This is a genomic window from Kitasatospora sp. NPDC023385, from assembly GCF_055664045.1.
Genome location: NZ_JBVOOL010000019.1, coordinates 54,760 through 147,863, shown reverse-complemented (window position 1 = coordinate 147,863; position 93,104 = coordinate 54,760). Strand labels below are relative to the sequence as shown.

Annotated in this window: 102 protein-coding genes and 2 pseudogenes (1 of these 104 running past the window's edge); 65 read left to right on the top strand and 39 right to left on the bottom strand. The window is 73.4% G+C overall.

Translation table 11 applies throughout. The annotated features are described in order from the left end of the window. Positions 1-1,128: 1,128 nt before the first annotated feature. The 4 genes from AC0B61_RS26880 (at position 1,129) to AC0B61_RS26865 (ending at position 4,876) form a co-directional block, all read left to right on the top strand. Positions 1,129-2,610 (top strand): FAD-binding protein, encoded by a 1,482-nt coding sequence (locus tag AC0B61_RS26880; RefSeq protein WP_471743415.1) that lies wholly within the window; start codon positions 1,129-1,131, stop codon positions 2,608-2,610. Between the two features lie 203 nt (positions 2,611-2,813). Then, positions 2,814-3,287, top strand: coding sequence for an SRPBCC family protein (locus tag AC0B61_RS26875; RefSeq protein ID WP_471743413.1), 474 nt, complete (start codon positions 2,814-2,816; stop codon positions 3,285-3,287). 15 nt (positions 3,288-3,302) lie between these two features. Next, positions 3,303-4,205, top strand: coding sequence for an alpha/beta fold hydrolase (locus tag AC0B61_RS26870; protein WP_471743411.1), 903 nt, complete (start codon positions 3,303-3,305; stop codon positions 4,203-4,205). A 2-nt stretch (positions 4,206-4,207) separates the two neighbouring features. Next, the gene (locus tag AC0B61_RS26865; RefSeq protein WP_471743409.1) at positions 4,208-4,876 is read left to right on the top strand and encodes a 4'-phosphopantetheinyl transferase family protein; all 669 of its coding nucleotides are present in this window, start codon (positions 4,208-4,210) and stop codon (positions 4,874-4,876) included. Positions 4,877-4,970: 94 nt separating this feature from the next. Here the strand turns inward: AC0B61_RS26865 and AC0B61_RS26860 are convergent, their stop codons facing one another. The 3 genes from AC0B61_RS26860 to AC0B61_RS26850 form a co-directional block, all read right to left on the bottom strand. Further along, positions 4,971-6,149, bottom strand: a complete 1,179-nt coding sequence (locus tag AC0B61_RS26860; RefSeq protein ID WP_471743407.1) for an SGNH/GDSL hydrolase family protein — start codon at positions 6,147-6,149, stop codon at positions 4,971-4,973. A 56-nt stretch (positions 6,150-6,205) separates the two neighbouring features. Beyond that, the gene (locus AC0B61_RS26855) at positions 6,206-6,787 is read right to left on the bottom strand and encodes a TetR/AcrR family transcriptional regulator (protein WP_471743405.1); all 582 of its coding nucleotides are present in this window, start codon (positions 6,785-6,787) and stop codon (positions 6,206-6,208) included. Positions 6,788-6,904: 117 nt separating this feature from the next. After that, complete coding sequence (locus tag AC0B61_RS26850) at positions 6,905-7,912, bottom strand: AraC family transcriptional regulator (RefSeq protein WP_471743403.1); 1,008 nt, start codon at positions 7,910-7,912, stop codon at positions 6,905-6,907. 199 nt (positions 7,913-8,111) lie between these two features. Between AC0B61_RS26850 and AC0B61_RS26845 the strand changes: the two genes are divergently transcribed. Further along, positions 8,112-8,606, top strand: a complete 495-nt coding sequence (locus AC0B61_RS26845) for an anthrone oxygenase family protein (protein ID WP_471743401.1) — start codon at positions 8,112-8,114, stop codon at positions 8,604-8,606. Positions 8,607-8,655: 49 nt separating this feature from the next. On the opposite strand, the gene AC0B61_RS26840 is transcribed toward AC0B61_RS26845, so the two are convergent. From AC0B61_RS26840 to AC0B61_RS26830, 3 genes are all read right to left on the bottom strand, one after another. Further along, positions 8,656-9,351 carry a polysaccharide deacetylase family protein gene (locus AC0B61_RS26840; RefSeq protein WP_471743400.1) on the bottom strand — a complete coding sequence of 232 codons (696 nt, stop codon included), beginning with the start codon at positions 9,349-9,351 and terminating at the stop codon, positions 8,656-8,658. A gap of 227 nt (positions 9,352-9,578) precedes the next feature. Further along, on the bottom strand, positions 9,579-10,175 hold the full coding sequence (locus AC0B61_RS26835; protein ID WP_471743398.1) for an anthrone oxygenase family protein: 597 nt from the start codon (positions 10,173-10,175) through the stop codon (positions 9,579-9,581). Positions 10,176-10,355: 180 nt separating this feature from the next. Then, positions 10,356-11,192: a Rossmann-fold NAD(P)-binding domain-containing protein gene (locus AC0B61_RS26830; protein ID WP_471743396.1), complete on the bottom strand. Its 837-nt coding sequence runs from the start codon at positions 11,190-11,192 to the stop codon at positions 10,356-10,358. Positions 11,193-11,659: 467 nt separating this feature from the next. On the opposite strand from AC0B61_RS26830, the gene AC0B61_RS26825 reads away from it, so the two are divergent. The 4 genes from AC0B61_RS26825 (at position 11,660) to AC0B61_RS26810 (ending at position 17,317) form a co-directional block, all read left to right on the top strand. Further along, positions 11,660-12,991, top strand: coding sequence for a hypothetical protein (locus AC0B61_RS26825; RefSeq protein ID WP_471743394.1), 1,332 nt, complete (start codon positions 11,660-11,662; stop codon positions 12,989-12,991). 81 nt (positions 12,992-13,072) lie between these two features. Beyond that, positions 13,073-14,356, top strand: coding sequence for an AAA family ATPase (locus tag AC0B61_RS26820; protein WP_471743420.1), 1,284 nt, complete (start codon positions 13,073-13,075; stop codon positions 14,354-14,356). Between the two features lie 50 nt (positions 14,357-14,406). Further along, on the top strand, positions 14,407-15,651 hold the full coding sequence (locus AC0B61_RS26815; RefSeq protein WP_471743392.1) for a vWA domain-containing protein: 1,245 nt from the start codon (positions 14,407-14,409) through the stop codon (positions 15,649-15,651). 106 nt (positions 15,652-15,757) lie between these two features. After that, on the top strand, positions 15,758-17,317 hold the full coding sequence (locus tag AC0B61_RS26810) for a purple acid phosphatase family protein (RefSeq protein ID WP_471743391.1): 1,560 nt from the start codon (positions 15,758-15,760) through the stop codon (positions 17,315-17,317). Between the two features lie 103 nt (positions 17,318-17,420). Here AC0B61_RS26810 and AC0B61_RS26805 read toward each other — a convergent pair whose 3' ends face one another. From AC0B61_RS26805 to AC0B61_RS26795, 3 genes are all read right to left on the bottom strand, one after another. Continuing rightward, complete coding sequence (locus AC0B61_RS26805) at positions 17,421-17,642, bottom strand: DUF6458 family protein (protein WP_471743390.1); 222 nt, start codon at positions 17,640-17,642, stop codon at positions 17,421-17,423. A 69-nt stretch (positions 17,643-17,711) separates the two neighbouring features. Continuing rightward, positions 17,712-18,014: a WhiB family transcriptional regulator gene (locus AC0B61_RS26800; protein ID WP_471743388.1), complete on the bottom strand. Its 303-nt coding sequence runs from the start codon at positions 18,012-18,014 to the stop codon at positions 17,712-17,714. 299 nt (positions 18,015-18,313) lie between these two features. Then, positions 18,314-18,889 carry a TetR/AcrR family transcriptional regulator gene (locus tag AC0B61_RS26795; RefSeq protein ID WP_471743386.1) on the bottom strand — a complete coding sequence of 192 codons (576 nt, stop codon included), beginning with the start codon at positions 18,887-18,889 and terminating at the stop codon, positions 18,314-18,316. Positions 18,890-19,024: 135 nt separating this feature from the next. Between AC0B61_RS26795 and AC0B61_RS26790 the strand changes: the two genes are divergently transcribed. Next, on the top strand, positions 19,025-19,762 hold the full coding sequence (locus tag AC0B61_RS26790; RefSeq protein WP_471743384.1) for an SDR family oxidoreductase: 738 nt from the start codon (positions 19,025-19,027) through the stop codon (positions 19,760-19,762). Positions 19,763-19,890: 128 nt separating this feature from the next. Here the strand turns inward: AC0B61_RS26790 and AC0B61_RS26785 are convergent, their stop codons facing one another. The 8 genes from AC0B61_RS26785 to AC0B61_RS26750 form a co-directional block, all read right to left on the bottom strand. Beyond that, the gene (locus AC0B61_RS26785; protein ID WP_471743383.1) at positions 19,891-22,800 is read right to left on the bottom strand and encodes a condensation domain-containing protein; all 2,910 of its coding nucleotides are present in this window, start codon (positions 22,798-22,800) and stop codon (positions 19,891-19,893) included. Continuing rightward, on the bottom strand, positions 22,797-24,626 hold the full coding sequence (locus AC0B61_RS26780; RefSeq protein ID WP_471743381.1) for an amino acid adenylation domain-containing protein: 1,830 nt from the start codon (positions 24,624-24,626) through the stop codon (positions 22,797-22,799). The genes AC0B61_RS26785 and AC0B61_RS26780 overlap by 4 nt, the downstream gene beginning before the upstream one ends. Positions 24,627-24,692: 66 nt before the next feature. Further along, positions 24,693-26,486 (bottom strand): amino acid adenylation domain-containing protein, encoded by a 1,794-nt coding sequence (locus tag AC0B61_RS26775; protein ID WP_471743380.1) that lies wholly within the window; start codon positions 26,484-26,486, stop codon positions 24,693-24,695. Positions 26,487-26,558: 72 nt separating this feature from the next. Beyond that, positions 26,559-27,728 (bottom strand): acyl-CoA dehydrogenase family protein, encoded by a 1,170-nt coding sequence (locus tag AC0B61_RS26770; protein ID WP_471743378.1) that lies wholly within the window; start codon positions 27,726-27,728, stop codon positions 26,559-26,561. Further along, positions 27,725-30,865 (bottom strand): non-ribosomal peptide synthetase, encoded by a 3,141-nt coding sequence (locus AC0B61_RS26765; protein ID WP_471743376.1) that lies wholly within the window; start codon positions 30,863-30,865, stop codon positions 27,725-27,727. Before AC0B61_RS26765 ends, AC0B61_RS26770 begins: the two co-directional genes overlap by 4 nt. A gap of 347 nt (positions 30,866-31,212) precedes the next feature. Next, positions 31,213-32,607, bottom strand: a complete 1,395-nt coding sequence (locus AC0B61_RS26760; RefSeq protein WP_471743374.1) for a non-ribosomal peptide synthetase — start codon at positions 32,605-32,607, stop codon at positions 31,213-31,215. A 48-nt stretch (positions 32,608-32,655) separates the two neighbouring features. Further along, positions 32,656-34,020, bottom strand: coding sequence for an MFS transporter (locus AC0B61_RS26755; protein ID WP_471743372.1), 1,365 nt, complete (start codon positions 34,018-34,020; stop codon positions 32,656-32,658). Positions 34,021-34,469: 449 nt separating this feature from the next. Further along, entirely contained in the window at positions 34,470-35,561 is a 1,092-nt protein-coding gene (locus AC0B61_RS26750; protein ID WP_471743370.1) for a PP2C family protein-serine/threonine phosphatase, read from the bottom strand. Between the two features lie 426 nt (positions 35,562-35,987). Here AC0B61_RS26750 and AC0B61_RS26745 point away from each other — a divergent pair, with 426 nt between their 5' ends. Then, complete coding sequence (locus AC0B61_RS26745) at positions 35,988-37,589, top strand: PKD domain-containing protein (RefSeq protein WP_471743369.1); 1,602 nt, start codon at positions 35,988-35,990, stop codon at positions 37,587-37,589. Between the two features lie 89 nt (positions 37,590-37,678). Here AC0B61_RS26745 and AC0B61_RS26740 read toward each other — a convergent pair whose 3' ends face one another. Then, positions 37,679-38,824 (bottom strand): erythromycin esterase family protein, encoded by a 1,146-nt coding sequence (locus AC0B61_RS26740; protein WP_471743367.1) that lies wholly within the window; start codon positions 38,822-38,824, stop codon positions 37,679-37,681. Between the two features lie 110 nt (positions 38,825-38,934). Between AC0B61_RS26740 and AC0B61_RS26735 the strand changes: the two genes are divergently transcribed. Further along, complete coding sequence (locus AC0B61_RS26735; RefSeq protein ID WP_471743366.1) at positions 38,935-39,696, top strand: TioE family transcriptional regulator; 762 nt, start codon at positions 38,935-38,937, stop codon at positions 39,694-39,696. 81 nt (positions 39,697-39,777) lie between these two features. On the opposite strand, the gene AC0B61_RS26730 is transcribed toward AC0B61_RS26735, so the two are convergent. Both AC0B61_RS26730 and AC0B61_RS26725 read right to left on the bottom strand, forming a co-directional pair. Continuing rightward, positions 39,778-40,647 carry an AfsR/SARP family transcriptional regulator gene (locus AC0B61_RS26730; RefSeq protein WP_471743418.1) on the bottom strand — a complete coding sequence of 290 codons (870 nt, stop codon included), beginning with the start codon at positions 40,645-40,647 and terminating at the stop codon, positions 39,778-39,780. 230 nt (positions 40,648-40,877) lie between these two features. Further along, positions 40,878-41,729, bottom strand: a complete 852-nt coding sequence (locus tag AC0B61_RS26725) for a ScbR family autoregulator-binding transcription factor (RefSeq protein ID WP_471743364.1) — start codon at positions 41,727-41,729, stop codon at positions 40,878-40,880. A 460-nt stretch (positions 41,730-42,189) separates the two neighbouring features. Here AC0B61_RS26725 and AC0B61_RS26720 point away from each other — a divergent pair, with 460 nt between their 5' ends. The 7 genes from AC0B61_RS26720 to AC0B61_RS26690 all read left to right on the top strand — a co-directional run bounded on the left by AC0B61_RS26720 (position 42,190) and on the right by AC0B61_RS26690 (position 48,454). After that, positions 42,190-43,188, top strand: a complete 999-nt coding sequence (locus AC0B61_RS26720) for a ScbA/BarX family gamma-butyrolactone biosynthesis protein (protein WP_471743362.1) — start codon at positions 42,190-42,192, stop codon at positions 43,186-43,188. Positions 43,189-43,536: 348 nt separating this feature from the next. Then, positions 43,537-44,067: a DUF5959 family protein gene (locus AC0B61_RS26715; protein WP_471743360.1), complete on the top strand. Its 531-nt coding sequence runs from the start codon at positions 43,537-43,539 to the stop codon at positions 44,065-44,067. A 158-nt stretch (positions 44,068-44,225) separates the two neighbouring features. Continuing rightward, on the top strand, positions 44,226-45,485 hold the full coding sequence (locus tag AC0B61_RS26710) for a hypothetical protein (RefSeq protein WP_471743358.1): 1,260 nt from the start codon (positions 44,226-44,228) through the stop codon (positions 45,483-45,485). 58 nt (positions 45,486-45,543) lie between these two features. Beyond that, a complete protein-coding gene (locus AC0B61_RS26705) occupies positions 45,544-46,446 on the top strand; it encodes a ketopantoate reductase family protein (RefSeq protein WP_471743356.1) in 903 nt (300 codons plus the stop codon). 40 nt (positions 46,447-46,486) lie between these two features. Beyond that, positions 46,487-47,128 carry a DUF6817 domain-containing protein gene (locus tag AC0B61_RS26700; protein ID WP_471743355.1) on the top strand — a complete coding sequence of 214 codons (642 nt, stop codon included), beginning with the start codon at positions 46,487-46,489 and terminating at the stop codon, positions 47,126-47,128. A 64-nt stretch (positions 47,129-47,192) separates the two neighbouring features. Continuing rightward, positions 47,193-47,591: a hypothetical protein gene (locus tag AC0B61_RS26695; protein ID WP_471743353.1), complete on the top strand. Its 399-nt coding sequence runs from the start codon at positions 47,193-47,195 to the stop codon at positions 47,589-47,591. Between the two features lie 203 nt (positions 47,592-47,794). Further along, positions 47,795-48,454: a thiaminase II/PqqC family protein gene (locus AC0B61_RS26690; RefSeq protein WP_471743351.1), complete on the top strand. Its 660-nt coding sequence runs from the start codon at positions 47,795-47,797 to the stop codon at positions 48,452-48,454. A gap of 31 nt (positions 48,455-48,485) precedes the next feature. Here the strand turns inward: AC0B61_RS26690 and AC0B61_RS26685 are convergent, their stop codons facing one another. Next, complete coding sequence (locus tag AC0B61_RS26685) at positions 48,486-48,989, bottom strand: hypothetical protein (RefSeq protein WP_471743350.1); 504 nt, start codon at positions 48,987-48,989, stop codon at positions 48,486-48,488. 229 nt (positions 48,990-49,218) lie between these two features. Then, complete coding sequence (locus AC0B61_RS26680; protein WP_471743348.1) at positions 49,219-50,442, bottom strand: ROK family transcriptional regulator; 1,224 nt, start codon at positions 50,440-50,442, stop codon at positions 49,219-49,221. A gap of 325 nt (positions 50,443-50,767) precedes the next feature. On the opposite strand from AC0B61_RS26680, the gene AC0B61_RS26675 reads away from it, so the two are divergent. After that, on the top strand, positions 50,768-52,582 hold the full coding sequence (locus AC0B61_RS26675; RefSeq protein WP_471743346.1) for a SpoIIE family protein phosphatase: 1,815 nt from the start codon (positions 50,768-50,770) through the stop codon (positions 52,580-52,582). A 68-nt stretch (positions 52,583-52,650) separates the two neighbouring features. Here AC0B61_RS26675 and AC0B61_RS26670 read toward each other — a convergent pair whose 3' ends face one another. Then, positions 52,651-53,883 carry a trans-sulfuration enzyme family protein gene (locus tag AC0B61_RS26670; RefSeq protein ID WP_471743345.1) on the bottom strand — a complete coding sequence of 411 codons (1,233 nt, stop codon included), beginning with the start codon at positions 53,881-53,883 and terminating at the stop codon, positions 52,651-52,653. Between the two features lie 110 nt (positions 53,884-53,993). Then, positions 53,994-54,380: a hypothetical protein gene (locus tag AC0B61_RS26665; RefSeq protein ID WP_471743343.1), complete on the bottom strand. Its 387-nt coding sequence runs from the start codon at positions 54,378-54,380 to the stop codon at positions 53,994-53,996. 224 nt (positions 54,381-54,604) lie between these two features. Here AC0B61_RS26665 and AC0B61_RS26660 point away from each other — a divergent pair, with 224 nt between their 5' ends. Beyond that, positions 54,605-56,344, top strand: a complete 1,740-nt coding sequence (locus AC0B61_RS26660; RefSeq protein ID WP_471743341.1) for an LCP family protein — start codon at positions 54,605-54,607, stop codon at positions 56,342-56,344. A 99-nt stretch (positions 56,345-56,443) separates the two neighbouring features. Here the strand turns inward: AC0B61_RS26660 and AC0B61_RS26655 are convergent, their stop codons facing one another. From AC0B61_RS26655 to AC0B61_RS26645, 3 genes are all read right to left on the bottom strand, one after another. Then, the gene (locus AC0B61_RS26655; RefSeq protein WP_471743339.1) at positions 56,444-56,728 is read right to left on the bottom strand and encodes a hypothetical protein; all 285 of its coding nucleotides are present in this window, start codon (positions 56,726-56,728) and stop codon (positions 56,444-56,446) included. Positions 56,729-56,934: 206 nt separating this feature from the next. After that, positions 56,935-57,924, bottom strand: a complete 990-nt coding sequence (gene lepB, locus AC0B61_RS26650) for a signal peptidase I (RefSeq protein ID WP_471743337.1) — start codon at positions 57,922-57,924, stop codon at positions 56,935-56,937. Between the two features lie 63 nt (positions 57,925-57,987). Beyond that, positions 57,988-58,584, bottom strand: coding sequence for a helix-turn-helix domain-containing protein (locus tag AC0B61_RS26645; RefSeq protein WP_471743335.1), 597 nt, complete (start codon positions 58,582-58,584; stop codon positions 57,988-57,990). 100 nt (positions 58,585-58,684) lie between these two features. Between AC0B61_RS26645 and AC0B61_RS26640 the strand changes: the two genes are divergently transcribed. Both AC0B61_RS26640 and AC0B61_RS26635 read left to right on the top strand, forming a co-directional pair. Beyond that, positions 58,685-59,035, top strand: a complete 351-nt coding sequence (locus tag AC0B61_RS26640; protein ID WP_471743333.1) for a hypothetical protein — start codon at positions 58,685-58,687, stop codon at positions 59,033-59,035. Positions 59,036-59,209: 174 nt separating this feature from the next. Continuing rightward, complete coding sequence (locus AC0B61_RS26635) at positions 59,210-60,544, top strand: NAD(P)/FAD-dependent oxidoreductase (protein WP_471743331.1); 1,335 nt, start codon at positions 59,210-59,212, stop codon at positions 60,542-60,544. A gap of 34 nt (positions 60,545-60,578) precedes the next feature. Here the strand turns inward: AC0B61_RS26635 and AC0B61_RS26630 are convergent, their stop codons facing one another. After that, entirely contained in the window at positions 60,579-61,499 is a 921-nt protein-coding gene (locus tag AC0B61_RS26630; protein WP_471743329.1) for an ATP-grasp domain-containing protein, read from the bottom strand. Between the two features lie 349 nt (positions 61,500-61,848). On the opposite strand from AC0B61_RS26630, the pseudogene AC0B61_RS26625 reads away from it, so the two are divergent. Further along, a pseudogene (locus AC0B61_RS26625) lies at positions 61,849-62,442 on the top strand (ATP-binding cassette domain-containing protein); the annotation flags it as partial. Between the two features lie 79 nt (positions 62,443-62,521). Here AC0B61_RS26625 and AC0B61_RS26620 read toward each other — a convergent pair. The 5 genes from AC0B61_RS26620 to AC0B61_RS26600 form a co-directional block, all read right to left on the bottom strand. Beyond that, positions 62,522-63,025: a hypothetical protein gene (locus AC0B61_RS26620; RefSeq protein WP_471743327.1), complete on the bottom strand. Its 504-nt coding sequence runs from the start codon at positions 63,023-63,025 to the stop codon at positions 62,522-62,524. Beyond that, a complete protein-coding gene (locus AC0B61_RS26615) occupies positions 63,025-63,414 on the bottom strand; it encodes a hypothetical protein (RefSeq protein ID WP_471743326.1) in 390 nt (129 codons plus the stop codon). The genes AC0B61_RS26620 and AC0B61_RS26615 overlap by 1 nt, the downstream gene beginning before the upstream one ends. Next, entirely contained in the window at positions 63,411-65,006 is a 1,596-nt protein-coding gene (locus AC0B61_RS26610; protein ID WP_471743324.1) for a hypothetical protein, read from the bottom strand. The genes AC0B61_RS26615 and AC0B61_RS26610 overlap by 4 nt, the downstream gene beginning before the upstream one ends. Then, positions 65,003-65,317 carry a hypothetical protein gene (locus AC0B61_RS26605; protein WP_471743322.1) on the bottom strand — a complete coding sequence of 105 codons (315 nt, stop codon included), beginning with the start codon at positions 65,315-65,317 and terminating at the stop codon, positions 65,003-65,005. Before AC0B61_RS26605 ends, AC0B61_RS26610 begins: the two co-directional genes overlap by 4 nt. A gap of 547 nt (positions 65,318-65,864) precedes the next feature. Continuing rightward, positions 65,865-66,635, bottom strand: a complete 771-nt coding sequence (locus AC0B61_RS26600) for a class I SAM-dependent methyltransferase (protein ID WP_471743320.1) — start codon at positions 66,633-66,635, stop codon at positions 65,865-65,867. A 254-nt stretch (positions 66,636-66,889) separates the two neighbouring features. Between AC0B61_RS26600 and AC0B61_RS26595 the strand changes: the two genes are divergently transcribed. Beyond that, on the top strand, positions 66,890-67,663 hold the full coding sequence (locus AC0B61_RS26595) for a class I SAM-dependent methyltransferase (protein WP_471743319.1): 774 nt from the start codon (positions 66,890-66,892) through the stop codon (positions 67,661-67,663). A gap of 36 nt (positions 67,664-67,699) precedes the next feature. On the opposite strand, the gene AC0B61_RS26590 is transcribed toward AC0B61_RS26595, so the two are convergent. Beyond that, positions 67,700-68,011, bottom strand: coding sequence for a glycosyltransferase (locus AC0B61_RS26590; RefSeq protein WP_471743317.1), 312 nt, complete (start codon positions 68,009-68,011; stop codon positions 67,700-67,702). Between the two features lie 227 nt (positions 68,012-68,238). Further along, positions 68,239-68,415: pseudogene (locus AC0B61_RS26585) on the bottom strand (MerR family transcriptional regulator); the annotation flags it as partial. A gap of 447 nt (positions 68,416-68,862) precedes the next feature. On the opposite strand from AC0B61_RS26585, the gene AC0B61_RS26580 reads away from it, so the two are divergent. Continuing rightward, positions 68,863-69,246: a VOC family protein gene (locus AC0B61_RS26580; RefSeq protein WP_471743316.1), complete on the top strand. Its 384-nt coding sequence runs from the start codon at positions 68,863-68,865 to the stop codon at positions 69,244-69,246. 124 nt (positions 69,247-69,370) lie between these two features. Here the strand turns inward: AC0B61_RS26580 and AC0B61_RS26575 are convergent, their stop codons facing one another. Continuing rightward, positions 69,371-72,088 carry a ligand-binding sensor domain-containing protein gene (locus tag AC0B61_RS26575; protein WP_471743315.1) on the bottom strand — a complete coding sequence of 906 codons (2,718 nt, stop codon included), beginning with the start codon at positions 72,086-72,088 and terminating at the stop codon, positions 69,371-69,373. A 365-nt stretch (positions 72,089-72,453) separates the two neighbouring features. Continuing rightward, positions 72,454-73,164 (bottom strand): rhomboid-like protein, encoded by a 711-nt coding sequence (locus tag AC0B61_RS26570; protein WP_471743313.1) that lies wholly within the window; start codon positions 73,162-73,164, stop codon positions 72,454-72,456. Between the two features lie 489 nt (positions 73,165-73,653). On the opposite strand from AC0B61_RS26570, the gene AC0B61_RS26565 reads away from it, so the two are divergent. Beyond that, entirely contained in the window at positions 73,654-75,108 is a 1,455-nt protein-coding gene (locus AC0B61_RS26565; RefSeq protein WP_471743311.1) for a recombinase family protein, read from the top strand. Here AC0B61_RS26565 and AC0B61_RS26560 read toward each other — a convergent pair. Both AC0B61_RS26560 and AC0B61_RS26555 read right to left on the bottom strand, forming a co-directional pair. After that, a complete protein-coding gene (locus tag AC0B61_RS26560; RefSeq protein WP_471743309.1) occupies positions 75,105-75,476 on the bottom strand; it encodes a hypothetical protein in 372 nt (123 codons plus the stop codon). The two genes, AC0B61_RS26565 and AC0B61_RS26560, sit on opposite strands and share 4 nt — an antisense overlap. A 139-nt stretch (positions 75,477-75,615) precedes the next feature. Further along, positions 75,616-76,095: a helix-turn-helix domain-containing protein gene (locus AC0B61_RS26555; RefSeq protein ID WP_471743308.1), complete on the bottom strand. Its 480-nt coding sequence runs from the start codon at positions 76,093-76,095 to the stop codon at positions 75,616-75,618. A 234-nt stretch (positions 76,096-76,329) separates the two neighbouring features. On the opposite strand from AC0B61_RS26555, the gene AC0B61_RS26550 reads away from it, so the two are divergent. From AC0B61_RS26550 to AC0B61_RS26365, 38 genes are all read left to right on the top strand, one after another. Further along, positions 76,330-76,551: a helix-turn-helix domain-containing protein gene (locus AC0B61_RS26550; protein WP_471743306.1), complete on the top strand. Its 222-nt coding sequence runs from the start codon at positions 76,330-76,332 to the stop codon at positions 76,549-76,551. After that, positions 76,548-76,727 carry a hypothetical protein gene (locus AC0B61_RS26545; RefSeq protein WP_471743304.1) on the top strand — a complete coding sequence of 60 codons (180 nt, stop codon included), beginning with the start codon at positions 76,548-76,550 and terminating at the stop codon, positions 76,725-76,727. Before AC0B61_RS26550 ends, AC0B61_RS26545 begins: the two co-directional genes overlap by 4 nt. A gap of 90 nt (positions 76,728-76,817) precedes the next feature. Next, a complete protein-coding gene (locus tag AC0B61_RS26540) occupies positions 76,818-77,102 on the top strand; it encodes a hypothetical protein (RefSeq protein ID WP_471743302.1) in 285 nt (94 codons plus the stop codon). Further along, the gene (locus tag AC0B61_RS26535) at positions 77,099-77,272 is read left to right on the top strand and encodes a hypothetical protein (protein ID WP_471743300.1); all 174 of its coding nucleotides are present in this window, start codon (positions 77,099-77,101) and stop codon (positions 77,270-77,272) included. Before AC0B61_RS26540 ends, AC0B61_RS26535 begins: the two co-directional genes overlap by 4 nt. Beyond that, entirely contained in the window at positions 77,272-77,622 is a 351-nt protein-coding gene (locus AC0B61_RS26530) for a hypothetical protein (RefSeq protein WP_471743298.1), read from the top strand. The genes AC0B61_RS26535 and AC0B61_RS26530 overlap by 1 nt, the downstream gene beginning before the upstream one ends. Then, positions 77,619-78,404, top strand: coding sequence for a PD-(D/E)XK nuclease family protein (locus AC0B61_RS26525; RefSeq protein WP_471743296.1), 786 nt, complete (start codon positions 77,619-77,621; stop codon positions 78,402-78,404). Before AC0B61_RS26530 ends, AC0B61_RS26525 begins: the two co-directional genes overlap by 4 nt. Before the next feature lie 176 nt (positions 78,405-78,580). After that, positions 78,581-79,237 (top strand): hypothetical protein, encoded by a 657-nt coding sequence (locus AC0B61_RS26520; protein WP_471743294.1) that lies wholly within the window; start codon positions 78,581-78,583, stop codon positions 79,235-79,237. 147 nt (positions 79,238-79,384) lie between these two features. Beyond that, entirely contained in the window at positions 79,385-81,814 is a 2,430-nt protein-coding gene (locus AC0B61_RS26515) for a phage/plasmid primase, P4 family (protein WP_471743293.1), read from the top strand. A gap of 265 nt (positions 81,815-82,079) precedes the next feature. Then, positions 82,080-82,430 carry a hypothetical protein gene (locus tag AC0B61_RS26510; RefSeq protein ID WP_471743292.1) on the top strand — a complete coding sequence of 117 codons (351 nt, stop codon included), beginning with the start codon at positions 82,080-82,082 and terminating at the stop codon, positions 82,428-82,430. Further along, complete coding sequence (locus AC0B61_RS26505; RefSeq protein ID WP_471743290.1) at positions 82,427-82,780, top strand: PDDEXK family nuclease; 354 nt, start codon at positions 82,427-82,429, stop codon at positions 82,778-82,780. Before AC0B61_RS26510 ends, AC0B61_RS26505 begins: the two co-directional genes overlap by 4 nt. Further along, entirely contained in the window at positions 82,777-83,076 is a 300-nt protein-coding gene (locus tag AC0B61_RS26500; RefSeq protein WP_471743288.1) for a WhiB family transcriptional regulator, read from the top strand. Before AC0B61_RS26505 ends, AC0B61_RS26500 begins: the two co-directional genes overlap by 4 nt. Before the next feature lie 136 nt (positions 83,077-83,212). Further along, on the top strand, positions 83,213-83,959 hold the full coding sequence (locus AC0B61_RS26495; protein ID WP_471743286.1) for a DNA-methyltransferase: 747 nt from the start codon (positions 83,213-83,215) through the stop codon (positions 83,957-83,959). A 62-nt stretch (positions 83,960-84,021) separates the two neighbouring features. Then, positions 84,022-84,225, top strand: a complete 204-nt coding sequence (locus AC0B61_RS26490) for a hypothetical protein (protein ID WP_471743284.1) — start codon at positions 84,022-84,024, stop codon at positions 84,223-84,225. A 13-nt stretch (positions 84,226-84,238) separates the two neighbouring features. Continuing rightward, positions 84,239-84,481, top strand: coding sequence for a hypothetical protein (locus tag AC0B61_RS26485; RefSeq protein WP_471743282.1), 243 nt, complete (start codon positions 84,239-84,241; stop codon positions 84,479-84,481). Beyond that, positions 84,478-84,786 (top strand): hypothetical protein, encoded by a 309-nt coding sequence (locus tag AC0B61_RS26480; RefSeq protein ID WP_471743281.1) that lies wholly within the window; start codon positions 84,478-84,480, stop codon positions 84,784-84,786. The genes AC0B61_RS26485 and AC0B61_RS26480 overlap by 4 nt, the downstream gene beginning before the upstream one ends. Positions 84,787-84,847: 61 nt before the next feature. Then, the gene (locus tag AC0B61_RS26475) at positions 84,848-85,063 is read left to right on the top strand and encodes a hypothetical protein (RefSeq protein WP_471743279.1); all 216 of its coding nucleotides are present in this window, start codon (positions 84,848-84,850) and stop codon (positions 85,061-85,063) included. A gap of 54 nt (positions 85,064-85,117) precedes the next feature. Further along, the gene (locus tag AC0B61_RS26470; protein WP_471743277.1) at positions 85,118-85,396 is read left to right on the top strand and encodes a hypothetical protein; all 279 of its coding nucleotides are present in this window, start codon (positions 85,118-85,120) and stop codon (positions 85,394-85,396) included. 88 nt (positions 85,397-85,484) lie between these two features. After that, positions 85,485-85,670, top strand: coding sequence for a hypothetical protein (locus AC0B61_RS26465; protein WP_471743275.1), 186 nt, complete (start codon positions 85,485-85,487; stop codon positions 85,668-85,670). Beyond that, the gene (locus AC0B61_RS26460; protein WP_471743273.1) at positions 85,667-85,819 is read left to right on the top strand and encodes a hypothetical protein; all 153 of its coding nucleotides are present in this window, start codon (positions 85,667-85,669) and stop codon (positions 85,817-85,819) included. Before AC0B61_RS26465 ends, AC0B61_RS26460 begins: the two co-directional genes overlap by 4 nt. After that, positions 85,816-86,331, top strand: coding sequence for a hypothetical protein (locus AC0B61_RS26455; protein WP_471743271.1), 516 nt, complete (start codon positions 85,816-85,818; stop codon positions 86,329-86,331). The genes AC0B61_RS26460 and AC0B61_RS26455 overlap by 4 nt, the downstream gene beginning before the upstream one ends. Continuing rightward, positions 86,328-86,474, top strand: coding sequence for a hypothetical protein (locus AC0B61_RS26450; RefSeq protein ID WP_471743269.1), 147 nt, complete (start codon positions 86,328-86,330; stop codon positions 86,472-86,474). The genes AC0B61_RS26455 and AC0B61_RS26450 overlap by 4 nt, the downstream gene beginning before the upstream one ends. 18 nt (positions 86,475-86,492) lie before the next feature. Continuing rightward, the gene (locus tag AC0B61_RS26445) at positions 86,493-87,104 is read left to right on the top strand and encodes a hypothetical protein (RefSeq protein ID WP_471743268.1); all 612 of its coding nucleotides are present in this window, start codon (positions 86,493-86,495) and stop codon (positions 87,102-87,104) included. A gap of 54 nt (positions 87,105-87,158) precedes the next feature. Next, a complete protein-coding gene (locus AC0B61_RS26440; RefSeq protein ID WP_471743267.1) occupies positions 87,159-87,377 on the top strand; it encodes a hypothetical protein in 219 nt (72 codons plus the stop codon). A gap of 94 nt (positions 87,378-87,471) precedes the next feature. Next, positions 87,472-88,533, top strand: a complete 1,062-nt coding sequence (locus tag AC0B61_RS26435) for a hypothetical protein (protein WP_471743265.1) — start codon at positions 87,472-87,474, stop codon at positions 88,531-88,533. Between the two features lie 3 nt (positions 88,534-88,536). Beyond that, on the top strand, positions 88,537-88,689 hold the full coding sequence (locus AC0B61_RS26430; RefSeq protein ID WP_471743263.1) for a hypothetical protein: 153 nt from the start codon (positions 88,537-88,539) through the stop codon (positions 88,687-88,689). Positions 88,690-88,700: 11 nt separating this feature from the next. Further along, positions 88,701-88,859: a hypothetical protein gene (locus AC0B61_RS26425; protein WP_471743261.1), complete on the top strand. Its 159-nt coding sequence runs from the start codon at positions 88,701-88,703 to the stop codon at positions 88,857-88,859. Position 88,860: 1 nt separating this feature from the next. Then, entirely contained in the window at positions 88,861-89,022 is a 162-nt protein-coding gene (locus AC0B61_RS26420) for a hypothetical protein (protein ID WP_471743260.1), read from the top strand. 11 nt (positions 89,023-89,033) lie between these two features. Then, positions 89,034-89,357: a hypothetical protein gene (locus AC0B61_RS26415; RefSeq protein WP_471743258.1), complete on the top strand. Its 324-nt coding sequence runs from the start codon at positions 89,034-89,036 to the stop codon at positions 89,355-89,357. Continuing rightward, on the top strand, positions 89,354-90,040 hold the full coding sequence (locus AC0B61_RS26410) for a hypothetical protein (protein WP_471743256.1): 687 nt from the start codon (positions 89,354-89,356) through the stop codon (positions 90,038-90,040). The genes AC0B61_RS26415 and AC0B61_RS26410 overlap by 4 nt, the downstream gene beginning before the upstream one ends. Beyond that, a complete protein-coding gene (locus AC0B61_RS26405; protein ID WP_471743255.1) occupies positions 90,022-90,249 on the top strand; it encodes a hypothetical protein in 228 nt (75 codons plus the stop codon). The genes AC0B61_RS26410 and AC0B61_RS26405 overlap by 19 nt, the downstream gene beginning before the upstream one ends. 177 nt (positions 90,250-90,426) lie before the next feature. Further along, positions 90,427-90,618 (top strand): hypothetical protein, encoded by a 192-nt coding sequence (locus AC0B61_RS26400; RefSeq protein WP_471743253.1) that lies wholly within the window; start codon positions 90,427-90,429, stop codon positions 90,616-90,618. 86 nt (positions 90,619-90,704) lie between these two features. After that, on the top strand, positions 90,705-90,839 hold the full coding sequence (locus AC0B61_RS26395; RefSeq protein WP_471743251.1) for a hypothetical protein: 135 nt from the start codon (positions 90,705-90,707) through the stop codon (positions 90,837-90,839). A 57-nt stretch (positions 90,840-90,896) separates the two neighbouring features. Beyond that, a complete protein-coding gene (locus AC0B61_RS26390) occupies positions 90,897-91,082 on the top strand; it encodes a hypothetical protein (protein WP_471743249.1) in 186 nt (61 codons plus the stop codon). Then, positions 91,079-91,582 carry a DUF6221 family protein gene (locus tag AC0B61_RS26385; protein WP_471743247.1) on the top strand — a complete coding sequence of 168 codons (504 nt, stop codon included), beginning with the start codon at positions 91,079-91,081 and terminating at the stop codon, positions 91,580-91,582. Before AC0B61_RS26390 ends, AC0B61_RS26385 begins: the two co-directional genes overlap by 4 nt. 120 nt (positions 91,583-91,702) lie before the next feature. Beyond that, entirely contained in the window at positions 91,703-91,900 is a 198-nt protein-coding gene (locus AC0B61_RS26380) for a MerR family transcriptional regulator (RefSeq protein WP_471743245.1), read from the top strand. Positions 91,901-92,200: 300 nt separating this feature from the next. Further along, a complete protein-coding gene (locus AC0B61_RS26375) occupies positions 92,201-92,329 on the top strand; it encodes an HNH endonuclease (protein ID WP_471743417.1) in 129 nt (42 codons plus the stop codon). Between the two features lie 171 nt (positions 92,330-92,500). Further along, on the top strand, positions 92,501-92,980 hold the full coding sequence (locus tag AC0B61_RS26370) for a phage terminase small subunit P27 family (protein WP_471743243.1): 480 nt from the start codon (positions 92,501-92,503) through the stop codon (positions 92,978-92,980). A gap of 40 nt (positions 92,981-93,020) precedes the next feature. Next, on the top strand, positions 93,021-93,104 hold the 5' end (the start) of the coding sequence (locus AC0B61_RS26365) for a terminase large subunit domain-containing protein (protein ID WP_471743241.1). Its footprint extends 1,374 nt past the window's final position; 84 of the gene's 1,458 nt are visible here — the first part of the coding sequence; its start codon is at positions 93,021-93,023; the stop codon falls past the right edge of the window.

Genomic DNA, 93,104 nt, shown 5'->3' with positions numbered 1-93,104 from the left:
ACAGCACGGAAGCGACCAGCGGACCACCGGCACGCGAGCGACACGGAAGCGACGACCCGCGAAGCGGGTACCGACCGCAGCACGCACCCGCCTGGGCCGACACCACCCTCAACTACCGGCCACCACACGCGAACCCGCGACCCGGCCCCCGCACCCGGCAACCCCGGGCCACAACCAGCACCAGCACCAGGACCGGCACGGCACGGCACGGCACGGCAGCAACGACCGTAGGGCCGCCAGCAGACCAACACCGGCCCGCCGACAACCCCCCGGCCGGACAACGACACGCAACGACCGGACACCACGACGACCGGACCACCGGCACACGAGCGACACCGAACCACAACCCGGGGCCCCGCACCCACCGCGGCAGACACCCACCCGGCCGGCAACGACCTCAACTACCCGCCACCACACGCCGACCCGCACCCCGACCGCCACCACAGCCGACCGCCACCACACCCGGCAACCCACGACCAGGACCCCCACCAGGACCGGCACCCAAGCACCACCACCGCCCCCGGAACCCGGAACCCAGCAGCCGACCACCACGGCAGCCACGACCGGACCACCGGACACGAGCGACACCGAACCACAACCCGGGGGCCCACACCCACCGCGGCAGGCACCCACCCGGCCGGCAACGACCTCAACTACCCGCCACCACACGCCGACCCGCACCCCGACCACCGCAACGCCCGGCCACCCCACGACCAGGACCGGCACGAAGGCACCACCACCGCCCCGGACCCCGCGGCCCGGCCACCACCGGCCCGGACACGAACCCCCCGCACCACAGCACCACACGGCAGGCAGCAGGTACTCGACACCCGGCACCCCGGGGCCGCGCACCCGCTCGACGCCGGCCCCCACAACTCCACACCCCCGAACCGGCCGCCACCCCACCACCCCGGGCACCGGCCCGGACACCCCCCACACGCCCGCCCCCGACCCCCGGGGCCCGCGGGCCACCACCACACCCCCACACAAAACCCACCCGAACCCGAACCCGAACCCGGCCCCGCCCCCGCCCCCGGCCCCCGGCCCGCCTCCTGTCCCGCCCCCCGCCCCGGCCCGGTGTTGCCCGCACCCGCCCGCCCACACCACCGATCAGGAGAACCACCCGCCATGAACCGACCACACCCCACCCGGCGCGCCCTCCTCACCGGCGCCGCCGCCACCGTCATCGGCTACAACACCGCCACCCGCTCCTGGGCCACCACCGACACCCCCGCCACCACCCCCCTGATCCCCGTCCCCGCCCTCCAGGGCACCCTCACCACCGACCCCGCCACCCGCACCGCGTTCGCCCACGACTTCGGCCGCCTCACCACCACCACCCCCTACGCCGTCCTCACCCCCGCCGGCGCCCAGGACATCGCCACCATCATCAACTTCGCCCGCCGCAACAACCTCAAAGTCGCCATGAACGGCCAGAGCGGCACCGGCACCGACCTCGAATCACACTCCAACTACGGCCAAGCCGGCGCCGCCGGCGGCATCAGCATCAACGCCCGCGCCCTCAACCGCATCCACGCCATCACCCCCACCAACGCCACCGTCGACGCCGGCGTCACCTGGGCCCAACTCACCGACGCCGCCCTCACCCACGGCCTCACACCCCCCTGCCTCACCGACTACCTCCACCTCTCCATCGGCGGCACCATCAGCGTCGGCGGCATCGGCTCCACCGTCCACAAACACGGCCTCCAAGCCGACACCGTCGAAGCCATCGAAATCGTCACCGGCACCGGCCGCATCCTCACCGCCACCCCCACCCGCAACACCGACCTCTTCCACACCGCCCTCGCCGGCGCCGGACAAGTCGGCATCATCACCCGCGCCACCCTCAAACTCATCCCCGCCCCCCACAACGCCCGCGTCTTCACCCTCTACTACGACGACCTCACCACCTACCTCACCGACCAACAAACCCTCCTCAACGACGGCCGCTTCCCCTCCCAAGTCGGCGAAATCCTCATCCAACCCAACGGACAACCCCCCCGCTACAAGATCGAAGCCGTCGCCCACTACAACGACACCACACCCCCCGACCCCGCACCCCTCCTCACCGGCCTCACCCCCCAACCCACCCACACCACCATCACCGACACCACCTACCGCGACTACACCTACCGCGCCGACACCTTCGCCGACACCATCAAAAAACTCGGCTACTGGAACGCCCCCAAACCCTGGCTCTCCCTCTTCCTCCCCGCCACCCAAACCCACACCTTCCTCACCGAAACCCTCCCCCACCTCACCCCCGACGACATCGGCCAAGGCCTCCTCCTCTGCTACCCCTTCCACACCGACAAACTCACCCACCCCCTCGCCATCACCCCCGACGAACCCATCGCCTACCTCTTCGACCTCCTCGCCTTCCCCCACCCCGACACCAACCCCCAACCCGCCCTCGCACGCAACCGCACCCTCTACGACCGCGCCACCCAACTCGGCGCAAAACGCTACCCCGTCGGCGCCATCCCCCACATGACCCCCACCGACTGGCAACACCACTACGGCCCCCACTGGACCACCCTCACCACCACCAAAAACCACCACGACCCCACCCACACCCTCACCCCCGGCCAAAACATCTTCCCCTAACCCCACAAAAACCCGAAACCACAAAACCCAGACAGCAAAAACCAGAAACAGAAACAGAAACAGAACAAAGAAATCAAGAACAGAGAAACAAAAAAGGGGAACCCGACCCAATGCCAAATCCCCCAACCACACCCCACCACCCACCCACAACCCCCCCACACCCCAACCCCACCCACCCCCCCAAACGCAAAGGAAACAAACCCATGCACGCCATCCACCACACCGACCACACCCTCCTCCCCCACCCCCCCACCACCGTCTGGAACGCCATCATCAACGAACTCAACGGCACAACCACCTGGTGGCACCCCCACAACACCCACCAACCCGGCCCCACACCCCCCCACCACCCCAACGGCACCACCCACACCACCATCCACCCCAACGGCATCGGAAAACCCGGCCCCAAACTCCACTTCACCTCCACCACCACCCACATCACCCCCCACCACACCCTCACCCAAACCCACACCGGCCACTTCCACGGCACCACCACCTACACCCTCACCCCCCACCACAACAACACCCACACCCACCTCACCATCACCTTCACCACCACCCCCCACCACTGGCCCAAACTCCTCCACAAACTCACCAACCTCACCACCAAACACACCACCGCCACCCAACACGCCCTCACCAACCTCCACCACCACCTCAACAACAACGCCGAATAAAACGAGGACACCGTCATGCAGACCGCCGTCGAAATCCCCCCCCTGACGACTGACCACGCCGTCACCGCCACCGACCACACCGCCACCACCGACGACTACGCGCGGCTGGCCATCACGGTGCACCAGCCGGAGACGCCCGATCAGGGCCGGCCGCTCATCGTCCTGGTCCACGGGTGGGCCGCCTCCCGCACCGTCTGGCACGACACCGCCCACCGCCTGGCAGCCGCGGGGCACACCGTCGCCTCGTACGACCAGCGTGGGCACGCTTCTTCCACGTCCGGGCGGGAGCCGATCAGCATCGGGCGCCTCGCCCGGGACCTGGGCACGGTCGTGGGGACGTTGACGTCGACGACGCCGGAGCGGCCGGTCGTCCTGGTCGGGCATTCGGGCGGTGGCTACGCGGCGCTTGCCTGGGCCACGGAACTCGCCGCTTCGCGTCCGGCCAGTGGGAGCGGGCGGCTGGCCGGGCTGGTGCTCGTCTCCACTGCCTCGCACGGCCAGAACACCCCGGCGAGCGAGGTCAAGATGATGGGCTCCCGGCTGTTCAGCCGCGCCTTGCGAACGCCGTGGCTGGGGCGCAAGTTGCTCGGCCAGACACACGGGCCGCTGGCCACCCTGGAGGCTCGCGAGGCGAACCGGCGGCTCTTCGCCCGTACCCGGCCGCAGACTCGGGCGGCGTGCTTCGCCTCGACGCAGGACATGGACCAGCGTGCGGGGCTCGCCCGGATCTCCGCTCCGGCTGTCGTCATCACCGGCACCGAGGACAAGGTCGTCAAGCCGGCCTTCAGTCAGGAACTCGTCGCGGCGCTGCCGCAGGCCACGCTGCACGAGGTGGCGGGGGTCGGGCACATGGTCCCGCTGGAGAGTCCCCGGCTCATCGCCGATCACGTCCACCAACTGGCCCTGGCCGGCCGCTAGCCGTGCCGACCATCACCGCTCACGCCGGCGTGCTGGCCTCGCTCCTGCCGCCGCACGTCCGTTGCGCCGAGGCGTTCGACGCCATCGACGCGGGCCGCCTCCACCCCTCGGAGGCGGCCTACATCCGCGACCGGTCCCCGCGCCGCCGTCAGCAGTTCACCACTGCCCGGACACTGGCCCGCCGGGCCCTTGCCGAACTCGGCCAGCCCCCGGCGCCGTTGCTTCCCGGGCCCGGCGGCGCGCCGCAGTGGCCGTCGGGTGCCGCCGGCAGCATCACCCACACGCACGGCTACACCGCCTGCGCGGTCGCCAGTACCGCGCACAGCACCTCGATCGGCATCGACGCCGAGCCGGTCCGACCACTGCCGCACGGCGTCCTGGACCTGGTCAGCGGCGAGGACGAGCGGCTCCGGCTCGCCGCACTCCCCAGGGGCGCCGTCCCCTGGGACACTGTTCTCTTCAGCGCCAAGGAGGCCGTCTACAAGGCCGTCCACCCCCTCACCCGCACGTGGACGCCGCTTGCCTCGATCACCGCCACCGTCCACCCCGACGGCACCTTCACCGCCCGGCACCCCCACCACCCCGGGACCTGCACCGGCCGGTGGGGCACACACCGGGGGGTCATCGTCACCGCCGTCGCTCTTCCGGCGAGGACGGCCCTCGCCGCTTGAGTCGCCCGAACGTCCGCCCCCGAGCCTCCTGGCTCCCGCCGAGCGATGAGTGACGAGTGGCGAGTGGCGAGTGGCGAGTGGCGAATACGGGCACTCACGCACCGGCCGGGCGGCCCGCCGACGGCAGCGGGCCGCCGGGGGTGAGGGCCAGCCGGGCGAAGCGCTCGGCGATGACGCGGTGGGCCTGCGGGGAGGGGTGGAGGTCGTCGGGCAGCGGGTGGGCCTTGTGTTCGGGCTCACCGTAGAGGGCGAGCCCGTCCAGGTGGTGCAGGTCGAGGTCGCCGTCGGCCCGCCGCTCGGCGACGATGCAGGCCAGTTCCTCGCGGATGACGGTGAGGGTGAGGCGGCCGGCGGCACGTTCGGCCGGATCGCCGGTGGCCCGGAAGCGGAGGGTGCCGCTGCTGAAGTCGGGGGCGAGCGGGCCCGGGGTGTCCTCCTGGATGGGGCACAGCAGCGGGGAGACGACGAGCAGCGGCGTGGTCGGGTGGCCGTCGCGGACGGTGTCGAGGAAACCGTGGACGGCCGGGGTGAAGGCGCGCAGCCGCATCACGTCGGCGTTGACGAGGTTGATGCCGAGTTTCAGGCTGATCAGGTCCGCAGGGGTGTCGCGGATCGTGCGCGCGGTGAAGGGGTCGAGCAGGGCGCCGCCGCCGAAGCCGAGGTTGACGAGGTCGAGTCCCGCGCCGATGGCCACCAGTGCGGGCCAAGTGCCGGTCGGATAGGCCGCGTTGGAGCCGTGGCTGATCGAACTGCCGTGGTGCACCCACCGCTTGCGGGCACCGGCGGGTACGGCCTGCACGGGGGCGTCCGTGTCGAGGGCGATCAGTTCGGTCGTCTCGGTGTGCGGGAGCCAGATCTCGACGGTCTTGTCGCGGTCGGGCAGGCCGGTGAACTGTGCGCTGCCGGGCGGCCCTTCGGTCAGTTCCTGGCGGCCGGTGGCCAGGTCGACGGTGCGCAGGTTGCCGCCGGGGACGGTGGTCTGCGCGGTGAGCCGGCCGTCGACGAGGAGGTCGTAGACCCCGTCGGGCACGTTCGGGACGCCGGGGTAGGCGCGTTTGGTGGGGACGGTGTGCAGGGTGATCGCGGTGGCGCGGGTCCGGAAGGCCAGGCGGACGCCGGACGGCTGGGACTCGGCCATCGCGAGCTGGTCGTCGGGTGCCTGCCGGCGGGCGCGGGCGGGCAGGCGGTGCGGCAGCAGGCCCCGGCCGGTCGGCTCGACGTCGAGGTGGCCGTGGAGGAGGTCCTCGGTGACGGGGGTGGTGATCGTGGTCATGGTGCTTCTCCGGTCGGGTACGGGCGGCGGGCGGCGGGCCTCCGTCCGCAGGCCGTTCAGGTGGTGGTGCGGGCGGCGCCGCTCTGGCGGAGCAGGGCGTCGAGGGAGTCGATGATCCAGTCCCAGGACTGCCGCGAGTCGACGGCGGTGTGGCTGAATCCGCCGGCCGCCTCCAGGCTGATGTAGCCGTGGAAGACACTGCCGAGCATCCGCACCGCGTGGGTCTGTTCGGGTTCGGTGAGGTCGTAGCCGCGCAGGATGGCCCGGGTCATCTGGGCGTGCCGGACGCCCGCGCTGGCGGCGGCGGTCTCGGCGTCGAGGCGCAGGCGGGTGGCGTCGTAGCGGCCGGGGTGGCGGGCCGCGTAGTCGCGGTAGGCGTCGGCGACGGCGCCGAGGGCGTCGCGGCCCGCACGTCCGGCGAGGGCGTCGGCGACGAGGTCGGCGAGTTCTTCGAGGGCGTGCAGGGCGATCCGGGTCTTGAGGTCCTGGGAGCTCTTGACGTGGGAGTACAGGCTGGCGGTCTGGACGCCGAAGTGCCGGGCCACCGCGGCGACGGTCACCTGGTCGAAGCCGACTTCGTCCGCGAGTTCGGCGCCCGCGACGACCAGGCGTTCGACGGTGAGTCCTGCCCGTGCCATGTACTTCCTCCCGCGCTGTCCCGCCAGTGGCTCCAGCCATCAGCTACAGACAGTATGGGATTACCTAATCCATTTAGGCAAATGCCGAAGCGCTTACGTCGGAGCCCCGTGACCGGCTCAACCCGCCAGGATCACCGTCTCCGCCGGACCGGAGAAGCCCACCGGCTGCGACGGGGTACCGGTCGCGGCGAGCCGGCGGTGCTCCTGCGGGCTGACGCCGCGCACTCGCTTGAAGGCCGCCGAGAGGGCGAAGGCGTTGCTGTAGCCCACCTTGCGGGCCGCGAAGGCCACGGTGCACTCGGGCTCGCGCAGCAGATCGGCCGCGACGGCCAGGCGCCAGCCCGCGAGGTACGCCATCGGGGGCTCGCCGACCAGGGCGGTGAAGCGGCGGGCCAGGCCGGCCCGGGAGACCCCGACCCGCTGGGCGAGTTCGGCGACCGTCCAGGCGGTGGCCGGGTCGTCGTGCATCAGCCGCAGCACCGGACCGACCACCGCGTCGTGCTGGGCGCGGTACCAGGCGGGGGCCCCGGAGTCGGGGGCGGCGAGCCACGAGCGCAGGACGGAGACCACCAGCAGGTCCAGGATCCGGTCCAGGACGAGCTCCTGGCCGGGCTCGTTGCGCCCTATCTCCGCGGCCAGCAGGTGCACCAGGGTGTCGTCGGCACCGGTGCCCGCCGGGCGGACCAGCAGTGCGGGCAGGCACCCCAACAGGCGCTGGCCGATCTCGTGTTCGGCCTGGTAGGTGCCGGAGAGGACCACCGAGGAGGCCTGGTCGCCCTCGCGGCCCTGCCCCCAGGTCCGCACGCCCAGCGACATCACCTCGGAGACGTCCACCCCGCCGCGGGTGCAGACCTGGCCGGGGCCGACGATCACGTCCACCGGCGTGTCCGGGTCGTCCGCGACGGTGTACGGCTCCGGGCCGCGCACGATCGCCACGTCCCCCGGGTGCAGCAGCAGCGGGGTGCCGCGCTCGGGCAGGATCCAGGCCTCGCCGCGGACCATCGTCACCACGGAGAGCGGGGCCCGGTCCTCGATCCGCAGCGACCACGGCGGGGTGAGGATCGACCGCAGCAGGAACGCGCCGCGGGCCTTGGGGCCGTCGAGGAGTCCCGTCAGAGTGTCCATGATGCCAAGTGTAGACGGCCGGACATTATTTGACGCCTCGTCATTTGAGAGCCTCTTGAGCGATCGAGGTGGCCCGCGAGCGCCGGATGCCGGATGATCTGCCCACGGGGTAGGACCGGCACGCAGCGACAGCGCTGCGGCAACAGCGCTGGCGACAGCGACAGCGATAGCGACAACGCGAAGTGAGGGGCTCACGACGATGGAAACGGCACGCACACTCGTCCTGGTGGCGGCCACTGTCACCTGTGGACTGACCGCCGGACTGTTCTACGCGTTCGCGTGCTCGGTCATGCCCGCGCTCGCGCGGGTCGAGGACCGGACCTTCATCGAGGTCATGCAGCGCGTCAACGTGGCGATCCTGAACGGCTGGTTCGTCCTCGGCTTCGTCGGCGCCCTCCTGGCCACGGCGGCCGCGGTCGCCCTGCACCTGCCCTCGGACGGCCACGACGTGCTGCCGGCCACCATCGCCGCGCTCGTCCTGTACGTCGCGGTGATCGGCGTCACCCGTTCGGTCAACATCCCGCTGAACGACGAACTGGCCGCGGCCGGGACGCCGCAGCGGATCGCCGACCCGGCCGCCGTGCGCGGCCGCTTCGAGGCGCGCTGGGTGCGCTTCAACGTGCTGCGCACGCTGCTCGCCACGGCAGCCCTCGGCTGCCTCGCCTGGGCGCTGGTGCTCAACGGCCGGAGCTGACACCGGCATTCACCGGCGGCGCCCCGCCACCCTGTGCGGCCGTACGGCCTCAGCCGCACAGGGTGGCGAAGCCGTACCCGCGCGCCTTGAGCGTGGAGATGATCGCCGGCAGCGCGGCCACCGTCTGGCTGCGGTCGCCGCCCCCGTCGTGCAGCAGGACCACCGAGCCCGGGCGGACGTTGTCCAGCACCCGCGACCGGATCGCCGCCGATCCCGGCCGGGACCAGTCCGCCGGATCCACCGACCAGAGCACGACCTGCTTGCCGAGCGCCGCCGCGTGCGCGCGCACCGTGCCGTCGACCGCGCCGTACGGCGGGCGCAGGCAGCCCGGGGTGCGGCCGGTGCGGGCGCGGATCGCCCTGTCCGTGTTCAGCACCTGCGAGTCGAGGGCGGAGCCGGAGAGCTTGCGCAGGTCCGGGTGCGACCAGGAGTGGTTCTGCACGCTGTGGCCCTGCTTGGCGACCTGTGTGGTGAGCGACGGATGGGCGTTGACGTTCTGCCCGATCTCGAAGAACGTCGCGCGTACCCCGTAGCGGGACAGCGTCGCGAGGACTCCGGGCGTGTAGGCGGGGCTGGGGCCGTCGTCGAAGGTGAGGTAGACGACCTTGCCGCCCGTGCCGCCTGCTGCCTCCGCCGGCGCGGCCGGAAGCGTGACCGCCGCTCCCACCGCCAGCGCGACGGCGAGCCCGCCGGTCGCGATCCGGAGCCGTCCAACTGCCGCGCGCCTGACGGGTCGTACGGACATGCGTGCCCCCCTGTGCGTCGGAACTGCGGTGCACCGGCCAGTGTGCTCCGATGACCCGGCCGCCGCGACCCGCCGGGCGGCGGAGGCGGCCGGAATCGGCCAGCCGCACGAAGGGTCGCGCCTCCCGCCTACCGCACGACGGGTTGCGCGCCCCTGCCGTCGGGCACGCCGAAGCGCTCCCGACAGGATCCGCCGGGAGCGCCGACTGCGGTACGGGGCGGCCGGGTTCAGCGCCCGGAGCGGCCGTGCAGTACGAGGGAGCGGGTCAGGGCGAGCAGGGCGCCGGTGCACAGCGCGGTGCGGAGCATGTTGACCGGCACCCAGCTGTCGGCGAACTGCGCCCGCACCGCGGCGAAGTCGTGGATCTGGGACGGGTCACCGGCTGCCGCCAGCTGGTTGTTGAGCGGGATGTTGACGCCCATCGTCACCACCAGCGCCACCACGTACAGCGCCGTCGCGGCCGCCGCCCACAGCGCCGCCTGCCGACGGCCCGCCTTGTGCTGCAGCCACGCCGCCAGACCCGTCGCGACGAAGGCACCGACGAAGACCAGGCCGAACATCCCGTTCTCGATCGACTTGTTGATGTGCTGCATCGCCGTCACGTACGTCCGGTCGTCCCCGGCCGCCAGGCCCGGCATCACCGACACGTCGAAGGCGAAGAACAGCCCCGCCATCAGCCCCATCGCGACGGTGGCACCCATCAGCAACGGCCCGACGGCCTTGCTGCGCGTGGCGGGGGCGGCCGGGGCCGCGCCGCCCGCCGGGCCGGCGGAGGGCTGTGGAGCGGTGGAGGAAGCAGGAGTCGGGGTCTGGTTCGAGCGCATAGGTCATCCTTCGGTTCTCCCGGTCCCCGCCCAGCGCGGGGACCTCCCGGTGCCCGGCCGCACCGGCCTCCTCACCGCTCCCGGCCGCGGCCGGGGTGGGCGGTCAGGGGGCCTGCGCCGCCCGGTACCGACGATCTGTTGAACTGCCGTACGAACGGCGGGTGTCGCGGTCTGGGCTGGTCACGCGTTCCACACGCCCGAGGCGGCGGCCTCCCGGGCGTAGTCCGCGAAGTCCCGCGGCTCACGACCCAGCGCACGCCGCACCCCGTCACCCAACGACGCGTTGCGGCCGTCCAGGATCACCGAGAACAACTCCGCGAAGTCCCCCGGCAACCCCGCCTCCTCCAACACCCCCCGGTACGCCTCCTCGGACACCGCCTCGAACCGCACCTCACGACCCACCGCACCCGACAACTCCACCGCCACGTCCGCGAACGACAGCAACCGCGGCCCCGTCACCTCGTACACCTCCCCCGCATGCCCCGCCTCCGTCAACGCCGCCACCGCCACGTCCGCAATGTCCTCCGCATCCACGAACGGCTCCACCGCACCACCCACCGGCAACGCCAACACCCCCGCCAGCACCGGCTCCAGGAAGAACGACTCGCTGAAGTTCTGGTCGAACCACGCGCACCGCACCACCGTCCACGCGGCCCCCGACTCCATCACCGCCTTCTCCCCCGCCTCCGCCGCCTCCTCACCACGCCCCGACAACAACACCAGCCGACCCACCCCACGAGCCGCCGCCAACCGCGAGAACGCCCCCACCGCCTCCACCGCGCCCGGGAACGCCAGATCCGGGTAGTACGTCAGATACGCCGCACTCACGCCCTCCAACGCCGCCTCCCACGTCCCCCGGTCATCCCAGTCGAACGGCACCGCACCCGACCGCGACCCCACCCGCACCCCGAAACCCCGCGCCACCAACCGGTCCGCCACCCGCCGACCCGTCTTGCCCGTACCGCCCACCACCAGCACGACACCGGCATCCACCGAAAGATCCACCACACCAGCCATCACGATCACCCTCGCTCGGAGTCGAAACCAGTCGGATCGGTCGGACGCGGTGCGGGGTTCCCGGAACCCTCCGCGTCCGTCCTCGTGCCACCAGTCAAGGTCACTCCGGGCCGGCGAACCATAGCCTCCGCACTCAGCTCCATGCGCGAACGTCTACGCCCCGGCACGCCCCCGGCACGTCCTCGGCTCGCCCTCGCGCTGCCCCGCCCGGCCCCCGACACCCGGGGCCGCGCCTTCTCTCCGCCCACCACCAGAACACACCCAAGCCGCCACGAACCACCCGACTTGACCGGGCTTCCAGCGGCGCTTGAGCACCCTGCGGGCCTCCGGCGAACACCCGGCGGCCCTCCGGCGACGGGCGGACGAAACGGTGTGGCGGGCGGGCGGCCGCGAGCGCTATGCTCCCCGGCGATGACCACTCACGCTGTTCACAGATTGGGGGTCCTGTCCGCGAAGAGTGAGTGCTGATGCTCACCACGATCGCGAACGGGAACGACTCCCGCCTCATCCTCTGGCGGCGCGTACGCGAGTACGCCGTGCCGCCCTCCATGATCGAGACCGCCACCGCCCGCCGGCTGTCCGGCGACTGGGCCGGGGCCTGCGCCGCCGCCAACGTCGAGGTCGACTTCCGCCTCGGCGACGTCGCGCGCATCCACGGCCGGGCGCTCGCCGACCGGCTTCGCGCCGATCTCCGCTGCCTCGCACCCGACTTGCTGCGCTGGCACCTGCCACGGTCCGCGCCCGACGGGCTGCTGCGCCCCGGGCTCACCATGGCGCTGGCCCGCTACCCGGGCGAACAGCCGGTGTCCCTGGTCGTCCGCACCCCGCCCGGCTGGGCGGAGTACGGGCAGCGGATCGCCCTGGCGCTCTGGGACGGGCCCGGCGGCGACGGCCGGTCACCGCACCCGCATCCGCATCCGAGCCGCCGGTTCCGCTTCGACCTGCACCGGCACCTCTGGGACGCCGGGCGCAGCGGGGAGCTGGCCGTACGCTCCGGGGCCGCCACTCCAACCGGCCGTTCCGGTACGGAGGTTGGCGTTGCCACGGGGCGCGGCGCCGTCGACCGCTGGGCTGCCGAGGCCGAGCTGTTGCGGCGCGCCGAGGGACGCCCCGACGGGCCCGTCGTCGTACGGCTCGAACGGCGGCGGCGGCTGGTCCTCGGGCCGGACGGCGATGTGGCGGAGGCCGTCGGGGACACCTCGGCGCTGCCACTGCTGCCCGACGCCGCGACCTGGGTGCCGCCCGACCTCGACCTGCTCCGTAGCGGCGTGATCGAGCCGGCCCGCCTGCACCCGCTGGTGGCCGACGCGTTGGCACCGGGCGGCCCGGCGCAGACCTGCGCGAGCCCGCCCGCGCCGCTGTCGACGCAGCGGCTGGTGGACTGCCGAGGGGCCCGGCACCGGATCGGCCTGGTCGACGGAGTGCTCACCCCGCTCGACCACGACCCGGCCGAGCTGCGCCGCGAGGAGCTGCTCGCCGCCCTGTCCGGCACCCCGCTGCCCTGCCTGCGCGCCGTCGACCTGGCGCACCGCCGCCCGCACGAACTCGACGGAGCCCGCGAGCGCTTGGACCACGGCGACACCGCCGGAGCGCTGGCACTGATCGAGGGCCTGCTCGGCCCGGAGGCGGTGCTGCGCGACGGCCCGCTGCGGGACGAACTGGCGGCGGCCACGCAGCGGCGGATCGCCTACGGCCTCTACCGGGCCGGCCTCACCGCTCCCGGCACCGTCGCGTCCCGGCCGAACCGGTGCCCGCGCACGCACTACTCACGCGCCCACCGCGCCGTCGTCCACTACTGATGCCGTCGCCGGCCCACAGACGCTGAACGCCCTTCCGTACCAGACTCCTTGAGGTGATGACCCATGACCATGACCACGACCATGCCCGCCCACACCCCCGAAGCCGCCCGCACCGACGCGGACTGCGCTGACACGGACGGCGCTGACGCCGCCCGCCCCGAGGCCGCCCGCCTCGACGTCGCCCGCCGGCTGCTCGACCTGCTCGACGACACCACCACCGAACCCCGCGCCGACTCCCAGCTGGAGGCCCTCACCCTGGCCGTCGCCGCCGACCTGCCCGTCCTCCTGTGGGGCGAGCCCGGCATCGGCAAGACCGCCGCGCTCCACCAGCTCGCCGAGGCCCTGGAGCTGCCGCTGACCACGGTGATCGCCAGCGTCCACGAGCCCTCCGACTTCTCCGGGCTGCCCATCGTCGGCGACGACCCGGCAGCGCAGGGCGTCCCGATGGCGCCGCCGGACTGGGCGGTGCGGCTGGTCCGGGCCGGGCGCGGACTGCTGTTCCTGGACGAGCTGTCCACCGCGCCGCCCGCCGTCCAGGCGGCGCTGCTCCGAGTGGTCCTGGAACGCCGCATCGGCACGCTCCGACTGCCGCCCGGCGTACGGATCGTGGCCGCCGCCAACCCCCGCGCCTCCGCCGCCGACGGCTGGGAGCTGAGCCCGCCACTGGCCAACCGCTTCGTCCACCTGCAGTGGGTGCACGACCACGAGGTGGTGGTGCGCGGCCTGGGCGGCGTCTGGCCGGTCGCCACCCTGCCCCGGCTCGACCCGCACGCGCTGCCGGAGGCCGTCGCGCTCGCCCGGCGCGCGGTGTGCGGACTGCTCGCCGCCCGCCCCGAGCTGGTGCACCGCATGCCCACCACCGAGGCCCGGCGCGGCGGTGCCTGGCCGTCCCCGCGCAGCTGGGACATGACACTGCGGCTGGTCGCCTTCGCGACCGCGGCCGGCTCCTCCCGGGACGTGCTGTCGCTGCTGATCCGCGGCACCGTCGGGGACGGCCCCGGGCTGGAGCTGATGGCGAGCATGGACCGGATGGACCTGCCCGACCCCGAGGACCTGCTCGCCGACCCCGCGGGCGCGGTGCTCCCCGACCGCGGGGACCTGCGCCAGGCGGTGCTGGACGGGGTCGTCGCGGCCGTGCGCAACCGGCCGTCCCGGGCGCGCTGGGACGCGGCCTGGGCGCTGCTGGTCGGGGCGCTGGAGACCGGTGCGCCGGACCTGCTGGTCGTCCCGGCCACCACCCTGGCCTCGCTGCGCCGGGAGGACTGGGACGTGCCGCCGTCGATCGAGCGGCTCGCCCCGGCCCTGGCGCTCTCCCGCCGGGCCGACCGCGCCGCCGCCCGCGTGGCGGGGAAGGCGGGCCGGTGAGCAACCCCACGCCGGACACCTCGAAACCGGACGCAGGAAAACCGGACGCCGTGAAACCGGTCATCAGGAAACCCGGCACCGGGAAGCTGGACGTCGAGAAGCTGTACGCCGCCCGGCTGCAGGCCGCCCGGGCCCGGCCGTACCTGGCGACCGCCCTGTTCGCGCTGCACCTGGTGGAGTCGCGGGAGGTGCCGACCATGGGCGTCGACCGGTACTGGCGCTGCTACGCCTCGCCGGCCTTCGTCGACCGCACGCCGGTGGAGGAACTCGCCGGCGTCTGGGTGCACGAGGTCTCGCACCTGCTGCGCGACCACCACGGGCGCGGCCGCCGGATCGCCCGCGAACTCGGCCTGGAGGGCCCGGCCGCGCAGCTGCGGACCAACATCGCCGCCGACTGCGAGATCAACGACGACGTGTACGGGGACGGCCTGGTCCGGCCGGCCGGGGCGGTCCTGCCCGACCGACTGCTGCTGCCCGTGGGGCTGCTGATGGAGGAGTACCTGCGCGGCTACCGGTTCCACCCGCGCGACCTGGACGCGGCCTGGCTGGACTGCGGCAGCGGCGCCGACGGCACCGACCGTCCCTGGGAGCTGGGCCCCGACGGCGCCCACGGGCTGACCGAGCAGGAGCGCGACGCCGTCCGCTTCCGGGTCGCCGAGGGCATCCGGGGCCGCCCCGGCAGCGCCCCGGCGGGCTGGCGGCGCTGGGCCGAGGAGGCGTTCCACCCGCCGCAGCCGTGGCGGCAGTTGCTGGGCGCGGCGGTGCGCTCGGCGGTGTCCGGGCCCGGCGCGGGCGAGGACTACAGCTACGGCCGCCCCGCCCGCCGGTCGGCCGGGGTGCCGGGCGTGCTCCTGCCGAGCCTGCGGCGGCGGCCGCCCCGGGTCGCGGTGGTCATCGACACGTCCGGGTCGGTGTCGGACGACGAGTTGGGCAGCGCCCTGTTGGAGGTCGCGGCGATCACGCGGGCGGTCGGCGGCCGCCGGGACCAGGTCAGTGTCGTCCCGTGCGACGCCGCCGCGCAGGCCGTCCACTCGCTCTGCCGGGTCGCGGGCATTCCGCTGGTCGGCGGCGGCGGCACGGACTTGCGCACCGGCTTCGACGCCGCCCTGCGCTCCGCCCCTCGGCCGGATGTCATCGTGGTGCTGACCGACGGCCAGACGCCGTGGCCGTCCGCCGCCCCGCCCTGCCGTACGGTCGTCGGCCTCTTCCCGCGATCGGGCGGCTACCGCGAGGACGACCCGGACTACCGCCCGGACTCCCCGCCGGAGTGGGCCCGGGTGGTGACCATCGGGTGAGCGGGCCTCGGATCGACGAATGCGGGGGCCAGGGCGGCGGCTGACGACGCGTCAGGTCCGGTAGTCCCTCTTGCCAGAAGTTAGGGAAGTTTCCTAACTTGGTGTCATGTCCGAGACACCACGGCACTCCCGGCGCGACCTCCTCCGAGTCGGCGCGGCGGGCGGCGCAGCCCTCGCCGCCGGCGGCCTCCTGCTGCCCGGCACCGCCCGGGCCACCCCGCGCCCCACCGCCCTCGACACCCCGCCCCTCCTCTCCCCCCGCGGCGACCGGACCGCCGGATCCGCCCTGCGCCCCTTCGGCCGACACCTCGCCTTCGGGGCCGACCCGTCCCGACAGGTCGTCGTCTCCTGGCAGGTGCCGGACGCGGTGACCGCGCCCTTCGTCCGGATCGGCCTCCAGCCCGGCGACTTCGGCGCCCCGGTCGCCGCCGAGGTCCGCACCCTGGTCAGCAAGCTGTCCTGGCAGCACCCGGTCGAGGACCAGCCCCTGGTCAGGCCCACCACGGTCACCCAGTACTACCTGCACGCGCGGCTCGACCAGCTGATCCCGGACACCACCTACTACTACGTCGTGGGTCACCAGGGCCACGACCCGGCGGGCCAGCACACCCGGCTCGGCGACGTGGCGAGCTTCCGCACCGCGCCCGCCCCCGGTCGCGGCGCCGGCTTCACCTTCACGGCCTTCGGCGACCAGGGCATCGGGTACAACGCGGCCGCCACCGGCAACCTGGTCGCCGGCCTCGACCCCGCGTTCCACCTCCACATGGGCGACCTGTCGTACGCCAACAGCGGCGGCAGCGGCACGACCGGCGACGCGTACGACGCCCGCCTGTGGGACTCCTTCTTCGTACAGAACGAACCCGTCGCCGCGCGGACCCCGTGGATGCTGGCGGTCGGCAACCACGAGATGGAGCCGTGGTACGGGCCCGACGGCTACGGGGGTGTCCGCGCCCGGTTCACGATGCCCGACAACGCCTGGGACCAGTCCACCGGCATCTACTCCTGGCGCTACCAGAACGTCGGCATGGTCAGCCTCGACGGCAACGACATCTGCTACAACACCCCGGTCAACCTCAACCACACCAAGGGCAAGCAGAAGAAGTGGCTGGACAGCCGGCTCGCCGCGCTGCGCGCCGACGCCGGGATCGACTTCATCGTGGTCTACCTGCACCAGTGCACGTACTCCACCTGCCACGACAACGGCGCCGAACTCGGCGCGCAGCAGGACTGGGCCCCGCTGTTCGACAAGTACCAGGTGGACCTGGTGCTCAGCGGCCACAACCACGTCTACGAGCGGACCGACCCGATCCGCGCCGGAAAGGCCACCCGCAAGGTCGGCCCCGGTGACACCGTCAACCCGGTGAAGGACGGCACCACGTACGTCGTCGCGGGCGGCGGTGGCGGCGGGCTCTACAAGTTCCCGGCCTCCGACACCTATCTCGGGCACGAGACCGCGAACGACGCCCCGGTGCCGATGGTGGTGTCCGACCCGAGCGGCCACGAGCAGACCGTCAAGGTCACCTGGTCCAGGGTCCGTTACACCGGCTACTGCCTGGTGGCGGTGGACGTGACCCCCGCTGCCGGGGGTGCGCCGGCCCGTCTGGAGGTGCGGTCCCTCACCGAGGACGGCACGGCCGTGGACCGGGTCACCGTGCAGCGCGGCTGACGCGGCCCGGACCGGTAGCGGCCGCCGGCCCCGGGGCCGCTACTCGGGCGGGCGGTCGCCGGGCTTGGCGAGCGCCGCGCCGGTCGGGCCGCCTACCCACGCCTCATTCGTAGTAGCGCCGTTCCTCGACGACTTCGTCGGCGCCCGCCCGGCCCGTGAAGCGCCGTCGCCGGAAGACGCTCGCGTAGGTGATCAGGCCGAGCAGGCCGGCGGCCATCAGGATCCAGCCGACCATGTGCACGTTGACCCCGGACAGGTGCCAGTCGACGCCGAACGCCAACACCGCGCCCAGGGCGAACAGGAGGATGCAACCGCCGATACCCATCGTCTTCACTCTCTCTCGCAGAACTGGGGCCCGCGCATGCACCAACTCTCCTGGCGCCCGGGCCGGTTGCTAGGCGGCGGCGGAGGAATGGCGGCGCCGCCCGCGGGCGAGCAGGACCCGGCGTTCCTCCTCCGTCAGACCGCCCCACACGCCGTAGGGCTCACGGACGTCCATCGCGTACTGGCGGCACTGGGCGAGGACCGGGCAGCGGGCGCACACCGACTTCGCCACCTGCTCACGGTGCTTCGCCGCGGCGCCGCGCTCGTTGGTCGGGTGGAAGAAGACGCTGCTGTCAACGGTGCGACAGGTCCCCTTCAACTGCCAGGACCAGCGGTGCTCGAACGGTCCGGGGAGGCGGGATGTGTCGGACACGAGGGGCTCCTTCCGAGCGAGCAGTGGGTTTCCGCCCGCTCGTCTATCCCGATTCGCCGGGCCCATGCCCTTTCGCTCCGGAAATCCCGGTCCGTACCCGCCGACGGCCCCGCCACCGTCAGGGCCCGGCCGGTTCCGGGGGTTTGGGCCGCCGGACCGGGGTGAGACGAGCACCGGGTGGGCAACGAGCCCGGACGGCACCCCTCCCCTCCCCCGGGGTCCGCCGTCCGGGCCCGTCCCACCGCCGCCCAGAGCCCGGCCGCCGTGACGTCCATCCACCGGCGGCCGGGCGAGCGGGCTCACGGACGCGCCGTCAGCCCGTCCAGCGTGAGGTCCAGCAGGCGTTCGGCCCGCGCTCGCTGCTCCGGCGTGCCCGAGGTGAGGGCGATGCCTTCGAGGGCGGCGCCCAGGTCGGCGGGGCTGATGTCGGCACGGATCGCGCCGACGGCCGCGCAGGCGGCCATCAGCTCGGCGAGGGCCTGCCGGATCATGTCCCGGCTGTGGCCGTGCGGGTTGTTCCCGGCGGCGGCGATGGCGCGCAGCGCGTCGACCATCCCGGACTTGGCGGCGACGTAGTCGAGGAAGAGCCGCGTCCAGGCGTGCAGGGCCTGGTAGGGCGGCCGGGTGGCGAGCAGGCCGGGGACCGCATCGCACAACTGGGCCACCTCGTTGCGGTAGACCGCCTCGATCAGGGCTTCCCGGGTGGGGAAGTTGCGGTAGAGGGTGGCGCTGCCGACGCCTGCCGCCTTGGCGATGTGCTCCAGGCGGGCGTCGAGCCCTTCCTCGGCGTACGCGCGTACGGCGGCGGCGAGGATCCGGTCCCTGTTGCGCCGCGCGTCGGCGCGCAGCGGGCGCTGTGAGCTGCGGTCGGTCACCTGCCGTCCCTTCCTGTGACTGCCGGCCGGTTGCCAAACGGGGAGATCCCCACTTAGCGTGGAGCCAAGTGGAGGGATCCCCACTTCCATCGTAGGCCACACTTCGGCCTGCCCACCTTCGGGAAGGAAGCCGCCATGTCGGGCATCGAGGGCAAGGTCGTGGCAATCACCGGCGCCAGCAGCGGAATCGGCGCGGAGACCGCACTCCACCTCGCCGGGAAGGGGGCCCGGGTCGTGCTCGGGGCGCGACGCCAGGACCGGCTGGACGCGGTGGTGGCGCAGATCACGGCCCAGGGCGGCAGCGCCGTCGGGACCGTCGTCGACGTGACGCGCCGCAAGGACCTGCGGCGCCTGACGGACACGGCACTCGACCGGTTCGGCCGGCTCGACGTGCTGGTCTCCAACGCCGGCACCATGGCGGTGTCCCCGTTCGACGACCTGCGCCAGGACGACTGGGACGCCATGGTCGCCACCCACATCACCGGTCTGCTGAACGGGATCGCGGCGGCGCTGCCCGTCTTCCGGGAGCAGCGCTCCGGCCAGTTCGTCACCATCGCCTCCACCGCGGCCTACGCCGTGAAGTCCCCGCAGGCCGTGTACGCGGCGACCAAGACGGCGGTGAAGGTGCTGACCGAGGGTCTGCGCCAGGAGTCCGGGCCCGACCTGCGGGTCACCCTCGTCTCACCGGGCTTCACCGCCACCGAGGGCGTGGGCCAGGGAGGCAGCCCCGAGGCGGCGGCGGCGCTCGCCCGGCAGCGCGACGAGATCGCCATGCCGCCCTCCGCCGTCGCCTCCGCGATCTGCTACGCCATCGAACAGCCCGCGGGCATCGACGTCAGCGAGATCGTCGTCCGGCCCACGGTGCAGGCCTGACGAGCGGGCTCGGCCGCCCTGCACCGTGGGCGGGCGGACCCGGACGGACCTGAGGACCGGTTGCGGCGGCCGCGGCGGCAGGACGGAGAGGCCCGGAACGCCGGGCCCCTCCACCGTTCCACGCCGGCTCAGCCGACCATCGCCGCCAGTACGCTGCGCCAGTCCTCGCCGGGCTCCGGCGTGAGCGGGCCGGCCAGGGTCTCGGCACGGTAGCGCCAGGGGCGGCGCAGTTCCTCGTCCGCGTCCGGGCCGACCACGAGCGGGCTGTCGGAGCCGAGCAGGCGCACCAGCTCGGCCGTGAACTCCGCCCAGGAGACGTGCCCGCTCACCGCGTTGACGACCCGCCCGGCGGCCGGGTGGTCCACCGTGGCGCAGGCCGCGAGTGCGCGGCCGAGCGCGGCGGCGTGCACCCAGGAGGCGCCGTACCAGCCGTCGGCGCCGGCCTCCGGCAGGCTGATCGGCCGGCCGGCCAGGGCCGCCTGGAAGAGGGCGCCGGTGGAGCCCCAGCGGAGCTGGTCGCGCAGCCGGTGGTGCGGGCCCCAGACGATCGGGGCGCGGACGGCGGTGGCGGGGCCCCGGCCGGAGCCGGCCGCCTCGAACAGGATCCGCTCGCAGTCCAGCTTGGCCTGCCCGTACGGGGTGACCGCAGCGCCGCTCGGGCCGCCCTCGGGGACCTCGGTGCCCGCCGGGCGCCCGTATGCGTCGATGCTGCTGACGAAGACGAACGGGCCGCCGCCGCGCCAGCCGTCCACGAGTGCGCGCATCGCGGCGACGTCGGTGGCGTGGTCGGTGAACGTGCAGGCGGAGTGGATGACGGCGTCCACGCCCTCGACGGCGCGCCGCAGGCTGTCCGGGTCCGCGAGGTCGCCGGGCGCCACCTCGGCGCCGTGCAGGGCGGGCAGGTGCGCGGACTCCGGCCGGACCAGGACGCGCACCGGCCGGCCCTGGGCCATCAGCTCCTGCAGGACGGCCGCGCCGACTCCGCCGGTGGCGCCGGTGAGCAGGACGGTGCCGGTGCGGGAGCCGGTTCGGGTGGCCGGGCGGGCTCCGGTCCGGGCGAGGGCGGCGCGGCGCTCGTCCTCGCGGGTGGCGAGCAGCGCGGCGAGGGCGCGCGGGGTGCGCTGCTCCAGGATGTCGAGGCCGGTGAGCGGCAGCCCGGTGCGGGTGCGCAGGCGTTCGGCGAGTTGGACGGCGACCAGGGAGTGGCCGCCGAGGGCGAAGAAGTCGCCGTCGGCGGGCGGGGTGGTGCCGAGCAGTTCGCCGAACGCCGCCCGGACGGTGTCCACCGGGCCGTCCCGGAGCGGCCGCCCGCCGTCGAGCCGCCCGCCGTGGAGCGGTGCGCCCGGGAGCGGTGTGGCGCCGGGCAGCCGGTCGCGGTCGGGGGTGCCGTCGGGGTGGCGGGGCAGCCGGTCCACCAGCGTGACGGCGCGCGGCAGTTCGGCGGCCGGGAGCCGACGGCGCAGGGCGGCCCGCAGCTGGGCGCCGTTCGGGGCGACGGGGCCGCGCACCACGGCGTAGGCGAGCGGCGGGCCGTCGGCGGTCTCGACGACGGCCGCTTCGACCACTCCCGGGTCGTCCGACAGGAGTTCGACGACGGGGTGTTCGGCGGCGGGGTGTCCGGCGGCGGGGTGTCCGGCGGCGGGGTGTCCGGCGGCGCTCAGCGGGCCGCCGGGCAGGTCGCCGAGGCGCTGGTCCGCGTCGCCGGCCACCGCCGTGAGCACGTCGGCGAAGGCGTCGAGGAGTCGCCCGGCCGTGGCCTCGTCCAGCGCGTCCTGGTCGTGCTGCACCAGGCAGCGCGGCGCTGGGCCGTCCTCCAGGAGCAGCGCCAGGCCGAACTTGGCGAGCCCCAGGTCGAGTTCGACGTTCTCGGTGTCCAGGCCCGGCAGCTCCAGCGGCGCGGCGGGCTGGACGAGGTCACAGCTGACCGAGAGCAGCGGGGTGCCGTCCGCTCCGCGGGCGGCGGCGCCGAGCCGCTCGACCACCAGGTCGAAGGGTACGTCGTGGTGCTGCTGCGCGTCGAGCAGGGCGGTGCGCACCTCGGCCAGCAGCTCCGTGAACGACTGGCTCCCGGTCGGTTCGGCGCGCACCGCGAGGGTGTTGACGCCGAGGCCGACGGTGCGGCGCAGTTCGGGCCGGGCCCGGTGGCCGCTCGCACACCCGAGGACGAGGTCGTTCCGGCCGGCGGCGGTGCGCAGGGTGGCGAACGCGGCGGCCAGGACGACGGTGAACAGCGTGGCGCCGTTCCGTGCGCCGAGGGCGCGCAGCCCGTCGACGACTGCGGGGTCGAGCGGAACGGTGTGCAGCGCGGCCCGGCGTTCGCGGGCACCGGGCGGAACGGGCCGCAGCAGCGGCAGCGGGCGGGCCCCGGCCAGCCGGGCGGCGAGGGCGTCGGCACCGGCCGTCAACTCGGCGTCACGGGCGCGCTCCTGTCGGGCGTAGTCCGCGTACGACGGTCCTGGCGGCGGGAGTTGGGCGGCCACTCCGTCGCGTTCGGCGGCGTAGAGCGCGGCGAGGTCGGCGGCGAGCAAGGGCAGTGATCCGCCGTCCACGGCGATGTGATGGATCGCCAGCAACAGCGTGTGGTCCTGCGGGCCGTGCCGCAGCAGGAGGGCGCGCAGCACCGGGCCGGCGGCGAGGTCGAACGGGCGGGCCGCTTCGGCGGCGAGCCGCTCGGTGGCCGCGGGGTCCGCCACCGCTTCCACGACGGGCAGCGGGACCGGGGCGACCGGGTCGATCCGCTGGTACGGCTGCTCGCCCCGGCGCGGGTAGCGGGTCCGCAGGACGGCGTGGCGCTCGGTGAGCCCGGTGATCGCGGCGGCGAGGGCGGCCGGGTCGAGCGGGCCGCGCAGTCGGGTGGCGATCGGGACGTTGTAGAGGGCGCCGCCCTGGCCGAGGTGGTCCATCAGCCACATCCGCTGCTGGGCGTGCGAGAGCGGGGCCGGGCCGTCGGGTACGGCGGGGCGCTCGGGCGGGGCGTCGGCGGCGTTCCGGCGGCTGCGAGCGCGGCGCAGCAGGTCGTCCTGGTCGACGGCGGTCACCGGGCGCCTCCCGCGGCGTGGCCCGAGGCCGCCGGTACGGCGCCCGCCGCCGCGTCGGGGCGGTCAGGGCCGTCGTCGGCGCGCAGAGCCCGTTCCAGCAGGTCCGCCTGCCCGGCGACCGTCGGGTGGTCCATGAAGTCGGCGAGCGACAGTTCGACCCCGAGGTCCTCGCGCAGGTCGTCGACGACCCACATGGCGAGCAGCGAGTGGCCGCCCTCGGCGAGGAAGTCGGCGGCCGGGTCGGTGACCGGGCGCTCCAGGGCCCGGCCCCACGCCTCGGCGACGACCTGCTGGATCGGGGTGAGCTCGCCGCCTCCGGAGGGGCGCCGCGCGGCGCCGTCGTCGTCGGCCAGGGCCCGCCGGTCCACCTTCCCGGCGCCGGTGAGCGGCAGCGCGCCGAGTACGGTCCAGGCGGTGGGCACCAGGTGGGCGGGCAGCCGCTCGGCGAGCCGGGTGCGCAGCGTCTCGACGGCCGGTCCGGCGCCCTCTGCGAGGACGAGGCAGGCGGTGAGGGCGGCGTCGGCCTGCCCGGCGCGACGGACCACGACCGCCGCCTCCGCGATCTCGGGCAGTTGGAGCAGCGCGTGCTCGACCTCGCCCGGTTCGATCCGGAAGCCGCGCAGCTTGACCTGTTCGTCGGTCCGGCCGTGGAACTCCAGGATGCCGTCGGGCCGTTCCCGGACGAGGTCGCCGCTGCGGTAGGCCCGCCCGGTGCCCGGCAGGTCGCGGAAGCGCTCGGCGGTCAGCTCGGGCCGGTTGAGGTAGCCGTGGGCGAGGCGGTCGCCGGCGATCCACAGCTCGCCGATCGTGCCCGGTGCCACGGGTTCGCCGTGCTCGTCCAGGACCAGGACGCGGGCGCCGCCGAAGGGCCGGCCGATCGGGATCGGGCCCGCGCAGTCGGCCTGGGTGACCCAGTGCAGGGTGGTGAAGGTGGTGGCCTCGGTCGGCCCGTAGACGTTGACCAGTTCGAGCCAGGGGAAGGCCCGCAGCACCGCGCCGGCGTGTTCGGGCGACAGCACCTCGCCGCCGACGGCCACGGTGCGCAGCACCCCGAAGATCCGGGACTGCCGGGCGGCCAGGTGGTGGAAGAGCGCGCTGGTGAGCAGCAGTGTGGTGACGCCGAACCGCTCGACGTCGCGGCCGAGTTCCTCGGCGGTGGGCCGGTCGGCCGGGGAGACGGCGACGGCGGCGCCCCGGGCCAGCGGGGCCCACAGCTCGAAGGTGGAGGCGTCGAAGGTGACGGCGGAGTGGAACAGCACCCGGTCGCGCGGGCCGACGGCGATGGCGCCCGGGGCGGTGACCAGGTCGGCGATGGCGCCGTGTGGGACGAGCACGCCCTTGGCCCGCCCGGTGGAGCCGGAGGTGTAGAAGACCAGGGCGGGCGCGGTCGGCTCGGCGGCGTCCGGCGCCGCCACCCCCGCGGCGTCGGTGACGTCGGTGCCGCGCTCGGTCAGCACGAGGATCCGCTCCTCGGCCAGCCCGGCCTCCGCGAGCAGCGCCTTGTCGCCGAGGACGAGCCGGACCCCGGCGTCGGCGGTCATCTCGGCGATGCGCGGGCGCGGGTAGGCCGGGTCGAGCGGGAGGACGTGGCCGCCGGCCCGCCAGATCGCGAGCTGGGCGACGACCAGGCGGGTGGAACGGGCGCAGAGCAGGCCGACGGCGCTGCCGGGCCCGATCCCCCGGGCGGCCAGGACGGCGGCCAACCGGCTGGCGGCGTCGTGGAGTTCGCGGTAGGTCAGGACGGTGGAGCCGTCGGTCACGGCGAGCGCGTCGGGCTGCTGCTCGGCCTGCCGGGCGATCAGTGCGGGCATGGTCGCGGTGGTCATGGTGGTTCCCTTCCGGGCGCCCCGGCCGAACGGGCCGGGGCGCCTCGCTGAGGAGGTGCGGGCGGGTCAGGTGGTGGCGGTGCGGGCGGCCACCCGCTCCTCGACCAGCCGGGCGACGGCCCGCAGGTCCGGCTGGCGCAGCACCAGGGGCGCCCGCAGCCGTATCCCGTACTCGCTTTCCAGGGCCTCCAGCAGTCGGGCGGCGGCGAGCGAATTGCCGCCCGACGCCAGGAAGTTGTCCGCCGGCCCGAGGTCGGCGCGGCCGATCAGCTCGCGACTCAGCTTCAGCACGGTGCGCTCGACGGGGGTGTCGCCCTCCGCGCCGACGGGCTCCGGCGGCGCGGCGGCCAGCAGCGCGCGGCGGTCCACCTTGCCGTTGGCGTCGAGCGGGAAGCGGTCCACCAGGCGGACGGCCGCGGGCACCGCCTGCTCCGGCAGCCAGGGCCGGGCGGCGTCGAGCAGGCGCGCCGGGTCGGCGCCGTCCTCGGCCTGGACGAAGGCGAGCAGCCGGGCGCCGCCGGTCGGCGCCTGCTCGGCGGCGACCACCGCCCGGCGCACCCGCGGGTCGCGCTCGAACGCGGCCTCGACCTCGGCGGGTTCGATCCGCACGCCGCTGACCTTGACCTGGTCGTCCAGGCGGCCGTGGAACTCCAGCACGCCGTCAGGACGCATGACGACCCGGTCGCCGGTGCGGTAGACCCGGTCGGTCCCGGCCACGCCGTCGGGCGCGCCGACGAAGCGGCGGGCGGTCAGCTCGGGGTCGAGGTAGCCGGCGGCCAGGCCGCGGCCGCCGATCCGCAGCTCGCCGGAGGTGCCGCGCGGCACGGGCCGGCCGTCCTCGTCGGTGACGAGCACGACCACGCCCGGGATCGGCAGCCCGATCGGCGGGGCGCCCGCGCCGTGGTCGGCGCCGGGCGCCATGCTGTGCACGGTGGTGGTGACGGTGGCCTCGGCGGGGCCGTAGGCGTTGTGGACGGTCGCGGTGACGTCGGGCCCGGGGGCACGGCGCAGCCGGTCGCCGCCGATCATGAGGTGGCGCAGGGCCAGGCCGGCGGGCCAGGGCCGGCCGAGGACGGGCTCGGCCAGCGGGGTGGGCAGCACGGCCGCGGTGATGCCGGCCTCGCGCCACCAGTCGGTGAGCGCGCCGGAGTCCCAGCGGACCGCCTCGGGCGCGATGACCAGGGCGGCGCCGGAGGTGAGGCCGGCCCACAGCTCCTGGACGTGCGGGTCGAAGGCGACGCCGATCAGCAGGCTGTGCCGCTCGCCGGGGCCGAGGCCGGTCAGCTCGCGGTAGTACTGCAGCAGCGAGCCGAGCGCCGGTTCGGTGACGGCGACGGCCTTCGGGGTGCCGGTGGAGCCGGAGGTGAGCACCGCGTAGTGGGTGCCGGCCGGGACGCGCACCTGCTCGCCGGGCGTCAGGCTGGCCACCACGCCCTCGGTGGGCAGGTCCAGCGGCAGCCGCTCGCCGCCGGGGGGCAGCAGGCCCGGCTCGCCGACCAGGCAGGTCGGGCGCAGCTGCTCGGCGACGGCCCGCAGCCGGTGCTCGCCGGGGCGGGGGCCGAGCGGCAGGTGGACGGCGCCGAGCTTGGCGGCGGCCAGGGTGACGGCCACCAGCGACACCGAGTGGCCGAGGCAGACGCCGAGCAGGTCGCCGGGGCCGACCCTGCCGCGCAGGGTCTCGGCGACTCTGTCGGCGAGGCGGTCGAGTTCGGCGTAGCTGTGGACGCGCTCGCCGTCGATCAGGGCGGGGGCGTCGGGGGTGCGGTGCACCCAGGTGCTGAAGAGGTCGAGGACGGCGCCGTCCTGGTGCGGACGGCCGTACCCGATGCTCAGGGTCTCCGCGGTCCGGGGCTCGGTCACGGGCTCGGTCGTGGTCAAGGACGCCGTCGCAATCTGGTGTTCCATCGTGGTCTCCGGGTTCATGACGGTCCGTCAGTTCAGGCCCATGGAGCGGGCGATGATCACCTTCTGGACCTCGGAGGTCCCCTCGATGATCGTGGTCATCCGCACGTAGCGGTACAGGAACTCCAGCGGGTGGCCGCGCACCCAGCCGGTGGCGCCGTGCACCTGGAGCGAGCGGTCGACCGCGCGGACGGCGGTCTCGGAGGCGGTGAGCTTGGCGAGCGCGGCGTTCTCGGGCGCCTCGGTGCCCTCGTCGACCAGCCGGGCGCAGGCGAGGGTGAGCAGCTTGGAGGCCTCGACCTCGGCCCGGGTGGCGACCAGGTGCTCCTGGACGTGCTGGTACTCGCCGATCACCCGGCCGAAGGCGCGCCGGTCCTTGGCGTACTCGACGCCGGCCCGCAGCGCGTACTCGGCGATGCCGTTGCACATCGCGGCGACCACCAGGCGGCCGCGGGAGAGGCTGTCCATGGCGAGGGCGGTGGCCGCGCCGACGGCGTCCTCGCCGCCGATCACGGCCTCCGGGCCGACGGTGACCTGGTCCAGCAGCAGTTCGAACAGCGGCTCGCCGGACATGCCCTCGTAGCGCTGGCCGATCCGCAGGCCGGGCTGGTCCATCGGCAGCACGAACGCGGTGGCGCCGGTCGTGGCGCCGTCGCCGAGGTCGGTGGCGGCGACGACGAGGGCGATCCCGGCGTGCTCGGCGTTGCTGACGAAGGTCTTGCGGCCGTTGAGCACCCACCGGTCGCCCTCGCGCACGGCGGTGGTGGTGAGCCGGAAGGCGTCCGAGCCGGCGTGCGGCTCGGTGAGGGCCAGGCAGCGGGTCTGCTCGCCGCGCACCAGCGGGACGAGGTGGCGTTCGACCTGCTCGGGGGTGCCGTTGCGCAGCAGCGGGCTGGGGCCGTCGGAGCCGGCCAGCGCGTACGGCGCGAGGACGCAGCCGCTGCGCCCGGCCGCGTGGTGCAGCAGGACGACGGCGGTGAAGGGCATGTCGGCGCCGCCGAGTTCCTCGGGGTAGTCGCCGGCGTAGAAGCCGAGGGCGGCGGAGCGCTTGCGGACGTAGCTGCGCAGGTCGGTCGGCACCTGGTCGGCGGTCTCGGGCAACTCGGCGGCCAGCGGGACGAGTTCGCGGCGGATGAAGCTCTCGAAGGCTTCGACGAGCTCGCGGTGGCCGGCTTCCAGGACGGCGGAGGGGGCGGTCACTTGGCATCTCCCGTGAGGGCGCGGGCCTGGTCGGCCAGGACGGCGTGGCGGAACAGGGTGCGCAGCGGCGGGCGGCTGCCGATGTGGGGTTCCAGGTAGGCGGCGAGCTGGGCGGCGAGCAGCGAGTGGCCGCCGACTTCGAAGAAGTGCGAGTCCGCGGTGAACCGGTCGTGGCCGAGCACCTCGCGCCAGGCGGCGGCGATCAGCTCCTGGCCGGGGTCGGCGAAGGCGCTCGGCGTGTTCCGCTCCTCGGCGGCGGCCTCGTCGGCCCCCTCGTCCGCCAGGCGGAGCAGGGCGGCGCGGTCGGGCTTGCCGCCGGGCAGGGTCGGCATCGCCGGGACGGCCGTCCAGCTCGCCGGGACGAGCCCGCCGGGCAGGCGGCGGGCGAGGGCCTCGTGCAGGGCGCCCTGGTCGGGGCGGTCGGCGCCCTCCAGGAAGCCGACCAGTCGGGGGCCGGTGCGCGGGTCGGTGTGCAGCACCACGGCGCAGGAGCGGCCGCCGAGTTCTGCGGAGGCGGCGGCCTCGATCTCCTCCAGTTCGATCCGGTGGCCGCGCAGCTTGACCTGGTTGTCGGCGCGGCCGAGGAAGCACAGCCGTCCGTCCAGGTCGCGGTAGCCGCGGTCGCCGGTGCGGTAGACGCGGGCGCCGCCGAGCGCGGGGACGGTGACGAAGCGGGCGGCGGTCGGCTCCGGCAGGCCCAGGTAGCCGTCGGCCACCATCGGGCCGCCGACGACGAGTTCGCCGACGCCGCCGGCCGGCAGCGGGCGCAGCGTCTCGTCCAGGACGTGCATGCGCACGCCGTCGAGTTCGGTGCCGAGCGGGATCTCGCCGTCCGCGGCGACGTCGGCGGCGGTCACCTCGTACACGGTGGAGGTGACGGTGGCCTCGGTGACGCCGTAGGCGTTCAGCACGGTGGTGGCCCCGGCCAGGTCGGCGAGCGCCCGGGCGGGCAGGCGCTCGCCGCCGAGGACGAGCAGCCGGGGCGTCCAGCGGCCGTCGCGCAGCGCCTCGCGCAGGTCCTCGCGGACGGCGAGGAGGTAGCTGGTCGGCAGGTTGGCGACGGTCACGCCGCGGGCGGCCAGGACGGCCACCAGCTCGGGCCCGGTGGGCACTTCGCGCTGCGGCACGACCAGGGTGGCGCCGGCCGCGAGGGCGGGCAGCACCTCCTCCAGCGCCACGTCGAAGGACGGCCGGGCGAACAGCAGCACCCGGTCGGCGGAGGTGAGTCCGTAGCGGGCGGCGATCGTGGTGACGTACCCGGCGAGGGCGTCGCGGCCGACCAGGACGGGCTTGGGCACGCCGGTGGAGCCGGAGGTGTGGATCAGATAGGCGGCGCCGTCCAGGACGGCGGCGGGTTCGGCCTTCGGGAAGGCGGGGCCGTCCAGCAGCGCCGGGGTGACGCCCTCGGCGGGCAGCGCCAGCGCGCTGTGCCGGGTGGCCAGGACCAGGGCCGGGTTCAGGCGCTCCAGCAGCAGGCCGAGCCGGGCGGCCGGGTCCTCGGTGGACAGCGGCGCGTGGACGGCGCCGTGCCGCAGGCAGGCGAGCAGGGCGACCACGCTGTCCGCGCCGCGCGGCAGTACGGTGGCCACCGGCTGGCCGGGGGCGACCCCGGCGGCGCGCAGCCGCTCGACCAGCTCGGTGACGCGGCGGTCGAGTTCGCCGTAGCTGATCCGCTCGGTGCCGGCCAGCAGGGCGAGCGCGGTGGGGTCGTGGGCGGCGGCCGGGTCGAGGACGGCCGCCAGGTCGGCCGGCGTGACGGCGGGCGTGACGGCGGGCGTGACCGCGGACGCGACGGCGGCCGGCTCGGCCTCGGGCGCGGGGGCCAGCTCGGCGATCGGCGCCTGCGGGCGGTCCAGGTAGCAGCGCAGCAGCTCCAGCAGCCGCTCGGACAGCAGCACCGCCTCGGACTCGCGGAAGAGGTCCGCGTCGTAGTCCCACACCAGGGTCATCCCGGCGGCGCCGTGCTTCTCGCCGACCACCCGGCGGTCGTCGGGCAGCAGCACCAGGTCGAGGTCGAAGCGGGTGGTGCCGGTGTTGAAGCCCTCGTACAGCGAGACCTCCAGCCCGGGCGCCTGGACGTCGGGCAGCGCCGCGTCGTGCGCGCTGAACATCACGTTGAACAGCGGGTTGTCGGCGCCGCTGGTGTGCAGGCCGAGCCGGCGGGTCAGCTCCTGCACCGGCAGGTCCTGGTACGGCAGGGCGCGCATCAGGACGTCGGTCACCTCGTCCACGGCCTCGGTGCCCGGCGCCGCCGGGTCGAGCCGCAGGCGCAGCGGCACGGTGTTCACGAACATGCCGACGGTGCCCTCGAAGCCCTCCGGCCGGTTGCCGACGGCGGTGCCGACCACCAGCTCGCGGTGTCCGCTGTGCCGGCGCAGCAGTTCGGCGAGCAGGGCGAGCAGCGTGCTGAACGGAGTGTGGCCGTCCGCCGTGCTGCGCTCGCGCAGCCGCTCGGCCAGGTCGGCGCCGATCGCCTGGCGCAGCTGCCCGCCCCGGTGGCGCCGCTCGACGCCCGGCCGGGCCAGCCCCGGCAGCGTGACCTCGCGCGGCGCGTCGGCCAACTCCCGGGACCAGAAGTCGAGTGCGCGGTCGCGGGGGACGTCGGCGGCGGCGCGCGCGTGCTCCTCGTACGAGGGGGCGGCGGGCAGGTCGTACGGCTCGCCGAGGACCCGGGCGCGGTAGACGGTGAACAGGTCGCGCAGCAGGATCGCGAAGGAGTGGCCGTCGTGGACGAGGTGGTGCTCGACGTGGACCAGCCGGTGGTGGTCCTCGGCCAGTCGGACCAGGTGCCAGCGCAGCAGCGGCGCCCGCTCGGTGTCCACCGGCTCCTCCGCCTCGGCGGCGAGCAGCCGGCGGAAGGCGGCCTCCGGATCGGCCTCGGCCTCGAAGTCGCTGTGCCGCAGCTCGGGTTGACAGTCCTCGGCGACCCGCTGGCCGGGCAGACCCTCCGCCCGGGGCACCAACTCCAGTCGCAGGCCCGGGTGGTGGGCCAGGACGGCGGTCAGGCCGGCGTGCAGCGCGTCCCGGTCGAGGGTGCCCCAGAGGTCGAGGACGGCGGTGAAGTTGTAGGCGCGGCTGCCCGGCAGCATCTGTTCGTGCAGCCAGACGATTTCCTGCGACGGAGAAAGTGCGAACATGGGCGGCTCCCTTGTGTGGTGGGCTTGTCGGCACTGCGGTGGCCGGCGGCGGGCGTGGGGTGGTCCCGCTCCGGCCGGTGGACCGGCCGCCCCCGGGTGAGGGTGCGGCCCGGGGTCCGGGCACCCGGTCGGGCGCGCCGTCGGGCACGCGCGGCCGGGCAGGGCGGACCCGCCAGGGCGGGTCCGGGGGGACGGACCCGGCGGGGCGGGTCCGGCGCGGGAGTCGGCCCGCGCGCTTCAGGCGCGGACGTCCCGGCCCGCGCCGTTCAGGGCGCGGGGGGTTCGGCTCCGCGCCGTTCAGGGCGCGGGAGTTCGGGAGGTGCAGACCCCGTTCGGGGCGGGCGCGTTCAGGCGTGGGAGGCCAGGCCCGCCCCGGCGTGCAGGTGGTGCCGCAGCACGGCGAGCAGGTCGGCGAAGGCGGCGTGGGCGTCGGCCTCGGGGAAGCGGTCGCTGTCCCAGGCGAACCGGACCAGCAGGTCGTCGCCGTGCGAGGCGGAGACGGCGAGCGGCGCGGCGAGCGGACGTCCGGCCAGGTGGGTCTCCCGGCCGGGGACGCCGCCGAGCACCAGCGGCGGGCGGCGGTGCAGGTCCTCCAGGGTGAGCATGGCGTCCAGCGCGCCGGTCCACGGCGCCCCGGCGGTGCGGGCGGCGCGGACCACTTCGTCGAACGGGGTGCCGGCGTGGTCGAGGTCGTCCCACCACGCGTCGGCGAGGGCGTCCAGGTCGCTCGCAGCGGTCGGCGTGATCGGTGCGGTCGGTGCGGTCGGTGCGGTCGGCGTGGTCGGTGCGGTCGGCGTGGTCGGTGTGCCAACTACGGCCGGCGCGGCCGGGTGGACCAGGGTGTTGAGGAAGCAGCCGAGCACGGTGGGTGCGCCCGCCGGTCGGCCGCCCCACGGGTAGCCGAGCGCGAGCGGCCCTCCGCCGGCCTCCGTCCCGGGGGATCCCGAGGCCCGGTGCAGCCGGTGCGCGGCGGCCCCGACGGCGTCCAGCAGGGCCGGGAAGACGGCGCCGCGCACGGCACCCCCGGCGGCGGGCAGCCGCTCGCTGAGCATCCCGGTGGACGTGGCCGCGCCGCCGCCGGCCCCGGTCAGGCCGCCGAGCCTGCGGCCCCAGTGGGACTGCGCGGCGGGTCCGCCGGCGGCGTCCTCGGCGGCCAGCTGGAGTTCGACGGCCTGCCGGTAGTCGGCCAGGGCCTGCGGGCCGGGCCCGGCCGCCGGCGCCTCGTCCCGTTCGTACGCCGCGCCGAGCTCGGCGGTGAGCACCCCGAGCGACTGCTCGTCGCAGGCCGCGTGGTCCAGTGCGACGGCGAGCAACTCCTCGTCGCCGTCCGGCTCCCGGGCCACCAGCAGCCGCAGTGCCGGCCCGTCGGCGGGCCAGTCGAGCAGGGCGCGGCGCAGCGCCTCGCGGGCCGTCCCGCCGGGGGCGACGGCGATCCGGGCGACTTCGGTGGACGGGCCGCCGACCCGCAGGACGGGTGTGCCGCGCACGGTTGTGAAGCCTCCGCACAGCGCCGGGTGGCGGGCGGCGACCGCGGCGGCGGCACGGGCCAGCCGGTCCCGGTCGATGGTGCCGGGCGGGTAGGCGAAGAACAGCGGGACGACGTCGGAGCGGGTCTGCGGTGCGAGTCGGCGGGTGATCAGGAAGCGCCGTTGGGCGCCGGTCAGCGGGAGCAGTTCCGCCGGGGCGTCGGCGGCGGCGGAGCGGTACCGGGCGAGGTAGGCGGCGGTGATGCTGGCGTGCACGGGAACGGTCTCCGGTTTCCGGTCGCGGCTCGGCAGGGCTGGGGTGGGTCAGGGGGCGGTGGGACTCGCGGCGGGCTCCTCGGCAGTGGTGGCCCCGACGGCGGCGGCCTTGTCGGTGGTGTCCGTGTCGGTGGCAGCCTCGGCCGTGGTCCGCGCCGTACCCGGCGCGCCGACCGGCAGGTCGCGCATCCGCCGCAGCGGCGACAGCAGCAGCGGCAGCGGCACGAGCAGGAACCCCGCCGCGCAGAGCCACAGCGCGGCGCGCGGTCCGGCCGCGTCGGCGACGATCCCGCCGCCGAGCGCGCCGAGCGGCAGGGTGCCCCACACCAGGAAGCGCATGGTGGCGTTCATCCGGCCGAGCAGTTCCGGCGGGCAGATGCTCTGCCGGAAGCTCACCTGGGCGACGTTGTAGGCCACCGCGCCGAACAGCACCACCCCGGAGGCGACGCCGAACAGCACCACGCCCGCCCCGCCGCCGGACAGCGGCCACAGCACCGCGAACGGGGCCGTCACCACCGTGGACAGCCAGATCAGCCGGGCCTGCCCGATCCGCCGCGCCAGGTACCCGGCGCACAGCGCGCCCGCCAGCCCGCCCACGGCGGAGGTGGACAGCAGCACGCCGATGGCCCCCGGCTGCAAGTGGAGGACCCGCACCCAGAAGACCGTCTGCACGGCCATCAGCACGGCGGCGAACAGGTTGGACACGGCGGTGGCGGTCGCGATCGCCCGCAGCAGCGGGTGCCCCAGGACGAAGCGCACGCCCGCCCCCACGTCGGCGCGCAGCGAGCGCCCGGGCTCGGGTTCCGGTTGCGGCTCCTCGACCCGGATCCGGGTGAGCAGCAGTGCGGACGCCAGGTACCCGCAGGCGTCGGCGACGATGGCGAGCGGCGCCCCGAGCAGTTGGACGAGTCCGCCGCCGAGGCCCGGTCCGGCGATCTGCGCCGAGGAGCGGACCGTCTCCAGCGCCCCGTTGCCGCCGACCAGTTGCTCGCGCGGCAGGACGGCGGGCAGGAAGGACTGGTGGGCGACGTCGAAGAACACCGTCGCGACTCCGGTGACGAGCGCCACCAGGTAGAGCTGCGGCATGGTCAGGACGCCGAGCGCCGCCGCCGGCGGGATCGACCCGACGGCCAGGGCACGCACGATGTCGGCGCGGATCAGCACCGGCAGCTTGCGCATCCGGTCCAGCCAGGCGCCGGCCGGCAGGCCGACCAGGAGGAAGGCGGCGGTTTCGGCGGCGGTCAGCAGACCCACTTCGAACGGGGTGGCGTCCAGGACAACCACCGCCGCCAAGGGTAGGGCGACCAGGGTGACCTGACTGCCCGTCTGGGCCGCGGCGGCCCCGGTCAGCAGGAGCCGGAAGTCGCGGTGGCCGAGCAGACGGGCCTGGCGAGGGTGAGGCGTTTCGTTCATCGGTTCGACTTTCCGTCACCGCTTCGACACGGGGCAAGCACCGGGTTCGTTTCCGGACGAACCGCAGGTCGCCCGGATCCCGCCACTCCCCCGACCGGCCCTTGCGCGACTCTTACGCCCCCTTATGGGCCGGCCGTTCCGCCCCCGCGGCCCGACCGCCCAGGCGGCACGGCCCGGCGGGCGCCCGGGCGCCACGGTGGCGATCCGTCCATTTCGCCGTCCGGTATTCGGACGTCACCTTTCCGGCCACCGGACGGTGGCGCTCAACTTGGCCGGATCCCATGAAGCGCTATGCGCCCGTCACCTCATCGTGATATCCGCGTGACCGACGGAAACCGTCGTACGAGGAAGCCATCGGTCGAGGGAGCCGTCGCACGAGGAAGCCATCGGTCGAGGAAGCCGTCGGCCGCGATCGGGCCGAACCGGGCAGCCGTCGGCCGGCCGGTGCTTCAGTCGCCCGCCCGGCGGGTGATCGCGAGCACCGCCATGTCGTCGTCCCGCGGCCCGCCGGTCCACCGCTCGACGTCCGACATCAGGGCGTCCAGCACCCGGCCCGGCCCGTCGAACGGGCCGAGCGGGGCCAGTCCGGACACCGGGTCGTAGAACTCGCCCGCCGCGTCCCGGGCCTCCGTCACCCCGTCCGTCACCAGCAGCAGCGTGCTCCCGGGCGGGAAGGGCCGGCTCTCCACCGCGGGCCGCGCCACCCCCAGCACACCCATCCCCAACGGCAGCCCCGGGTCCGCCGCGTCCAGCCGCCGCACCTGCGGCCCGGCGCCGCCCACCAAGTACGGGCCGGGGTGCCCGCAGTCGAGGGTGCGCACCGTCTCCTCCCCCGGCGGGAACTCCACCAGCAGGGCCGTGATGAACCCCTCCAGCCGCAGTTCCTCGCTCAGTTGGTCGACCTCCCGGAGCAGCGAGTCCTCCAGCGCGTCCGCGAGTGCGGCCAGGTCCGGTGCCCGGTGCGAGCCCTCCCGGAAGGCCCCCAGCAGCACCGACACCGCGCCCACCGCGTGCAGCCCCTTGCCCCGCACGTCCGCGATCAGCCCGCGCACGCCGTACGGGGTGACCTGCAGCGCGTACGCGTCCCCGCCGATCAGCGCCTCGTCGTGGGCGGCCCGGTAACAGGCCGCGACCGACAGCCGTCCGACCCGGGCCGGCGGCTCCGGGAGCACCGCGTGCTGCGCCGCCTCCGCCACCGACCGCACCCGCTCCAGCCGCCGCCCGTGCCGGGCCACCACCCGGTTCACCCCGACCCCGAGCAGTGCCGCGAACGCGGTGTTCGCCAGCTCCAGGTAGCCGTCCCCGGTGCCGATCGAGCCGTCCTGCGTGGACAGCAGCAGGATCCCGGCCACGTTGGCCGTGCCCACCGCGGCGGTGTCCCGCAGGGTGAGCAGCGCCCCCGCCAGCACGGCGGCGGCCGCCAGCAGCGGATCGCCCCAGTAGTCGGTCGGATCCAGCGAGTTCCACACCAGCCCGCCCGCGATCAGCAACCACGGCGCGACCCGCACGTACGGCGGCCACTGCACGGACTTCGGGGCCATCGGCGGACCTGGCTTCCGTCTCACCACCATCCGGAATCAATCATTCCGATCGTAGCCACGGGCCTGCGGAGCCCGCATGACGGCCGTCCGGGGCCGCCGCCCCTCCCCCGCGCCAGGCCACCGTCCGCATGGGGCCCTGTCGGGCACGGCCTGTACGCTGATCATCTATTCGAACTGTGTGGAACCTGTTCGCCTTTTGACAGAAATATGGGGGGTTCGGTGCACAATCGCCGACTCGTGGTTCTCGCTGCCCTCGTGGCAGCCGGTGTCGGTCTCACGCCCGGAATCGCCCAGGCGTCGGGGCCCGGAACGGCACCCGCGGCGCCCCCGGCGCCCGCCGCCCAGGAGCAGCAGGCGGGCGGGGCCGGTGCACCGCCGGCACCGGGGGTCCAGGGCCGGACCTTCAGCAGCCCTGCCGACCGAACGGTGGTCACGCCGAAGCCCGGTACGAGCACCGGCTCGGCGGCGCCGGCCCAGGCCGCGCCGGGCCAAGCTGCTCCGGGCCAAGCTGCTCCGGGCCAAGCTGCTCCGGGCCAGGCCGCGCCGGCTCAGGCCGCGCCGGGCGCGCAGAGCAGTTCGTACCTGGCGGTCAGCCTGTACGCCACGACGCCCACCGCGCACTCACTCGACCTGCAGACCATCATCACCGTCGGAAGCGACGCCGCGGTCGACGCCACCATCGCCTGGGGCGACGGGACCACGGACACGTTCTCCGGCACCGCCCCCGGTTACCCCTCCGACATGCGGCACACCACGCACACGTACGCCGCGGTCGGCACCTACGACGTCAAGGTCACGGTGAAGGACACCACGCACGACGTCGTGGCCACCAACGAGGTCACCGTCGTCACCTCGGGCTCGGAGTTCACGCCGCATGCGCCCACCCGGCTGCTGGACACCCGCACGGGCATCGGCGCCGCCGCGGACGAGGTCGCCGGGCGCGGCACGGTGGCCCTGAAGGTCGCGGGTGCGGCCCAGATCCCCGCCGGGGTCTCCGCGGTGGTCCTCAACGTGACCGTCACCGACCCCACGGCCGCCGGCCACGTCTCGGTGCAGTCCGCGAAGGACCTGGCCGAGGGCGCCGAGACGTCGAACCTGAACTACGAGGCCGGCCAGACCGTCCCGAACCTGGTCGTCTCGGCGGTCGGCGCCGACGGGTACGTGTACCTGTTCAACGCGGGCTGGCAGCCGATCAACCTGATCGCGGACGTCACCGGGTACTTCGCGCCCTCCCCCGCCAGCGGCTACCGGGCGGTGCCCCAGGTGCGCGTCGTCGACACCCGGGACGGCACCGGGGCGGCAGCGGCCCAGATCCCCGGGCAGACGAGCTTCGACGTGGACATCGCCGGCCACAACCGGGTGCCGCAGGGCATCACCGCCGTGGCGCTCAACCTGACGGCCACCAAGCCGCAGGACGCCGGCCACCTGGTCGCCTACCCCAGCGGGCATGAGGTGCCGACCGCGTCCAACGTGAACTTCACCGCCGGCCAGACGGTCGCCAACGCGGTGATCGTGCCGGTCGGCCCCGACGGGAAGATCACCGTGCGCAACGGGAGCTGGCAACCGACGGACGTCGTGGTCGACGTCGTCGGCTACTACACCCCCGAGAGCCGCTCCGCCTTCGTCTCGGCTTGGGTGCCGTTCCGGATCGTCGACAGCCGCAAGGACAGCTGGGGCCGCAAGGCCGGTCCGCTGGCGGCCCGTGACTTCTTCGCGATGCGGCTGGAGAGCGACACCACCGCCCCTCGCGTCGACGGCTGGGTGCTGAACACCACCGTCACCAACACGACCGGGCCGGGCTTCCTGTCGGTCGCTCCCGACCCGAACTTCTGGTCCGCGTACCAGAACGGCACCGCGAACACGCCGCAGCGGCCCGCCTCGTCGACGCTGAACTGGACGGCGGGCGCGACCGTGCCGAACGTCGCCCAGACCCCGGGCGGCAGGGGCGGCATCGTCGACATCTGGAACCAGGGCTGGCAGGACATCGACTTCACGGTCGACCTGCTCGGCTTCTACCAGACGATCTGACCCACCCGCGCGCACGCGGGCCGGGGCGGCGTTCCTCACGGAGCGCCGCCCCGGCCTCGTGCCCGTGCGCACCGCCCCCTCCGGGATGCCTACCCCACCGCCGCGCCGTCAGCGATGTGCAGGAGCGCAGCCGCGCCGTCGAGGACGTCCCGGTCGAGCGGGAAGTAACCCTGCCGGGGCGTGGTGTCGGTGCGCTTACGGCCTTCGGCGGGCAGCGCCGCCTCCGTCAACTCCCAGACTGAGCCGCGCCGTTGCAGGAACGCCTCGTACGTGCCCGGCGCCGGTTCGCCCAGCCCGATGGCCTCGCTGCGCCCCAGACTGCCCGCGACGAAGGCGTACCGCTCGCCCAGCAGTGCGCCGACGATGCTGCCCGCGCCGCTCCACCCGCAGTCCAGTTCACCCTCCGTCCAGGCGCTCGGGTTGCGCCGCAGGTGCTCGTTGTGCGAGAAGACCAGGGTCGGTCCGCGCCGGGCCTCCAGGTCGCGGATGTCCAGCAGGTTCTGCGCCATGAGCGCGTCCCGCATGCCGAGCAGGCCGCCCACCCGGGTGCTCGGGTCGAGGCCCGGGACGGCCGACTGCGCGTGGTAGCGCAGCAGGCCGATGCCGGCGGTCAGCCGCACCCGCGCTCCGTGCCACTCGGCGAGCGAGGTCGCGCCGATCAACTCCGCCGCGCGCGCGTGGAGTCGGACGAGCAGGTCGTCGGCGAGGCACCGCAGCCGGCCCGCCTCGGGGGTGGCGCCGGGCGACCGGGCCGGGTCCAGCACCGCCTCCACCCGGCTCCACCGCTCGTCCTCACCCGCCGGGCCAGCGATGTCGAGGTCGAGCCCCAGGTAGTCGCGGGCGTGTTCGAGGTAGCGGCGCGGGCTGGGGGCGCTGTAGTTCTCGGTCGGGGCGTCGAAGCCGTGGAAGGCCAGTCGTTCACCGGGCGGGAGATCGCGGTTGAACTCGCGCATCCAGGCGACGAGTCGGCGGTTGGCGGCATGCGCTCCGAAGCCGTGCGAGAAGCCCTCGCCCGTCGCCGTGTCCAGGGTGCCCACGCCGTCCCGGACGTAGGCGTCCACGGCTAGCGCCGCCACGCGGTCGGTTTCGAGTGCGATCGACCGGAACCCCCGGTCGACCAGTCGGGCGAACAGACCGTTGCGGATCCACCCGAAGGCCGGCTCCTGGTGGGTCGGCTCGCCGAGCCCCAGCAGTTCGCACGACGGGGGGAGGAAATCGTGAATGTCCTGACTCATGGACCTCAAGCGTATCCTTGAAGGAACGGTTGAGGCTTTGCCACCTTCTGGCCAGTACAGCCGGTCTACTGCCATCAGAAGCCTCAAACAGGCCCGAACGGAAGTCGACCATGCGCCCCTCCGGTCTCGCGCGCGAGCACGGCATCTCGACCCAGGCCGTCCGCAACTACGAACGCGACGGCTTCCTCCCGCCCGCCGAGCGCACCCCCACCGGCTACCGGATCTACACCGAGCTGCACGCCGCCGCCCTGCGCGCCTTCCTCGCCCTCGTCCCGGCGTACGGGCACGCGACCGCCGGCTCGGCCATGACCGCCGTCCACGCCGACCGGCTCGACGAGGCCCTGACCGCCCTCGACCGCGGGCACGCCCAACTGCTGCGCGACCGGGAGACGTTGGCCGCCGTCCGCGAGGCCGTCGACCACCTCACGGCCGCACCCGGCCCGCCCGCGGCCGCCATCGGCGCGCCGAGCCGGCCCGCGCCCCGGCCTGCGCCGACCCGGCCCACACCGTCCGGCTCGCTCAGCATCGGCGAGGTCGCTCACCGGCTCGGCATCACCCCCGCGACGCTGCGCACCTGGGAGGCCTCGGGCATCCTCAGCCCCATCCGCGACGGCAGCACCGGTCACCGCGTCTATCTCCCGGCCGACGTCCGCGACGCCGAACTCGCCCACCTCCTCCGACGCGGCGGATACCTGCTGGACCACATCGCCACCGTGGTCCGGCAGATCCGGGAGGCGGGCGGCACCGGCGAGCTGGCCGCCGCCCTCGACGGCTGGCACCGACGCCTCACCGCCCGGGGCCTCGCCATGCTCACCGCCGCCGCCCGCCTCGGCGACTACCTGACCCTCCGTTCCGGGCCGGACCCGGCTTGACCTCCCCACCGGGTGCGCGCCGGCTGACCGCCGCACGCGCCGCCGCGCCCTGACCGGCCGAACTTAATCAGCCGACCGCGGTCAGACGACCCGGGTGAGGCGGGCCGGGCGGGCGCCGAGCCCGTCGACGAGCTCGCCCGGCTGCTCCCGGTCGGCCCGCTCCTGGTCGGCCCGCTCGGGGGCGGCGAGCAGGATGGAGCGCTGCATTCGGCGCAGCGCGGCGGACGGCTCCATGCCCAACTCCCGTACCAGGGTGTTCCGGAGCCGCTGATAGGCCTCCAGTGCCTCGCCTCGGCGGCCGGATCGGTGCAGGGCGACCATGTACTGGCCGTGCAGGCTCTCGTGGGTGCGGTAGCGGTCGATCAGGACGGTGAGTTCGGCGAGCAGCACCCGGTGGCGACCCAGCCGCAGGTCGGCGTCGATCCGCTGGTCCAGCGCGCAGAGCCTGGTCTCCTCCAACCGCTTGGCTTCGACGGCGAGTTGGCCGCCGACCGGGACGTCCGCGAAGGCCGGCCCGCGCCACAGCGCCAGTGCCTCGCCCAACTGCCGGGCGGCCAGTGGGAAGTCGCCGCCGTCCATGGCGCGGTAGCCGTACCCGGCGAGGCGGTCGAACTCGCGCAGGTCGACGAGTCCGCCGCCGCTGTTCAGCATGTAGCCGCCGGCCGAGGTGACCAGGACGTCCTTCGCGCAGGACGTGCCCGAGGCGCCGTCGCCTTGGGCGAGGGCCCGGTCGATCAGGTCACGCAGTTGCAGGACGTACGTCTGCACGGTGGTGCGCGCGCTGCGCGGCGGACGGCCGCACCACAGTTCGTCGGCGAGGACCCCCGCCGGGACGACCTGATCGGCGCGTAAGGCGAGCAGGGCGAGCACCTGCCGAGGTTTCGGGGCCGTCGGCACCACCGACGCCCCGCACAGTTGGACCCCCAAGGCTCCCAGCACCCGGATTTCCACGACGACCACCCCAAATCCAGACGGGTCGGCGACCCCGACGGCCACCGGCCGGGCGGGTGCTCCGCTGCTCAAGGTCCGCAGGCTTGCCCGGAGAGACCGGTCGAGCACCCGACGCCTATCCAAAAACAGGACGGACGGTTTGTCAATACAAAACCGAACGCGCTGTTTGTTTTTAGGCGGAGCAACTCGCCCCCAGCCCGGTCCGGCACCGCACTCCGGACCGGTCGGCGTCAGCGCTGCCCGACCCCGCCCACACCCGCCTCGGCCGCCACGCCCTCGACCGCCACACACTCGCCGACCATGCCCTCGACGACCACACCGTCGGCGACGGACTCGGCCGCCACGCCCTCGACCGCCACACACTCGCCGACCATGCCCTCGACGACCACACCGTCGGCGACGGACTCGGCCTCGCCGGCCCCGCCCTGGTCGGCCGCCGCCACCCGGGCCGCCTCCAGTTCGGCCACCACCCGGCCGCCCCGGTCCACCCCGAGGTCGAGCGTGGCCAGCACCGCGGGCACGGCGATGCTCGGCATCAGGTGCTGGTACAGCACGGCGACCCGGCGCTCCAGGTCCGCCCGGCCGGACATCTTCTGCGACTGGATCTGCACGCCCGTCCAGGCGCCGGTCACCAGCCAGGCGGTCTCGGCGGGCACCACCTGGGGCAGCAGTTCGCCGCGCCGGCCGGCCGCCACCAGCACGTCCTCGGCCCGTTGGATCCACCCGGGCGCGGCGCCGCCGCTGAAGTCGCCGAACACGTCCTGGCCGAGGGAGAGCCGCGCGCCCGCGCTCAACAGCGGGTCGCGCGGCATGAGATGGGCGACCACCATCCCGAGGTCCACGAACTCCTGCAGTTTGCAATGCCGTTCGGGGATCTCGTCGCGCCCGAACTGCTCCTCCAGGACGCCCTGGGCCAGTTCCCGCTTCGACGCGAAGTGGAAGTACACCGCACCGCGGGTCACTCCCGCGCGGGCCACCACCGCGCCGATCGTCGCGCCCTCGTACCCGTACTCGTCGAAGACGGCCGCGGCCGCCTCCAGGATCAGCCGACGCGTCCGGACCGCCCGTTCCTGCCGCACCACCGCAACCACCCCACCCGAAAATGTCGGCAAACAAAACCAAACACCCCGTATCTTACCCGCCGTCCTCACGACGACCCTGAGTGCGAGGTCACATGGCGCCGTCTTCGAGGCACGGAAAACCGCATGGACGGTACGAGTCGCACAGGTAGCCGGAGGCACCCCGGCGGGCCATCGAACCGGAGCACGGGTTGCTACTTTTGGCCGGTCCACCCACCGCCAGGCCCGCCATGATAATGAACTTGTCAAGTTCAGGCCATGAAATCGCCGCAGGTCAACGGAGCTTCACCAATCCGGCACAGCCCGCAGCGGGGCTCAGATGCTCACCGCGCGTGTCCGAACGACCCCGCTGGGCCGCCGACGAACCTTTGTTCTGGCTCCTTGAAAACCAAACCGGTAGGTACGTATCTTACGAGCCCTGAGCAGCCCACCCCGCCCGTCACGGCCTTTCGGAGCGCTCCCCATGACCCTGCTTGCCTTCCGCACGCCTGTCTCCGCCCTCGCCACCGCCGAGGCCCCCGAGGCCCTCCCCGGCCCGGCCCTCGCGGCCGGCCCGATACCCCGCCTCACCAGCACCGTCGCCAAGGAGTACGTCCACCGGGCCTGCCACGCCGAGGTCTTCCTGACCGGGAGCGAGCAGCTGAACGAGACCACCTTCGCGGTCTCCGCGCAATGGCCCCGGGCGCACACCTTCTTCAGCACCCCGGACGGCACCCGGCACGACCCGATCCAGGCTGCTGAAACGATCCGCCAAGTCGGCCTCTACCTCGCCCACACCGAATTCGGCGTCCCGCTCGATCACAAGTTCATGATGTGGAACCTCGACTACACCACTCGGCCGCGCCATCTGCTCATCGGCGCGACACCCGCCGACCTCACCATCGAGGCCAAGCTCGTCGCCCAGCCCCGCCGCACCCGCAGCACCGTCGACTTCACCCTCAGCACGGTCGTCCGCCGCGGCGCGCACCTCGCCGCCACCGGCTACTCCCGCTTCACCACCGTGCCCACCTCCACCTACCAGCGGCTGCGCAGGGGCCGCCACGACGTCGACCAGCTCCGGACGCCCGCGCCGGCGACCGAACCGCTGCCGCCGGCCCGGGTCGGCCGGCTCCGCGCCTGCGACGTCGTCCTCACGGCGGCCGCCGAACCCGGCAGCTGGCACCTCACCCCCGACCTCCGGCACCCGATCCTCTTCGACCACGCCAACGACCACATCCCCGGCATGGTCCTGCTGGAGGCGGCCCGCCAGGCGACCAACGCGCTGACCAGCCCGGTCACCGTCACCCCCGCCTCCGCGGCCACCACCTTCCACCGCTACGCCGAGCTCGACGCGCCCACCACGATCACCGCGCGGCACACCCCCGGCGAGGACCAGGACGCCCTCACCACCACCGTGACCGGCCACCAACACGGCGAGCCGATCTTCACCACCGTGCTCACCGGCCACCCCGACCACCGCTGACGCGACACCCGCCGCACCGCACGGGCAGCCGGTACGGCCGGGCAGCGACAGCTGGAACGGCTCCCGCGACCCGAAGGGCCGCGAACGACCCCGCACCACCCGGAGGCCCGCCCGACCACCACGGTCCGGCGGGCCTCCGCCCTCCCCGCGCGGACCCGCTCTGGGCGCCACCAGACCCTCACGGCCCAGCCCGACCACGGCCGGGGTCGATCAAGGCCCAGGCCGACCCCGGCCAGCGCAGCCTCGGACGCCACTTGGCGGGAACACACCGCTCGCCGCACTGGCACCGGGACGAACACCTGCGCGAGGATGTCAGCCCTTGGACCAGCTGCCACCGGGAGCCCTCCCTTGAGTGAAGTCGCTTCGCAGCCACACGAGTTGATCCGACTGACGGACCGACCCGGAACCGATGGCGCGCCCGGCCGGGACGGACGCACCGGCGGCCGCAACGTCCGCGTCAAGGTGCTCGGGCGGCACGCGCCCGGCTCCCCGCTCGGGCACGACCGGCTGGACTGCGAGATCACCGTCATCGCCGACTCGGTGCGCGGACACTTCGTCACCGTGGTCACCGACCACCACCTGCAGCGCTGGGAGGCCGCCCTGGACCGGCTCGGCCAGGGCTTCGCCGTCCGCTGGCTGGACGAGGAGCACGGCCCGGAGTTGCGGATCGAACCCGCCCGGCCCGGCGGCCTGTGGGTGACCGTCTCCGACGCGGAGGACTCTGGCGTCATGCTCCGGGTCGCCCTCTCCCCCGCACCCGACTGGCTGGACGAACAGCGCGCCCTGCTCAAGCTCGTCCGGGACGCCTATCCGCCCGAAGCGGCCGAGCCCTCCCCCGGCATCCACGCCCGACACGGCAAGCCGGCCGCCGGTAACTGACGGGCCGTCCGGCACGATACGGGGGCCGAGGCGACCGCGTGGTCGACCCCGCCACGGCGGCCCACAGCAGCGGCGGTCCTCCTCGCCGCACACGCCGGGATCCGTCCGTTTCCGCCCCCGGCCTCACCTCCTCCCACCCCACGAGGAATCATGATCAGGTGACCATCGACCTGCTGCCCGGCCATGGCGTCCGCCTGCCCGCCCCGCTGCCCGAACTGCGCTTCGGTCTCACCGAGGCGGCGGTACGCGAGCTGCTGGCTCCGCACGGCGAGCTGCTGCCCGACGGCGTACGGAACACCTTCGTCTGCGGCTGCCGTTGGGCACTGGCCTTCCAACTGCCCGGCGTCAGCGTCACGCTCTGCGCGGACGACCGCGACCGGCTCCGCAGCGTCACGATGAGCCGCAACCCGAGCGACGACCGGCCCGTCTGCCCGGTCGGCTACCACGGGATCGACCTGCTCGGCTGGCCGGCGCACGAGTTGGTCGAGGCCCTGCGCACCCAGGGCCTCGCGGTGCCCGATCCCGCCCACGGCACCCTCCGCTACGACTCGCTCCACCTCTACCGCCAACCGGCCTTGCCGCGCCCCTCGCACCCAGCCCGGAAGCCGCGCCGCGAAGCGCCGTTCACCTTCGACGTCATCTCCCACTCCGCCCCCGCACAGCACGTCGAACCCGCCGGGGCACCCAAAATGTCCCCGCACCCGACCGGCACCGCCACCGGTCCGCACGACGCCGCCTTCCTGCCCCGTCTGCGGCTTGCACCGCGCCCGGTCGAGCGCCCGGTCACCACGCCGGTCCCCAAGCTCGGCGGCGAGCCCTGCCGGCTGGCCGAGCCCGCCTGGCCGATCTCGCCCACAGGCGGTGAACCCCTGCTGTTCGTCGGCCAGTTCGCCGTCCCGGGGGCCGAGGCGCGGCTCGCCTACCTCTTCCTCGACCCGGCCGACGGCCCGATGGGCGGCCTCGACCCGGAGGCGGGCGACGCCGTGCTGCTCGTCCAACCGGGCGGGCCGATCCCACCCTTCGCCGTCATCGGCCCGCCCGGCACCCGGGGCCGCACGCTCTGGCGCCGCGGGCCCGGCGGTGCGGAGATCCCGGTCGAACACCTCCTCGACGTGCTGCCGATTCCGAGCGATGTCGACCGGTCGATGGACGAACGGGCCGCCTTCCAGCGGCACTTGCGCGGCGAGGGCCCGGAGGTCCGGTTCCCGGACGGCCCCCACGTGCATGACCACATCGGCGGCCTGCCGTCCTTCCCGAGCGGCCAGGCCCAGGTCCCCGCACCGTGGCAGTACTTCTTCGCCCTCGCGGGCACCCAGGACGAGGACGAGCCGTACTTCCTGGACTTCGATTCCGGCGACGGCTTCGCCTTCCTCAGCCCGGACGGCCTGGAGGGCCGCTTCTACCGGGAAGTCCCATGACCGCAACCCGCCAACTACGCCGACCACCCCAGCCACCCCTTCACCTACCGGAGTCACCATGACCGCTTCCCCGCAGCCCACCAGCCCCCTGACCGTCGCCATCCTCGGGCCGGGCGGGGTCGGCGGACTGATCGGCGGACTGCTCGCCCGCGTCGGCCACCGCGTCGTCTGCCTGGCCGGCGCGCAGACCGCCGACGCCATCGCCCGGGACGGACTGCACGTCCACAGCGGGCAGTTCGGCGAGTTCACCGCGCGGGTCGAGGCCGCCACCGAACTGCGCGAGCCGGTCGACGCCGTCTTCGTGACCGTCAAGGAGACGGCGCTGGCCGCCGCGCTCGACCGGATGCCCGCGCAGGCCCTGGGTGCCGCGATCGTGGTGCCGCTACTCAACGGCCTGGACCACATGGCGCTGCTGCGCGAGCGCTACCCGGCCGCCCGGGTCGTGGCGGGCACGATCCGGGTCGAGGCCACCCGGACGGCGCCCGGGCGGATCGAGCACAGCAGCCCGTTCGCCATCGTCGAACTCGCTTCCGCCTCGGACGAGTTCGCCGAGCAGCTGCGGCACGCCGGGCTGGACGTGACGCTGCGCGACGACGAGACGGCGATGCTGTGGAGCAAGCTCTCCTTCCTCGCCCCGTTCGCGCTGCTCACCACCCGCCACGCGAGCGGGATCGGCACCGTGCGCACCGAGCACCGGGCCGAACTCCTCGCGGTGCTGGACGAGATCACCGCCGTCACCCGGGCGGTCGGGGCACCGGCCGAGCCCGAGGCCCTGCTCGCCTCCTTCGACCGCATCCCCGCAACGATGAAGTCTTCGATGCAGCGTGACGTGGCGGCCGGTCGGCCGACTGAACTCGATGCCATCGGCGGCGCCGTGCTGCGGGCCGCCGACGCGCACGGAGTGTCCGTGCCGACCCTCGCCGGCCTGGTGGGCGAGCTCACGGAGTCCGCCGGCCGGTGACGGTTGCCCGGGGCGTCACCTCGGGGGTAGAACTCCTGAGGTGACGCCTTCCGACCGCCGCAGCGGCCCCACCAGCGGTCCCACCGACGGCCCCACCGACGGCCCCGCCGGGGACCGCGCCGAGGCCTTCCTCCGTGCCCACCGGACCGACCGGATCCCGCACCCCGGCGGCACGCTCCTGGCCCACCTCCGGCGGGTGGAGGCCCTGTTGGCGGCCTGGGGCTGCGACCCCGCCGTCCAGGCCGCCGGGCTCTGCCACGCGGCGTACGGGACCGACGGGTTCGACCACGCCCTGCTGGCACCCGACCGGCGGGAGGAGCTGGCCGACCTCATCGGCCGGCGCGCAGAAGCGCTCGTCCACCTCTACGCGAGCTGCGACCGGGCCGCCGTCTACCCGCGCCTGGGCGTGGACGAGCCCCCGGTCTTCCGCGACCGGTTCACCGGGGCCGACCGCACACTGACGGAGGAGGAGCTCCGCGCCTTCCTCGCCATCACGGTCGCCAACGAACTCGACGTCCTCGCCCACAACGCCGAACTCGCCGCCCGCTACGGACCGGGCCTGTACGGCCTGTTCGCCCGCGTCCGGAGCCTGCTGCCACCGGCCGCCTGGCAGGCCTGCACCGACCTCCTCGGGCCGACGGCCGCCGATCAGCCCGCCGATCGGCCGCCTTCCTGGCGATGACCCCCGTCCCGCCGGAACCACCGTACGGCGGACGGGCGTTGTCGATGACGGGAGGGATACTGACATGACAAGGAAGCCGTACCGCTTGGCCGCGACCGCACTCGCGGTGCTCAGCGCGGCCCCGTTGTTCACCGCGTGCAAGAACGCCGACCAGGCGATCGACTGCGGAAAGAAGGCGATCAGCCTGGCCGGCGACGTCCAGGACCTCGCGGACTCGGCGGTCAACGTCGGCCAGATCACCGACGACGCCCGCCGCAAACACACCGCCGACGCCCTGAAGAAGATCGTCGCCGACACGAAGAAGATCCGCCAGGACGGCGGCGGCAAGCTCGACTCGGCCGCCGACAAACTCTCCAGCGCCGTCAACGACGCCCTCGACAAGGTCTCCCACGACAAACAGCCCGACATCGGAGCGATCACCCGCGCCGCCGGCGACATCACGAAGGCCTGCGCCGAGGCCTGACCGCACCCCGACCCAGGCACCACCACGCGGGCGGTGCTCCCGGCCCGGGCGGTGCCGGGGCCGGGAGCGGGTGGATCCGGCGTAATCCGGCGTGACCCGGGAGGATCCGAGGGGCGATCCGGGTACCGGCCTGTCGCCACCTCCCCCGCCACCGCCAGGCGGTAGGAATGGGGACCGGACCGAATCCCACCCCGGAGGCACCGGTGAACCACCCGATCCTCGACCAGATCCAGAGCCTGCGCGCCGAGTTGGCGCTCGGCGACATCGCCCCGGCACTGGTCACCGCCCTCGCCGACGGCACCGCCCCGCGCTCGGCACTGGCCGACCTCGCCACCCAGCAGTACCGGATCATCCGCTCGGACCGGCGCAGCCTGCTGCTGCTCGCGACCCGCTGCGCCGACCGCCCGCTCGGCGCCTGGTTCGCCGCCCTGGCCGAGGGCGAGAGCGCCGCCCTGCGCACCCTGCCCGCCCTCGCCGCCGCCTCCGGCCTGGACCAGGCCGCACTGGAGGCACGCCCGCCGCTGTCCGGCTGCCAGGCCTACCCCGCCTACCTGGCGTGGCTCGCCCTGAACGGCCGCCCCGCCGCGGCCGCCGCCGCCATGGTCGCCAACTTCGCGGCGTGGGGCGGCTACTGCGCCGCCATCGGCCAGGCGTTGCGGCGGCATTACGGCTACTCCGACGAGGCCTGCGCGTTCTTCGACTTCTTCGCCCAGCCCGCGCCGGAGCTGGAGCAGCAGGCCGCCGACGCCCTCGGTCCGGACCGGCTGGACGAGCCGACGCTGACCGCCGCACGCGAGTACGGGCTGCTGCTCCAGTCCTATGAGCACCTGTTCTGGGACACCCTGAGCGTCATCGACGCCTGAAGCCGCACGCCCCCGGCAGGCGCCGACCGGCTCAGGCCTGCCAGTGCGGCTTGCCGCTGACCATCCGGCAGTAGATCACCCGGCCGCCGGCCTCGTGGGTGCTCTTCCCCAGGTCGGCGTTGCGGCAGAACTGCCCGGCCTCGTAGCAGTTGCCCGCGTTCGAGCGGAGCTCGCACTGTCCGCCGCCACCGGCCGCCGTGGTGTGCTCGGCCTGCGGGTCGGTCGGCGGCTGCGCGGTGGTCACCTTCGGCTGCGGTGCCGTGGGGGCCGGCGGCTGCGACGGGGCGCCGGGCGCTGCCGGAGACGTGACGGGTGCGGCCGGGGCCGGCGCCGCCGGGGTGGGCGACGGCACGACCGGCGCGACCGGTACGGACGGCGCGGAGGTGGCGGCCGCGGGCCGCGAGGCCGATGGCGTGGCACCGCCATCGGCGGCCGACGGGTCGCAACCCGTGAGCGTCAGGCCGACGGTGAGGACGAGTCCGGCGAATCCGGCCAGGCCGGCCGCCCGGCGGCGACCGGGTATCCGTGAAGGCATGGGAGGAGAACGCTCCGTTCCGTTTGGATGAGTCGTGCGATTCAAGCAGGACCGCACACGTCGCGCGCACCGATTCGCCACTCGTTGGCAGATCGAGATCTGCCGACTACCGACCGTTGCCGCCCTCCCGGCGGCCGTCACCCTGCGCACCGAAGCCACCGCACTGCCGCGCCCGCCGCATCGGCCGCGCCATCGCACTCACCGCATACCCACCGCGCCTGACGCGTCGTCAGCGTAGGCCTGCCGTCCGACGTTCGAACACCTCGGGGCGGGCGGTCTCCAGCGCCGTGGAGACCGCGCCGAGGAGCACCGCCTCCTCGCCCAGGAGGCTCGACGCGAGCGTCGGACGCATCGGGGCGAGCCGGTGCAGGGCCTGCTCCAGCGGTGCCAGGAGCAGGTCCGCACTGCTGCCGATCCCGCCGCCGAGCACGACCAGGTCCGGGTCCAGCAGGGCGGACAACACGGCGACGGCGTACGCCAGTTGTTCGGCCTCCCGCTCGACCGCCCGGACCGCCGCGGCCTCCCCGGCACGGGCCCGCTCGAAGACCTGCTTCGCCGTCAGCTGCCGTCCGGCGCCTTCACCGCCCAGCCCGAAGTCCCGGGCGGAACGCACCACGGCGTCCGCCGCGGCCTCGCCCTCGATGGTCCCGGCCGGCTCGCCCGGGCGGGCGGGCAGCGGCACCAGGCCGATCTCGCCCAGCGCACCGTGCGCGCCGACCAGCAGCTCGCCGTCCTTCACCACGCCGAGGCCGAGCCCGGTGCCGACCAGCAGATAGGCGAACATCCGGCTGCCCCGCCCGGCACCGAGGGTGTACTCGCCGAGCGCGGCCAGGTTGGCGTCGTTGGCCACCGACACGGCCGTGCCCAGGCCCTCCGCTATCCGGTCGAACAGCCCCGGCCGGCCCCAGCCGGGCAGGCTGGAGGCGTAGCGCACCCCGCGCCGCTCCTCGTCCCACACGCCCGGGGTGCCGATCACCGCGTGCACGATGTCGCCGGGGGCCAGGCCGGCCTCGGCGGTGGCCTCCTGCGCGGCGGCGATAACGGCGTCCGCGACGGCGTTCGCCGACCGGCCGCGGTTGGCCACGTCCCGACGGGCGACGACCGTACCGGCGAGGTCCGCGACGGCCACCCGCAGCCGGGCCCGGCCGATGTCCACGCCGAGCACGTGCCCGGCGGTCGGGTCGACCTCGTACAGCACGGCGGTGCGGCCGCGCTCGGGGGCGAGCCGGCCGGCCTCGCGGACCAGCCCGGCCTGCTCCAGGGCGGCCAGCGCGGCGGAGACGGTCGGCTTGGACAGGCCGGTGTCCCGGGCCAGCTGGGCGCGCGAGGAGCCACCGCCGGTGCGCAGCAGCTCCAGCAGCAGCCACTCGTTGTTGCTGCGCAGCCGCTGCCGGTTCCAGGGCACCCCGGGGGCCCCGGCCGCCGGGCGACTGGTCGGCTGGTGGGGGCTCATCGGTTCCTCCGGTCTGGCGGCTCACGGACGTCTCTGGCGCGGGCCTGGCACGGCCTGCGGCGTCCGGTGTCGGACGCCGCCGCCCAAGTATGACCGGTGATCATCCGGTGTTCGCCCGCCGGACCCGGGCCGCTTCACGGGCGGCCATCCGGACGACCGCTCCGCGTCACCTGCCCCCCGTTCCCGCGTCTCGCAGGTCCCTGCCCTCAACCGTCACCCAGGGCCGCCCTCCACCGCCGCCCGCCCTGCTACCGCAGCACCTCCGGGCGGAAAAGGTTTCGTCCGCTTGTGGGCGTGCCGCGCCCCGACGCGTGATCATGGGCGTATGCACTTCCGGCACGGCAACGGAGCAGAGGGCCCGCGGCCCGCGACCCCGGGCACCCGGTCGCTGGCGGCGACGGCGGCTGCTCTCGCCGCGAGGTTCGGCGCGATCACCGGCGGCCACCACGGGGATGACCACGGCAGTGACCACGGCGGTGACCACGGCAGCGACCAGGGCGACGCCGACCGGGGCGACGATTCCGATCTGCTCCGCGCGGTCCTCGCCGCCGCCCCGGTCGGCGTCGCCGTGCTCGACGGGGAGCTTCGCTGGCAGTACGTGAACCCCGCCTTCGTCACCGCCACCGGCCTGCGTCGCGCCGACCTGCTCGGCCGCCCGGTCGAGGCCACCGCCTTCGCCGGGGCCGCCGCCGTCCTGCGCCGGCTGTTGGCCGACGGGCACGACCGCGAGCAGACCACCGATGGCCTGGGCGGCCCGGGCGGCGCGGGCCACCCCGTCCCGCCCGGTCTGCGGGTGCGCTACCGGCCGCTGCGGCACGCCGACCGCACCACCGGTGTGATCGTCGTCGTCCTGGACGACCCCGACCCGGCGCGCGAGCAGTTCCACGAGCTCGAACGGGCCCGGGCCCGGCTCGCCCTGCTCGACGCCGCCACCGAGCGGATCGGGACCACCCTCGACATCGGCACCACCTGCGCCGAACTCGCCGCCTTCGCCGTGCCCGGCCTCGCCGACGTCGCCACCGTCGACGTCCTGCCGCCCGAGGCCGAACCCGCCCGGCCCGGGCACGGCGCGCCCCAGCGCCTGCACCGCGCAGCCGCCCGGTCCGTCCCCGCCCTGACCGCCGCCCTGGTTGACCTGCCCCGGCCGGGCGAATCGATTCGGCACCGGGAGGGCTCGGCCGCCGCCCGCAGCCTCACCGGCGGCATCGCCGTGCTCACCGAGCCCGGTCCCGGGGACAGTTGCCCCGCCGGCACCGCCTCACTGCTCGTCCTGCCGCTCGCCGCCCGCGGCCGCCTGGTCGGCCTGCTCACCCTCGGTCGCACCGCCGCCACCCCGCCCTTCACCGCCGACGAGGCCGCCCTGCTCGGCGACCTCGCCGCCCGGGCCGCCGCCGCCGTCGACCACTCCCGCCGCTACACCCGCTCCCAGGGCATCGCCCTGGAGCTCCAACGGGCCCTGCTCAGCGAACCCGGCAACCCGCACCAGAACCTCGCCCTCGCCTCCCGTTACCTGCCCTCCGGCAGCAGCACGGTGGTCGGCGGCGACTGGTACGAGACGGTCAGGCTGCCGTTCGGCCGCACCCTGCTCGCGATGGGCGACGTCATGGGGCACGGCGTCGAGGCCGCCGTCGACATGAGCCACTACCGCTCCGCCCTGCGCGACACCGCCGGGATGGACCTGCCCCCGCACCGGATCCTGCGCCAGCTCGACACCGTCATCTCCGCGGACGACTCCGCCCGCCCCGCGACCTGCCTGCTGGCCCTCGCAGACCCGGGCCGTGGCCGGTGGACCCTCTCCAGCGCGGGCCACCTGCCGCCCGCCCTGATCGCTCCCGACCGCCCGACCGAACTGCTCCGCGTCCCCACCGGCCCGCCGCTCGGCACCGGCCTCGGCGGCTACGAGCAGACCACCCACCCGCTCACCCCCGGCCAGACCCTGCTGCTCTACACGGACGGCCTGGTCGAACGCCGGGGCGAGGACATCGACGTCTCCCTGGCGCGCCTCGCCGCGCTCCGGCTGCCCGCCACCGGTGACCTCGACGACCTGCTGGACGCCGTCCTCCACGCCCTCGCCCCACCCCCGGCGCCCACCGCCGAGGACGACATCGCCGTCCTCGCCGCCCGGGCCAAGCCGCGCTGACGGGCCTCCGTCGTCGCCGCCGCTGTCACCGCCGTCGCCGCTGTCACCGCCGCCGTCGTCGCCGAGGCTCAGAGCTTCGCCAGCGCCTGCTCGACGTCCGCCCAGATGTCCTCCGGATGCTCGATCCCGACCGACATCCGCACCAACCCGGCGCCGATCCCGGCCGCCGCCAACTCCTCGTCCGACAGCTGCCGGTGGGACGTACTCGCCGGGTGCAGCACCAGGCTGTGCACCCCGCCCAGCGACGGCGCCAGCGACGCGAGGCGGACGGACTCGGTGAAGGCCCGGGCCGCCTCGCGCCCGCCGGCGAGGTCGAAGGCGAGCACGCCGCCGTGGCCGTCGGGGAGGAGGCGGCGGGCCCGCTCGTGGTCGGGGTGGGAGGGCAGGCCCGGGTAGTGGACGGCGGTGACCGCGGGGTGGGCGGCGAGGCGGCCGGCCAGGTCGAGGGCGGTGTCGCAGTGCCGGCGGACCCGCAGGGCGAGGGTCTGCAGGCCGCGCACGGTCAGCCAGGCGGCGAACGGGTCGACCGAGGCGCCGAGTTCGAGGGAGTACCGCCAGACCTCGCGGTGCAGCTCCTGGTCGGCGAAGACGGCGATCCCGACGAGGACGTCCGAGTGGCCGCCCAGGTACTTGGTCGCGGAGTGGATGACGATGTCCGCGCCGTGCTCGATCGGGCGGCACAGCAGCGGGGTCGCGAAGGTGTTGTCGACCACGCTCACCACGCCCGCCCGCCAGCCGACGGCGATCAGGCCGGGCAGGTCGGTGACCCGGGTGACCGGGTTGGAGACGGTCTCCAGGTACAGCACCCGGGTCTCCGGCCGCAGTGCGGCCTCGACCTCGGCCGGGTCGTCGCCGCCCACGTAGGTGACCTCGACGCCCCGCCGCTCGGCGAGGTCGGCCAGCAGGCCGACGGTGCCGCCGTACAGGCTCCGCTGGGCGATCACGTGGTCGCCGGCGCGCAGCAGGGCGAGCAGCACGGTGTTGATCGCGCCCATGCCGGAGGCGGTGGCGACGGCGCCGGTGCCGCCTTCGAGGTCGGCGACGGCGTCCTCCAGCGAGCGGACGGTCGGGTTTCCGTAGCGGTTGTAGAAGTACGCACCGTCCGGTCCCTCGAACGCCCGTGAGAGGGCGTCACTGGTGTCGAAGGCGAAGAGGTGGCTCTGGTACAGCGGTACGCCCAGCAGCCGGCTGCCGACGGCCTCGGCGAGCGGCGGGTGGACGATCCGGCTCTCGGGGCGCAGCCGGTCCGGGCTCTCGGAGTGCCGGCGGTCCGGGGTCTCGGGGCGGTGGAAGTCGCTCATGCCGCCCATCTTCCGGGCGGTCAGACCACCCTGACCAGGGCCAATCACCTCCGAGTGGCCCGCTCCGGGCGGCCGTTCGGGCGCCGCCCGGGGCGTCGGGCCCCGCTCGCCTACCGGCGGCGGCTGAAGATCCGCTTCGCGGCGTAGACGATCCCGACGATCAGCAGCACGAAGAAGAGGATGATCAGGATGACCACGACCAGCAGGAACTTGCCGAGCTTGGCGAAGAAGCCCTTCTTCTTCCCGTCCTTGGCCGCGAGTTGCGCGGCGTCGGCGGTCGAGGGGGCACTCGACGCGGCGACCGACGCGGGGGCCGCCCCTGCTGCGAGGCGGTCGGCGGTGTTCGCGGTAGTCGCGGTAGTCGCGGAGGCCGGGGCGGCCGCGACGGTTCGGGGTGCGGCCACCGCCGTCGCGCTCGACGCCGCGGCGGTCAGGCCGACGGCGGCCAGCAGGGCCACCAGGGCGCCGGCTATCGAACGTGCGATCCGGTGAGTCATCGTGCTCCTCGTGCGGGTTTCAGGGCGGCGCGGACGGGCGAGGTCAAAGCAATTTCTCATGGTCTGACCAGCCGGTTTTCTCATCTGCGCCTAGTATGCTCCACTGAAGTTCTACAGCGGTGTAAAAGTTTAGCGACGGGCCTCGCCCGGATCGGCTCCGGCCCCGGGCCTCGCCAGCCCACCGCTTCGGCGGGGGCTCCGTGGCAACTGTGGAGGATGACGACGTGTCTGGCCGCAAGGGTTCCCCCGAAGCCGGGATTTCGCCGCACCGGGCCGGCGGACGTCGGGCGGCAGGCCGACAGAGCATCCCGGAACAGGGCATAGCGGGCGAACCGGCCACCGGAGACGCCAACGGCGCCAAGGATGCCACGGGCACCAGGAGTGCCAGAGGGGCCCATGGCGGCAGGGGTGCCAGGGGCGCGAAGGCCACAGCGGACGGCCGCCCGGCCGGCCGGGCCAAGAAGAAGCCCAAGCGCAGCACCAAGCAGAAAGTGCTCTGGGTGACCGCCGGCTGCACCTCGCTCCTGCTCCTCGCCGGCGGCGCCCTCTACTACCGCCTGAACAGCAACATCAGCACCTTCGACCGCGACGCCGTCAGCAAGGACCGCCCCGACGCAGCCGCCCCGGACGCCCAGGGCCGCACCCCGGTCAACGTCCTGCTGATCGGCTCGGACAGCCGCGGCAACGGCAACAGCGACCTGGGCGGCGGCGGGGACGGCGGCGCCCGCTCGGACACCGCGATCCTGCTGCACGTGTACGCCGACCACAAACACGCCGTCGGCATCTCCATCCCCCGCGACTCCCTGGTCAACATCCCGCCCTGCAAGCTCCCCAACGGCACCTGGACCAAGCCGCAGACCAACGTGATGTTCAACAGCGCCTTCTCCGTGGGCAACACCGAACAGGGCAACCCGGCGTGCACCCAGAACGCCGTCGAGAAGCTGACCAATCTGCGCGTCGACCACACCATGGTGGTCGACTTCAACGGCTTCGCCTCGATGACCACGGCGGTCGGCGGCGTCGAGGTCTGCCTGCCGAACGAGATCCACGAGGGAGACCTCAACCCGAACCTGGGCCACAAGGGCAAACTCATCTTCGCCAAGGGCAAGCAGAAGGTCCAGGGCCAGGCCGCGCTCGACTACGTCCGGGTGCGCCACGGCATCGGCGACGGCTCCGACATCGGCCGCACCAAGCGCCAGCAGGCCTTCCTCTCCTCTCTCATCAAGGAGGTCAAGTCCCGCGGCATGGACCCGACCACCCTGCTGCCCCTCGCCGACGCGGCCACCAAGTCACTGACCGTCGACCCCGACCTCGGCTCGGCGGCCAAACTGCTCGACTTCGCCATGTCCATCAAGGACGTGGACCTGCACGACGTCAAGTTCCTGACCGCACCCTGGCGTTACGACGGGCCGCGGGTCGCCCTGGTCCACCCGGACGTGGACCAGCTCTGGGCCGCGCTCAAGGCCGACCGCACCATCGACGGCCAGGACGCCAGCGCCCCGGGCGACACCGGCTCCGCCGCCCCCACCGCCGAGGCCACGCCCGCCCCGACCACCGCGCCGGACGCCAAGGCCGCCGGGGTCAAGGTCTCGGTGCTCAACGGCACCGGCGAGAACGGGCTCGGCGGCAAGGCCGCGGAGGCTGTCAAGGGCGCCGGCTACACCGTCACCACCGTCGGCAACGCGACCGGAAAGCCCCGCAGTACCACCGTCGTCGAGTACGGCACGGGCGAGCGCGGCTCCGCCGAGGCGGTCGCCAAGCTGTTCCCGGGGGCGACCGTCCAGCCCGGCGGCCGGGGCCTCGCCGTCGTCCTCGGCCACGACTTCGCGGCCGCCAACCCGGCGACCGCCACCACCCCCGCGCCCGGCGGCGCAGCCACCGCCCCCGCCCCGCTGCCCACCAGCGTCAGCGGCGCCGCCCGCTCGGCGGACGACGACCCCTGCGCCAACGTCTCGTACGGCTGAGCGGGAGCAGGCCACACGCGCGCGAGCCGAGCCACCTGCGGCTCCAGGCGGGACGGCGGCGGGCAGCAGGCGGATTCGGAGCGGGTTCGACGGGGCCGCTCAGAGCCCGGAGACGGGGAGCAGGAGCATCCGTGCCGGGTCGAAGCGCTCCCAGCGGGCGGGCTGCCCGCTGCGGCCGATCCGCAGCCGGCACCATCGCTGACCGGCGGCGTCCTGCCACCAGCCGCTGATCCGGCCGAGGGCCCAGGCGCCGTCGCCGAGGTCCACCTCGACCGGCTGGTAGACCCACCGGACGTCCAGGTCCACCGGCACCACCGGCATCGCCGGGTCCGCCGGGTCCGCACGCTCCTCGGCGCCCCGGGGACCGCACTGACTCTCCATCACGGCTCCGCCTCCCGGTCCGGCCCCCGGCCGCGGCCGCCCGGTCGGGACGGCCGCAAGGGCCAGGGTGCAGCTCGTCCCCGGGACTCTACAGGCGTGTAGAGACGGGCGGGAGGAGTTCCGCCGAAGCCGGCCGACCCGATCCGCTCAGGCCGCGCTCCCCGGGCTGAGCCGCGGGCCCGCCGGGCTCGGCCACGGACCCGCCGCGCTCAACGGCCCTTGCGCGCCCACCTCCTGCGCACCGCCGCCCCATCCGCCGACCGCCCCCGCCACAGCGCGACCGGCACGACCCCGGCCAGCGCGAGCACATCCGGCACCGACGGCGCTTCGGACGGCGCACCGGCCGCACCGGCCGGCACCTTGTCGAAGGTGTCCGGGACGGGCAGGGTGGACCAGTCCGACAGCGGCCAGGCCACCACGAACGCCCGGCCGACCACGTTGTCCACCGGCACGAAGCCGTCGCCGGCCTGGTTGTGGTGCCAGCGGGAGTCCCGCGAGTTGTTGCGGTGGTCACCCATCACCCAGAGCTTGCCCTTGGGCACGGTGACGGTGCCGACCGGGTCGTCGTCGCACGGCTTCGAGCCGGGGAACAGGTACGGCTCGTCCAGCGCGACGCCGTTCACCCTGAGCGGGCTGCCCGCCTCGCACTCGACGGTGTCCCCGCCGACCGCGATCACCCGCTTGATCAGGTCCTTCTCATCCGCCGAAGGCATCAGGCCGACGGTGCTGAGCGCCTTCTGGACGGTGCCCATGAAGGAGTCGTCGTAGCTCGTCGGCACGCCCTCCAGCCAGCCGCCCGGGTCGCGGAAGACCACCACCTCCCCGCGCTCGGGCTCCGCGCCGAACCACGGGGTGAACTTGTCGACCAGCACCCGGTCGCCGATCGCCAGGGTCTGCTCCATCGAGCCGGAGGGGATGGAGAAGGCTTGCACGAAGAAGGTCTTGATGCCGAGCGAGAGCAGCAGCGCGACCACGAGCAGGATCGGCAGCTCCTGCCAGAACGGGCGCTTCTTCCGCGGGCGCTTCGTCTCCGCACCGGCCTCCGCGGCCGATTCCGCACGCGGCTCCGCGGCCGACTCCCCGCCCGGCTCCGCACCCGGCTCCGGACCCGGTTCGCCCTCCGCCCGGCCGCCTCCGGCGCGCCCTCGTTCCCCTGCTCCGCCGCTCTCGCCGGACTCTGCGCTCTGCTGCACACTCATGAACTCGGCCCCTCCCGACCGCCCGACGGGAGCCCCATGGAAGACCCCCTGTCAGGAACGAACCTACCGAACAGAGGTTCCCGGGCGCGCCCGGACGTGCATGCGCTCGCCCTGCGGCCCGAACAGGCTCAGGAACTCGACCGGGTGCGGACCGACGTTGCCGAACGCGTGCGGAGTACGGGTGTCGAACTCGGCGGCCTCACCCGCCGTCAGCACCAGGTCGCGCGCACCGAGCACCAGGCGCAGGCGGCCGGACAGCACGTACAGCCACTCGTAGCCCTCGTGCACCTTCAACTCCAGCTGCGGCTCGGTGTTCCGGCCCGGCGGGACGATGTGCTTGAAGGCGTGCATTCCGCCGAGGTGGCGGGTGAGCGGAATGATCGTCTGACCGTTCCTGGACACCGGACGCGGGTGGATCCGGGGGTCGCCGGTGGCCGGTGCCCCGACCAGCTCGTCCAACGGCACCCGGTACTCGCGGGCCAGCGGGAGCAGCAGCTCCAGCGTCGGCTTGCGCTGCCCGGACTCCAGCCGGGACAGGGTGCTGAGCGAGATCCCCGTCGCGGCGGCCAGTTTGGCGAGCGTGGTGCCGCGCTCCCGGCGCAGGGCCCGCAGCCGGGGGCCCACCGTGGTGAGGACGTTCTCGAACTCTTCGTCGGCCATGCCTGCCATTTGCCGGTACGGCAACGGCCGTTGTCAATCCGGCACGCGGGTGAGGGCGGCTGGTCCGCTGAGGGCCGTCGCCGAGCCCTATCCTCGCGTCATGCTTATCCAACTCACCCGGGACAGCGTCGCGGCCGGGGACGACGCCGACGCCCCGCACGGCGCGGCAGTCACCCTCCCGGACGACCTCGACCTCCCGGCGGCCCTCACCGCCCTCGGCCTCCCCCGGCCCCGGCTACCGCTGATCGGCGGCGGCCGGGCCACCTGGGTGGTGCGCGACGCCGGCGGCACCGCGCTCGCCGTCCTCGCCCAGCAGTGGCCGCATCCGCGCCCGCTCCCGGCCGGCCGCGTCCCGCTCGCCGCGCTGGCCGGACCGGACGGCACCGTCCGGCTGCACGTCGAGTACCGGCGCCAGTCAGACCCGGACGTCGAGTACGAGCAGCTCGGTTAAGCAGCTCGGCCAAGCAACCCGGCAAGGCCAGCCGCCGCCCCCGGTCCACCGCGCGGGCGTCTCCCCGGCCGAATCCGGTCAGGCCCGGCCGGTTCTCAACGGCCGCCCCGCGCAGGGGTGTTCGTCCGGCCGAAGCGATTACGCAGCACCCCCCGCGCCACTACGCTACGTGTCATGACTTCTTCGGACAGGGCCCCGGGGCGGGGCACCGCGGTGGTGATCGGCGGCGGGCTGGCCGGGCTGGCGGCGGCGTGGGCGCTGCGCGGCTACGCCGAGCGGATCCTCGTGGTGGAGCGGGACCACTACCCGGCGCAGGCGGCGTTCCGGGCCGGTGTGCCGCAGGGGCGGCACGCGCACCTGGTGCTGGAGGCCGGGCACCGGGCGCTGGAGGAGATGATGCCCGGGATCAAGCAGGAACTGGCGGCCGCGGGCGCGCTCCGGGTGGCCGCCTCGGAGGTCAGGTGGCTCAGCTCCGCCGGGTGGATGGCCGAGTACCCCGCCCGGATCGCCTTCCTCTCCTGCACCCGGCCGGTGCTGGACCAGCTCGTCCTGGACCGGGTCCGCACCGAGGCCTCGATCGAGTTCCTGGCGGGCACCGACGTGGTCGGCCTGCTCGGCTCGGCCGGGGCCGTGACCGGCGTGCAGGTCCGGGAGCGGGGCCCTGAGCGCGGCGAAGTCCGCGACGTCGCGGCCGAGTTGGTGGTGGACGCGGCGGGCCGCTCGACCTCCGTGCCGAAGTGGCTGACGGAGCTCGGCTGTCGCCCGGTGCCCGAGGAGCGGGTGGACGCGGGCGTCGCGTACTCCTCCCGGCTGTTCCACCGCCCCGCCGGGGCCGACCTCGGCGGCCAGGCCGTCTACCTGCAGACCAGGGCCCCGGACGCGCCGCGGATGGGCGTGCTGCTGCCGGTCGAGGGCGACCGCTGGATCGTCAGCCTCGCCGGGATGCGCGGCTCCGAACCCGGGCCCGGCGAGGAGGGGTTCACCAGGCACCTGGCCGGACTGCGCGATCCGCTCCTGCGCGACGCCCTGCGGGACGCCGAACCGGCGGGCGAGATCCGCGGCTTCCTCCCTGGCCCGGGCGTGCGCCGGCACTACGAACGCGACTGCCCGGACGGCCTGGTGGTGGTCGGCGACGCCGCGAGCACCTTCAACCCGGTGTACGGCCAGGGGGTCACCGTCGCCCTGTTCTGCGCCCAGGCGCTGCGCCGCACCGCACTGCGGCACGGCGGCATCGGGCACGCCGCGGCCCGGGACGCACGGCGTGCCATCGCGACGGCGTCCAGGAACCCGTGGATGGTGTCCTGCGCCGAGGACGCCCGCTTCGGCACCACCACCGGCGCACCCTCCGGCGCCCTGCTCAGGCTCCAGCACCGCTTCCTCGACAAGGTGCTGGCGGGTGCCACCCGCGACCCGGTGGTCACGGAGGCGTTCCACAAGGTGCTGTCGCTGGTCGAGCCGCCGTCGCTGCTGTTCCGTCCGTCGGTGCTCGCGGCCGTGCTCCGAACCTGAGTCGGGTGGACGGCGGCCCTGCCCCCGGCCGGCGTTACCGCGCGAGGTGCGCGGCGACGTACGGCAGCGCCACCTGCTCCAGGGCGCGCCGGCCGAAGGCGGGGTGGACGTTGACCTCGAAGACCACGCCGCCGCTCTCGGCGGCGAGGTCCACGCCCGCGAGGTCGAGCCCCAGGGAGGCGGTGGCGGAGACAGCCAATTCGGCTATACCGTCGGGCAGTTCACCGACATCCAGGACGGTGGACACGGCGCCGCGGCTCTCGTTGCAGGGCGCGTCCGGATCCGCCTGGACGTGCTCGACCGCGCGGACCACGCGGCCGTGCAGCACCACCACCCGGTACTGGTGGCGACGGCCGTCCGGAAGGAAGTTCCGGGCGTCGCGGGCGAGCAGCCAGTCCGCGCCCGTCTGCGCGTAGTGGCTGGCGGCGGCGGCGAGTTGGTCGTGGGTGGTGACGTGGAAGACGTCGTCGCCGCCCATTCCGACACAGGGCCGGGCCCAGACGTCTCCGCCGAGCCCCTCGAAGGCCTCGGCGGCGGCCTCCGGGCTCGGCCGGGAGAGCGCGACGCTCGGCATGTGCGGAACGCCGTCCCGGACGAAGCTGGCGACGGTGGCGTCCTTCTCGGTGGCCGCCCGCCACGCCGCGGTGTCGGTGCCGAGCGAGCGGGCGCCGCACCCGCGCAACTGCCGCTGGCAGTCCTCGAACGCGCGACGCCGGTGCGGCGGGATCTCGTAGACGACCACCGCGTCGGCGGTCACGGCCCGGCCGTCCGCCACCAGCCGCAGCCCGCCGGCGTCGTCGGCCTCGATCCGGCCGCTGCCGCCGGTCATGAAGTGCCGGGCGTCCATGTGGACGGACTCCCGGCCGGTCAGCTTCCGCGCGGCGGTGGCGAGCACGTCCCGGCTGCCTTCGGTCGAACTGTGATCGGTCAGGAGTACGAGATCGTGTCGGCCCATCCGGCCATCGAAGCGGCTGCCATGCGGCAGCGACAAGACGGCCCCGCAAGCCATCCGTCGGGCGCCGTGGCCGAAACCGCTCCGCGGACGGGCCGGCGGCACGTCGCGAAAGGCGCCTGAACACCGGGCTCGCCCGGCAAGCCCGGGCCCACCGGAAGCCCGGACTCACCGGAAGCCCGGGTTCGCCGGAAAACCTGATGCGCCCGTTCCGGAGTGCCCGCTACCCTGGCCGCATGTCTACGCCCCGAATCTCCTAGCTGACGGACCCGCCTCCACGCCACCCGTGTGTCCGTCAGCTGTTTCGGAGCGTTATCCCATGATCACCACCCGTGGTGTCGACGTGCGCGTTGGCGCCCGTCTGCTGCTGTCCGACGTCACCCTGCACATCGCCCCCGGCGACCGGATCGGCCTGGTCGGCCGCAACGGCGCCGGCAAGACCACCCTGCTGCGGCTCCTCGCCGGGCACGAGACCCCCGGCTCCGGCCGGGTCGTCCCCGGCCCGGGGCTGCGGCTCGGCTACTTCGCCCAGGAGCACGACACCCTCGACCCGGCCCGCAGTGTCCGGGACAACCTCGCCCAGGCCGCCCCCGGCCTCGGCGGCGGCGAACTCCGGCACGTGCTCGGCGCGTTCCTCTTCCGCGGCGACGACGCCGACAAGCCCGCCGGCGTCCTCTCCGGCGGCGAGAAGACCCGCCTCGCCCTGGCCGGCCTGGTCCACTCCGGTGCCAACGTCCTGCTCCTGGACGAACCCACCAACAACCTGGACCCGGCCTCCCGCACCGAGGTCCTCGGCGCGGTCGGCACCTACCCGGGCGCGATCGTGATGGTCACGCACGACCCGGGCGCCATCGAAGCCCTCCGCCCGGACCGCGTCCTCCTCCTGCCGGACGGCGACGAGGACCTCTGGCACGACTCCTACCTGGACCTGGTCAGCCAGGCGTAGCCGTGACCGGGGCGTCCCCCCTGACGGGCCGCCGCGCGCACGACACCGGAGGGCGTGCCGTCGAGGTTCCCTGCGGTGTTCAGCGGACGGTGACCTGGATGCTCTTGGAGATGTCGCACCGGTCGCCCTCGTACTTCGGTACGCCGGCGCGGCAGCCCCCCTCCCCGAACAACCACGTCAGTGTGGTGGTTCCGGGCGCCAGGGCGCTGAAGGTCAGGTCGAACTCGGAGCCGCAGCCTGCTGCGGGCGGGTCCGTGGGGCAGGGGCTGATGACGAAGTCCTTGCCGGGCCGCAGCACGCTGCCGTCACCCGCCGAGTCGAGGTACCAGTTCTTCGGCCGGGCGCCCCCGGTCGTTCTGACGCCGAGCTGCTGTCCGACCGTCAGGGTCACCGTGCTGGGCGGGTACGGGGAGGTGGCGTTCCACGCTTCGGCGGGGAGGGGGACCTCCACCTGTGGTCGGGTGGCGGTGGCGGCCGCGGTGCCGGGCGGGCCGGAGTCGGACCACCAGCCGTCGAGGTAGGAGCCGAGCAGCAGGGCGGCGGCCGCGAGTGCCACCCCGGCGGTGATGACGACTCGGCGCATCAGTTGCCCTCTTCCCGGACTCGGCGACGCATGGTGATCAGGAGCGCGACCTCGGCCAGCCAGCGGGCGAACAGGACCTCGCGCCCGAGGTCCGCCCCGCCGGCCGCGGCCGCGCGCAGCCAGCCGCGGACCAGCTCGCCCGGTTCCCGGCCGATCACCGGCTCGGGCAGGCCGAGCGCGCCGGCGAAGCCGCCGGCGCGGACGTACTGGGCCAGGACGCCCAGCGGGTCGGGGCCGATGTGCAGGGCCTCGGCCTGGTAGGAGGCGGCGATCGCCGCCTCGCCGAAGAGCACCCGGCGCGGGACTCCGCCGATCAGCAGGCCGCGGGTGATGGCGGCCTCGACGTCGTAGCCGGTCATCAGTTCGGTGTCCGGAAGGATGTCGGTCATTTCGGCAGCTCCACGCCGTAGGGCCGGTTGATGTTCGCCGAGTCGGTGAGGCCACCGTCGTTCAGGTGGTTGTGGATGAACTGGTCCTCGGTCACCCACACCGACTGGCCCCACGGGTTGTAGACCTGCAACCGGTCGCCGTCCCGGGCCACGACCACCATCTGGTGGTAGCTGCCGTCCTTGCCGGCCGCCTTGCTGGCCTCGTCGAAGGCGCAGAACGGCACCGGCTTGCCCTCGTCCAGGGCCTTCTCCATCCGGGTGACGGCCGCGCGCCGGTCGTCGTCGGTGTCCAGGTTGACGTACTCGTAGGTCGAGCCCGTGGCCTTCCCGAGGTTCTGGTCGGCGAGGAACGTGTTGCCCTTCGGGCCGATCCCACCGCCGTTCTCCGGGTAGACCTTCGGGCTGCCGTCGGCCAGCTGACCCTGCTGGTACTGGCCGATGAAGAGCTGCTGGAGGCGCTGCTTGAAGTACTCGGGCGAGTCGGCTCCCGGGACGTCGGTCATGTTGCCGGTGGTGAGCTGGAGCATCGTCACCGGGTCGAGTTTGAGGCTCGCGACCACCGTGGAGGCGGCGACGCAGTCGCCGATGTTGCGCTGGCTGTAGACGTCGTAGCCGTCGATGATCTGGGCGCCCTTGTAGTTCAGCTTTATCGCCTGGGCGGTGGACTCCTCCTGCAGGGCGTCCGAACCGAGCGCCGGGACCAGGTGCTCGGACAGCCACCGCGGGTCGTCGCCGTGCGGGTGGATCAGCGCGGCGAACTGCTGGACGTCGGCCACCGGGTGACCGGCCGCCAGGGCCTTCCAGAGGTAGGCGGCCTCCTCCGGTGACTTGGCGTCGGACAGGAGCTTCTGGAAGGCGAGCTGGTCGGTGCCGTTCATCACGGACATGAACTGCTTGGCGCGGTCGAGTTGGCCGTCCGTCAGGATGTAGTCGCCGTCCGCACCGCCGCCGGGCCCCTTCTCGTTCGCCAGCACCAGCGCCGCGAGAGGATCGATCGGCCCCTGTCCGGCGCGTTCGGTGCGGGCCCTGGCGGCGAGCTGGTTGAGCATGCTCGCGGCGTGGGTGCCGCTGCTCTCCGCCCGCTGGGCGGCCGAGATCCTGGTTCCCACGGCAGCGTTGGCGGGTTCGATGGCGGCGATGGCCTTGCCGGTGTCGAAGGCGTCCTGGGCGAGTGACTTCTGCACGCCTTCCAGGGCGGTCACGCCCTGCGCGTCGGTGCTCTGGGCTCCTTCCAGGCTGTCCGCCCAGGCGTCCAGTTCGGTGGCGGCCTGCTCCAGGGACTTCTGGGAGACGGTCAGTTCGTTCGCCAGCGCCCGGATGGACTGGGTGGCGTTCTCGGCGACCGAGCCGGTCCAGGCGTTCGGCAGCCGGTTGTCGACGACCTCCTTGAGGTCGGTGGACGCCTTGGCGTAGGCCTTGGCGGTTTCCGCGTACGCCGTGGCCCGCTCGCGGATCAGGCACGGGTTCCCGGCCGGCCCGGCCACGGCCAGGGCCTGGTCGATCGCCTTGAGCAGTGCGAGTCCGACGAAGAAGCCGGAGCCGGGGTGGGTGACGGCCTGCTGCGCCTTCTGCAGGTCCGCGACCTTGCTCATCGGGCCTGCACCGGGATCAGCGACGCCGCGAGCATCGCTTCTGTGGCGCGGTAGTTGGCGCTGGTGGCCGACATCTTCACGACCAGTTCCGCCACCGCGCTCTGGGTGACGTGCAGTTCCTGGTCCCAGTTGGTGTCGAAGCCCGCCCACGCCTGGTCCACGCCGAACTCGCCGAAGTCGGCGGACTGGTAGAGCTTCTGCGCGGTGTAGGCCTGGTTGGCCGTGGCCAGGTCGGTTGCGACGTTGTTGAGTGCCGTAATCACCTGGTCCAGCGCGTCGGGCTGGACGGTGTACCCCACCGGGTCGGGCATCGGCTGCTCCCCCAAGAAGCTCCATGGCTCGCCGTGATCGAGCACGGTCGATGAGCATAGACGCCGCGGACGGGATTTCGGTTGCGGGGGCAGTCCGGGAAGCGGTCCTTCTGTCGGTGCTCCCGGCCTGCGGCCACTCCGAGCCGGACCAGGAGCACCGGGTGGCCGGGTGGACCGTCGTGGTCGTCGCGCGCGCCTGGCACAACGAGCCCGATCGGCCGTCCCCAAAAGGGGGTTGAGGGCCCATCAGCCCCTGGTGCCCCTTGCGCGCAGGCTGCCCATGACACTCGGCAACTGACCGAGGCCAGCTCCCTGCAGACCAGCTTCGTGATCGACGACACCGCCGTCACCGTCTCCTGACCGAACCAGCGTCCGGGGCCGCAGCGCGTACGCTGCGGCCCCGTCCGCGTTCGGAGCCTGATCAGCCCGCGTTCGCAGGCCCGGACGAGGTCGCGGGGGGACGCCACGGCGAGTGGATGTCCCAGACGCCCGGTCCGACTTCGCGCGGGTAGCCGGCCCTCGGCGAGGGCACACCGGATCGGTCGATCTACTTGCGCGCCTCGATCAGGAACCGCGCCGAATGGGCCACGAACGGCCCCTCGGCGCGGATCCGCTCGTCGAGCTCGCGCAGCCGGTCCAGGTGGGCGGCCACGGTGAAGCCGGGAACCATCCAGATCACCTTGCGCAGGAAGTACACCACCGCGCCGATGTCCCGGAACTCCATCCGCAGCCGCTCCGAGCGCAGGTCCTGCACCTCCAGCCCCGCCTCCCGGGCCTCGGCACTCTCGGCTTCGGGGCGGCGGCTCTCCCGCGCCTCCGGCTGCGGACCGAGGAAGTACTCCACCAGCTCGAAGACGGACGCCGGGCCGACGTGCTGGGCGACGTAGCTGCCGCCGGGCCGCAGCACCCGGGCGATCTCCGTCCACCAGGCGCGTACCGGGTGCCGACTGCCCACCAGGTCGAAGGCCTCGTCGGCGAAGGGCAGCGGCGGCTCGTCCGGGTCCGAGACGACCACCGCGCCCAGCGGGTTCAGCAGCCGCGTGGCACGGGCCAGGTTCGGCGGCCAGGACTCGGTGGCCGCCACGACGGTCGGCCGGCCTCCGTGCTGCTCGGCGAGCCGCAGGGCCCCGGCGAGCACCTCGCCGCCGCCGGTCTGGACGTCCAGGGCCGCCGTCGCCGTGCGCAGCCGCTCGGACAGCAGCCGCTGGTAGCCCCAGGAGGGACGTTCCTCGGTCGCCCGGCCGTCCAGCCAGGAGAAGTCCCAGCCGTCCACGGACACGGCCCCGGCCTCGGCGATCAGCTCTTCGAAGGTGCGCATGCCCGCATCATCCCGGCGAGCGCTCCATGCGGCCACCCGGTTCCCCGGCCGGGCGTACGGCCGTCGGGTCACTCGGTTCGGTCCGGCACCCGTTCCACGCCCGCTCCCCTCGTCGGCGCCGAAAACCGGTACTGCGAGCCGGTGTGCCTGGGCGAGGATATCGCTCTGACGAACGGGCAGGTCGCCGCGTCGCCCCCGTCAGCGCCCACGCGCCCGCCGCTCCTCCCACCCCTGCCTGCGGAGGCTCCGACGCCATGACCCAGTCCCCCCTCGGCCGTTTCTACGACGACTTCGCCCACGACTACCACCTGCTCTACGCCGACTGGGACGCCTCGCTCGCCCGCCAGGGCGCCGCGCTGGACGCCCTGATCCGTGCGCGACTCGGCGACCGCCCCGCCGAGGTGCTGGACTGCGCCTGCGGCATCGGCACCCAGGCGATCGGCCTGGCCGCGCTCGGCCACCGCGTCACCGGCACCGACCTCAGCCCGGTCTCCGTCGCCCGCGCCACCGCCGAGGCCGCCGCACGCGGGCTCCGGCTGCCCACGGCGGTCGCCGACATGCGCGGACTGCCGTTCGCCGACGGGCGGTTCGACGTCGTCGTCTGTGCCGACAACGCCCTCCCCCACCTGCTCTCGACCGCGGACGTCCGCGCCGCGCTCGGCGAGATGCGCCGGGTCCTGCGCCCGGGCGGACTGCTGCTGGTCTCCACCCGCCCGTACGACGAGTTGCGTCGCGCCAGGTCGACCTCCACCCCGCCGCAGACGGCCGAGCACGGCGGCGCACGATCGGTGGTCTTCCAGCTCTGGCAGTGGCACGAGGACGGCGAGCGGTACGACCTGGAGCTGTTCCGGCTGCTGCGGGACGCCACCGGGCAGTGGCAGGTCGCGGTCCGCCGTTCCACCTACTGGGCGCTGACCCGAGGCCAGTTGAGCGGCCTCGCCGCCGAGGCGGGCCTCGCCGACACCGGCTGGGCGCAGCCCGGCGAGACCGGCTTCTTCCAGCCCGTCCTGATCGCCCGGGCGCCCTGAACCCCCGGCGGCGACCCCGACCGTCCGCCGCCCTCCCTACCGACTCCCTCCCGCAGCCGCCACCGCCTCCGCGACCCGCGCCGCGCCGTCCTCGTCCGCCATCGCGCGGACCGCCGCCTCCGCGTGCGCCCGCAGGGACCGGTCCTCGACCGCCCGACGGATGGCCTCCGCCAGCCGGTCCGCCGTCAGGTCCGCGAACCCGACCGGTGTGGTCGCCGCGCCGGTGCGGGCGAGCCGGTCGGCCCAGAACGGCTGGTCCGCCATCACGGGGACCGCCACGCCCGGGACACCCGCACGCAGATTCGCGGCCGACGTTCCGGCGCCGGCATGGTGGACGACGGCCGCCATGCGGGGAAGAGGTGCGCGTGCGGCACCTCGCCGACGCTCAGCACGTCGTCCCCCTCCCCGGCGATCCCGGCCCCGTCGGCGAGCCCGTCGCCCAGTCCCTCGATGAACGCGGCGGCCCGTTTGAGGAGTTCGGAACGGCCGCCCGCCGAACCGGCGGGTGCCCCGCGCGGGTCCACGGGAAGCGGGCGCAAGCCGAGGCCGCTGCCGGCCACCAGCGCACGGAAGGTGCCGAGTTCCCGGCAGAAGAGGATCTGCTGGAGCCTGGCGAGGTCCGCGCCGTTGTAGAGCCGGTAGCCGGCCGGGCTGCGTTCACTGGGCGACAGCAGCCCGGACCGGTCGTAGTAGTGCAGGGTCCGGATCGTGACCCCGGCGAATCCGGAGACCTGTCCCACCGACCAGCTCATGAGTACCTCCCGTGCATCCGTGCGTTCCTGCATCCGCGCGTTCGTGCGTTCGCTTCGCCCCACCGTGCGGCCTGACGTGGGGTAAGGGTCAACATCACCACACGCCGCGCGCCGGCCGGGCCTGCCGAAGGCCCAGGCCACCGCCCCCGGCCCGGGCCGTGCGGATGCTCGGGTGACCGCAGGGCAGGAGATAAACCGGTTGCGAACCGACTACTGCGCGTGAAAGCGTACGAACCACCCTGCAGGACCTCGTTGCCCGAGCGCCGCTGCCTCCGGCCGGTCCGACCCGCTCCGCGCCGCCCGCGCCGGCGAGGTCACCTCGCTCTGGAGGCTCGCGGCCGCATAACGCCCAGCCACCTGCCGCACACGCCATGGAGCCTCTGCGCCCACCCGTGGGCACATCCGCCGCGAGGTACCTAGCCTGGAAGCAGAAGGAGGCGAATCACCATGCTGGGAGACGCACCGGTGCTGGCCATGATTCCCGCCGCCGATCTGGCGCGGGCCAGGGCTTTCTACACCGACACCCTGGGCCTGAAGCTCGTCGAGGAGACGCCCGAGGACCTCACGTTCGAGAGCGGCGGCACCCTGTTCGGGATGTACGAGACACCGAGCGGGGGCCAGGCCGCGCATACCCTGGCCAGCTTCAAGGTGGCCGACCTCGACGGCGAGATGTCGGCGCTGCGAGCCCGCGGCGTCACGTTCGAGGAGTACGACTTCCCGGGCCTGAAGACCGACAACGGCATCGCCGAGGGCAGTGACGGCCTGCGGGCGGCCTGGTTCAAGGACAGCGAGGGCAACATCCTCTGCGTGGCCGAGCGGCCCACCACCTAGCAAGCCGATCGACCGTCGACGCCGGTGCCCGGCCCGCTCGCGGTGAGCGGCCCGGGCACCGGCGGGTCGACCGGACGTCGACCGGCACCAGCCGGTCGTCAGCCGATCAATCCTCCGTCCGGTCTCAGCCGTCCGTCTCGTCGTGGCGGCCGTGCCCGAGGCGACGCAGGTCGAAGGACCAGATGCCGCGCCCGAAGGTGGCGGCGTAGAGCTTGCCGTCCGGGCCGATCTTCAGCTGCTGCACCGCGGTGGTGGGCAGGTTGCGGCCGAGGAGGCGCCAGTCGGTGTCCCCGGGCGCGCGGTAGAAGGCGGCGAGGTCGGTGCCGAGGGCCAGGCCGCCGTTCGGCAGGATCTTCACGGAGGTGGCGGGGACGTCGGGCAGGTCGGCCGAGATGTCGGTCCAGGTGGCGCCGCCGTCGCGGGTCTCGAAGACGTGCCCGACACCTGCCCCGGGGCCTTCGGTCCACGTGCGCGAGAAGCCGTTGAAGGAGACGACGACGTGCTGGGCGTCGTTCCCGTCCACCGCGAAGGAGGAGATGTAGCGGTTCGGCAGGGTGCCGTCGACGGGCAGGTCGAGCTGGTGCCAGCCGGTCCCGTCGGTCTTGCCGACCGCGATGCCTCGGCTGAAGCCGACGTTGTTGCAGGGGCCGCACCAGCCCGCGTACACGGTGCCGTCGACCGTCGCCACCGCCGTGGCGACGTGGCCGGCACCGAGGTCGTAGGCGGAGGTCCACTCGCTGCCGCTGCGGATCGCGTAGCCCTTGTGCTGGACCCAGACGTGCCGGCCGCCGGCGATCCAGGTGTTGCCGTCCTTGGGGTCGCTGGTGATCGGCGCGATGAAGCGGGCCCCGGCGCCACCGAGGTCCTTGTCCGGCGGGGCGACCTCGTACGAGGTGGCCTTGCTCGGGTCCTTCGTCCAGCTGCCGTTGTTGACGGCGCAGTTCTGGGTGACCCACATGTCGAGGTAGACGTACTCCTCGGCGAGGTTGCAGCCGTTGGCCGGGTCCATGAGGGTGTCGGCGCCGTCGCCGCCGAAGTTCGAGCCCATCACCTTGTCGTGGGCGCGCAGGATGGACTGGCCGTTGTCCTGCAGGCCGCCGCTGACGATCACGCCCCGGCCAGAGCGGTCCGCCGGGTCCTTGCCGATGCCCACGGAGTAGTACTGCAGGGTGTCGATGGTGCCGTCGTTGAGCGGCGTCCAGTCCTTGGCGTGGCCGTAGGCGTCCAACTGACCGTTGTCCGGGCGCCGGTAGATGCCGCCGTCGTTGCCGACGTAGACGGTGGCCTTGCCCTGGTAGCTGCCGAAGGCGACGGCGTGCTGGTCGGAGTGGGTGGTCTGCGAGCAGTCGCCGGTCTGCCTGGCCGGGTCGATGCTCCAGCACGGGAAGCCGTTGTTCCAGTACGGCCCGACGGTGGCCCACTTGGCGCCGCCGTCGGTGGTCTCGAAGACCTCTTCGAGGCCCGCGTAGACGTGGTCCGGGTCGGCCGGGTCGACCTGGAGGAACTGGTTGTACCAGGCCTGGATGCCGGGCTGGTAGCCGGCGTCCTGGAGGGCGGAGCCGGAGTTCTTCAGCTTGTCCTTGTCGGCGACCAGCGTCCACGGGCCGAACGGCGAGCCGGTCTTGGAGACGTAGATGCCCTTGAGTCCGGTGTCCGGGTCGGTCGCCATGACCTTCGGGGACTGGTCGATCGCGTAGTAGCGCGAACCGTCCGCCGAGCGGGCGAAGGTCACGTTGCCGACGTCCGAGGCGTCGCTCGGCAGGTCGCCGAGCGAGCCGACGCGCTGCCAGGTGCCGTCCGCGGCCTTGCTGTAGAAGCCGTTGTAGGTGTCGCCGCCGCGCCAGCCGACCGCGAGGACGACCTTGGACGGGTCCTTGGGGTCGATCGCGATGTCGTTGGCGATGTTCTTGTACGGCGCGGCCGGATCGGCTGCCTTCGAGCCCCCGGGGAGGTACTCCGGGTTGGGCGCGAACTCCAGCGCCCACGGGCCCGAGAGGTCCGTCGTGGAGTGGCTCCACACGCCACGGCTGGTGGCTGCCCACACCTTGCCGCCGCCGAAGCGAAGCGCGTGGATGATCGTCGATTCCAGTTCGGCTCCGCCGACCCGGTTCCGGGGCTGGAACTCGCCGTGCTTGGGGTCGGCGAGCACGTACACGCCGGTGCCGACGTAGGAGGTGGCGCCGGTGTTGGACTCGCCGGTGGCGTACCAGAGCCGGCCGCCCTCGTCGAGGTTCAGGGTGCCGGTGGACAGGGTGGGCAGTTTGTCGGCGATCGGATCCCAGTGCCCGCCGCCGGTGCGCGAGCGGAAGACCCCGCCGTTGGCGCCGCCCGCGTAGACGTAGCCGTCGTTGTCGGCCGCGACGCCGGTGATCCGGCCCGTCACCAGGCCGGCGCCGCCGCTGGAGTTGGAGTTGACGTCGCGGTAGCGCGGGTCGTCGGAGTTGTACGGCTTGTCCGTGACGTGGCCCCAGCTGCCGCTGGTCCGGGGCATGGACTGCAGCTGCGCCCAGGCCGCGCTGTAGGCGCCCGGCGCGACCACGCCGGGGGCGGTGCGCGCCTCGGTGTACTGCGCGGTGCCCTCGGCGGCGTTCTCCACCTCGCCGCCGCCGTCCCCGGCCTCCGTCTCGGCCCGCGGGCTGAGGCTCGGGGCGGCGGTCGTCGCGCCGGCGGCGTTCCGGACCTTCTGGGCGTGCTTGTTCCCGATGTCCGCCTGGTGCCGCACCTGCCAGGGCTGCGGCTCCGGGGGTGCGGGCGGCGCGGCGAGCGCCTGGGTGGTGGTCAATCCGAAAGCGGTGAGCGTGACGGCGCTCAGCAGCAGCCGTCGTCGTTGCCTGGTGGGCACGGTTGCGGTCCTCCCCTGCGGCCGGTCGGCGCGGTCGCGCGGACTCGGCGGAACAGGGGCACAGCCTGGTGGCCCGCTTCGCCCGGGGGGAAGGCCCAGGATGGTAAGAACTCGTTAATGCCCTTACGGTTTCGAACAGTTGGCATTCACCGAATTCCGCGGACCGGCACCGAACGGCCCTCGCTCGACTCACGGCGCACCCTGTTCGGCGTCTCCGGCGCCCCGGACCAGCAGCTACGGCAAGCGCTGTACGGCGCGGGGGCAGGACTGATCCAGCCGATCCCGCCGACGGCCCGGCCGACCCCGCCGATCCAGCCGACCCGGCCGGCCCCGCTCATCCGCCCGGTCCGGCCGTTCCCCGCCGGTCACCGCCCGCGCACCCGGCGCCGGCCCGTCCGCACGAAGGCGACCGGGTCGAAGGAACCCGGGCGGTCCCGGGTCACCGGGTAGCAGGCGAACCCGATCAGCGCCGCACTGAAGTGGCCGATGCTCGTGTAGTCCCGGCTCTGCTGGACGCCCAGGCCGTAGACGACCAGCACCCCGGCCGCGTAGAGGTACCGCCAGGGCCGCACGATCAGGTAGGTGAGCACGGCGGCGACTCCGGCGAGCGCGTAGCTGACGCCGTAGTCCAGGGTGTAGACGGCCCTCGGCGAGGCCAGCCCGCGGTGGATCGCCCAGCCGAGCACGCCCTCGCTGAGGTAGGTCGCGCCGACGTGCGCGAGCATCGCCACCGAGATCCAGCGCAGGGTGCCCAGCCAGCGCTCGGCGGGCACGTGGAGGAGGTTGTAGAGGAGGAAGTAGGTCGGCCAGCCGCCGCCGGCGATCCACAGCGCGCTGGTCACGAGGACGCGGACCGGCGAGACCTGCAGGTGGTGGAGGTTGGTCGAGCGCCGTTCCAGGATGCGGTCGGCGGTCGCCTGGTCGACGTGCCGGATCACCTGGGTGGTCACGAACAGGATCGCCAGCCAGGTGTAGGTGCCGGGGGCGCGCCGGACGTAGGCCCACACCGCACGGGCGGTGCGCGACCACCAGGGCCGCGGGTGCGCCTCCGGGCCCGGGGCGGTGCTGCCGGCCATCGACGCCTCCTCGACGCTCCTTCTCCTCACCCTGGCCCGGCCCCGGCGCGACCCGCCGCCGCGGCGACCCGTACGGGTGATCCGGGCCTCTCCTGCCCCTTGACGGCGGCCCCGGCGATCCCCCTTCGCTGACGTACGCTGGCGACCTGACCATCCCGGCCGCTGACCCGCCCGGTCACGACCTCGTCGGCCACGCACCGGGCGTGCCGGTACCGGGAACCGCAGAGCAAGGGCAGCAGGCACGATGAGCGACCGCCTCGGGACGAGGACACCGACCGGCCCCACCGCCTCCCGGCACCCGGCGCTGAGAGTCGCGGGCCGCCTGCCGCTCACCACGGCGTACGTCCTCCTGCTGACCGTGACGGCCGCCTGGCTCGCCGGCCAGGGCCACGCCGGGCGCGCCAGGTTCGTCCGGCACAACAGCAGCAACGTCCACCACATGCAGGTGGAGACATGTACCAGCACACGCTATGGGGCTAACCTGGGGAAATGCATCCCGACGATGTCTCGGCCCGCCCTCTGAAGGCGTTTCTCTACGCTCGCAACTCTCGCGGCGGCAAGAGCGTCAAGAGCCAGATGATCGAGAACCGTCGCGAGTGCGACGGCCGCGGGTGGGAGGTTGTCGGCGAGTTCGTGGACACCAACCGCTCGGCCTCGCGATACGCGCGGAAGGTCCGCGAGAACTTCGAGGCCATGGTCGAACGCGTCCACCAGGGCGAGGCCGACGTGATCGTCACATGGGAGTCCTCGCGGCTCCAGCGTGATCTCGAGGTGTACATCCGGATCCGCCGACTCTGCATGGAGGCCGGCGTGCTGTGGGCCTACGGCGGCGACGTGTACGACATGCGTCGGCGGCAGGACCGTAAGAGGACCGCACAGGATGCCGTCGCCAGCGAGGACGAGGTCGACGTCATCCGCGACCGGAACCTGCGGACGGCCCGACTTAACGCTGAGGCGGGCACCCCGCATGGTCGCACCCCAGTGGGGTACACCCGCCGCTACGACCCCGAGACCGGCGACCTCGTCGAGCAGGTCCCGGACCCCAAGTGGGCGCCGATCGTCCAGAGGATCTTCGCCGAGTTTGTTGCCGGCGCCTCCCCTTACAGCATCGCCCGCCGCCTCAACGCCGACGGCATCCTCACATCGACCGGCGTCCAGTGGCGCGACGGCGGCATCCTCGCGATCCTGCAGCGGCCCACCTACGCCGGCCTCAGGGTGTTCCAGGGTGAGATCGTGGGCAAGGCCACCTGGGATCCGATCATCACGAATCTCGTTTGGCGGCAGGCCGTCGCAATCCTGACCGCCTCGGATCGGTCGCGGTGGCTCGACAACAGCGTCGTCCACCTGCTCGTTGGGATCGCCCGCTGTGGCGTCTGCAGCGGCCCTTTGCGGGCCGTGGACAGCCCGGAAGGGCTTAAGTACGGCTGCCGCCTCAAGTTCTGTGTCGGCATCAAGGCCGAGGTAATGCAGGCTTACGTCGAGCATCGACTGCTGCACTGGCTCGGGTCGCCCGAGGCCGCGGCGGCATTCCTCGACCCAGCGCGTGAGGCCGACGCTGAGGACGCGATCGCGCTGGTCGCGGAGTTGGCGGCCGAGCTGGGCACGGCCCGCGCAGCGGCCAAGGCCGGCGACTTGAGCGTCGCGGGCCTGATCGCGGTCGAGGCGGGGCTGCTGCCCCGGCTGGCCGAGGCTCGGGCCGCCGCAGAGGCGTTCACCGTTGCCTCGCCGCTGCTCGTCCGCCTGATGGGCCGTGACGACGCCGAGGCGCGGGAGGAGACGATGACATTGGAGCAGCGGTGGGAGGCGCTGACATTGGAGCAGCAGAGGTCGGTGCTGCGGGAGACCGCGACGATTACGCTGAACAGGGCAGCCCACAGGGGAGACAACACCCTGCGGCCGGGCCGGATCGTGATGACGCTCGGCCCGAAGGGAGCCGCTGCCTAGTCGTCGGACGCTGCGAGCGCCGCGTCATCCATCGGCTGGCGCACAGGCAGGCGGAGCACCGTGCCAGCCTGCGGCACGGGGGGTTGGTTAAGCATGCCGGAGGCCTCCATCTTGAGGGCCACCGCGATGGCTCGCTTCTGGATGGAGAACCGCTCCTCTTCAAGAGCCTGGTAAAGGGCTCGACGCTCACGCTCCAGCATGTCCTGCGCGGCCCGTCGGCCGCGGGTCAGTTCGGAGCGCATGCGTTCGCGCTCAGACGCAACAACGGCCTGAGCAGCAATGGCGAGATCCCGCTCTTCGGCAAGCGCGGCGCGCTCTACGGCGGTGTCACGTAGAGCGCGGAGAACGACCTGCACGCAGATCGCCATGGAGGACACGATGAGAAGAGCTGACCCGGATATAGCCGCCCCTGCCTGGCCAGTTACGCTACCCGCCCCCATGGCAACGAGCCCGGTCGCCGCACCGACCGACGCTGCCATCTGACTGACCTGCACGTCCACCACACCCCTACGCCTCAGCCGCTGTACCCCCGTTGCCGCCATCGCGCTCCGCTGCCCTGTCGCGCCTCAACCGGTCAACCATGGCGAGGAACATTTGCCGGTTTACCGGGTCGGTGATGCCGAGCTCGTCGGCGGCTTCGTCGGGGGTGATGGGTCGTGATCGTACAGCGTTATCCGGCCATCCGGGCAGAGATTCGGATGGAACGATTCCACCTTCAACCATCAGCTCTCGGAGGGGCACGCGCAGTGCGCGGGCTAGGCCTTCGTAGCTGGCAGGGTCGAGCGCTCGGGTGCCGGCCAGCACCCGGCTGATGGTCGTCAGGCTGATTCCGGAGTCACGCGCGAGTTCAGTTTTGCCACCACCGCGGGGCGAGACGACGTCGTAACCGGCACGGAGTGCCGCGGCTCGCACATAGGCAGCGAAGCGATGCAGATCGCTGGTGGCGCGCACGCCGGGGCGGCGCGGCGGCGGGTTGTTGGCGTCCATGCTACGGAGGTTAGCGTGCTTGCTGGCACGCCGTCGCATGCTTGCCAGGTGGCAATTTAGCTGGTCAGCCGTTTTCGGTCAGGTTCCCGCCAACCATCTGCACTGCTGGACATACGTTCGATTGGTGATCTGCGCAAACTCACGCCCTTACGTGCTTGCTAGCAAGCACGTAAGGGCGTAATGTACTTGCCAGCAAGCAAGCAGTACCCCTGACATACCGGGAGGTGACACCACGTGTCCAGCACCACGTACCGGTTCGACACTGAGCGCTTCGTCGAGGCCGCCGCCCGCATGGGCGACACCAGCGGATACGCCATCGCACGCCGCACCGGGCTCACCCAGAGCGCCGTGTCCCGCATCCTGGCCGGCCGCCGACAGCCGACGCTCACGTCGGCCGCACTCATGGCCCGGACCTACTCCACCCCGCTCGACGACCTCGTCGGCATCGCCGCATGACCCGCGAACAGCGTGAACGCATCCTCGGCCCCGCCGGCATCGCGCTCGTCGAGCGAGACGCCCAGGCCGACCAGCCGCCGGACGCGGTGCAGATCGCCCGGCTCCGCGCGATCTTCGCCGGATCTGTCCGAAAGCCGTCGTGCCCCAGTGCGACGCCCGGACGCGCCGCCGCCTGACCCCTCAAACGGGTCGGGCCGCCCCACGGCTCCTACACCAGGGCGGCCCTGGCCCACCGATCAACACCAACGCACGGAAGGAGGCGGGCCATGAGCCAGCCTACCGTCGTCTCCGACATCACCGCCGTCCTCGGCGTCACCGAGGTCATCATCGAGGACACCCGTCTGTGGGTGTCGCAAGGGCAGACCCCGGCCGGCAGCTACTGGACAATCTTCCGGTCCGCCGACAACCGGCTCGCCGGCGTCGTCGCCGAGCACGACGGCCTGTACGAGGCCGTCATCGGCCAGAGCGTCACCCCCGCCGCCACCGCGCAGGACGCCGCGCGGCTGATCGTCGCCTCGCTGCACCACGCCACCCCCAAGGGCGCCGAGTGATCGCCGACCAGACCCGCTGCGCGGAGTGCGGGCTGCCGCGCCGCGATCACATCAAGGGCTGGATGCCCGGCCCCGGCTGGCACACCTTCAAGGCGCCCACCGCCGAGCAGGCCTTGCGTCGCCACCTCGCCCGCTTTCCCCGCCAGCGCACTGCCACCGAGGAGTCCTGATGCGTATCACCTCCCTGTTCCGCCGCAGCCCCGAGGCGCCCGACCAGGCCGCCGCGATCCGTCTCCTGCAGGTCGAGCGCTGCCGCGACCGCGAGCACATCGTCCACCTGGAGTCGATGCTCCGCGTCGAGGCCAGCCGCGCACAGAAGGCCGAGCAGGCGCTCGACGAGTTCCGTCGTGGCATCCGCGACGGACACGCCCAGGCCGTCGCCGACAACGGCCGCCTGCGCCGCGAGAACGAACTGCTGCGCAAGGACCGCGACAGCGCCCTCGACCAGCTCGACAAGGCGCTCGGCTACGACGAGAAGACGTTGGCCGCCATCAACGCCGGCGCGAAGGCGGCGGCGTGATCGCCACCGGCAACGACGAGCAGAGCCGCCAGATCGCCGAGCTGATCGGGCAGTTCATCGTCAACGCCGCGAACCACTCGCCGCGGTCGCTGCAGACCGCGATCGGGCCGTCCGAAATCGGCGAGCCGTGCGAACGCAAGCTCAGCTACAAGATCCTCGCGTGGCCGACTGTAGCTGTCGACCGCGAGCCGATCGCCCCGGTCATCGGCACCGGCTTCCACTCCTGGATGGAAGAGCAGTTCACGGCCCGGAACACGGCCGGCCGCTACAAGATCGAGGAGAAGGTCACTGTCCGGGACAGTCCGATCGAGACGGCCCGCATCCGTGGCTCGAGCGACCTGTACGACCGCACGACCTGCACCAACTACGACTGGAAGCTCGTCGGGAAGTCCTCGCTGGAGAAGTACAAGCGCCACGGCCCCGGCCCGCAGTACCGGGTCCAGGCCCACCTCTACGGCCTCGGTCAGGAGAACGCCGGCGAGACCCCGAAGCGCGTCGCGATCGTCTTCGTGGCCCGCTACCACGAGCTGATCATCCACGTGTGGTCCGAGCCCTACGACCGGAAGGCCGCCCTCGACGCCCTCGACAGGCTCGACCGGATCCGCCAGCGCCTCCTCGACCTCGATGTCGAGGCCAACCCGGCCGCCTGGCAGCACATGCCAATCGCCGACGACGCCAAGTGCCGTTTCTGCGACTGGCTTCTGCCCGGCTCGACGGACCTGTCGAAGGGCTGCCCCGGCATCCAGTCCGGCCGCACCGGCTACGAGGGGCTGCTGCCGTGACTGACCACCAGCAGCCGAGGTGCCGCAACTGCGGCCACCCGGCCTTCCTCAAGGGAAGCCGGCACTTGCTGCCGAGCCAGTGGCGTCACCGCTGCCTCGTCACCGGATGCCTGTGCGGCCCCGAGAACTGCCGCCCCGAACAGGGCGGGAACGCAACCAGCAAGGAGAGCAACCGCATGAGCACCCCCAGCGCCGACGACTTCCTCATGGGAGGTGGTGGCTCGCCCACCGCCAAGTTCGGCGCCCGCGGCGTCACTGTCGGCGGCCGCATCACCGAGCCGCCCTCCGTGCAGCAGCAGCGCGACATCCAGACCGGCGAGCCGAAGTTCTGGAGCGACGGCAACCCGATGATGCAGCTCGTCGTCACCGTCCAGACCGATCGCCGCGACCCGGCCATCCCCGACGACGACGGCCGACGCCGCCTGTTCGTCAAGGGCCAGATGAAGCAGGCCGTCCAGGACGCGGTGAAGGCATCCGGCGCCCGCGGCCTGGAGGTCGGCGGCCACCTGTCCGTCACGTACACGCACGACGGTGAGGCCAAGCAGCGCGGCTTCTCCCCGCCGAAGCAATACCGCGCCGAATACTCCCCGGCCGTCTCCGCTGAATTGCACACCCCGGACCCGTACTCGGCCCCGGCCACAGGCGGATTCACCCCCGAGCAGTGGGCCGGCATCGCCGCCCAGACGTCCACCCCGCCGCCCGTGCCCACGCCCATCCCTGGCCTCACTGCCGAGCAGATCGCCGCCGCGCAGGCCAACCCTGCCACGGCCGCTCTGCTCGCCCAACTGCAGGGCCAGCAGGCCGCCGAGCCCCCGCAGACGCCGCCGTTCTGATCTACCCCGCGGACCCGCCCGCCGCCGCTGGCCACCACGCGGCGTCGGGCGGCACCACCAGCCCGACCGGATCCAGCCGGCGCCCCGCGTGCAACGCCGGGGCGGGCGCCAGCAACAGCACCAGCCCCGCCGACCGAGGAGACCGCATTGAGCACCACGCCACCGCCGGACACGCTCCAAGCAGCGCTCGCCTGGCACGCCGCCGGCGCCAGCGTCGTCCGCGTGGCGCTCGACGGCACGAAGCGCCCCCTCGGCGACTGGAAGGCGTCGCAGTCCGTCCGCGCCAGCGAAGACCAGCTCCGCGCCTGGTTCGCCGACGGGCACCCGGGCATCGGCGTCGTCATGGGCGCCGTGTCCGGCGGCCTGGAGATGCTGGAGTTCGAGGGCCGCGCCGTGGAGGAGGGACTGCACCAGCAGTTCGACGAGATCGCCGAAGCATCCGGCCTCGGTGGCGTGTGGGACGACATCAAGGCGGGCTACTGCGAGCGCACCCCGTCCGGCGGCTACCACCTGATCTACCGCGTTGCCGACGGACCCGTGCTCGGCAACACCAAGCTCGCCCGCACCACTGACAAGACCATCCAGATCGAGACCCGCGGCGAAGGCGGCCAGAGCGTCGTCGCTCCCTCGCACGGCACCGCACACCCCACCGGCCTGCCATGGGCCATGCTCGCCGGCGGACCAGCCACCATCGCCACCATCGACGCCGGCCACCGCGACGCTCTCTTCGTCATCGCCCGCATGCTCGACCAGACACCCGCCGCCGAACCGGCGCCAGTCCCCGCCCAGCGTCCGGCCCGTCAGTACGACGACAGCGGAGTCTCGCCCGGCGACGACTTCGAGGCCCGCACCGCGTGGGCCGACATCCTCACCCCGCACGGCTGGACCCACGCCTTCACTCGCGGCCACACCTCCTACTGGCGGCGCCCCGGCAAGCACCTCGGCGTCTCCGCCACCACCGGCCACGACCCGACGCGCGACCGCCTCTACGTCTTCACCTCCAGCAGCGAGTTCCAGCCCGAGACCCCGTACACCAAGTTCGGCGCGTACGCCCTCCTCGAACACCGCGGCGACCACTCCGCCGCCGCCCGGGAACTCCGGCGCCGCGGGTTCGGCAGCCGCAGTGCCGAACCAGTTCGCCACCTCACCGCCGTTCCCGCCCCGGCCGCCACACCGACGCCCCCTGTCGACGGCACCGCCGCCCTGCAGATCACCGAACCGAAGCCCCAACCTGCTGCCACGTGGCCCGAGTCATTCACCGACGACGGCAACGCCGTCCTCTTTGCCGACCGCCACCACGCCAACCTCCGCTACGTGCCCGAACGTGGCATGTGGATGCGCTGGGACACCTACCGGTGGACCTGGGACGACCTCGGCGTCACCGTCGAACTCGCCCGCCAGATGATCCGCAACCTCGACCCCGACGAGTTCCGAGCCGACGAAGACCTGCTGAAAGCGGCCCGCCGCCACCGCACCAAATCCCTCTCCAAGGGCGCCGTCTTCGCCCTCCTCGGACTCGCCCAATCCGACCAGCGCATCGCCATCTCCGCCACCCGCCTCGACGCGGCCCCCCGCCACCTCAACACCCCTGGCGGCATCGTCGACCTCGCCACCGGCCAGTTGCACCCCGCCGACCCGGCCGCACTCCACAGCCGCGCCACCACCGTCACCCCCAACCGCAACATGCCCACACCGCGCTGGAACGCCTTCCTCGCCGACTCGTTCAACCACGACACCGAACTCGCCGGCTTCCTCCAGCGCCTCTGCGGCTACTCCGCCTCCGCCGACACCGGCACCCACGTCCTGCCGTTCCTCTTCGGCGCCGGACAGAACGGCAAGTCAGTGCTGATGGACGTTCTCCAGCAACTCCTCGGCGACTACGCGGCGCCAGCGCCCGCCGGCTTCCTCATGGTTGGCCGACAGGAACATTCCGAAGAACTCGCCCGGCTCCAAGGCCTGCGGCTCGTCGTCGCCTCCGAGGTCAACCAGGACGCCCGATTCGACGAGGCAAAGATGAAGGAACTGACTGGTGGCGACCCCATCACCGCCCGGTACATGCACCGAGGTTTCTTCACCTTCCAGCCCACCCACCACCTGTGGCTGATGGCCAACCACCAGCCCCGAGTGAAGGGCGGCGGCAACAGCTTCTGGCGCCGACTGCGACTCGTCCCGTTCACGCAGGTCGTCCCCGAAGAAAAGAAGATCACCAACCTGGCGCGCCTCCTCGTCGAGGAGGAAGGAGCCGGCATCCTCGCCTGGATCATCGATGGGGCCGTCCAGTACTTCGCCAAAGGCCTCGCCGAGCCTGCCTCCGTCAAGGCCGCCACCGCAGCCTACGCGGCCGAGGAAGACCACATCGGCCGCTTCATCGAGGAACGCTGCACCCTCAATCCCGCCAGTCGCGTCGAGGCCGGCACCCTGCGGGCCCTGTACGAGACGTGGTGCCAGACCGAGGGCGAGACCCCCCTCGACGCCCGCATGCTCGGCCGGGAACTCAAGGCCCGAGGGGTGCACCGCAAGCCGTCCAACGGCCGCTACTTCTACATCGGAATCGCCCTCGGCTCGGGAGGGCAGTGACCATGGTCAGTGCCGTTACCAGTGCCGTCAGTGCCGTTGGCAGTGCCCCAAAAGTGCCGTTGAAAAATGCCAATTTCGGCAGCTCAGAGCGCGTAAGTGCCATCAGTGCCATTGATTTCCCACACTGCGAGTCATACGCGCATACGCGCACGCGCAGAAGGGTTAACCCCGGCAGTAGGGCACTGATGGCACTCCACCAAGCCAAAAGACCGCCTGACCTGCGGAAACGATCAGTGCCGTTGATGGCACTGGCAACGGCACTGTCGTGACCGGCCGCCAGATCCCCGCGTGGCTCGCCGACCGCAACTCGACCACCGATCGAGCCACGGTCCAGCGGTGCCGCACCTGCGGCCGGCAGGTGATCCGGGCTCTCGTCGGCCGCATCGGAGCCATCGACGTCCGTGCCGACCCGAAGCCGATCAGTCCCGCCGAGGAGATCGCCGCCCGGCTGACAGGCCGCTGGACCTACTGCCTCTCGATCCGCCCGCACCTGCCGCCCAGGCTCCTCGACCGCCACCAGTGGCACATCACCTCCGGCCGCTGCACCCACACCGTCGTCGCCGCCCACCACTGCCCCGGCCGCCCGGCCAAACCGATCCAGGAGACATTGCTTTGAGCGCCAACAAGGACAAGGGGTCCGCCTGGGAGCGGGCCATCGTCACCTTCCTCCGCTCCACCGCGTGGCCGGCCGCCGAGCGACGCCTCGCCGGCTCCGCCCAGGACCGCGGCGACATCGCCGGCATTCGCGGCGTCGTCATTGAGGCGAAGAACACCCGCCGCCTCGAACTCGCCGAGTGGATCGCCGAGGCCGAGGTCGAGCGCGTCCACGACGGCGCCTGGCTTGGCGTCGTCTGGCACAAGCGCCGCGGCAAGGCATCCGCCGCCGACGGCTACGTCACCATGTCCGGCCAGCAGTTCGCCCGCCTGCTCGCGATGGCGACCAACACCGTCGAGGTGCCGAGGTGACGCGCGGGCTCGATGTGGACGGCCGTGTGCCGTGCCAGGACCGGCCGGAGCTGTTCGGCCCGTCCGACGGCGAGCGGGGCCCGGCTCGGCGTCGGCGCGTCCTTGAGGCGCGGCTGGTGTGCGGCGGGTGCCCGGTGCGACTTGCGTGCCGCGACCTCGGCCGGGACCTCCAGGAGCACGACGTGTGGGGCGGCGAGGACGACACCTATCGCGCCCAGGCCGGTGCCCCGCCCCGGCGCCGTTCCCCCAGCAACGCCCAACTTCGCGGACACCGCTCCACCCGACCCGCCGCCTGAGGAGACCACCCGATGAGTCCCCAGCCCCAGCCCACCCCCAGCGACCCGCAGACGCCCGCCTGACGGCCGAACAGCACCGCACCGGACCACCAGCCCAACCGACGCCCGAACGGGCGTCAGTGCCCCGAGGAGCACCGTGCCCCAGCCCTACTACCAAGACGACCAAGTCACCATCTACCACGGCGACAACCGCGACATCCTCCCCGCCCTCGGACTGCAGGCCGACCTCATCGTCACCGACCCGCCCTACGGCGAGACCTCCCTCGAATGGGACCGGTGGCCCGATGGATGGCCCACCCTCGTCGCCGGTGCCGCCCGGTCGATGTGGTGCTTCGGCAGCATGCGCATGTTCCTCGACCAGCGAGCCGACTTCGACACCGCCGGCTGGAAGCTCAGCCAAGACGTCATCTGGGAGAAGCCCAACGGAACCGGCTTTGCCACCGACCGGTTCCGCCGAGTCCACGAGTTCGCCCTGCACTGGTACCGCGGCCCGTGGCACGACATCCACCACGACACACCCACCGAAGGGATTCGCGGCCCAGCCAAGACAGCCCTGCGGACTGCGCAGCCGACCCACACCGGCAGCATCGGTTCCGCGCTCTACGTGGATGACGGCACCCGCCTCATCCGGTCCGTGGTCCGCGCCGCCAACATGCACGGCAAGGCGCTTCACCCGACCGAGAAGCCCATAGGCGTCCTCGATCCGCTGATCCGCTACGGATGCCCTGCGGGCGGCACGGTCCTCGACCTGTTCGCCGGCAGCGGGAGCACGCTCGACGCCGCCCGTCAAGCTGGCCGCCGCGCCATCGGCATCGAGGCCGACGAACGGTACTGCGAAGCCGCGGCCCTGCGTCTCTCCCAGGCCACTCTGCCCGCCGCCTGACCCACCCCCCGGGCGGCCGGCACCCGCCAGCCCGCCACACACACCCACCACGGAGACCCGCCATGGACCAGCCCACCGACCACGACCCCGACACCTGCATGGGCATCTGCTGCGGCACCTGCGCCCGCTGCGGCCGCCAGTTCGACCCCGACGACACCCGGCACGACGGGCACGCCCGCCACGCCCACAGCGACTACTGCCGGTCCTGCGTGGACCGCTGCCACGACAACGAGTCCGCCGACCACCGCTGCGTCATCTGCGCCTGAGAGAGGAACCTCCATGACCACCACCGCCCGAGACGACCTCCTCGCCGAACTCCTCCACGGCGAGGACCTCTACAGCCCCGAGTACGCCGACGCCCGCGCCCGCTTGGAGCGCATGCTCGACGACCACGCCATCGAGATCCTGGCCAACGCCCACGCCCGGGTGGCCGCGCTGCCGACCGCCAACGACGGCCAGATGATCGGCTGCAGCCGCACGCAGATCCTCGACGCGATCATCGCCGCCGGGGGCGACCGGTGACCGACACCCCGAGCCGCTGGACCCGCTACCCCACCGTCGAAGCCAAGTTCGACGCACTCATCGAACAGGTCGACGGCGGACACCTCCGCTGGACCGGCCCGACCAACGGCGGCTGGCCGCTCCTGAAACACAACGGCCACAAATGGCCCGTCGTCACCATCGCCTACCGACGCCACCACGGCCACGACCCACGCGGCACCGTCCGACCCGGTTGCGGCTACCCGCACTGCCTCAACGGCGCCCACCTCGACGACACACCTACGCGAGCCGCCCACCGGGCCGCGTACGCCGCGATCGGCCTCTGACACCCCCTTGACGCCCGACGCCGCCCGCAACCCGCGGGCGGCCCCAACCAAGGAGACCGCCATGAGCAAGATCGACGTCGACCAGATCCAGTGGACTCTCATCCACACCGAGGACTGGGGCGGCGGGCCCGAGCACACCTACCGCGCCGACAACGTCGAGCACGCCGGCTGCGGCGGCGACGTCCACCTCATCCACCTTCACGACGCCATGGGCGGCCTCCTCGGCGCCCACTCGAAGTGCGCCGAGTGCGGCGAGAACCTCACCCCCGACGCCTGACCCGCCCCGGCCTGCCGTCACCCGGCGGCAGGCCCCCACCCTGAGGAGCACACCATGCCGAACCGCAAGACCACCCCCGAACGCGCCTACGAGGCATACGGCGCCGTCACCAACAACCGGAACTTCCAGGGCAACCCGATGCCCAAGTGGGCCGATCTCCCCCCGATCATCCGAGGCGCCTGGGCCAACGCCGCGGCCTGCGCGATGAGCGACACGGTCATTGAACTCGCCGAACGCATGGCCGAACTGGACGGGCCGCTGCCGGTTGACGACACCAGCGACGTCGACCAGATCCGCGACGCGCTCTACCAGCTCCTCAGCGACCAAGCGTGACCGTCAGCCCCTGGCTGGTCCTGGCCGGCGCCCTCCTCGGCGCCGGCCTCACCGCCACCCTCTACGCCCTCCACCCCCGGAGACGCACATGACCACCTGGATCACCCTCGCCACCTGCGGACCCGCCGCCATCGTCGCCATCTGCTGGGCCAACCGCATCAACCGCGAATGGACCACCGCAGCCCACGAAACCGACGTACTCGCCGACCTCGAAGGCCAGTTCACCGCCGCCGACCAGTTCGCGGAGCTGATCGCCCAACTGGAGCGCCAGTGACCACCGAGCACACGCCCCGCCCCGGCCCCACCTGGGAAACCACCGCCGCCCGCACCGAGGTGGTCGTCCCCGACGACGCGCCCGCCCCTCGTCCCAACCGCGCCACCCGCCGAGCCCTCGCCCGAGCCAAGAGGAAGGCCGCCCGATGACCCCCACCGCCGCCCAGCTCGACCACCTCATCGGCCACACCGCCAACCGCCCGCTCACCCCCGACGAGCACGCCGCCCTTCGCGCCGGCATACGGCAGCTCCGCGCCAGCCTCGGCGGAACCGGCGCCGCCCTCCGCAACGCCCCCTCCGGAGCCCACTATCGGCAGCTCCAGCAGCACCTGGCCGCGGCCGAGAAGGAGCTGAGCCAGTGGCGCCGGCACGGCCGCCGCGCCGACCGTTACCGCGCCGCCTGGCTGTCCGCCCGCCGCCGCGCCAACGACACCCGCACCAGCCACGAGGCCTACGAAGCCGCCACCGAACGCTGGGCCAACGACCTCGCCCGCCTCGGCCACGACCAGCTGACCCGCGCCGAGCAGGCCGAGGCCCGCATCGCCGCCGTCCGGGCACTCGCCGACGAGCTGGACACCGCCGAGGCGTACGGCGGCCTGGCCGACGGCTACCAGAACGCCGCAGACCGAATCCGCGCGGCCCTCAACGGCGCCCGGCCGTGACCTGTCCCGACGACGAGTGGGACGGCTGGGACGACCAGGCCCTCCTCGACGGGCTCGACCCAGACCAGTGGGAACCCCTCCCGCCGCCCCGCCCCATCCGCGACGCGATCCGCGACCTCGCCGACTACCAGCCCACCCGCTGAACCGCACCGGAGACCCTGATGCTCGACTTCGCCACCGGCGCCCGCCTCGCCCGTGAACTGCGCGAGATCCCCCTGCTCGCCGCCTGGGCCCAGCTCTCCGTCCAGCCCGGCGCCGGCCGCCAAGGGGCCCGCGTCTCCGGCGCCACCCGCACCCCGCCCGCGCCCCTCGTCATGCACGTCGCCTCCTACCTCGGACCCGCCTGCCCCGGCGACGTCCACGACCCCTACGGCGACCAGGACGGCATCGTGCCCCTCGTCGGCACCCTCGCCGCCTGGGCCCGCATCCACGTCGAGGAAGGCGACCTTGGCGAGCCCGCGTCCGGCCGACTCGACGACCTCCTCGCCTACCTCCGCCGGCGCGACGTCCTCGCCTGGTCCGTACTGCAGCTGTGGGCCGACGAGTACGCGGCCGAGATCCACGACGCCTGGCGCACGCTCGACACCCTCGCCGCCGTCCGCCCCCGCCGGCGCGCGCTGCAGCTGCCGTGCCCGCGGTGCGGACTCCTGTCGCTCTCCCAGCAGGACGGCCAGGACGCCCAGTGCGGCAACGACAACTGCCTCGCCGTCCTGCGGCCCGACGACGTCGCCTGGCGCATCGAGCAGTACCTGGCCGTCCTCGGCGCGGCGTGATGGTTCGTCACGAAGCGCTTGCCATCTAACCCCGGGTTAGATAATCTCTAGGAGATGGAAACGCCACCCTGGCGCGAACGGGTGCGAGTTGAGGACGAGTTGCTGGAACAGCTCGGCCACCAAGTCGTAGCCGCATCACAGCGCCGCTCAGCGGCCTTGGACGACGGCGTGGCGGAGCTCGGAAGCGTCTACAGAGTCGCCAAAGAGCTCGGCCGCTCCTGGCAGGCCATCGACAAGGCCATCAAGAAGCACCGGCCCGTAACAACCGCATAAGACAACAGGGCCCGGCCGGCTCCAACCGCGAGTGCTGGAACACCCGCGGACATCACCGCCGACCGGACCCCTGACCACAGGAGATAGCGCTCCCATGGCCAACACGCACCCTACCTTCCGGCGCGCCCGGCAGGTACAGCAGGAACGCACCGTTCCGCACACCATCGACGGCGTCACCGAGATGGTCACCGAGCGGTACACCACCGCCGTGCCCATCCCGCCCCGCGACTGGGACCGTCTCGTCCGCAGCGCCGTCACCGGAGCGACCGCCCTCACCGTCGCCGGCAGCATCGCCTGGTCCACCGCCAGCATCGGCGACCTCCTCGCCCGCACCGTCCACCCCGTCGTCGGCTACGGCGCGGCCGGAGTGTTCGACCTCGCGTGGATCAGCTGCATGGCCCTGGAGTGGCTCGCCCGCTACGACCGCCGCAAGGCCGCAGGCCCCCGCAAGGCCGGCCACCTCGCCCTCATCATCGCCATGGCCGCCGTCTGCGCCCACGGCGTCCTCCACGGCGGCCACGGTGCGATCGTCGTCGGCATCATCGGCGCCCTCGTCTCCGCCCTCGCCAAGGGCATGTGGACCATGGCGATGAAGCACTTCAGCGTCGAACTCGACGACCGCTCACAGCAGTGGGTCGAAGCCCGGTTCTCCGCCGCCCACGCCCGCCTCGCCACCGCCGCCGTCACCCGTGAACTCGCCCGGGTCGAAGGCGTCACGGCGGACATGCACGCCGCATACGAGCTGTCCGTCGTCGAGCCCGAGGCGACCGATGCTGACCGGGCCGCCGACTACGCCCGCAGCCTCATGCCCGGCGCCACCGACGACGAACTCACCGCCCAGCTGGCGGCCGCCGGACTGGTCACCCCGCCGGTCACCACCGTGCCGCACGATGACCACTACGGTGACCACTTGCATGACCACAGGATGACCACCGTGCCAGCCGGTCAGGCGGTACGCGAGACGGTCACTGCAGTGGTCACCCCGGACCCGGCCACGATGACCAGGTCCCAGCTGATCGCCGCCGCCCGGCGCCTCGACCGCGAGGCCCGCAAAGGGCGCTCGGCGCGGCCCGTCACCATCGGCACGCTCCAGCTGCAGCTCGGCCTCAGCCGCCGCGAGGCGACCGAGATTCGCCGCATCGTCGTCGGCGACTGACCCGTGCCCGCCGCCCTGCTCTGGGCGGTCCCCGCCGCACTGGCCTACGCCGGCCTCTACGCCGCCGCGGGAGACGACGCCCGCCTCACCCTGCGCCGCACCGGCGCCTGCGCCCTCATCGGCGCCCTCACACTCGCCCTCCTCGCCTGGAGATGACCATGGGCCTCATGTCCAAGCTCACCGGCGGCAAGACCGCCAGCAGCACCCCGACCGGCCGCACGCCGCGTGAACGCGCCCGCCGCGAACGCGAGATCCACAAGATCGACGCCGGCACCGACAAGTGGCTCAACCGAAGCTACGGCCTCGGCCCCAGGAAGGGCCGCTGACATGGCCGCCCCCTACGCCCTCGGCCCCTGGGCATGGCCCGTCGCCGTCCTGCTCCTCCTGATGCTCACCCCCAAGAGCGTCAAACGCGTCCTCGGAGCCTGGCTCCGCTGGCTCGGCCTCGCCATCGCCGTTCTGCTCCTCCTCCCGTACCTGTTCAGCTGAAAGGCCCCGCCATGAAGCAGCAGCTCGCCGCCGCCATCGACACCGCCGCCCAGTACCAGCTCGCCGTCCCCGAACAGGCCCCCAACGTCGAGGTGTCCGGCGCCCAGGGCGGAGCGTTCATCATCGGCATCATCATCGCCGCCGTCCTCATCACGAAGTGGCGCTCGAAGACCGGCGGCCTCAGCGACGAGGCCAAGAAAGCCGTCATCGCCACCGTCGTCATGACCGTCTGCCTCTACGGCGGCAGCGGCATCGTCGGATCCCTCCTCGGCCAGATCAAGAGCACCGCCAACCAGACCGGCACCACCATCCAGCAGACCAGCGTCGGCCGATGACCATCCAGCGCCGGGCCGCGACCAGGCTGTACAGCGGATCGGCCGAGGTCACCCGGCGCCTCGGCCGATGGGCAGCAGGAACCCACCTCGGCATCAAGATCGGCGGGGGATACCTCCTCTGGAAGGCCGCGCCGGGCCTTCTCGACGCCGCCCACCACCAGCCACTCATCCCCACCGGCGCCGCCGCCCTATGGACGTGGGCTGCATGGAAGGCCGGCGCCCCCACGACCGCCAAGCAGACAACCGACGAGCCGGACGCGACCGAAGCGACCGAGCCCGAAGAGGTCGATGAGAGCGCCGAGTTCCTCACCCTCCTCCACGAGCTGATGCCCGGCACCGAGCCGGGCAAGGACGACCGCATCCACCTCGCCCAGATCGCCCAGGAGTGGACCGGAACCCCCGCCGACACTGCCCCCGTCCGGGCCCTCCTCGCCGAGGCCGGCATCACCCCCACCGCCTGCCGCGTCCCCGGCCGCGGCTCCAGCACCGGCATCTACCGGCGCGATCTGCCCCCACTCCCCTGCCCCTCTCGACAGCCCCTCCCGGCCGTTGTTGGCGGCTCTGACCAGCAACAACAACAGCAACAACGCTCGGAGGCCGCTGCCCAGACGGGGTTCTGGCCCAAGCCTGACCCCACCGATCCCGACCGCTCCACCATCCTCGAATGGGAGAACGCATCGTGACCGCTATCCACACCCTCAGCGCCGATACCGTCCTGACCCGGGCCGAGTACGACGACCTCACCTGCTGCGGCTGGCCCGTGCGCGTCGCCCACGCCACCGACACCCTGCCCATCCCCGGGGCCGTGTGCGAGACCTGCTGGTGCACCGTCACCTCGACCCCCGGATACGGGTCCGCCAGTATCCGCCCCTGCCCCGCCCACGCCCACTGATCGCCGACCTGAGAGGACACCGAACCGTGACCATCGACCAGCAACTCGACGCGGACGAGCGTCGCCGCCTCGTCGACGAGATCCGCAAGACCCGCCGAGAGATCACCCGGCTGTACAACCTCCTGCCGGCCTGACCACGCCACAGTCAACGACCAACAACAACCAAGGAGAACCCAAATGAGCACCCAGCGCTACGAGGCCCAGGTCGACATCCGTACGACGTCCGGCGAGCAGGTCACCGTCTGCGCCGACGGCGTCGGCCCCGCCGGGGTCAGCGGCAACCAGCTCCTGTCCGGAGTCGAGGCCGCCGCCCAGGCTCAGTACCCCGGCGCCACCATCGAGGCCTCCCGCGTCCGCACGGCCAACTGACCTCGCCCCGGGGCGGCCGCACCGCCTGCCAGCAAGCCGGCCGCCCCGGGCCCTCCACCACCCAACAGAGCAGGGAGACCGCCATCATGGCCTACGCCAACGGGACCGGACAGCAGCCCCAGCCGCAGCCCGAACCGCGCGTCGAGCAGCGCGGCCCCGGCAGCAGCTACTGGCTCACCCCCGCCCCCGAGCCCCAGCCCCAGCCGCAAACCGAGAGCTGACCAACCCGCCCGCCCCAGGAGCTACCCGGGGCGGGCGGACCCGCGAGAGGATGAGACATGAGCCACCGTCCATACCCCAGCACAGGCCGGGCTCTCAAGCAGCTCGGCCGACACGCGAAGCCCGCGCCGTACACCCTCCTCGACATCACCCTCGCCGCGGCGGCGGCCGGCCTCAAGGTCAACCTCGGCCTCATCTTCGGCCACCCCGCGCAGCCCGACATGCAAACCGGCGGAAGCCGGTGACCGCCGACCTGGTCGCGTTCCTCCGCGACCGCCTCGACGAGGACGAGCGGGCCGCGCGTGCTGCCGAGCAGGGGGACTGCGGAGGTCAGTGGTGGGCGACAGAGGACAAGTACCACGAAGACGGCAAAATCCGCCTGGTCTTGACGGCGAGCCCCCATAAACACGATCCCGACCCGATCTACTGGGGAGGCGCGAAGCGGATCGTCATTGGCGATAGCTCGCCAGCCCCGGCAGACGAGGCAAACCTTCGGCACATCGCCCGCCACGATCCGGCACGGGTGCAGGCCGAGGTCGACACCAAACGACGCATCGTTGCCGCGTATGAGCAAGCAGGCCAGGCCAAGTGGCCAGACGACCCCGACATGATCCTCACCGTCAAGCAGCGGATCACGAACCAAGCGATCGGCCGGGAGGAAGGGCTGATGACCGCTCTCCGCCTGCTCGCCCTGCCGTACGCCGGCCACCCCGACTACCGGCCCGAATGGGCGCCGGACGCCTGATCGACCATGCCGCTTGCACAAGATCAGCGGTTGTGTCACGCTGCTGCCAGCACTACACGTGCGCCCGCGTCACGAAGGGCCCGACTCCGGTCGGGCCCTTCCGCATTCCCTGGAGGTGGCGTGGACCCTCTACTTACCGGCCCCGAGTCCGCCCGCCTCGCCGGCGTCGACCCGTCAACCATCCGTCAGTGGCGCCGTCGCGGCCTCATACAGCCCGACGGCCTCGACGAACAGGGCCGCCCCCTGTACCTGCAGATGACCGTCGCACACGCTGAAGCCAAGACCCGCAAGCGGGCCGGTCGACAGCTCGCTGCCTGACCCGGCGGGGCAACGCAGGGGGAGGGGCAACGTGCGGGGTGCCACCCCCACGCCTCACCCTGGGGCACCATACCCAAGGAGGCAGACGTGCACAGACGCCAACGCCCCTGCCTCGACTGCCAGAGACTCACCCGCAACCCGAGCCGATGCGACGAACACCAAGCCGCATGGCAGGCCAGGCAGACCCAGCTACGAGGCAGCGCCACACAGCGCGGCTACGACAGCAGATGGCAGCGCGTGGCACGAGCAGCAGTAGCCCAGCACCGAGCCCAGCACGGCGACTGGTGCCCAGGCTGGCAGATGCCCGCACACCACAGCACCGACCTCACCGCAGACCACCGCGTCCCCCTCGCTCGTGGTGGAACCAGCGAGCCAGAGAACGTGTGTGTGCTGTGCCGCTCATGCAACAGTCGCAAGCGCGACCAGTGAGCAAGGGCTCGGCCGTCACGGTGCGTGATGGTCGTCGCTGTGGGCGAGGCCGACCGGGGGCGGGTCGAAAGTACGGAGCATGATCGTCTTCGGACCCGGCCCCCCAGCCCCCACACAGCGACGCGGAATTCGGCCCGTTTTTGACCTTGGTCGTCCTTGGGGGTGGAGGGCATGCCCGCAGGCCGACCCCCAACGCCCACAGAACGTAAGCGCCGCACCGGCAATCCGGGCAAGAGGCCGCTTCCCGAGCCGGTCGTGCAGCTCGCCGCAGTCGCCCACATCCCACCGCCGCCGGCCACTCTCGCCGACCGCGGACAGGCGGTGTGGGAACGGCTGTGGACCGCGGGCCAGGCATGGCTGTCGCCGACGACCGACCTGGACCTGCTCACCCGCCTCTGTGAGGCCCACGACGAGCGGGAGGCGATCCGAGACGCGATCGCCGAAGAGGGCTACATGGTCACCGGGTCCATGGGTCAGCGCCGGGCGAACCCGCTGCTGTCGGAACTGCGCTCGCTGGAAGCACAGATGACCCGCTACGAGTCGCTGTGCGGCTTCACCCCGACGGACAGGGCCCGGCTGGGCTATGCGGAGGTGAAGCGTGCCAGCAAGCTCGACGAGCTCCTCTCGCGCAGGCAGGCGCGCGCCCAGTAGCTGGCCGCCGCGGTTCCTCACCCCGGTACCAGCCGCAGATGTGCGCCGCGGGGACGGCGAGCACGTCGCCGAGTTCATCGAGGCGATGTGCACCATCACCCGGGACACGTTCTCGGGTGCGTCG

Bases quoted from the DNA above. Each gene is read 5' to 3' on its own strand.
- AC0B61_RS26860 (WP_471743407.1), bottom strand. From the start codon at position 6,149: ATGACCACGATCACCACCCCCGTCACCGAGGACCTCCTCCACGGCCAC.
- AC0B61_RS26680 (WP_471743348.1), bottom strand. From the start codon at position 50,442: ATGAGCCCCCACCAGCCGACCAGTCGCCCGGCGGCCGGGGCCCCCGGG.
- AC0B61_RS26485 (WP_471743282.1), top strand. From the start codon at position 84,239: ATGACCACCACCGCCCGAGACGACCTCCTCGCCGAACTCCTCCACGGC.
- AC0B61_RS26545 (WP_471743304.1), top strand. From the start codon at position 76,548: ATGACCCGCGAACAGCGTGAACGCATCCTCGGCCCCGCCGGCATCGCG.
- AC0B61_RS26645 (WP_471743335.1), bottom strand. From the start codon at position 58,584: ATGGCCGACGAAGAGTTCGAGAACGTCCTCACCACGGTGGGCCCCCGG.
- AC0B61_RS26790 (WP_471743384.1), top strand. From the start codon at position 19,025: ATGTCGGGCATCGAGGGCAAGGTCGTGGCAATCACCGGCGCCAGCAGC.
- AC0B61_RS26670 (WP_471743345.1), bottom strand. From the start codon at position 53,883: ATGAGCGACTTCCACCGCCCCGAGACCCCGGACCGCCGGCACTCCGAG.
- AC0B61_RS26755 (WP_471743372.1), bottom strand. From the start codon at position 34,020: ATGAACGAAACGCCTCACCCTCGCCAGGCCCGTCTGCTCGGCCACCGC.
- AC0B61_RS26875 (WP_471743413.1), top strand. From the start codon at position 2,814: ATGCACGCCATCCACCACACCGACCACACCCTCCTCCCCCACCCCCCC.
- AC0B61_RS26390 (WP_471743249.1), top strand. From the start codon at position 90,897: ATGAGCCACCGTCCATACCCCAGCACAGGCCGGGCTCTCAAGCAGCTC.
- AC0B61_RS26635 (WP_471743331.1), top strand. From the start codon at position 59,210: ATGACTTCTTCGGACAGGGCCCCGGGGCGGGGCACCGCGGTGGTGATC.
- AC0B61_RS26820 (WP_471743420.1), top strand. From the start codon at position 13,073: ATGCCCGCCCACACCCCCGAAGCCGCCCGCACCGACGCGGACTGCGCT.
- AC0B61_RS26520 (WP_471743294.1), top strand. From the start codon at position 78,581: ATGAGCACCCCCAGCGCCGACGACTTCCTCATGGGAGGTGGTGGCTCG.
- AC0B61_RS26685 (WP_471743350.1), bottom strand. From the start codon at position 48,989: ATGCCTTCACGGATACCCGGTCGCCGCCGGGCGGCCGGCCTGGCCGGA.
- AC0B61_RS26870 (WP_471743411.1), top strand. From the start codon at position 3,303: ATGCAGACCGCCGTCGAAATCCCCCCCCTGACGACTGACCACGCCGTC.
- AC0B61_RS26740 (WP_471743367.1), bottom strand. From the start codon at position 38,824: ATGAGTCAGGACATTCACGATTTCCTCCCCCCGTCGTGCGAACTGCTG.
- AC0B61_RS26570 (WP_471743313.1), bottom strand. From the start codon at position 73,164: ATGGCCGGCAGCACCGCCCCGGGCCCGGAGGCGCACCCGCGGCCCTGG.
- AC0B61_RS26560 (WP_471743309.1), bottom strand. From the start codon at position 75,476: ATGGCGATCTGCGTGCAGGTCGTTCTCCGCGCTCTACGTGACACCGCC.
- AC0B61_RS26475 (WP_471743279.1), top strand. From the start codon at position 84,848: ATGAGCAAGATCGACGTCGACCAGATCCAGTGGACTCTCATCCACACC.
- AC0B61_RS26490 (WP_471743284.1), top strand. From the start codon at position 84,022: ATGGACCAGCCCACCGACCACGACCCCGACACCTGCATGGGCATCTGC.
- AC0B61_RS26835 (WP_471743398.1), bottom strand. From the start codon at position 10,175: ATGCGCTCGAACCAGACCCCGACTCCTGCTTCCTCCACCGCTCCACAG.
- AC0B61_RS26855 (WP_471743405.1), bottom strand. From the start codon at position 6,787: ATGGCACGGGCAGGACTCACCGTCGAACGCCTGGTCGTCGCGGGCGCC.
- AC0B61_RS26615 (WP_471743326.1), bottom strand. From the start codon at position 63,414: ATGACCGACATCCTTCCGGACACCGAACTGATGACCGGCTACGACGTC.
- AC0B61_RS26375 (WP_471743417.1), top strand. From the start codon at position 92,201: ATGCCCGCACACCACAGCACCGACCTCACCGCAGACCACCGCGTCCCC.
- AC0B61_RS26880 (WP_471743415.1), top strand. From the start codon at position 1,129: ATGAACCGACCACACCCCACCCGGCGCGCCCTCCTCACCGGCGCCGCC.
- AC0B61_RS26400 (WP_471743253.1), top strand. From the start codon at position 90,427: ATGAGCACCCAGCGCTACGAGGCCCAGGTCGACATCCGTACGACGTCC.
- AC0B61_RS26830 (WP_471743396.1), bottom strand. From the start codon at position 11,192: ATGGCTGGTGTGGTGGATCTTTCGGTGGATGCCGGTGTCGTGCTGGTG.
- AC0B61_RS26420 (WP_471743260.1), top strand. From the start codon at position 88,861: ATGGCCGCCCCCTACGCCCTCGGCCCCTGGGCATGGCCCGTCGCCGTC.
- AC0B61_RS26620 (WP_471743327.1), bottom strand. From the start codon at position 63,025: ATGCGCCGAGTCGTCATCACCGCCGGGGTGGCACTCGCGGCCGCCGCC.
- AC0B61_RS26720 (WP_471743362.1), top strand. From the start codon at position 42,190: ATGACCCTGCTTGCCTTCCGCACGCCTGTCTCCGCCCTCGCCACCGCC.
- AC0B61_RS26530 (WP_471743298.1), top strand. From the start codon at position 77,272: ATGCGTATCACCTCCCTGTTCCGCCGCAGCCCCGAGGCGCCCGACCAG.
- AC0B61_RS26665 (WP_471743343.1), bottom strand. From the start codon at position 54,380: ATGACTCACCGGATCGCACGTTCGATAGCCGGCGCCCTGGTGGCCCTG.
- AC0B61_RS26810 (WP_471743391.1), top strand. From the start codon at position 15,758: ATGTCCGAGACACCACGGCACTCCCGGCGCGACCTCCTCCGAGTCGGC.
- AC0B61_RS26395 (WP_471743251.1), top strand. From the start codon at position 90,705: ATGGCCTACGCCAACGGGACCGGACAGCAGCCCCAGCCGCAGCCCGAA.
- AC0B61_RS26565 (WP_471743311.1), top strand. From the start codon at position 73,654: ATGCATCCCGACGATGTCTCGGCCCGCCCTCTGAAGGCGTTTCTCTAC.
- AC0B61_RS26695 (WP_471743353.1), top strand. From the start codon at position 47,193: ATGACAAGGAAGCCGTACCGCTTGGCCGCGACCGCACTCGCGGTGCTC.
- AC0B61_RS26425 (WP_471743261.1), top strand. From the start codon at position 88,701: ATGTCCAAGCTCACCGGCGGCAAGACCGCCAGCAGCACCCCGACCGGC.
- AC0B61_RS26850 (WP_471743403.1), bottom strand. From the start codon at position 7,912: ATGGACACTCTGACGGGACTCCTCGACGGCCCCAAGGCCCGCGGCGCG.
- AC0B61_RS26610 (WP_471743324.1), bottom strand. From the start codon at position 65,006: ATGAGCAAGGTCGCGGACCTGCAGAAGGCGCAGCAGGCCGTCACCCAC.
- AC0B61_RS26405 (WP_471743255.1), top strand. From the start codon at position 90,022: ATGGGAGAACGCATCGTGACCGCTATCCACACCCTCAGCGCCGATACC.
- AC0B61_RS26805 (WP_471743390.1), bottom strand. From the start codon at position 17,642: ATGGGTATCGGCGGTTGCATCCTCCTGTTCGCCCTGGGCGCGGTGTTG.
- AC0B61_RS26780 (WP_471743381.1), bottom strand. From the start codon at position 24,626: ATGACCACCGCGACCATGCCCGCACTGATCGCCCGGCAGGCCGAGCAG.
- AC0B61_RS26580 (WP_471743316.1), top strand. From the start codon at position 68,863: ATGCTGGGAGACGCACCGGTGCTGGCCATGATTCCCGCCGCCGATCTG.
- AC0B61_RS26640 (WP_471743333.1), top strand. From the start codon at position 58,685: ATGCTTATCCAACTCACCCGGGACAGCGTCGCGGCCGGGGACGACGCC.
- AC0B61_RS26440 (WP_471743267.1), top strand. From the start codon at position 87,159: ATGGAAACGCCACCCTGGCGCGAACGGGTGCGAGTTGAGGACGAGTTG.
- AC0B61_RS26445 (WP_471743268.1), top strand. From the start codon at position 86,493: ATGCTCGACTTCGCCACCGGCGCCCGCCTCGCCCGTGAACTGCGCGAG.
- AC0B61_RS26630 (WP_471743329.1), bottom strand. From the start codon at position 61,499: ATGGGCCGACACGATCTCGTACTCCTGACCGATCACAGTTCGACCGAA.
- AC0B61_RS26470 (WP_471743277.1), top strand. From the start codon at position 85,118: ATGCCGAACCGCAAGACCACCCCCGAACGCGCCTACGAGGCATACGGC.
- AC0B61_RS26605 (WP_471743322.1), bottom strand. From the start codon at position 65,317: ATGCCCGACCCGGTGGGGTACACCGTCCAGCCCGACGCGCTGGACCAG.
- AC0B61_RS26825 (WP_471743394.1), top strand. From the start codon at position 11,660: ATGCTCACCACGATCGCGAACGGGAACGACTCCCGCCTCATCCTCTGG.
- AC0B61_RS26595 (WP_471743319.1), top strand. From the start codon at position 66,890: ATGACCCAGTCCCCCCTCGGCCGTTTCTACGACGACTTCGCCCACGAC.
- AC0B61_RS26765 (WP_471743376.1), bottom strand. From the start codon at position 30,865: ATGTTCGCACTTTCTCCGTCGCAGGAAATCGTCTGGCTGCACGAACAG.
- AC0B61_RS26435 (WP_471743265.1), top strand. From the start codon at position 87,472: ATGGCCAACACGCACCCTACCTTCCGGCGCGCCCGGCAGGTACAGCAG.
- lepB (WP_471743337.1), bottom strand. From the start codon at position 57,924: ATGAGTGTGCAGCAGAGCGCAGAGTCCGGCGAGAGCGGCGGAGCAGGG.
- AC0B61_RS26590 (WP_471743317.1), bottom strand. From the start codon at position 68,011: ATGGCGGCCGTCGTCCACCATGCCGGCGCCGGAACGTCGGCCGCGAAT.
- AC0B61_RS26675 (WP_471743346.1), top strand. From the start codon at position 50,768: ATGCACTTCCGGCACGGCAACGGAGCAGAGGGCCCGCGGCCCGCGACC.
- AC0B61_RS26845 (WP_471743401.1), top strand. From the start codon at position 8,112: ATGGAAACGGCACGCACACTCGTCCTGGTGGCGGCCACTGTCACCTGT.
- AC0B61_RS26370 (WP_471743243.1), top strand. From the start codon at position 92,501: ATGCCCGCAGGCCGACCCCCAACGCCCACAGAACGTAAGCGCCGCACC.
- AC0B61_RS26455 (WP_471743271.1), top strand. From the start codon at position 85,816: ATGACCCCCACCGCCGCCCAGCTCGACCACCTCATCGGCCACACCGCC.
- AC0B61_RS26600 (WP_471743320.1), bottom strand. From the start codon at position 66,635: ATGCGCACCTTCGAAGAGCTGATCGCCGAGGCCGGGGCCGTGTCCGTG.
- AC0B61_RS26840 (WP_471743400.1), bottom strand. From the start codon at position 9,351: ATGTCCGTACGACCCGTCAGGCGCGCGGCAGTTGGACGGCTCCGGATC.
- AC0B61_RS26410 (WP_471743256.1), top strand. From the start codon at position 89,354: ATGACCATCCAGCGCCGGGCCGCGACCAGGCTGTACAGCGGATCGGCC.
- AC0B61_RS26540 (WP_471743302.1), top strand. From the start codon at position 76,818: ATGAGCCAGCCTACCGTCGTCTCCGACATCACCGCCGTCCTCGGCGTC.
- AC0B61_RS26555 (WP_471743308.1), bottom strand. From the start codon at position 76,095: ATGGACGCCAACAACCCGCCGCCGCGCCGCCCCGGCGTGCGCGCCACC.
- AC0B61_RS26735 (WP_471743366.1), top strand. From the start codon at position 38,935: ATGCGCCCCTCCGGTCTCGCGCGCGAGCACGGCATCTCGACCCAGGCC.
- AC0B61_RS26750 (WP_471743370.1), bottom strand. From the start codon at position 35,561: ATGGCCCCGAAGTCCGTGCAGTGGCCGCCGTACGTGCGGGTCGCGCCG.
- AC0B61_RS26705 (WP_471743356.1), top strand. From the start codon at position 45,544: ATGACCGCTTCCCCGCAGCCCACCAGCCCCCTGACCGTCGCCATCCTC.
- AC0B61_RS26465 (WP_471743275.1), top strand. From the start codon at position 85,485: ATGACCACCTGGATCACCCTCGCCACCTGCGGACCCGCCGCCATCGTC.
- AC0B61_RS26415 (WP_471743258.1), top strand. From the start codon at position 89,034: ATGAAGCAGCAGCTCGCCGCCGCCATCGACACCGCCGCCCAGTACCAG.